Source organism: Planctomycetia bacterium, assembly GCA_021413845.1.
Taxonomy (GTDB): Bacteria; Planctomycetota; Planctomycetia; order Pirellulales; family PNKZ01; genus PNKZ01.
Genome location: JAIOPP010000006.1, coordinates 115344 through 230686 on the forward strand (window position 1 = coordinate 115344; position 115343 = coordinate 230686).

The 115343-nt window shown below is 60.8% G+C and carries 72 protein-coding genes and 1 tRNA gene (2 of these 73 cut by a window edge); 33 read left to right on the top strand and 40 right to left on the bottom strand.

The genetic code is table 11. The annotated features are described in order from the left end of the window. From K8U03_00965 to K8U03_01010, 10 genes are all read right to left on the bottom strand, one after another. Nucleotides 1–363, bottom strand: partial view of a molybdopterin-dependent oxidoreductase gene (locus K8U03_00965; protein MCE9603453.1) — the 5' portion only. 129 nt of this gene lie to the left of the window's left edge; only the first 363 of its 492 coding nucleotides appear in the window; it begins with the start codon at nucleotides 361–363; its stop codon lies off the left edge, out of view. Continuing rightward, entirely contained in the window at nucleotides 356–730 is a 375-nt protein-coding gene (locus K8U03_00970; GenBank protein MCE9603454.1) for a hypothetical protein, read from the bottom strand. The genes K8U03_00965 and K8U03_00970 overlap by 8 nt, the downstream gene beginning before the upstream one ends. Nucleotides 731–817: 87 nt before the next feature. Further along, nucleotides 818–1873, bottom strand: a complete 1056-nt coding sequence (locus K8U03_00975; protein MCE9603455.1) for a YndJ family protein — start codon at nucleotides 1871–1873, stop codon at nucleotides 818–820. A gap of 253 nt (nucleotides 1874–2126) precedes the next feature. Continuing rightward, a complete protein-coding gene (locus K8U03_00980) occupies nucleotides 2127–3074 on the bottom strand; it encodes a hypothetical protein (GenBank protein MCE9603456.1) in 948 nt (315 codons plus the stop codon). Then, nucleotides 3071–3253 (bottom strand): hypothetical protein, encoded by a 183-nt coding sequence (locus tag K8U03_00985; GenBank protein ID MCE9603457.1) that lies wholly within the window; start codon nucleotides 3251–3253, stop codon nucleotides 3071–3073. The genes K8U03_00980 and K8U03_00985 overlap by 4 nt, the downstream gene beginning before the upstream one ends. Then, nucleotides 3250–4416: a hypothetical protein gene (locus K8U03_00990; GenBank protein MCE9603458.1), complete on the bottom strand. Its 1167-nt coding sequence runs from the start codon at nucleotides 4414–4416 to the stop codon at nucleotides 3250–3252. Before K8U03_00990 ends, K8U03_00985 begins: the two co-directional genes overlap by 4 nt. A gap of 181 nt (nucleotides 4417–4597) precedes the next feature. Further along, nucleotides 4598–5404 carry a hypothetical protein gene (locus K8U03_00995; GenBank protein ID MCE9603459.1) on the bottom strand — a complete coding sequence of 269 codons (807 nt, stop codon included), beginning with the start codon at nucleotides 5402–5404 and terminating at the stop codon, nucleotides 4598–4600. A 100-nt stretch (nucleotides 5405–5504) separates the two neighbouring features. After that, nucleotides 5505–7049 carry a threonine ammonia-lyase, biosynthetic gene (gene ilvA / locus K8U03_01000; protein MCE9603460.1) on the bottom strand — a complete coding sequence of 515 codons (1545 nt, stop codon included), beginning with the start codon at nucleotides 7047–7049 and terminating at the stop codon, nucleotides 5505–5507. A 106-nt stretch (nucleotides 7050–7155) separates the two neighbouring features. After that, nucleotides 7156–7689: a hypothetical protein gene (locus K8U03_01005; GenBank protein MCE9603461.1), complete on the bottom strand. Its 534-nt coding sequence runs from the start codon at nucleotides 7687–7689 to the stop codon at nucleotides 7156–7158. A gap of 34 nt (nucleotides 7690–7723) precedes the next feature. Continuing rightward, the gene (locus K8U03_01010; GenBank protein MCE9603462.1) at nucleotides 7724–8500 is read right to left on the bottom strand and encodes a transposase; all 777 of its coding nucleotides are present in this window, start codon (nucleotides 8498–8500) and stop codon (nucleotides 7724–7726) included. Nucleotides 8501–8571: 71 nt separating this feature from the next. Here K8U03_01010 and K8U03_01015 point away from each other — a divergent pair, with 71 nt between their 5' ends. From K8U03_01015 to K8U03_01030, 4 genes are all read left to right on the top strand, one after another. Further along, nucleotides 8572–9813, top strand: coding sequence for a hypothetical protein (locus K8U03_01015; protein ID MCE9603463.1), 1242 nt, complete (start codon nucleotides 8572–8574; stop codon nucleotides 9811–9813). Nucleotides 9814–9942: 129 nt separating this feature from the next. Beyond that, nucleotides 9943–10707, top strand: coding sequence for an SDR family oxidoreductase (locus K8U03_01020; GenBank protein MCE9603464.1), 765 nt, complete (start codon nucleotides 9943–9945; stop codon nucleotides 10705–10707). 373 nt (nucleotides 10708–11080) lie between these two features. Then, the gene (locus K8U03_01025) at nucleotides 11081–12733 is read left to right on the top strand and encodes a GAF domain-containing protein (GenBank protein MCE9603465.1); all 1653 of its coding nucleotides are present in this window, start codon (nucleotides 11081–11083) and stop codon (nucleotides 12731–12733) included. 110 nt (nucleotides 12734–12843) lie between these two features. After that, nucleotides 12844–12927: transfer RNA gene (locus tag K8U03_01030), tRNA-Leu, on the top strand. 124 nt (nucleotides 12928–13051) lie between these two features. Here the strand turns inward: K8U03_01030 and K8U03_01035 are convergent. Together K8U03_01035 and K8U03_01040 are read right to left on the bottom strand one after the other, a co-directional pair. After that, nucleotides 13052–13807: a hypothetical protein gene (locus K8U03_01035; protein MCE9603466.1), complete on the bottom strand. Its 756-nt coding sequence runs from the start codon at nucleotides 13805–13807 to the stop codon at nucleotides 13052–13054. 86 nt (nucleotides 13808–13893) lie between these two features. Continuing rightward, nucleotides 13894–14388, bottom strand: coding sequence for a cation transporter (locus K8U03_01040; protein ID MCE9603467.1), 495 nt, complete (start codon nucleotides 14386–14388; stop codon nucleotides 13894–13896). A 403-nt stretch (nucleotides 14389–14791) separates the two neighbouring features. On the opposite strand from K8U03_01040, the gene typA reads away from it, so the two are divergent. Then, nucleotides 14792–16654 carry a translational GTPase TypA gene (gene typA / locus K8U03_01045; GenBank protein MCE9603468.1) on the top strand — a complete coding sequence of 621 codons (1863 nt, stop codon included), beginning with the start codon at nucleotides 14792–14794 and terminating at the stop codon, nucleotides 16652–16654. Between the two features lie 139 nt (nucleotides 16655–16793). Here typA and K8U03_01050 read toward each other — a convergent pair whose 3' ends face one another. Then, on the bottom strand, nucleotides 16794–17822 hold the full coding sequence (locus K8U03_01050; protein ID MCE9603469.1) for a fatty acid desaturase: 1029 nt from the start codon (nucleotides 17820–17822) through the stop codon (nucleotides 16794–16796). Nucleotides 17823–18173: 351 nt separating this feature from the next. Between K8U03_01050 and K8U03_01055 the strand changes: the two genes are divergently transcribed. Together K8U03_01055 and K8U03_01060 are read left to right on the top strand one after the other, a co-directional pair. After that, nucleotides 18174–20876, top strand: a complete 2703-nt coding sequence (locus K8U03_01055) for a DUF1549 domain-containing protein (GenBank protein MCE9603470.1) — start codon at nucleotides 18174–18176, stop codon at nucleotides 20874–20876. A gap of 76 nt (nucleotides 20877–20952) precedes the next feature. Beyond that, nucleotides 20953–22449 (top strand): DUF1501 domain-containing protein, encoded by a 1497-nt coding sequence (locus K8U03_01060; protein MCE9603471.1) that lies wholly within the window; start codon nucleotides 20953–20955, stop codon nucleotides 22447–22449. Between the two features lie 13 nt (nucleotides 22450–22462). Here the strand turns inward: K8U03_01060 and K8U03_01065 are convergent, their stop codons facing one another. Together K8U03_01065 and K8U03_01070 are read right to left on the bottom strand one after the other, a co-directional pair. Next, on the bottom strand, nucleotides 22463–24331 hold the full coding sequence (locus K8U03_01065; protein MCE9603472.1) for an alpha/beta fold hydrolase: 1869 nt from the start codon (nucleotides 24329–24331) through the stop codon (nucleotides 22463–22465). A 119-nt stretch (nucleotides 24332–24450) separates the two neighbouring features. After that, entirely contained in the window at nucleotides 24451–26196 is a 1746-nt protein-coding gene (locus K8U03_01070; GenBank protein ID MCE9603473.1) for a DUF1254 domain-containing protein, read from the bottom strand. 395 nt (nucleotides 26197–26591) lie between these two features. Here K8U03_01070 and K8U03_01075 point away from each other — a divergent pair, with 395 nt between their 5' ends. Continuing rightward, nucleotides 26592–27083: a cell division protein FtsH gene (locus K8U03_01075; protein ID MCE9603474.1), complete on the top strand. Its 492-nt coding sequence runs from the start codon at nucleotides 26592–26594 to the stop codon at nucleotides 27081–27083. 38 nt (nucleotides 27084–27121) lie between these two features. Here K8U03_01075 and K8U03_01080 read toward each other — a convergent pair whose 3' ends face one another. Further along, the gene (locus tag K8U03_01080; GenBank protein MCE9603475.1) at nucleotides 27122–28279 is read right to left on the bottom strand and encodes a Fic family protein; all 1158 of its coding nucleotides are present in this window, start codon (nucleotides 28277–28279) and stop codon (nucleotides 27122–27124) included. Between the two features lie 851 nt (nucleotides 28280–29130). Between K8U03_01080 and K8U03_01085 the strand changes: the two genes are divergently transcribed. The 5 genes from K8U03_01085 to K8U03_01105 all read left to right on the top strand — a co-directional run bounded on the left by K8U03_01085 (nucleotide 29131) and on the right by K8U03_01105 (nucleotide 37829). Next, nucleotides 29131–30993 (top strand): DEAD/DEAH box helicase, encoded by a 1863-nt coding sequence (locus K8U03_01085; protein MCE9603476.1) that lies wholly within the window; start codon nucleotides 29131–29133, stop codon nucleotides 30991–30993. Between the two features lie 308 nt (nucleotides 30994–31301). Further along, entirely contained in the window at nucleotides 31302–31712 is a 411-nt protein-coding gene (locus K8U03_01090) for a hypothetical protein (protein ID MCE9603477.1), read from the top strand. Between the two features lie 87 nt (nucleotides 31713–31799). Next, nucleotides 31800–34991 (top strand): PSD1 and planctomycete cytochrome C domain-containing protein, encoded by a 3192-nt coding sequence (locus K8U03_01095; protein MCE9603478.1) that lies wholly within the window; start codon nucleotides 31800–31802, stop codon nucleotides 34989–34991. 57 nt (nucleotides 34992–35048) lie between these two features. Then, nucleotides 35049–36533, top strand: coding sequence for a DUF1501 domain-containing protein (locus tag K8U03_01100; GenBank protein ID MCE9603479.1), 1485 nt, complete (start codon nucleotides 35049–35051; stop codon nucleotides 36531–36533). A 24-nt stretch (nucleotides 36534–36557) separates the two neighbouring features. Next, on the top strand, nucleotides 36558–37829 hold the full coding sequence (locus K8U03_01105) for a prolyl oligopeptidase family serine peptidase (protein ID MCE9603480.1): 1272 nt from the start codon (nucleotides 36558–36560) through the stop codon (nucleotides 37827–37829). 10 nt (nucleotides 37830–37839) lie between these two features. Here K8U03_01105 and K8U03_01110 read toward each other — a convergent pair whose 3' ends face one another. The 4 genes from K8U03_01110 to K8U03_01125 form a co-directional block, all read right to left on the bottom strand. After that, nucleotides 37840–39432 (bottom strand): Na+/H+ antiporter, encoded by a 1593-nt coding sequence (locus K8U03_01110; protein ID MCE9603481.1) that lies wholly within the window; start codon nucleotides 39430–39432, stop codon nucleotides 37840–37842. Nucleotides 39433–39540: 108 nt separating this feature from the next. Then, the gene (zwf, locus tag K8U03_01115) at nucleotides 39541–40923 is read right to left on the bottom strand and encodes a glucose-6-phosphate dehydrogenase (GenBank protein ID MCE9603482.1); all 1383 of its coding nucleotides are present in this window, start codon (nucleotides 40921–40923) and stop codon (nucleotides 39541–39543) included. Further along, entirely contained in the window at nucleotides 40923–41387 is a 465-nt protein-coding gene (locus K8U03_01120; GenBank protein ID MCE9603483.1) for a hypothetical protein, read from the bottom strand. Before K8U03_01120 ends, zwf begins: the two co-directional genes overlap by 1 nt. Before the next feature lie 261 nt (nucleotides 41388–41648). Then, nucleotides 41649–42596 (bottom strand): gluconolaconase, encoded by a 948-nt coding sequence (locus K8U03_01125; protein ID MCE9603484.1) that lies wholly within the window; start codon nucleotides 42594–42596, stop codon nucleotides 41649–41651. A 259-nt stretch (nucleotides 42597–42855) separates the two neighbouring features. On the opposite strand from K8U03_01125, the gene K8U03_01130 reads away from it, so the two are divergent. The 3 genes from K8U03_01130 to K8U03_01140 all read left to right on the top strand — a co-directional run bounded on the left by K8U03_01130 (nucleotide 42856) and on the right by K8U03_01140 (nucleotide 47080). Next, nucleotides 42856–44193 (top strand): helix-turn-helix domain-containing protein, encoded by a 1338-nt coding sequence (locus tag K8U03_01130; GenBank protein MCE9603485.1) that lies wholly within the window; start codon nucleotides 42856–42858, stop codon nucleotides 44191–44193. Between the two features lie 6 nt (nucleotides 44194–44199). After that, nucleotides 44200–44769, top strand: a complete 570-nt coding sequence (locus K8U03_01135) for a methylated-DNA--[protein]-cysteine S-methyltransferase (GenBank protein ID MCE9603486.1) — start codon at nucleotides 44200–44202, stop codon at nucleotides 44767–44769. Between the two features lie 277 nt (nucleotides 44770–45046). Further along, nucleotides 45047–47080 carry a PQQ-dependent sugar dehydrogenase gene (locus tag K8U03_01140; GenBank protein ID MCE9603487.1) on the top strand — a complete coding sequence of 678 codons (2034 nt, stop codon included), beginning with the start codon at nucleotides 45047–45049 and terminating at the stop codon, nucleotides 47078–47080. On the opposite strand, the gene K8U03_01145 is transcribed toward K8U03_01140, so the two are convergent. Next, nucleotides 47081–48100, bottom strand: a complete 1020-nt coding sequence (locus K8U03_01145) for a nucleoside hydrolase (GenBank protein ID MCE9603488.1) — start codon at nucleotides 48098–48100, stop codon at nucleotides 47081–47083. It abuts the gene before it with no gap. Between the two features lie 286 nt (nucleotides 48101–48386). Between K8U03_01145 and K8U03_01150 the strand changes: the two genes are divergently transcribed. Together K8U03_01150 and K8U03_01155 are read left to right on the top strand one after the other, a co-directional pair. After that, nucleotides 48387–49643 (top strand): hypothetical protein, encoded by a 1257-nt coding sequence (locus tag K8U03_01150; GenBank protein MCE9603489.1) that lies wholly within the window; start codon nucleotides 48387–48389, stop codon nucleotides 49641–49643. A gap of 193 nt (nucleotides 49644–49836) precedes the next feature. Further along, nucleotides 49837–50910, top strand: a complete 1074-nt coding sequence (locus K8U03_01155; GenBank protein MCE9603490.1) for a Gfo/Idh/MocA family oxidoreductase — start codon at nucleotides 49837–49839, stop codon at nucleotides 50908–50910. A gap of 43 nt (nucleotides 50911–50953) precedes the next feature. On the opposite strand, the gene K8U03_01160 is transcribed toward K8U03_01155, so the two are convergent. The 11 genes from K8U03_01160 to K8U03_01210 all read right to left on the bottom strand — a co-directional run bounded on the left by K8U03_01160 (nucleotide 50954) and on the right by K8U03_01210 (nucleotide 73084). Next, nucleotides 50954–51199 carry a hypothetical protein gene (locus tag K8U03_01160; GenBank protein MCE9603491.1) on the bottom strand — a complete coding sequence of 82 codons (246 nt, stop codon included), beginning with the start codon at nucleotides 51197–51199 and terminating at the stop codon, nucleotides 50954–50956. A gap of 96 nt (nucleotides 51200–51295) precedes the next feature. Then, on the bottom strand, nucleotides 51296–52279 hold the full coding sequence (locus K8U03_01165) for a Gfo/Idh/MocA family oxidoreductase (GenBank protein ID MCE9603492.1): 984 nt from the start codon (nucleotides 52277–52279) through the stop codon (nucleotides 51296–51298). Between the two features lie 51 nt (nucleotides 52280–52330). Next, on the bottom strand, nucleotides 52331–53764 hold the full coding sequence (locus K8U03_01170; GenBank protein ID MCE9603493.1) for a hypothetical protein: 1434 nt from the start codon (nucleotides 53762–53764) through the stop codon (nucleotides 52331–52333). A gap of 41 nt (nucleotides 53765–53805) precedes the next feature. Further along, a complete protein-coding gene (locus K8U03_01175; protein MCE9603494.1) occupies nucleotides 53806–56106 on the bottom strand; it encodes a DUF1549 and DUF1553 domain-containing protein in 2301 nt (766 codons plus the stop codon). Between the two features lie 29 nt (nucleotides 56107–56135). Then, on the bottom strand, nucleotides 56136–58646 hold the full coding sequence (locus tag K8U03_01180) for a PPC domain-containing protein (protein MCE9603495.1): 2511 nt from the start codon (nucleotides 58644–58646) through the stop codon (nucleotides 56136–56138). A gap of 50 nt (nucleotides 58647–58696) precedes the next feature. Then, the gene (locus K8U03_01185) at nucleotides 58697–60109 is read right to left on the bottom strand and encodes a DUF1501 domain-containing protein (protein MCE9603496.1); all 1413 of its coding nucleotides are present in this window, start codon (nucleotides 60107–60109) and stop codon (nucleotides 58697–58699) included. Between the two features lie 27 nt (nucleotides 60110–60136). Beyond that, the gene (locus tag K8U03_01190; protein ID MCE9603497.1) at nucleotides 60137–61741 is read right to left on the bottom strand and encodes a FecR domain-containing protein; all 1605 of its coding nucleotides are present in this window, start codon (nucleotides 61739–61741) and stop codon (nucleotides 60137–60139) included. Next, nucleotides 61741–62259 carry a sigma-70 family RNA polymerase sigma factor gene (locus tag K8U03_01195; protein ID MCE9603498.1) on the bottom strand — a complete coding sequence of 173 codons (519 nt, stop codon included), beginning with the start codon at nucleotides 62257–62259 and terminating at the stop codon, nucleotides 61741–61743. Before K8U03_01195 ends, K8U03_01190 begins: the two co-directional genes overlap by 1 nt. A gap of 172 nt (nucleotides 62260–62431) precedes the next feature. Continuing rightward, entirely contained in the window at nucleotides 62432–65035 is a 2604-nt protein-coding gene (locus K8U03_01200) for an SMP-30/gluconolactonase/LRE family protein (GenBank protein ID MCE9603499.1), read from the bottom strand. A gap of 164 nt (nucleotides 65036–65199) precedes the next feature. Then, nucleotides 65200–71610 (bottom strand): hypothetical protein, encoded by a 6411-nt coding sequence (locus tag K8U03_01205; GenBank protein ID MCE9603500.1) that lies wholly within the window; start codon nucleotides 71608–71610, stop codon nucleotides 65200–65202. A gap of 190 nt (nucleotides 71611–71800) precedes the next feature. Beyond that, nucleotides 71801–73084 (bottom strand): amidohydrolase family protein, encoded by a 1284-nt coding sequence (locus K8U03_01210; GenBank protein MCE9603501.1) that lies wholly within the window; start codon nucleotides 73082–73084, stop codon nucleotides 71801–71803. A 233-nt stretch (nucleotides 73085–73317) separates the two neighbouring features. On the opposite strand from K8U03_01210, the gene K8U03_01215 reads away from it, so the two are divergent. The 5 genes from K8U03_01215 (at nucleotide 73318) to K8U03_01235 (ending at nucleotide 90385) form a co-directional block, all read left to right on the top strand. Further along, nucleotides 73318–73887, top strand: coding sequence for a sigma-70 family RNA polymerase sigma factor (locus K8U03_01215; GenBank protein ID MCE9603502.1), 570 nt, complete (start codon nucleotides 73318–73320; stop codon nucleotides 73885–73887). After that, nucleotides 73884–77303 carry a serine/threonine protein kinase gene (locus K8U03_01220; GenBank protein ID MCE9603503.1) on the top strand — a complete coding sequence of 1140 codons (3420 nt, stop codon included), beginning with the start codon at nucleotides 73884–73886 and terminating at the stop codon, nucleotides 77301–77303. The genes K8U03_01215 and K8U03_01220 overlap by 4 nt, the downstream gene beginning before the upstream one ends. Before the next feature lie 98 nt (nucleotides 77304–77401). Next, nucleotides 77402–81592, top strand: coding sequence for a DUF1592 domain-containing protein (locus tag K8U03_01225; GenBank protein MCE9603504.1), 4191 nt, complete (start codon nucleotides 77402–77404; stop codon nucleotides 81590–81592). A 25-nt stretch (nucleotides 81593–81617) separates the two neighbouring features. Further along, complete coding sequence (locus tag K8U03_01230) at nucleotides 81618–82949, top strand: DUF1552 domain-containing protein (protein ID MCE9603505.1); 1332 nt, start codon at nucleotides 81618–81620, stop codon at nucleotides 82947–82949. Between the two features lie 323 nt (nucleotides 82950–83272). Then, the gene (locus K8U03_01235) at nucleotides 83273–90385 is read left to right on the top strand and encodes a hypothetical protein (GenBank protein ID MCE9603506.1); all 7113 of its coding nucleotides are present in this window, start codon (nucleotides 83273–83275) and stop codon (nucleotides 90383–90385) included. A gap of 76 nt (nucleotides 90386–90461) precedes the next feature. Here the strand turns inward: K8U03_01235 and K8U03_01240 are convergent, their stop codons facing one another. After that, on the bottom strand, nucleotides 90462–92141 hold the full coding sequence (locus K8U03_01240; GenBank protein MCE9603507.1) for a discoidin domain-containing protein: 1680 nt from the start codon (nucleotides 92139–92141) through the stop codon (nucleotides 90462–90464). Between the two features lie 455 nt (nucleotides 92142–92596). Here K8U03_01240 and K8U03_01245 point away from each other — a divergent pair, with 455 nt between their 5' ends. The 4 genes from K8U03_01245 to K8U03_01260 all read left to right on the top strand — a co-directional run bounded on the left by K8U03_01245 (nucleotide 92597) and on the right by K8U03_01260 (nucleotide 98096). Continuing rightward, nucleotides 92597–93025, top strand: a complete 429-nt coding sequence (locus K8U03_01245; protein MCE9603508.1) for a PilZ domain-containing protein — start codon at nucleotides 92597–92599, stop codon at nucleotides 93023–93025. A 117-nt stretch (nucleotides 93026–93142) separates the two neighbouring features. Then, the gene (locus K8U03_01250; GenBank protein ID MCE9603509.1) at nucleotides 93143–94438 is read left to right on the top strand and encodes a diguanylate cyclase; all 1296 of its coding nucleotides are present in this window, start codon (nucleotides 93143–93145) and stop codon (nucleotides 94436–94438) included. Nucleotides 94439–94581: 143 nt separating this feature from the next. Then, nucleotides 94582–96591 carry a CocE/NonD family hydrolase gene (locus tag K8U03_01255; protein ID MCE9603510.1) on the top strand — a complete coding sequence of 670 codons (2010 nt, stop codon included), beginning with the start codon at nucleotides 94582–94584 and terminating at the stop codon, nucleotides 96589–96591. Between the two features lie 53 nt (nucleotides 96592–96644). After that, the gene (locus K8U03_01260; protein MCE9603511.1) at nucleotides 96645–98096 is read left to right on the top strand and encodes a hypothetical protein; all 1452 of its coding nucleotides are present in this window, start codon (nucleotides 96645–96647) and stop codon (nucleotides 98094–98096) included. Nucleotides 98097–98106: 10 nt separating this feature from the next. On the opposite strand, the gene K8U03_01265 is transcribed toward K8U03_01260, so the two are convergent. Next, on the bottom strand, nucleotides 98107–99375 hold the full coding sequence (locus K8U03_01265) for a DUF1552 domain-containing protein (GenBank protein ID MCE9603512.1): 1269 nt from the start codon (nucleotides 99373–99375) through the stop codon (nucleotides 98107–98109). Nucleotides 99376–99403: 28 nt separating this feature from the next. Continuing rightward, nucleotides 99404–101869 (bottom strand): DUF1592 domain-containing protein, encoded by a 2466-nt coding sequence (locus K8U03_01270; GenBank protein MCE9603513.1) that lies wholly within the window; start codon nucleotides 101867–101869, stop codon nucleotides 99404–99406. Nucleotides 101870–102177: 308 nt separating this feature from the next. Between K8U03_01270 and K8U03_01275 the strand changes: the two genes are divergently transcribed. Beyond that, entirely contained in the window at nucleotides 102178–102588 is a 411-nt protein-coding gene (locus K8U03_01275) for a hypothetical protein (protein ID MCE9603514.1), read from the top strand. 45 nt (nucleotides 102589–102633) lie between these two features. Here the strand turns inward: K8U03_01275 and K8U03_01280 are convergent, their stop codons facing one another. Next, nucleotides 102634–103920 carry a glycosyltransferase gene (locus tag K8U03_01280; GenBank protein ID MCE9603515.1) on the bottom strand — a complete coding sequence of 429 codons (1287 nt, stop codon included), beginning with the start codon at nucleotides 103918–103920 and terminating at the stop codon, nucleotides 102634–102636. Between the two features lie 150 nt (nucleotides 103921–104070). Continuing rightward, a complete protein-coding gene (gene rffA, locus K8U03_01285; GenBank protein ID MCE9603516.1) occupies nucleotides 104071–105192 on the bottom strand; it encodes a dTDP-4-amino-4,6-dideoxygalactose transaminase in 1122 nt (373 codons plus the stop codon). 468 nt (nucleotides 105193–105660) lie between these two features. Between rffA and K8U03_01290 the strand changes: the two genes are divergently transcribed. The 3 genes from K8U03_01290 (at nucleotide 105661) to K8U03_01300 (ending at nucleotide 110240) form a co-directional block, all read left to right on the top strand. Further along, a complete protein-coding gene (locus tag K8U03_01290; GenBank protein ID MCE9603517.1) occupies nucleotides 105661–106413 on the top strand; it encodes a hypothetical protein in 753 nt (250 codons plus the stop codon). Beyond that, on the top strand, nucleotides 106358–106765 hold the full coding sequence (locus tag K8U03_01295) for a hypothetical protein (GenBank protein MCE9603518.1): 408 nt from the start codon (nucleotides 106358–106360) through the stop codon (nucleotides 106763–106765). The genes K8U03_01290 and K8U03_01295 overlap by 56 nt, the downstream gene beginning before the upstream one ends. A 97-nt stretch (nucleotides 106766–106862) precedes the next feature. Further along, on the top strand, nucleotides 106863–110240 hold the full coding sequence (locus K8U03_01300; protein MCE9603519.1) for an FG-GAP-like repeat-containing protein: 3378 nt from the start codon (nucleotides 106863–106865) through the stop codon (nucleotides 110238–110240). Between the two features lie 5 nt (nucleotides 110241–110245). Here K8U03_01300 and K8U03_01305 read toward each other — a convergent pair whose 3' ends face one another. From K8U03_01305 to K8U03_01315, 3 genes are read right to left on the bottom strand one after another with little or no spacing between them, the layout of a single operon-like run. Beyond that, on the bottom strand, nucleotides 110246–111367 hold the full coding sequence (locus tag K8U03_01305) for a VOC family protein (protein MCE9603520.1): 1122 nt from the start codon (nucleotides 111365–111367) through the stop codon (nucleotides 110246–110248). Nucleotides 111368–111400: 33 nt separating this feature from the next. Further along, entirely contained in the window at nucleotides 111401–112669 is a 1269-nt protein-coding gene (locus K8U03_01310; GenBank protein ID MCE9603521.1) for an MFS transporter, read from the bottom strand. A 13-nt stretch (nucleotides 112670–112682) separates the two neighbouring features. Further along, the gene (locus K8U03_01315) at nucleotides 112683–113471 is read right to left on the bottom strand and encodes a phytanoyl-CoA dioxygenase family protein (protein MCE9603522.1); all 789 of its coding nucleotides are present in this window, start codon (nucleotides 113469–113471) and stop codon (nucleotides 112683–112685) included. 151 nt (nucleotides 113472–113622) lie between these two features. On the opposite strand from K8U03_01315, the gene K8U03_01320 reads away from it, so the two are divergent. Then, nucleotides 113623–114771: a cobalamin biosynthesis protein P47K gene (locus K8U03_01320; protein MCE9603523.1), complete on the top strand. Its 1149-nt coding sequence runs from the start codon at nucleotides 113623–113625 to the stop codon at nucleotides 114769–114771. Nucleotides 114772–114973: 202 nt separating this feature from the next. Next, nucleotides 114974–115343: the 5' portion of a TonB-dependent siderophore receptor gene (locus K8U03_01325; protein ID MCE9603524.1), read on the top strand. 1982 nt of this gene lie beyond the right edge of the window; 370 of the gene's 2352 nt are visible here — the first part of the coding sequence; the start codon lies at nucleotides 114974–114976; the stop codon falls past the right edge of the window.

The following is a 115343-nucleotide window of genomic DNA, read 5'->3' on the forward strand; positions in this document are numbered from 1 at the left end:
GACCTCGGCCGAATGACAAGCTGCGAAGTCGGGCACGAAAAACCGAAACGGACCACCGGCCGCCACCGGCAAAGGCTCGCCCTGCAAACGATAGATGACGATCGCCCGCGCGCGAATCGCCGTGAGCGGAATGCTGGCGTGGAAGTCGTCGCGCGAGGCGTGCAGGGTCAGCCACGCGGCATCGGGTCGAACGCCCGAGCGTTGCAATAAGCCTTCCAGCCGGACGGCATCGCCGGAGCGCTTCGGGTCGAGCGTGCCGACATCGACGATTTGAAACTCCGCGTCGATCGCCGCCAGGTCGGCAAACGAAAGCCGGAGCGGAGCGTCGACTTCGCCGTCGATCACGAGCCGAGCATCAACCATCCGGCAGCTCTCCCTCTGCGGTCAAATCGAATCGCGAGACATCGAACCCGACGGCCTTGAGGTCCTCTTTCCAAACATCGATCGCATTCACGATCCGCTGCCGGGCCAATTGCTTTTGCGTCGCCATGATCCGCTTCTGCATCGCCAACACCGGCCAGAAGATCGGAATGATCGACATGCATCCTTGCAGCTTGCCGAACGAAGCGAAGACTTGTTCTTGTGCGCGAAGCTCGGCGATCGCGTTTCGTATGTAAAGCAGCTTCGCTTGCCGCATCTCGGTTTGCGGCAAGCCGGCGAGCGTAGCCGCGAAGAGTTGCAGCTTCTCGGGCGAAAGCGAGTTGTCGTTGAGCCCGGATCGATTTCCCATATGCCGGCGATTATATCGGCATTCGATCATCCGTGCGAATCGAGACGACGAGAGGAGCCCGACGGCAGGCGTTAGAGCGTGGCGATTCTAAACGCTCGCCGTGCGCGGCCGGCGAAAACGGGAGCGCCATGCGCAAATCACGCAGAACCCGAAGCCGACGGCATTGAGCGTGCCGTGGATCGCGCGCATGTGAGGAATATCGAGGATCTTGATCGGGTAGACGCTGCGCAGGCCGTAGAGCGTGGCGAGAACCATTGCGGCAATCAGCGAAGCAGCGGCGACCGACCAAAGCCCACGCACGAGCGGAGTGTACTGCGCGCGTCCGGCCAACAGGAGATGCATCCAAGCCACGAGCGCTCCGGCGAGCGCCATAATGACCGCGGCGACCGTTTCGAGAGCCGAGCCGTATCCCAACTTCGCGGCGAGGATGCCGGCGGCGGTGAGGGGAACCCCGATCATCGCGGCGATGCAGGCCGCTTTCGCAAGCAGGCTTTCGTTCAATTCCTTCGCCGCCCAGCCGGCTGCGAGCAGCAGCACGAATCCGGCATAGTGGAAGTGGAGCGCCGTGAGAATCTCGATGTTCGACTCGAAACCCCAAGGCCGCATGCCGGCCCTTTCGACGACGACCCAAACACCGCCGATCGCAAGAAAGATGAAGGCGACATTGATGGTGAGCCCCCAGAGACAGCGCGTGCCGCGCTCGCGAATGGCGACGATGCCGGTCAGAGCGTAGAGGCACGTCATCGCGAGCCAGGGCAATGTCAGCGATGCGACGGCAATGCCGGGAACCATCAGATACGCGCCGATCAATACCGCGGCCGCCGACAGATGCATGCGCTCGATCAATTCCCACAACTTCACGGTCGCCGGCGTCACCGACTTCAGAAAAATGCCGACCGTCAACGGGACGATGACCAACGCCGCGAGCAGCAACAACATCTCCGACCAAAACGCTTCGAGCCTGACCGGCTCTTTCAGCAGCGCCGGGTTTTGCCATTGCCAATAGGCGAAGATCCCTAAGAAAACCCCGCCGACTACGGCCCTGACGATGTCGATGGTCGGCGCGACGACGGTCGACCCCGGAACGACCGGAACGGTTCCGGACGAAGCGCCGGAAGAGGCGGGTGCGGGAGTCGAAGTCATAGGGTGCTCGCGCGACGAGGTGTGGAACGATTCAAAGGTGAACGATTACTCGCCGATCGGGCCTCTCGCAAGGCGCGAAATCGGGCCGCTGCCGGAGGTCGGCAAGGCTAGACGCATTCTGCATTCCGCGTGCCGGCCACCGAACGAGCTCTCCGAATCTCTGTCGCACATTTCCTCACATCCTCGGCGACTTACAAGAGTGTAACGCAATGCAGCGGATTGCCGGATTAGTAGATCAAAGATTCGTGCGACGTTACGGAAGCGGCGGCGGCTGAGGCGGAGCCGGCAATGATTGGGTCGTCGATGGTTGGGTCGGCAATGGTTGGGCCAGCGATTTTTTATGTTGCTCAAGAACGAACTTGAGGCGCATGTCGTGCCGGTAGCGCAAATACATTTTCCAGGCTACGACCCCTCCTCCGACAATACAACCGACGACGATCATCACGATCGCAACGAGCGTCCAATCCATGCTTCGGGCGATTGCGCCGGGGATCTCGGCCAAGGGCTGAAGCGCCGCTTGCGAAAGATCACGTGTCCCGTCGATAAACGGCTTCGGATCGGCGAGGAACGCAGCGAGCCCGGCCGTTACGGCCAACTTCCCTTTGTTCCTCCAGATAAACTGCATCGCGTTATCGCCGTAGCGGCCGACGACATCGAGCAATTCCGCGTTTCGGGCCAGCGGTGCGGTCGCTTGGTCGGTCGACATCATCGCGAGAAGTCTGCCGTTTTGAGGATCGACCGCTTTGAGTGCCCGCACGGCCGCCTCGCCCGACTCCTTCAAGAGCGGCTCGGCAAGCTCCTTATGCTTCACGAGCACCTCGGCCGCGTCGTCGCCGTATTTCGAGGCGAGTTCCAGTCCCGCGGGCCGTTTGGCGATCCACACGACGCCGTCGTCGCCGAAGCGCGCCATGGCGCGAATCGCCGCGGCGCTGTTCGGACCGGCTTCGTCGGCAATGCGAAGCGCGCGCGGACCGAGTTTGCGCATCGCTTCAATCCCTTCGTCGCCATGTTTCGTGGCGAACACTTCGATCTTCTTAGCTAGGACTTCGAGCCCTTCTTCACCGGCCTCTTTCGAGAACTTCTTCGTGACGTATTCGACCGTCTCGCGCACCGCCTTCGCGGCGACTTCGGCCTGGGCCGCTTGCGGCGCATAGCAAAAACAAAGCGCCGCGAGCAGCGCGGCTTTCAACAGCTTCTTCATGGGTTGGCTCCGTATTTCTTAGCGGCTTCCCGCGCAGCGGCCGCGCGTTCGTCGGCATTTTTTGCATCGAGCGAAGGGGAACTTCCGGCAACCGATCCGGCCGGCTTCGTCGGTTCTTGGCAACCGACCGACGCCGACAGCGCCAGAGCGACGATGCTTGCCGTGAACATTTTCTTCATAACGCTTCTCCGGTTTCGTCGAAGACCAAACGACGCAGCGCTTCGCGGCGCAGTTTGGCTCGTGTTTCATGGAGCTTAAGCAATTCGCGGCGCAACCCCAAGCTGCCACCCGCCTCGATCGAATCGACCGCTTTTTGCGATTCAGCCCGAACGGTTGCATCGTTATCGGAACGAGCCATCGACCGCAACTTGTCCAACGCGGCCAGGGCTTCGGGATCACCTTCGACGAGCAGCGTGCGGACTTGCTTGAGAACGTCGCGGACTTTTTCGGAAATCTTTTCGGCCGGATCGTAGCCGGCGATCTTCGTAATCCGATCGATGGCGACGTCGATCGCCACGGCCGCAACCAAGCCGATGCCGAACGTCGCCCAACTCGAGGCGGCGCCTGTGCCGAGAATACCGGCGGACACGCCGAGCCGTGTCGCTACGGCCGTCGCGACGCGCACCGCGATCTGTGCCGCGATCTCGCCGGAAACGAACGACACTACCTCACGTGAGACGGCGAATTGCGAATCGCGCGCCACTGCCTCGGCAACATCTTGCAGCAGTCGCTCGAAGCGGCGACGGAATTCCTGCTCGGGCAGGGCGGCCAGAGGAGCGCCGGGCACCGCGAACTCGCGCTCGCTTAAATCGGCCCGCACATCGACGAGGAGTTGATTCTCGATTCCTTGTACGCGACTCACATAACCGCCGATCGCCGACTCGATCACGGTCTTGAGATCGGCGATCGCGAAAATGTTTTGCTCGAACTTCTCCTGCAGAAACTTGAGATGCGCGTCGTCGTCGACCGTCGGGAGTTTGCTTTTCACGAAGACCCATTTGCCTTGAAGCGACAGGACCGCTTCGGCGAACGGCTTCGTCCCGGCTCGACGTTCGTAGAAGAATTCATCGATCGAAGCGAGTTCGACTTTAAGGCACTCGAGCGCCTCGCGATCGGCTTCGTCGATGCGCGGCTCGATCTTGTCCCAAGCCTTGCGCCGCCAAGTAGTCCAATCGATCGGCGAGTTCGTCGCGGGGGGCGCAACGTCCGCTGGGGCGATCCTCAGTTCCGGCATGTGAGCGGCCGGCAGATAGAAACGACCGAGCCAAACCGCAGCGCCGAACGAGACGATCAGCGTCGTCGCGAGAACGGTCGAAGCGGTAGTCGAGCGGCGCGGGTCCATGATCTTCCGTGCTTACGTCGCGAAGGAACTCGAGGTCGCACGGCAATCGGGGCAAAAACGAATACCGTCCCGCAACCGTGGCTCGACGCTACAAGTGTATCACGAAAAACGGAAATCGCCGCAAGTCGGGTGCAATGCCGGCGACGGAAGCCGTTATCGGCGGAAAACATCCGTCGCGCGGCTACCAATCCACGATTTCGTGCAACGAGCGGTCGATCGTCGCACACAGTTCATCGAGCGGCAGATCGTCGCCATCGGTGCCGAATGGGTCTTCCGCTTCTTCCGCCAACACCTCGATGCCGACCATCAGATAGGCCACGAGCATCGTCACCGGCGCCGTCCACCATTCGAGCGTGTCGACGAGGCCCCAGGGAAGCGTGAGCACGTAGACCCAGATCGATTGCATGATGAACCGACGATAGCCGCCCGAGATCGGGGTCTTGTGGATGCGTTCGCAGCTACCGCAAATCTCTAACAGCGCCGCCGCATGGCGATCGAGAAACAAAAGTTCGAAGCCCCCGAGTTGCTCCGAGTGCCGCCAACGCTCCAAGCGATCGTAGATGCGGGCCACGATAAACGAAGGGACATGCTTCGGCTGTTCGGTCGAGTCGTGAAAAGTCGGCAAGTCTTGCAGGCGAACCCCGCCGCGAAGATGGTCCTTCAACGCAAACGCGAAGGCCGAAAGCCGCTCGGCGATTTCGATCTTATCGCGCGGTTCGGCGCGCACGCAGGTGGCGATCTTCACGGCGAAGTTGCGCGTCTCGTTGACGAGTTGCCCCCACAGCTTGCGCCCTTCCCACCAACGGTCGTAGGCCGTGTTCGTGCGAAACACGAGCAGCAAGCCGAGGATCAAACCTAAGAGCGTATGAAACGCCGGCGTCAGATGAATCGCCCCGCCGGTAATTTGATCGATCCCGGAGACGACCAAGCAATAGAGCCCGATGCCGATCACGACCGGCACGGTCTTACGAAGGGCGGCGCTCGACATAGCGGAAGGGGGGCGTTTGCTCGGAGAACTCATGGCACCCGGTTAGTTCGAAGTAAAACGACGATCGACATGGCGTAGTATGCGCGGCGAGCGCGGGCGGCTAACGAAGAAATAAGCGATAGGCCGGGTTGTCTGTTTCATCGACGCACGGATAGGCGAGTCCGGCGACGAACTCCTGAAACGCGTTCGAGCGAGCGGCGGGAACTTGAATTCCGACTAAGACGCGACCGAAATCGGCCCCTTGATTGCGATAGTGAAACAAGCTGATATTCCAATCGGGAGGCATCGACGACAGAAATCGCATCAACGCGCCGGGCCGTTCCGGAAAGTCGAATCGATACAATCGTTCGTCGTGCGCCAACCGACTCCGGCCGCCCACCATGTGCCGAACGTGCAGCTTCGAGAGTTCGTTATCCGTGAGATCGATGGTCGTGAAACCTGCGTCGTTCCACTCGCTCACGACGTGGGCCGCTTCGTCGCGACGATGGATCGAAAGGCCGACGAAGACGTGAGCTTCGTTTTCATCGGAGATGCGGTAGTTGAATTCCGTGACGCTGCGGGGCCCGATCATCTCGCACAGCCGCTTGAAGCTGCCGCGGCGCTCGGGAATCGTGACGGCGAACAACGCTTCTCGCTCTTCTCCCACTTCGGCGCGCTCGGCGACGAACCGTAGCCGGTCGAAATTCATATTCGCGCCGCAAGTGATCGCGATCAACGTGCGCGCTTCGAGAGTATGCTCGGCGGCATACTTCTTCAATCCGGCGACTCCCATCGCACCGGCCGGTTCGAGAATGCTGCGCGTGTCTTCGAACACATCCTTGATCGCGGCGCACACGGCATCGCTATCGACGACGACGAAATCATCGACGAGCGCGCGCGTCAGGCGAAACGTCTCTTCGCCGACGAGCTTCACGGCCGTGCCGTCGGAAAACAGGCCGACCTCGTTCAGCGTGATGCGCTTACCGGCCCGAACGGAGCGGAGCATCGCATCGGAATCGATCATCTGCACGCCGATGATCTTGATCTCGGGCCGAACGGCTTTTAGATAGGCTGCCACTCCCGAGATGAGCCCGCCGCCGCCGATCGCAACGAAGACCGCTTCGATCGGATGCTGATGTTGCCGCAGGATCTCCATCGCGACCGTTCCTTGGCCGGCGATGACGTCGGGATCGTCGAACGGATGGACGAAGACCAAGCCTCGTTGTTCCGCCAGCGCGAGCGCATGCAGATAAGCGTCGGAGTAGCTCTCGCCGTGCAATACGACTTCGGCTTTCAAGGCCCGCACGGCATCGCTCTTCAGCTTCGGCGTCGTGACGGGCATGACGACGATCGCTTGGCAGTCGAGCTTTTGCGCGCTAAGCGCAACCCCTTGGGCATGGTTGCCGGCCGAGGCGCAGATGACGCCGCGACGGAGTTGCTCCGGCGCCAGCTGCGCCATTTTGTTGTACGCTCCGCGCAGCTTGAAGCTGAAGACGGGTTGCGTATCTTCTCGCTTGAGCAGTACCCGATTACCCAGTCGAGCCGATAAGCGCGGCGCCGCTTCCAATACAGACTCGATCGCCACGTCGTACACGCGCGCCGTGAGAATCTTCTGGAGGTAATCGTGCAGTCCGAGTGGCGCGCTCCCGCCGGCTTCGCTTTTCAGCTTCGTGTCGACGGCGTCGCGATCGGACGGGACCAATTCGTTCTCCTTCTTCGACTGTCAGGGCATCCCACGGCCCTGGGTCGCTCTCGTCGATGCGTTTTACGGATCAGAACTCGTAATGCTCGGCATCTTCATCGAGCATGTGTACGGAGCCGCGCAGATCCATCAGGAAACTGCGGATGTTCAAATTCCACAAGTCACGGTCTTGCCCCTGCTCGATCTTCACCTTGCAATGGGCGCCGATCGCATCGCGCAGATCGAAGGCATGCTTGCGGTGTTCGATTTCTTCGGCGTCGCGACCTGCCGTACTGTCGTCGAAGTCGAAATCGGGCCCGAGGAAATGGGCATAAGCACCGCAGTTGCGATGCTCCATGATGTAGATGTCGCGGATGTTGTGCAGGTTCACGGCGATATCGAGATGCTGAAAGAAGACCTCGCGCCAGGCGGCGTGCGTCGGCTGCATCACGCCTAACGCCGCGCCGGCGAACACCAACTGGTCGTAGCGGTTGACGAGATTATCGCCTTCCATGAACTGCCCGATATCGTCGATGAACCGCAGATCCATGCAGCTCAACAGCAGCACGTTCTTACGCGGCGCGGCATAGGGCCGCTCCTGCGGCGAGCGTCGATGTATTTCCATAAAGGGGACATTCTACTTTATTAAAGGGGACATTCTACTTTTTCACGATCATCTTCGGCTTCGACGTACCGCGCGGCCGCCCTCGGGGACGAAGCGTGTGTTCGAGGTCGAGCTTTTCGGCCGTGCGGCTTTGCCACGCGCCGCTTCCGAACGGAGCGCCCCGCTGGATGCTCGCGCGTACGGCCGCGACTTCGGCCTCGGTCTGCGGCTTGTTGACAAGCTCGGCCCAATTGCGCGGTAGCTTCACCGGCGACGGCGCAAGAATCTTCGGCAGATCGACGTTCATAACGATCGGCTCGGTCTTCGCAAGCTTGCGGCCGGGAGCCGCTTTTCCGGTCTGAGTTGTCCCAGTCTGAGCTTTCCCGATCTGCCCGACCCTGGCCGACAAACTCCCCCACGGCCACTGCTCGGCCCGAGCGACCAGCTTGGCCCGCAAGGGGTTGCGTTCGACATAGCGGAGCACGCTCAGCAAGTGTTCATCGGCCTGAATCGGAAAAGCCTTGTAGCGACCTTGCCAGACGTGCCCCTCCCCCTGATAGTGGCGATGGTAGCGACGGACATGCGAGGTCATCAGCCACTGCATCCAGCGGCCGAGATCGCCGTCGTCGAAGGGACGAAGGATCAGATGAAAATGATTCGGCATCAAGCACCAACCGAGAATCCGCATCGGCAACCGCTCGCAAGCCGGCGGCAACAGATCGAGGAAGGCGGCGAAATCTTCCTGCTTATGAAAGATTTCGGCCCGCGCGTTGCCGCGGTTGAGCACGTGATAACAAAGGCCGCCGACGGCGGCGCGAGCGGATCTTGGCATGCGGGAGATGGTAGCGAACGCGACGGAAAGTGTCAATTAAAGTAGAATGTCCCCTTATTTCGAGCCGTGCAATGCTATCTCGCGCCTTATCGATCTCGCTCGTGTTGCTCTCCGCTACTTCGCTCACCTCGGCCGCCGAGCCGCCTCCCGCCGAAGTATTCGAGCGGCGGATCGTGCCGATCTTTAAGTCGCCGAATCCTTCGAGTTGCACGCAATGTCATCTCGCCGGCGTCGATCTCAAGAACTACATCTTGCCGTCGAGCGAGAAGACGTTTCTTTCGTTGCGCGACCAAGGATTGATCGACCTCAAGAGTCCTGAGCAGTCGAAGATCTTGAAGCTGATCGCGATGCGCGACCCGGAACAGACGTCGGCAGCGGCGTTGATTCACGAGAAAGTGCGTCAGGTCGAACACGAAGCGTTCGCGGCCTGGATCGCGGCCTGTGCGGCCGATAAACGATTGACGTCAGCGCCGAAGCTCGCGACTGCCGAGCTCGCCGAACCGCAGCGGCCGGTGGAAGTGATTCGCCATGCGCGAAAAGATCAGGTCTTAGAGTCGTTCGAGAGCTCCGTTTGGGCGATGCGCTTTCGCTGCATGAGTTGCCACATCGAAGGGACCAAAGACAACGACAAACTACGGGCCGAACACGGCGACCAAGTTGCCTGGATCAAGAAAGCCGGCTCTCAAGCAACGCTGGACTATCTCGTCGAAGCGAAGCTGATCGACCTCGAGCAACCGACCGAAAGCCTGCTGCTTAAGAAGCCGCTGATGACGGTCAAGCATGGGGGCGGCAAAAAGTTCTTGATGGGAGATCAGGGCTATAAAGCGTTCCGCGGCTGGATCGAAGATTATGCCAAGCTCAAGGCCGATGAATATGCGACTGCCGCGGCGCTGCCGAAGGAAAGCGACGTCGAGCGCGTCGGGTCCGACATCTGGATCAAGCTCATGAACACGCCGCCGGCTTGGGGCGATGCACTCGTGCAAGTCGACATCCATGCTTGGAACGACGGAACGCAAATGTGGGAAGCGAAGCCGATCGCTTCGACCGATCGTGCCAACTTCGGCAAAGGCCGGCTCTGGCAACATAACCTTACGCTCTACAAGAATCGCGACGACAAGGCTGCGCCCCAAGCCGGCTTGCCCCCGGGCCGATACTTGCTCAAAGCGTTCGTCGATCGAACCGGAAAGCTGAGCGCCGATTGGACCGCACCGCTCGACGCGACCGACTTCGCCGGACAAACCGAATTCGAAGCGAAGTGGAAGCCCGGCTACGGCGGCATGACCGCGATCGACGGCGGGAAGCTGGCGAAGTGATGAGAGCTGCCTAGGCGAAGGGGAGAGGTCGGGCGACGGAACGAGATGCGCGACCGTGCGCTCGACATTGCCGGCCGCTCGGCGTAAGTTATCCGCGACTTTCACTTTCGCTCAGCGGAGAACTGGATCATGCGCCTCAAAAATAAAACCGCGATCGTCACCGGCGCAGGCTCCGGCATCGGGCGGGCCATTGCCGAGTTGTTCGCGCGCGAAGGGGCCGCGGTCGTCGTCGCCGATATCGATGAAACCGGCGGTCGGGCCACGGTCGAGGCCGTTGCAAAGGCCGGTGGTCGTGCGACGTTCGCGCGGTGCGATGTCTCCAAGGAAGCGGAATGCATCGCGGCCGTCGGCGTCGCCGTGGCCGAGTTCGGCGGGTTGAACGTCGTCGTCAATAACGCAGCCGCATTCATCTACGGCAGCGTCGAACAGACGACTTACGAACAGTGGCACAAAGTTTGGGACGTCAACGTGGTCGGGCAAGCGCAGATCGTGAAGTCGGCATTGCCCGCGCTGCGCAGAGCGGGGGGCGGGGCGATCGTGAACATCGCTTCGCAGAGCAGCTTCATTGCGCAGGCCAATTACGTCCCTTACAATTCGTCGAAGGCCGGCATTCTTCAACTCACGCGCTGTCTCGCGATGGACTTGGCCGTCGACCGCGTGCGCGTCAACGCGGTCTCGCCCGGCACGATCAAAACGCCGGCCGTAGACCATTGCATTCGCACGCTCGGCATGACGCTCGACGAAGGGTACGAGCGCTTCGGCAACGATGCCGTTCTCAAGCGACTCGGCGAGCCGATCGAGATCGCCAACGCGGTGCTGTTCCTCGCTTCCGACGAAGCGTCTTACATCACGGGCGCGAATCTCGTGGTCGATGGCGGGGCGACGATCGACTAAGTTCGCAGGACCCGACGCTTGGTGCCGTTGCCACGCTTGCTGGTTCGTGAACCCGCAAGCGTCGCGCACTACGTTTCCGTAGGCGCCCCTACAATCGGTACGATCGGTTTCTTTCACCGGCGTTCACCAAACTCCGGCACCTTGCCGATCATTAAGCTTGCCGGTCGGGAATAGTAGGCGACTTAGGCGATTTGATTCGTTGGACTGCTGGACTGATTAAACGATTGCACTCCCTTTGTTTCGGAGCGCGTCGTTGGCGATCAGGTGCGGCGGCGACGAAGCGATTCACAATGCGCAGGGTCCACACTGCGCTGCGCCTGCTTTGATCCAGTTCGGCATCGGCTTCGCCCGTGTCCCTCGAAGTAGAGTACCTGTGGCTAATACCTTTGCGAATCATCTGCGACTGTTCAGCGACTTGGCTCATGGCGAAGGTCGCCGCGAGCCGGAACTCGCCGACCCGGTCGATCGCCTTTGTCGCGCGTTTACCGCAGCGACGCGTTGGAAGCTGGAGTGCCTCAGCGGCACCGAGCCCGCGCCGGGTCGATCGTCGCACATCGCTTGGACGGCACCGGTAACGCCGACGGGCAAGGCTTCGCGACGTTGGCAATTGAGCGGTGTTGCGAATGCGGGGGCATCCGCAACGTCGCCGGTGGCCGAAGAGGAAGCGCGCAACTTAGCTTCGGCCTTGGCCGATATCGTCGCCGAGTTGATGCGCACGCAACGGGCCTTGAACGAGCGCGAAGCGGAATTGGCCGCGGGCGTTCCCTTGATTCCGCATCCCAAGGCCGAGCGGCATCTGGCCGAGCGGTTGGAAGCGGTGTTGCAATCGGCGGCGCAAGCGGTCGGTTGCCGAGCGGCGGGAATCTATTTGCTCGATGCAGGCACCAGCGAGTTGAAAGTCCGTGCGCAGTGGAACCTGCCCGCCGAGCGCTATCTCGACGCGCCGCGACCGCTGCGCGGCGCGATGGCCGATCTCGAAGCGCTCGCCGGGCATGCCGTTGCGCTAGAAGATGCGACGTTGTTCGATCATTGGAACCTGCCGGAGCCGAACTTTGAGGCGGCTATCTGCGTTCCGATCGCATCGCCGATGGAACTACTCGGCACGCTCTGGGTCTTCGCCGACGAGAAGCGCGCGTTCACCGATCAAGAAGTGAACCTCGTCGAGATCTGCGCAGGGCGCGTCGCGGCCGATCTCGAGCGCGAGATCTTGATGACCGAGACGCACGACACCGCGCGGCTCAAGCGCCACTGGGATGATGCGGCCGAGCGCCGCAAGACGCGCGTGCCGCAAGTAGCGCCGCTCGTCGATGGTTGGGAGATTGCCGGTTGGAGCAGCCCGGCCGAAGAATCGCTCGGTGAGTTCCACGATTGGCTCGTCACACGCGACGGGGCGCTGGCCGCTGCGGTCGGCCGCGTGGAAGACTCCCACTTCGCGGCGGCGCTCTCCGTGGAAGCGCTCCGGAGTGCATGGCGCGCACACGCGCACCATGAGCCCGACATGGGCCGGCTATTGTCTCTAGTGAACGACGATCTCTGGAGCGGCTCCGCAGAAACGGTTCCTGCGCACTTGATCGGCCTGCATCTCATCGACGATGGGCGGATCACCTGGGCTTCGGCCGGTCGCACCAGCGGACTGCTGCTGCAACTACAAGCCGGCGATCGCCGCACGGCAGCCGACACGGCAATCACTTCGGGCGGAATTCTGCTGCCCGGCAAGCCGGCGATTACCGATCTCACTGCCTTCGGCGATGCGGCCCGATACTTCGGCGATACGTTGTCGCTGGGGATCGAGTCGGATGTGCGGTATGAAGCCTGTGCGCGGAGGTTGCTGCCGGGCGACATCCTCGTGCTGACGAACAGCGCTGCACAAGCGGAGGCGCTGACGACCGCCGCGCGAGCGGGAAAACTGCCGGGCGTCGGACGACGGAGTTGCCGCGAATGGCTGGAAGCGTTCCGGTTGCTGCTGCACTCGACGGATGAACTGCTGCGACCGGCGGCGCTCGTGGTCGTGCGGAGAACACGGTAGTCGATTTGACCGACTGACTCAGCCCGCTCAGAGAAGAGTCGCGAATGCGGGTGTTCCGACGCCTTGACGCGAAAAATCAATCATTTAGACTAGGTAGTCTTCGACAATTTGCGGTGGTGGCGAAATTGGCAGACGCACCAGCTTGAGGGGCTGGCGGTAGCAATACCGTGGAGGTTCAAGTCCTCTCCACCGCACTTCGTATTCTTATAAAAGCCCGGCGATTTCGCCGGGCTTTTTTTGTTTATCGAGTTTCCCCGGCGTATTCACGCCGGGCTATTGAACGGAGTGGATCGAGCGAATGAATCGCTTGAACCGATTCTACCCGTATAGCCGGTTCACTTCGTCGTACTTGATCTTTCTGGCGCGCACGGTTCCGTCGCTGAGTTTTTCGCCGAGCGGGTCGAGATACAGCCGGCCGGTCGAGAGGCTCGACGTCGGGTTCACGTCCATGACGTGGATGTTGAAGATGTAGCCGACGTCGTCGGTCGCCGTGAACCAGTGGATATTGTCTTTGTAGTCGGACACGCTTGAATACTCGCCCGGCGCGAAGGGGCGATCGATCGTCGGGCGGATCAGATAATGATCCGGTTCGTCTTTCAACCGGTCGTAATGTCGGCCCTGGAACTTCCCTTTCACGATCAAGAACGCCGTCGCCATGTTGTTGTGGCCGTGCGGCACGACGCTGCGCCCTTTCTTCATCGCAAACACTTGGCGACCGAAAACGAGCTTCGTCGGCACGCCGGCGATCTCCGCAAATTGCGGTCGCAAGCTGCGGGCACCATGCTCCGGAAAGTCGACGTTCGACGAGAGCTTGTCGAAATCGATCAAGCGCAACAAGTCGGGCAGATCGACTTTCGCGTACAGCGCTTCGACTTGCTTTTGCCACTCGAGCTGCTTGAGCTTCTGATCTTTGACGTCTTGCCCAAGCTGGTTGAGCTGCGCAAGCCAAGCGGTCGTGATCGGTTTCACTTCGGCGGCGAAGGCATCTCGTGCGAAGAGGGTGTCGAACAGTGCGAACGTCATCACGGAGCCGAGAGCTTCGCGCGTGAAAGCACGACGATCGAGAACTGCCATAAATCGCTCTCTATAATTTAAGACGAGCGGGGACGTCTCCATCCCCGCTCGTCGGAAGTTCGATTTGAACTCTGCTCTTCCGAGACCTACTTTACCGTGACGTGGAAGCCGGCTTCGTAAAGCGCTGCGACGACGGCCTTGGCATCGAAGTTCCCTTCGATGACGAAATCTTTCGTCTTCGGCTTGGCGGTGTCGGCTTCGACGCCCGGCACTTCTTTGATCGCGGCCTTGATGGCCTTCGTGCAAGCGCCGCAGCAGTTGTGCGCGTTCGACACCGTGAGCCGCTTGACTTTGCCGGACGGCGCGCCGCTGTCGTCTTTGATCGAGATGCCGGTTCCTTCGACCTTCGCGTGGTATCCGGCTGCTACGATCGCGTCGACGGCCTTCTGCGCCGCTTCCGGCGTGGCGGCTGTGATCGTCGATTCGCCGTTCGCTTGATCGACCGCTACTTTCGCGTCGGTCAGATCTTTCACGGCATTCTGGATTCCCTTCGTGCAACCACCGCAGCAGATATGCATTTCGGTGAGCTTCACGGTCGTTTCGGCATAGATTGCCCCGCTGCCGCCGAGCATAAGGCCCATTGCGCCGGCAACGATTGCTGTAAACCGCTTCATAGTGACGATCTCCTGATAAATCGCATCGATTCTTTTCGATTTGTGCAAAATCCCCTGATTCAGGCGCACTCTGACGGGTTTTGCCCGCCGAGTCAATGTTTTTCTAACGTGAATTCCGCTCCGAATCGTCCGAAACAGGTCGATTTGCGGTTGTGGCCTGATGGGGGTGCTGCGTTAGAATTACAAGACTCGGCAGGTCGCCCCGAGGGATAGTGTGTGCGACCGGGCCCGAAGATGCTCGCCGTTCGTAGTTCGTTCGCGTCTAGCTCGCGTCTTTCGCCCCTTCGTTTCGTCGTCCGAGCGTGCTTGAATCGAACGTGCTTGAATTAAGTTTGAACCCTTGCCGTGAATTTTTATGAGCTCCGTCATCATGCCTGAAACCACTTCGCCCGCCTCGACCTCGGCTGCCGACGCACCGAAAGCCCGGCGTTCCGATATCCGCAACTTGGCGATCATCGCCCACGTCGATCATGGCAAGACGACTCTCGTCGATTGCTTGCTCAAAGAAAGCGGCGAGTTCCGGGCCAGCGAACTTACCGAAACCTGCATCCTCGACTCGAACGACCTCGAGAAGGAGCGCGGCATCACGATCTTGGCGAAGAACGTGGCGATGCACTACAAGGGGATCAAGATCAACCTCATCGATACCCCGGGACACGCGGACTTCGGCGGCGAAGTCGAGCGCGTGCTCCGGCTCGCCGATGGAGCGCTCGTGCTCGTCGATGCCGCAGAAGGGCCGATGCCGCAAACGCGGTTCGTGTTGTCGAAGGCGATCGAGTTCGGCTTGAAGCCGATCGTCGTCATCAACAAGATCGACCGCGGCGATGCCCGCTGCAACGAAGTGCTGAACGAAGTCTTCGAGTTGTTCCTCGAGCTCGGTGCCGACGACGAGTTGGCCGACTTCCCCTACATCTTCGCTTGCGGTCGCGACGGCTACGCCACGACCGATTGGAACGTCCCCACGGATTCGATCCGTCCGTTGTTGGACCTCGTCGTCGAACACATTCCGGGCCCGGAAATTGAGGCGGAAGCGCCGTTGCAAATGCTCGTTACCACGCTCGACTGGTCGGAGTTCGTCGGCCGGATCGCGATCGGCCGGATCTATGCCGGCACGGTGAAGAAGGGGCAACGAGTCAACTTGATGCAGAAAGACGACAGGAACTCGGCGCTGAAAGTTCAAGCGCTCCACGTGTTCGAGAAGCTGAGCCGCGTCGAAGTCGACGAGGCGGGTGCCGGAGATATCGTAGCGATCGTCGGGCTGGAACAGGTCGAAATCGGCGACACGATCTCCGACATCGATCAACCCCGGCCGCTGCCGCGCGTGACGGTCGATCTTCCGACCCTCGAGATGACGTTCAGCGTCAACACCTCGCCGTTCTGCGGCAAGTCCGGCAAGTTCCTCACGACGCGCCACTTGCGCGATCGGTTGATGAAGGAGTTGCAACGCAACGTCGCGCTCAAAGTTCGCCAAATACCGAACTCCGATACTTACGCCGTCGCCGGCCGCGGATTGCTGCACTTGTCGGTGCTCATCGAGACGATGCGCCGCGAAGGGTACGAAATGTCGATCGGCAAGCCGCAAGTCATCACGCAAATCATCAACGGCGTCGAGCACGAGCCGTTCGAGACGCTCGTCGTCGAAGTGCCGCCGGAAAAGCTCGGCAAGGTCATGGAGCTCGTCGGCGCGCGGCGCGGCAAGATGCTCGAAATGACGCATCGGGGCAACTACTCGTTCGTGCAGTTCTCGATTCCCGCTCGCGGCCTGATCGGCCTCCGAACGCGCGTGCTCAACGCCACGCAAGGGGAAGGGATCATGCATCACCGCTTCGAAGACTATAAGCCGCTCGAAGGAGACGTGCCGGCCCGCGCCAACGGCGTGCTCATCTCGATGGTCACGGGCAAGACCGTCGCGTTCGGGCTCGACGGCCTGCAAGACCGGGCCGACTTGTTCGTCGGGCCGGGGGCGGAAGTGTATGAAGGGATGATCGTCGGCGAGAATGCCCGCGACAACGACATGACCGTGAATCCTTGCCGCGAAAAGAAGCTCACGAACATGCGTGCTTCGGGAACCGACGGCATCACGATTCTCAAGCCGCCGCGCCAGATCACGCTGGAAACCGCGTTGGAATACATCGAAGACGACGAGCTCGTCGAAGTCACGCCCGACGCAGTCCGCCTCCGCAAGCAACTGCTCACGGAAAACGACCGCAAGCGCGCCGGCCGTAAGGCATAAGGCGGAGAATAACGATCGACTTCCGCATAGCTCGACGGGCGCTGCCACGTCGATATCTCGGAGCGCAATAAAAAAAAGGGAGCGAGAAGCCTAGGCTTCTCGCTCCCTTTCGATTTTATCTGCCGCGAAGTTCGACGAACTAAGCGTGATCCACGGTGCCGTGCAGCTTCCGGTTCGGCACGTCGTGTACCACGTTCTTGATCAGCCCGAGCTTCTCAAGCACGCGGATTTGCATGTAGGTGACATCGAACTCCCACCAGCGGTGGCCGTGCTTCGCCATCCGTTGATACGCGTGGTGGTTGTTGTGCCAACCTTCGCCGAACGCCAACACGCCGACCCACCAGAGGTTCCGGCTATCGTCGGTCGTCTTGTAGTTGCGGTAGCCCCACATGTGCGTGGCCGAGTTGACGAACCAGGTGATGTGCAGCACATAGACCAACCGCACGAACATGCCCCACAAGAGCAGCGACATCGCCATGTTGAAGCCGCCGGTCGCATAACCGATGCCGAAGAAGATCGCTCCCATGATGAAGTGCGACGGGAGAAACATCTTGTGCAAGAACACCATGCCCTTGTCTTTCAACAAGTCCGGACAGTAGCGATTCATGAGATCGTCGAAGTATTTGCGTCCATATTGCGGGCACATCCAGCTAATGTGCGACCAGAGCCCGCCGTGACGCGGCGAGTGCGGGTCTTCATCGTGATCGCTGTAAGCGTGGTGCTTGCGGTGCGTCGAAACCCATTGCAGCGCGCTCCCCTCGCCGGAAAGCCCGCCCATCAGGGCGAAGAACCAACGCATCGGCTTCGAGCAAGTAAAGCTGCCGTGCGTGAGCAACCGGTGATAGCCCATGCAGACGCCGACGCTGCCGGTGATGAATTGCATCACGAAGAAAAGGGCGAGCCCTTGCCAGGTGAAGTAAAACGGCGCGGCCAAGGCCACGAGATGCAAGATGCCGAACCAAGCGATGACCGGCCAATCCAAGCCGGTCGCGAACGGGTCGTGTCCGTCGGCCGCCGAGGTGATCGTTTCCTTGCGGCCCATCTTGGCCGGACGAATATCCAAGAGAGCGACATCCCCTTCGACGGGACCGGTCGCCATTTTTTCCATCGGGGAAGTGACGCCATGGGCATGGGTGTGCCCCTTCGTTTCTCTCGTGTCGATCGACATGCGAAAACTCCTAAAGCTGACCGGCGGGCGCTTGCTTGCGGCCACGCGTACCGAACCATCCGGAGCCGTGAGCGGCCGACACACGCGGCGCTCCTTATCTCCATCGACGGATTGTAGAAAAGGGGGCCGGTTTCGGTGTCACAGCCGCGTGAAGGCTTTGTAAAAGCTGGGTAAAACACCGGTCGGCAGGCCCCCGGAGGAACGACAATCGTCAGATTTCCCCTGTTCTCCGCTTCAGGAACGCGCTCCGCTCGCCTCGGACCTGCGGCATTTACGCATTGCTTGCGGCATCGGCCTGCGCAGCGAAAGCCCGTAATTGACGCTCGTTTTAACTTCATCCACACTGAAGCGATGAAGAATCCAGCCCTTTCCATGCTCGCGCTGCTCTCCCTCGTTTCGTGGGCATTCGCCGGAAACTTAGCGCGAGCCGCGGAAACACCGGTCGATTTCGCCCGCGACGTCGCTCCGATCTTCCAGCACCATTGCGTACGCTGCCATCAGCCGTCGCACAAACTCGGCGAACTTTCGCTCGCTACGCCCGACGACCTCACGACGACCGGCTACGTCGTCGCCGGTAAGCCCGACGAAAGCTATCTGCTCGAAGTCGTCACGGCCGTGAGCGGCAAGTCGCCGAAGATGCCGAAAGAAGGGACCGCGCTAAGTGTCGAGCAATTGCAAACGCTCCGCCGCTGGATCGCCGGCGGAGCTGCATGGCCCAAGGGGGTCGTCGTTCGCGAGCAGCCGAAGGGAGACAAACATTGGTGGTCGCTGCAACCGATCGCCGATCCCAAGCCGCCGCGGATTGCGGCACCCGTTGTTCCGCAACCGGCAGGCGCAGGCTCTGCGCCGGATTGGGCTTCGAACCCCATCGATCGTTTCATCGCGGCGAAGCTTCACGACAAGCAACTCGCACCTTCGCCCCCGGCGGCGAAGGGCGAACTCCTGCGCCGCGTCACGTACGACCTCACCGGGCTACCGCCGACGCCGGAGGAGCTCGCTGCGTTCCTTGCCGATGAACGGCACGATGCGTTCGAGCGCGTCGTCGACCGCTTGCTCGCATCCCCGCGCTACGGCGAGCGCTGGGGGAGGCATTGGCTCGATGTCGTCCGCTTCGGCGAAAGCCGAGGCTTCGAGCGCAACCAGATCATCGACAATCTTTGGCCGTTTCGCGACTACGTGATTCGCTCCTTCAACGACGACAAGCCGTTCGATCGCTTCATTCGCGAGCAGATCGCCGGCGACGTGATCGGCAAAGACGATCCCGAGGTCGAAGTCGGCTCGGCCTTTCTTACCGCCGGCCCTTACGACGACGTCGGCAACCAAGACGCGGCGGCGATGGCGCAAATCCGCGCCGACACGCTCGATGAAGTGATCCGCACCACAAGCGAAGCGTTTCTCGGGCTCACGCTCGGTTGTGCCCGCTGCCACAACCATAAGTTCGATCCCTTGCTTGCCGCCGACTATTACGCGATGTATGCGACGTTCGCCGGCGTGCAACACGGCGAGCGCACGGTCGCCACGGCCGCGGCCCGCGCCGGCCGCGAAGAGAAAACGAAACCGCTGGAAGCGGAAAAGCAAAAGCTCGCGGATGAGCGTGCGAAGCTCGATGCCGAGATCACGGCCCGCGCGAAGCAACTGGAATCGGCGTCGGCGAAATTATGGACTCGGCCGCGCGTCAGCCGCTACGGCACGGAAGAGAATTTCGCTCCGATCGAGGCGCGCTATGTGCGGCTCACGGTCGACTCGGTCGATGAAGAAGAGACCAAGAACCGCCAGTATCGCATCGACGAATTCGAGGTTTGGACTGCAAGCGACTCAAAAGCCCCGTCCAGTAACGTCGCGCTCGCGTCCGCCGGCGGCAAGGCTCAAGGAGCATCGCGGGCTATTCAAGATTTCAAGAACGCCTACGGCGCCGAACTCACGATCGACGGCAAGTTCGGCGAGCGCTGGATCGCCGGCGGGCGAGAGCTCGTCATCGCGCTGGCGAAGCCCGAGCGGATCGAACGCGTTTTCTTTTCGAGCGACCGCACACGGGCCCTCAACGAAGTGAACGGCCATACGACTTTTCCCGGCGAGTACCGCATAGAAACGTCGCTCGACGGCAACCATTGGACGCACGTCGCCGACTCCTCCGCACGACTTCCCGCGACGAAACACATCGCGCAATTGCGTACGCGCAAACAAGTGATGAAGCCCGACGAAGCCGAGCGACTCGCGCAACTCGACGCTCGGCTCGCGAAGCTCGATGTCGAACTCGCGGCCGTTCCCGCGCTCGACTCATGGTGGGTCGGCAAGCGTCAACCTGCGCCGGGGCCGTTCCCGATCTTCCTCGGCGGCGATCCCCAAAAGAAAGGCGAACTCGTCACGGCCGCGAGCCTTGCGGTGTTCGACGACTCCACCTGGAAAAAGAAACTCCCCGGCTACAAACTCGATCCGAAGCTGGATGAAGCGGCGCGGCGCATCGCCTTGGCCGATTGGCTCGTCGCACAGGAGCATCCCCTCACGGCCCGCGTGTTGGCGAATCGCGTATGGCATTATCATTTCGGCGTCGGCATCGTCGACACGCCGAGCGATTTCGGTTTCATGGGCTCCAAGCCGACCCATCCCGAGCTACTCGATTTTCTCGCCCGACGCTTGCTCGCCGACGGCTGGCGAATCAAGCCGCTCCATCGCCTGATCGTGACCTCGCAAACGTATCGGCAATCCTCGGCATCGCGAGCCGAGGCCGCGCGCGTCGATGGCGACTCGCGCTTGCTGTGGCGCTTCCCGCCGCGCCGGCTTTCCGCCGAGGAACTGCGCGACACGATGCTCCAAGTCGCGGGCAAACTCGACCTACGGATGGGAGGCCGTGGCTTCCGCCTCTACGAATACCAACAAGACAACGTCGCCACCTACGTGCCGCTCGACGAAGTCGGTCCCGAGACTTACCGCCGCGGGCCGAACGACTTACCAAAGAATGCCGCGATGATCCGGCAGGACAAGTACGACAAGCGTTTTCATCGGCCTTCAACCGCGCGGCGACGGAAGCGGATGTCGCAGCCGGCGCGGCGTTGATCCAAGCGCACGGCTTGCGAGCGTTTTGCCGAGCGATGTTGAACGCCAATGAATTCGTGTACGTGAGATAGCCGCCATGCATGATCTTCAAACCGCTCTCACACGCCGTCGCTTCTTCGGCGATGTCTCGACCGGCATCGCCGGTATAGGACTCGCGCATCTCCTAGCCGCCGAGTCAAAAAGCGCCGAAGCGAACCCCAAAGCCGCCGCGCCGCTTGCGGGTTCGCGAGCCGCCGACGCAGCACAACAAAACACCTGGCAACCCGGCATCGGGCGCGCGCATTTCCTCCCCAAAGCGAAGCGCGTCTTGCAAATCTTCTGCCCCGGTGCGGCCTCGCACATGGACCTTTGGGAGCATAAGCCCGAGTTGGAGAAGATGGACGGCAAGCCGTTGCCGGGGGGTGAAAACTTCGTGTCGTTTCAAGGGAAAAACGGCAACTTGATGCGCAGCCCTTGGCCTTTCGCGGCCGGGGGAAAGTCGGGCAAGAAAATTTCGTCGCTCTTCGAACACATGCGCGAGCATGTCGACGACATCGCGTTCATCCATTCGATGACCTCGAAGACCAATACGCATGGCCCCGGCTGTGTGTTTATGAATACGGGAAACGTCAGCGAAGGTTTCCCCGCGGCCGGCGCATGGCTCAGCTACGCACTCGGCAGCGCGAACGAAAACCTGCCGGCTTACGTCGCAATACCCGATATTCGCGGCGAGCCGCCGAACGGCAAGGCGAACTGGAGCAACGGCTTTCTTCCGGCCCGACATCAAGCGATCATGCTCGCTGCGCAACAACCGATTCGCAACCTCGCGCGACCGACCGCGATCGACGCCGGCGAGGAACGCTCGACGCGCGGGTTTCTCCGCATGCTCAACGACCGCGACGCCGCCGCGCATCCAGGCGAAACGGAGTTGCAAGCGCGCATCGCGGCGTATGAACTTGCGGCCCGGATGCAACTCTCCGCGCCGGAAGTTTCCGATTTCGCCTCGGAGACCACGGCGACGCACACCCGCTACGGCACCGACGACCCGAACAAACTAAAGGCCGGATACGCTCGGAACTGCTTGCTCGCGCGGCGGTTGCTCGAGCGCGGCGTGCGCTACGTGAACTTGTACTGCGCGTCGCGCGCGTCGGGCGTCGACGGCTTACTGAACTGGGACGCACACAAAACGCTCAAGGCCGACTACGAGCGGCATGTGCCGATCTTCGACCAACCGACCGCGGCCCTGCTTGCCGACTTAAAACAACGGGGCTTGCTCGAAGATACGCTTGTGCTTTGGACGACGGAGTTCGGCCGGATGCCGACGCATCAACTCGGTTCGGTCGGGCGCGATCACAATCCGGACGGCTTCACCTGCTGGATGATGGGAGCCGGCGTTCGCGGCGGCACGAACTACGGCGCAACCGATCCCTTCGGCCGCCGCGCCGAGCAAGACCCCGTAACCGTGTGGGACTTCTACGCCACGGCGCTGCATCTCCTAGGTTTCGATCACACCAAGCTCACGTACTATTCGAACGGCTTAGATCGACGCCTGACGAACGTACACGGCCGAGTGATTCGGGAGATACTTTCGTAGAGTAAGCTGCCGCTTACTTCAGAAACTTCGAGAGAAACAAGGCTTCGACTCCACTAAGGTAATCGCGGTTGTCTTTCTTCGCGAAGCCGTGTCCTTCGTTATCCGCGTAGACCGTCCAAACGCTTTTGCCTGCCGTGCGGACTTTCTCCGCGATCTGCTCCGCTTCCGAAAACGGCACGCGCGGGTCGTTGACGCCGTGCGCCACTAAGAGCGCGCTCGTGATCTTCTCCGCGCGGTTCGCCGGGCTGATCTCTTCGAGAAACTTGCGCATGTCCGCATCGCGCTCGTCGCCGTATTCCGCCCGGCGCAGGTCTTGCCGATAAGGGCTCGTCCGTTCGAGAAACGTCACCCAATTGGCGATGCCGACGTTATCGATGCCGGCCCGAATGCGATCGCCGAAGTGGGTGAGCGAGGCGAGGACCATATAGCCGCCATACGAGCCGCCGCTCACGGCGACACGCTGCGGGTCGAGCTCCTTGCGCGTACCGATCCAATCCAACAGCGCGCCGATATCCTTGACGCTGTCTTCGCGCAGTCGCGCATTATCGAGAGCGAGATACGTCTTTCCATAGCCGGCCGAGCCGCGCACGTTCGGGATCACGACCGCCACGCCGAGCCGCCCGGCGTAGAACTGCGCGAGGCCGGAAAAGTCGGGCCGATACTGACTCTCGGGCCCGCCGTGGATGCTAATCAGCACGCCGACCGGTCGAGCGGGAGCGCTTGCTTCCTGCGCGCGAGGCCGATAGTAAAACGCCGGAATTTCCCGGCCATCGAACGATTTGAAACGGATCAGCTCGGGGGTGAGAAACGTACGTGGATCGAGTCCGCCTGCCTCGCTCATCGTCCAACGGGTGAGCTTGCCGGTCGCAAGTTCGTAGCTATACGCATCGGCCGGCGACGCCGGGCTCGACCACGTAAGCCCGAGCCGCGTGCCGTCGGGAGAAAACCTGAGCGCGCCGACGATTCCTTGCGGCAACTCCAGTGGACGACGTTCGCCGGCTCGCAGCAGGTAGAGCTTGCTATAACCTTCTTCGTTGATCGTAAACACGACCGCACCGGTCTGCTTATCGACCGTAACCCCCTCGACGTCCCAAGGGATATCGGCCGTGAGCGGCTTCATCGCGGCCGAGGCGAGATCGTATGCATAGAGTTGCGTAAACTCGCCGTCGCCGTCGTGGGTGAGATATAAGGTCTTCGCGTCGGGAGAGAACTTCATCTCGCCGATCGCGATCTTCTGCCCTTCCTTGCGGGGCAGCTTGAGCAGCGTCTTGTTTTTCGTATCGAGATCGAACAGCGCAGGATACGATTCATTGGCCGACACGTAGTGCGAGACCGCGAGCAATCGACCGTCTTGCGACCAGTCTTCGGCTTGCCAGAATTCGCTCTTCGTCTCGAACAGCAATTTTTCATCGCCGGTCTTCGTATCGACCGTGTATAGGTCGGTGTCGCGACCGTTGCGACGGTTGTGATGCACGACCATCAGCGAACCATCGGCATTGATCGGCCCGAGCTGATGCCGGCTCTTGCCGTCGGTCAGCATGCGGTGTCGATAAGCATTCGGTTCGAGGCGATAGATCTGATTGTTTTCGTTGCCGCCGCTTCCCATGAGGAACAAGATCGCGGGTTCGCTTCCTGCGCTATCGGGAACGGCGGGCAGATAGCGTGCGCCGGCGACCGGCTCGTCGAAAAACGTCAGTTGCTCGCGCCGGCCTCCCGGCTCGGCCACGCGATGGAGTTGCGACGCGTTGCCGAAGCGCGTGTGGATCAACATGGCGTTGCCGTCCGGCGACCACGACGCGAATTGCGCCGAGCGAATGTTCTGGTACTCGCGCAACTGCGCGAAGATCTCGCGCGGCACGACCGGCACTTCTTGCACGCGCACGGCAGCCGGTCGACGAGGATCGACCGGCTGCGTTTCCGCTTTCGTTGCGGCCGGCGTTTGAGCCGACGCATGGCCGCAGAGCAGCGCCGTGGCGAAGACGACGAACGATAAGCGCGCATCTACTTCACCGCCGTGACCGGGGGAACCTTATACGAACCGTCGAGCATCGACTCTTCCGGCCAGTAGAGCCGTAGCATCAAGATGAACTTGCCGCTCGGAGCCGGCAGCCAATTGGCTTCTTTGTCCTTGCCCGGCGATTCGTGCTGCACGAGCAAGTCGAGCGAGCCGTCGTCGTTGTACTTGAAGTCGTAGCGCGAGCTCACCGTGTAGCGGTTGAGCGCGTTCGGGACGAAGAAGTAAGCCGCATCGTACATCGTGATCGACCAGAAGGCCTTGGCCGGCGGCAACTTGCCTTTGTCGAAGTGGACGACGTATTTGTTCGCACCGTCGAGCGTTTTCCCGTCGCCGCCGATTTCGGCAGTCGGGTAGACGGCGTCTTGCGGACGGTTCGCACCGAGGCCGATCGCCGTGATGAAAGCGCGTTGCAAGTAGTCGGTCGCATAGAGACCGGTTTTGGTCGAGAAGGTCCAGCCGTTCACCATCACGCCGGCTTCGCGCATGTGGCCCATGATTTTCTTCTGCGCGGCGGCCGGAACCTCGGCCAAGCTCTTCGCTACGGTCGGATCGACTTTCGCGGCGTCGAAATCTTCGCCGACCTTGATGCCGACCTGCGCCAACTTCGCAACCATCGGAGCATCTTCCGCCGTCGGCGGATTCGTCTTCAGCAACTTCGCCAGCAGCGTGAAGTAGGCGGTGGCGTCGAGGCCGTGTACTTGCTCGCGCACGGCAGTCTTCATGTCGATCTTCGGATCGACCGCGGCCTTCGCCGCCGTATAAGGCTTGCCGTAGGCGCTAAGCGGTTCGAGCTTGAGGCCGTCTTGAAATTCATGCACCGCCTTGTAGTCGTCGGGCGTGCCGGTGCAATAGGTTCGGCCGAGGATCCAGACGAGGTCGGTCGCCGACTTATACTGCGTGAGACCTTCGGGAACCGTGCCTGTCCATTTCGGACCGGTGATTAGATACTTCTGCGCTTTCGTGCCGGTCGTGCGCTTGCCCGGCACTTGGAAGACGTTGGTAAAACCGTCGAGCATCGGCATCAAGTAGTAACGGTCCTTGGCGTCGGGAATGCCGAACACATACGGCTCGGCACCGAGATCGAGCCAAGCGAGCGAATATAAAGTGTCGGCATTCGGCGCGGTGACTTCTTTGTCGGTGGGAGATGGATAGCTCCGCAAATTCGCGAACTGGCCCATCGGCGCCAGCTTCCCTTCGGATGTCGTGACGTTCGTCATCACGCGGCGCGTGTACTCCATCGTGATCAGCGAATAGCCGTAGACGTAGGCCTCGACTGCGACGTCGGACGGAGCCGAAGTCTTCGCCGGCGTCATCTCGACAGCTTTCTCCGGTGTTTTCTCGGGTGCCTTTTCGGACGCTTTTTCGACGGCGGTAGCCGAAGGCTTGGCCGTCGGCGTGGCGGACGGAGTTGGAGTTATAGTGAGAGTTGGAGTTGAACTCGGTGTTGGTGTAGGTGTTGCAGTAGGTGTTGCAGAAGGTGTGGCGGAAGGTGTGGCGGAAGGGGATGCCGAGGGGGTAGCGACAGGCGTTGCTATGGGAGCTGGCGTTGGCGATGGAGTCGGCGTTGGAGTTACGGTCGACTTGGCGGCAGGCGTGGCCGTGGGTGTAGCAGCCACCTTCGCCGGTGTTTTTTCCGGTGCCTTCTTTTCTTCTTGGCAACCTCCGCCGAACAACAGCGACAGCGACGTCACGGCAATCGTCCAACGTTGCGAGAAAATTCGCGAACTCATCGTGGTTTCCTCATAGATGCAAGACAGTGTGGTGGAAAATACTTCTTAAAACGGCGTAGCTCTTCCGTGTGTTTGCCGTGAGCATGAGGCAACGTCGAAAAACGCAGATCCGTGGTAAATACTCGCGGCCGACTTCGAGATGCTCGTATCGACTTGCAAACTTCCTTCGATCGAAGATGCTGCTTGAACCGAGACTTCTCGGCGGTACATGTCGACGTATCCCGACGTGGGGTACTCGATGCGCCGAACAGTGTATCATTGCAGGATGCGGTTTTCATCATGGTGCGTGGTTTCGACGGGAATGCTGCCGGACGGTGAGCCGCTTCTCTGGGCGATAGTCGCCGGCGCCAGTTGTGAAGAGCCCCATGAAGAGCCGCAACGATAAACTAATTCCTATGAGTTCCGGCCCCGGCTCGATCGAAACCGCGACCGCCTACCACGAAGCCGGCCATGCCGCGCTGGCGCTCGCGCTCGGTCGACCGGTGCAACGGGTAAGCATCTTGCCGAACCAACTCCGGCTCGGGCTGTGCGAGTTTAAGAAGGGATCGTTTCGTCCGTCGCACGACGCGATCGAGACGGAGATTCTTATCCTTCTAGGTGGACTCGCAGCCGAGGCACGGCAGATGGGGGATTATGCCTGGGGTGGCGCATCGGCCGACCTGCGCGCAGTGCGAGGGCTCACCGAAATGCGCGCCGGCAGTGCCCGGCAAGTGGCCCGCCTCGAACGCCGGATGCTCGACAAAGCGGAGCACCTGTTAGACCAACCGGGAGTCTGGGACGCCGTGACCCGGATTGCCGAGGAGCTCTTGAAGACAACGGTCATCAGCGGCCGGGCGGCGAAGCATCTTTTCGATCTGGCGATGGCGCAGGCGGAGCGGCAAGGGTGAACTCCGGCGAACTCGATTCACTTTCAATATCCGAATAGCTACTCGTTCACGGATCCGAGATCCTCATACGCGATTCTATAAACTTCCGGCGAATAGAATGTCCGAGGCTGAAAGCCCGGAAGTTCCTTCACGATCCCGATTTTTTCCAGTTCTTCCAAATGGCGTTGAGCGACTTGGTAGTAGACCTTCCATTCGATCGATAATTCCGAGATACCGATAAAAGGCCCGGTAAATAATCGCTTTGCCAATTCAACAAGCCTTGCGCGTTTGCCGAGTTTTCCGATTCGGTCTAAGTATTCTTCGTGCAGTTGCATTAAGCGATCACAACGTAGGATGGTATCCTTGGCCTGATAGATCGTTGCGCGCAGGCAAAATGCGATCCAGGACGCCCAGTCGCCGGTGGAACTCACACGGTAAAGGTTGTCGACGTACTCTCTTCGATAGCGCTCGAAGTAATCGCTGAGATAAAGCCAAGGCTTCGTCATTTCGCATCGAGACTTCGTCATCAATGCCAATAGCAATCTACCGACACGTCCATTGCCGTCTTTGAAAGGATGAATCGTCTCAAACTGGTAATGAGCTAAGAAACAATCTACTAGGGGATCGAAACGGTTATTGTCGACGTGAAGATATTTTTCGAAGTCGTCTAAGCAGCGTGCCAGTTCAATTGGAGGCGGCGGCACGAAGCGACGGCTTTCCCCGATTGCAACCTGCACTTTGCGAAACTCGCCAGGCGTTTGATCGCCTCCTCGAACACCGGTCATTAAAGTGCGGTGCAAATCGCGAATCAATCTCAACGACAGCGGAAGGGGGTGCTCATCTCCTTGCTTGAGCGCGCGCCGATAGTTGAGGACTTCAGCGCTGCTTGACGCACGGCCTTCGGCACTCGTGTCGTGAATTTTTTCAAACAAGAAGACTTGCCGCGGCGTGGCATAGGTTCCTTCGATCCTCGAAGATTGAAGTGCTTCTCTTGTCGCTAAGGGATTCAAGAGCATCGCTGGATTCGCGACTCGACGCCCAACTCCTTCTAAAAGGCTCAAATTGCTTCGTGCTTCTACGATCAACGGCCAAATTTCGTCCGTCAACTTGAAATCCGGCGGCAATGGATTCGGAACAAAAGCGCGGTCGGCAATTCCGTCCCATTGAATCGCGTGGAGGGTGCCAGGTGAGTTCGATGCAAAATGGGATGTGTTCATACGACCAGTGCAGATGCTAACGAAAGGGAGTCTAAGTATTATTCTCGTCCGAAAATCATAAGAGAGGAGCCTCTCTGTATTGATTTTTACTTGAATTCGCATAAGTCATTTTATTTTAATCACTTAAATAGTATTAAAAGATAGATTTTTAGTCGTTATCCCGTTTGAAATCAGTTAATTCGGGGGGGGTCATGAATGTGCGGTTATAAGTTGCCGCTTCGTCCAATGCTCCTTTATCTTTGCACTTCCCTCCCCTATACTGAATCGCTTATCGATCAATGCTACTCGGGCCAGTTTCAGATTTCCCTGCCGATGTTCTTGGGCGGGCCGTGGTTCTCGAATCGTGGGTCTAACGACCGCGCACTTCGATCACGGCTTCTGAACGGTAACGACTCTGAACAGTACCTGACGCGTTCGATCAACCCGTGTGTATAGGGTAGACGGTTCCGACGGCTCGCAGCAATGTTTGCGCGAGGTCGCTCGACTGAACCGTAGAACGGCGTCTCGCCTGCGACTTTTCGTCGACGGGCTCGCGATTTGTTTCGCGCCGACGTCGGTCGCTCTTTGCGCGGAGGCAAACCAGGTGCTCCGTTACTCGTTCTTTAGGTACATGCTGAATGTCTTCCCCTATGTCTGAATTGAATTCCGAAGTCGAAACGGTCGTCGCCGATGCCGTCGCCGAAATCATCGCGACCGAGTCCGTAGCCGTCGAAGCGGTTACCGTCGTCGTCGACGATCCATTTGCCGAAGCGCGAGCTGCGAAGAAAGCAGCGAAAGCGGCCAAGGCCGCCGCGAAAGCTGCGCTGCAAGCGGAAGCCGCGAAAGCCAAGGAAGCCGAAATCGAAGCTTTGATGGCCGAGGCGGCACAATTGGATGCGCAAGTGAAGTCGGCTGCGGCGGCTGCCGCTCAGGCCGAAGCCGCTTCCGCCGGTGCGCTGCGCTCCGATACGGAAGGGGGCGTGAAGTTCGACGAACTTAATCTGCATGCGCCGATTCTCGCAGCGATCAAAAACGCCGGCTATGAGATCGCCACGCCGATCCAAGCCCGCGCGATTCCGCTGTTGCTCGAAGGGCGCGACGTGCTCGGCCAAGCGCAAACCGGCACCGGCAAGACCGCAGCCTTCGCGCTGCCGCTGTTGCAACGGATCGATCTCAAGAAGAACGTCACGCAAGTCCTCGTACTCACGCCGACGCGCGAACTCGCGATTCAAGTCGCCGAGTCGTTCGAGCGCTACGCCTCGGGCACGCCCGGCTTGCGAGTTCTCGCCGTCTACGGCGGTCAAGACTACAACGTCCAGTTCCGCGGTTTGGATCGGGGCGTGCATGTCGTCGTCGGCACTCCCGGCCGCGTGATGGATCACATGCGTCGTGGTTCGCTGAAGCTCGAAGGCCTCACCGGCCTCGTGCTTGACGAAGCGGACGAGATGCTCAACATGGGCTTCGCCGAAGACGTCGAATGGATTCTCGAGCAAACGCCTGCCGAGCGACAGATCGCACTCTTCTCGGCCACGATGCCCGAGCAGATTCGCCGCATTGCGCAAAAGTATCTACGCAACCCGGCCGAGATCACGATCAAGCAAAAGACAGCCACCGCGGATACCGTGACGCAGCGGTTCGTCGTGTCGCAACAGCACCAAAAACAGGCCGTTTTGGCGCGACTGTTGGAAGCCGAGCCGATCGACGGAGTGCTCATTTTCGTGAAGACGAAGAGCACGACCGAGCCTTTGGCCGAGTTCCTGGCGAGCCACGGACACCGCACCGGTGCGCTTAACGGCGACGTGCCGCAAAAGCAGCGCGAACGGATCGTCGAGAACCTGAAGGCCGGCAAGCTCGACGTCATCATCGCAACCGACGTCGCGGCTCGCGGGCTCGATGTGCAGCGCATCAGCCACGTCATCAACTACGATCTTCCGTTCGATAGCGAAAGCTATGTGCATCGGATCGGCCGGACGGGCCGCGCCGGTCGAACAGGCCACGCGATCTTGTTCCTCCATCCGCGCGAGCGCAACTTGCTCCGCCGCTTAGAGCAAGCCACGCGGCAAACGATCGAGCCGATGGAGATTCCCACGAAGCGTACGATCAACCAGCGACGTGTCGCACGTTTCCATGAAGCCATCACCGCGAACATGGAACATCGCGACTTCAACAGCTTCGTCTCGCTCGTCGAACAGTACCGCGGCGACCATCCGGAAGTGCCGACGGAGAAGATCGCCGCAGCCTTAGCCGCGATGGTCGTCGGCGATGCGCCGATGATGTTGACCGAAGATCTGCAATCGACGACGTTCGCCGATAGTCGCGATCGCAACAACGGCCCGCGCGGCAACGCTCGCGACGGTCGTGGTCGCGAGGGAGATGCGCGAGGCAATCGTCGTGGTCCGGTCGAAGGTCGCAGCCCGGAACGCATGGAGACGTTCCGTGTCGAAGTCGGCTACGCCCATAAGGTGAAGCCGGGGAATATCGTCGGCGCGATCGCCAACGAAACCGGCCTCGGCAGCGGTATCATCGGACGCATCGAAATCTTCGACGAGCACAGCACGGTCGACCTCTTGGCCGGGATGCCGAGCGAAATGTTCCTCGCGCTGAAGCAAGTGCGCGTCGGCGGCCGAAAGCTCAACATCACCCGTGCCGGCGAGACTCCGACTTACGCGCAAGAGGGCGAAGGGGCTCCGAAGAAGTTCAAGAAGAAGCCGAAGTTCGATAGTGCGCAAGCGTAAGCTTCGCATAGCGAACGCGATCACGTAACGAATCACAGCGGCGCGAATGAATCATTCGCGCCGCTGTTTTTGCAGGCGATCGTTCGATAGCCGCAGATGCATATCTGCGGGGAGGCCATCGCAGAACTACGCCGCGCCGAGCTGCCGGGGATATTCATCCCCGGCTATCGAACGATCTGATTGCGCTCGAAGTCACTCGATTCTTTACGAATCGACGCCGCTAGATACGACATTTCCATCGCCTACTTCTCGCTGCATTCTCCTGCGCGGCGAGATATAATTGGGCGTTCGTTTTCGCGAGGAGCTTTATGAGAACGAAGAAAGAAATTGCCCGGTCACTGCAAGACTTTGTTTTTACGAAGGAAGCCGAAGCTGATTTGCAGGTACTCGCTGAAGAGATCTCCACACATCCGAAGAAAAACGAATTGATCGAAGACGTGCTCAAGCTCTTCGAACGATTCCCGTACGAAGACTTTGGTGCCCCAGGACCGCTGGCGCACGCCGTCGAGGAGCATTACAAAAAGGGTTACGTCGATCGGCTCGCAGAATCGCTTGAGAGACAGCCGACCTCGTTGACTATCTGGCTCGCCAACCGAATCGTGAATGCCGGAGATAAGAATCACATGCGGTTCTTGAAGCTATTGGTCCAAGTATCTCAGCGAAGGGATGTGGACCGACAAGTTGCAAAACAGGCAAAAGAGTTTGCGAGTATACGTTGAATGTCGACGATCCTCTTGGCGGTGGCTCCATCAATCAATCCGGTATTTCGCTTGAATCCAGAGGTACGACGAATGCTCTGCCGTAGTATGCCGAAGCTCAGCTCGCTAAATTTCTTCGCGATTGCGGTCTTCCTAGTCGCGTATGGTTCCACGCTTTCCGCAGCCGAATCGTCGGCTCCCATCGAGTTCAATCGCGATATCCGGCCGATTCTGTCCGACAAATGCTTCGCTTGTCATGGGCTCGACGCCAAGCATCGCGAAGCGGAGCTCCGACTCGACACGCTCGAAGGAGCGATCGCCGACCACGACGGACATCGAGCCTTAGTGCCGCGCGATTTGAACAAGAGCGAGCTCTGGCAGCGGATCATCACGACGGACGCCGAGAAGCGAATGCCGCCGGCCGATTCGAATAAGTCGTTGACCGCTTCGGAAAAAGATTTGATCCGGCGGTGGATCGAGCAAGGAGCCCCATATCAAAAGCATTGGGCCTTCGAGGCACCCGCGAAGGTGGAAGTGCCGAAGTTGGAATCTTCCAAGGCTGGTCAAACTTCGAACCCGCTCGATGCGTTTCTTCTCGACCGACTCCAGCGTGAAAAGCTCGCGCTGAATCCCGAGGCCTCGCGCGAGACGCTCGTGCGTCGCGTGGCGTTCTCGCTCACCGGCCTGCCGCCGACTCCGGCGGAAGTCGACGACTACGTGAACGACCGCTCGCCCGATGCTTACGAACGGATGGTCGATCGGTATCTCGCCTCGCCGCGCTTCGGCGAAGAGATGGCTCGCTACTGGCTCGATCTGGCCCGCTATGCCGACACACACGGCTTGCATCTCGACAACGAGCGGCAAATGTGGGCCTATCGCGATTGGGTCGTCGGAGCATTCAACCGGAATCAGCCGTTCGACAAGTTCACGATCGAGCAGATCGCCGGCGACATGCTCCCGAACGCAACGAAAGAACAGCAGACCGCGACCGGCTTCAATCGCTGCAACGTCACGACGAGCGAGGGAGGTTCGATCAACGACGAACTCTTGTATCGCTACGCCGTCGACCGTACGAGCACCACGATGGAAGTTTGGCTCGGGCTCACCGGCGGCTGTGCCGTGTGCCACGATCATAAGTTCGACCCGATCTCGCATCGCGAGTTCTATTCGATGTACGCGTTCTTCAACTCCGCGGCCGATCCCGGCGCCGACGGGAACCTCTTACTGACGAAACCCGTCTTGAAACTCGCCACGACCGAGCAAGACAAGAAACTCGCCGAGCTTCAAGCTCGCATCACATCCGCGCAAAAGCAGATCGACGAAGCGATCGCGAAAGTGAAATACGTCGACCCGGCGACGATCGAGCCGAAGCCTCCGATCGAAGAAAAGGAAACGATCTGGCTCGACGACGACTTCCCGGCCGGCGCGAAGTTGCAATCGCAACCACCGACCGTCCCCGCGCAGTGGATCACCTCGACGAAGGCCGGTGATGTCGTCAGCGGCAAGCGAGCGCTGCGCCGAACCGAAGGGGGCCTCGCGCAAGACTTCTACGCCGGGGGTGCGGTGCCGTTCGACGTTCCGCCGGGTGCCGAGTTCTTCTTACACGTGCTCATCGACCCGCAAGATCCGCCCAAAGCCGTCATGCTGCAGCTACACAACAGCGGCTGGAACCAACGGGCCGTCTGGGGCAATGTCGATGCCATTGCACTAGGTGCGAAAGGAACGAGGCAGCGTGTCCACATGGGTCCGTTGCCGCCGGCCGGTGAATGGACGCGGCTCGTCGTCTCGGCCGAGAAGCTCGGCTTGAAACCGGGCGACGATATCACGGGCTTCTCCCTCACGCTAAAAGACGGCACCGTGACTTGGGACAAAGTCGGCATGACCGGCCGCACCGATCCCGGAGCCGATCCCGAGCGCTCGCTGCTCGCTTGGCGCAAAGGCGCCGCAGGCAAGGACACGCAAGGAGTGTCGGTCGACGTAAATAAAGTTCTCAAGGCAGGGCTCGCGAAGAAGCTTACTCCGGCCGAAGAGAAACTGCTGCAAGACTATTACATTCAACAAGTATGCGTCGACACGAAGGAGTCGCTCAAGAAACCGACGGCGGAGCTCGCCGATGCCAAAGCCAAGTTCGACGCGCTCGACAAGACGATCCCGAGCACGTTCATCTACAACGATCTTCCGACGCCGCGCGATAGCTTCGTGATGATTCGAGGCCAATACAATCAGCCGGGCGAAAAGGTCGAACCGGCGGTGCTTGCGGTTCTGCCGCCGCTCAAGAAGGCCGATCCGAAAGCGCGGGCCACGCGGCTCGATCTCGCCCGCTGGCTCGTCGCGCCGGAGAATCCGTTGACGGCGCGCGTGACCGTGAACCGCTTCTGGCAACAATTCTTCGGCACCGGTTTGGTGCGCTCGAGCGCCGACTTCGGTTCGCAAGGAGAACCGCCGAGCCATCCCGAACTGCTCGATTGGTTGGCGCTCCGATTTATGCACGGCTCGAACCCGCCGGCCGCGAAAGAGCAAGCGGCGAAAGATAGCGCCGGCCCGTGGGACGTGAAAGGCTTGATCCGACTAATGCTGACGTCGGCCGCGTTCAAACAGACGGCCCGCGTGACGCCGGCCTTGGTCGAGCGTGATCCTGAGAATCGGTTGCTCGCGCGTGGCCCGCGCTTCCGCTTGGATGCCGAACAACTCCGCGACAACGTTCTCTTCGTCAGCGGGCTCATGGATCACACGATGGGAGGCAAAGGGGTGAACCCTTACCAACCGCCGAACGTGTGGGAACCTGTCGGCTTCGTCGGCTCGAACACGCGTAACTACAAGCAAGATACCGGCTCGGCGTTGTATCGACGCAGCCTGTATACGTTCCTGAAGCGAACGGCACCGCCGCCGTTTATGGTGAACTTCGACGGCCCGAACCGAGAACAATTCTGTTCCCGGCGCGAGCGGAGCAACACGCCGCTGCAAGCCTTGCAGCTCATGAACGACGTGCAGCACATCGAAGCGGCCCGAGCGCTCGGCGAGCGCATGTTGAAAGAAGGGGGCAAGACGCCGGAAGAACGGATTCAATTCGCGTTCCGTGTCGTGCTGTCGCGCAAGCCGGAAGCCGATGAGATGAAGATCGTGCTCGAGGAGCTTGCCGCGCACCGCGCGAAGTTCGCGAAAGACGAAGCAAGCGCGAAACTTGCGATCGCGCATGGAGAATCGAAGCCGGATGCCAAGCTCGCGCCGGTCGAACTGGCCGCCTACACCCTCACGGCCGGCATGCTTTTGAACCTCGACGAGACGTTGAATCGCAACTGATGCTGCGCTGAATCGATACTCAAATTTTTCCTCCACCCGCCTAGCGGACGAATGAATATGGACCCGATCTTCGAGCAAAATTTATTGCACACTCGCCGTCAGTTTTTCGGCGACTCCGGCCTCAAACTCGGCGGCATCGCGCTGGCGTTGGCGAGCGGCGGCATGAGCCTCGGCGCGGCTTCACCGTCGCCGGTGTCGGGCCAAGGTCGCGTCCATCCGGCGTTGCCGGGCCTGCCGCATTTTCAGCCGAAAGCGAAGTCGCTGATCTATCTGCACATGAACGGCGCGCCGTCGCAACTCGATCTTTGGGATCATAAGCCGAAGCTCCACGAACACTTCGACAAAGATCTACCGGCTTCCGCGCGCAAGAATCAGCGTCTTACGACGATGACCTCCGGCCAAACGCGGTTTCCGGTCGCGCCGTCGAAGTTCAAGTTCACGCAAGAAGGGAAGTGCGGCCGTTGGATGAACTCCGAGCTGCTCCCGCACACGGCGAAGATCGTGGACGACATCGCACTGATCAAAACCGTGAATACGAACGCGATCAATCATGATCCGGCCTGCACTTTCGTGATGACCGGCAACGAAGTGCCCGGCTACGCGAGCCTCGGCTCTTGGTTGGCATACGGTCTCGGCAGCGAAAACAACGACCTGCCGGCGTTCGTCGCGATGACGCCCCGTTTCCCCGACGGCAGCAACGGCCAAGCGCTCTTCTCGCGCATGTGGGCCAGCGGATTCTTGCCGACCCGCTTCGGAGGGGTCACGCTGCGCAACGGGGGCGACCCGGTGCTTTATCTCCCGAACCCCGCGGGCATCGACACCGAACAGCGCCGCACGATGCTCGACGCGCTCGGCAAACTCAACCAACGGAGCTTCGCGCAACTCGGCGATCCCGACATTCAGGCCCGCATCTCGCAATACGAGATGGCGTTTCGGATGCAGCGCAGCGTGCCGGACCTGACGGATCTCTCGAAGGAGTCGCAAAGCACGCGCGAATTGTATGGGCCCGACATCGAGAAGCCGGGCTCGTTCGCACATAGCGCGCTCTTAGCGCGGCGCTTGATCGAGCGAGGCGTGCGCGTGGTGCAACTCTTCCATCGAGGTTGGGATCAACACGCGGGCTTGCCGAAGCAACTCGGCAACCAATGCAAAGACACCGATCAAGGAACCGCGGCGCTGGTGCTCGATCTCAAGCAGCGCGGCTTGCTCGACGATACGCTCGTCGTGTGGGGGGGCGAGTTCGGGCGAACCGTTTATTCGCAAGGAACGCTGACGAAAGAAAATTACGGTCGCGACCATCATCCTCGCAACTTCTGCATGTGGATGGCCGGCGGCGGCATCAAAGGGGGCATCTCACACGGCGAAACCGACGACTTCTCCTACAACGTCGTCGAGAACCCCGTAAGCCTCAACGAACTGAACGCCACGATCCTGCACTGCATGGGCATCGACAACAGTCGTCTGACGTATAAGTTCCAAGGACTGGACGCGAAAGTAACCGGCGTGGAACCGGCGCACCCGGTGAAGGCGCTGTTGGCATAGAGCGCCGATCGCAGACTGCGGGTGATGAGTAACGCAACAAGACGGCATGGGAACGCAATGAAAAACATAATGCTCGCGACGGTACTCGTCTTCACGTTCGCTGCGGCGGCAAGGACCGATGCCGCCGAATGGCCTCCGGAAAGAGAAAAGGAATCGGTGTTCACGGAGCGAAAGCTCGAGACCTTCAAGCATGGAGCCCGAAAGGAATGGGGCTACGAAGCGCCGCAGCAGGATACGTTCTTGGTGCTGCATCCCAAGCAGGATTTGAAAAAGGCCCCGTTGTATGTCGTGCTGCATTCCGCAGGTCACGATGTCCACTCCTGCTTGGCCTGCATGACGAAAGTCGGCAACCACGATATCTACCATGCTCCGCCGGAGTTTTTCGCGCTGTATTTGGATTGCCGTGCCAATAAAGGAGACTGGTGGTGGGGGAGCAATAAGTACAACCAGGCGGAAGTCAGCCCGACGGACAAACGAGTGATCGACACCGTGAAATGGGCGATCAAGCACTACGACCTCGATGAGAACCGAGTTTATTTGTGCGGCAACTCGATGGGAGGCAGCGGCACGCTCGGCATCGGCATGCGCCACGGCGATGTCTTCGCCGCGATCAAGGCCAACGTCCCAGCCAAGGTCGAACATGTCTCGAATCGGATGTACTTCCCTCCGCAGACGGTCCCCGTCGGCACGACGCTAGCCGATCCGCCGATCGTCGTCGACTACTCGGCCCCGAACGACACTTGGGCCAAGGGGCACGATACTTTCGCGCAGGCGATGAACCAACGGAAGTACGCCCTCTATTTCTATTGGGGCCCGTTCGGCCATGCGAACAACCATGCGAACATCATGAAGGTCAACGACCTGATCAATTCGTTCGACTGGCTCGGCGTAAAAAAGAACGAAGCCTATCCCGTCTTCACCGACGCTTCGACGAACGACCCGCTCCCTTGGCCGGACCACATGACCGAAACGAAGCCGGGTCAGATCAACGCCTTTTTCCGTTGGAAGAACATCTCCGACAGCTCGACGGGATTGGAGATGTCGCTGTTCCTCACTAAGCCCGCGGAGCTCAAGACGACGTTTACGATTCCCGCGGAAGCGACGAGCGACGTCAGTCTCCGCCGGTTGCAGACGTTCAAAGCCGCTCCGGGCGAAACGTTTCGCTGGACCTTCGGCACGGCTCAAGGCGAGGTCCGCGCGGATGCCACCGGTTGCATTACCGTTCCAAGGCTCAAAATTACCGCGGAACCGACGATCCTCTCGATCGTGAGTAAGTTGCAAGCGGCAAAGAACTGAGGGTGCGCTCTCACTCTTCGTTAGTCGATGGGCCGATTAAGATTTCTTCGACGCGGGCCTCATCCAAGTCGAGTATCCGTTCGATCCGCCGACACGTTTCGAGAGACACCGTTCCGGCGGCGTTGAGTTCGGCTAGTTTTCGGCGCTGCTCGGCGAGCACTTCGAGTTGCAACCGGCCTAGGTAGCCGGCGTGAGCATCGCTCGTCACTGCTACGGCGGTCAGCAAGTGTTCGTAGCGTTCGCGCAGATGCCTAACCATTCCTCTTTCCGATTCATCGGTTCGCGCGGAGCCGTCGAGATAGCTCATGCTTGCCGTTAGGATCTCGCGCCGAACTTCGGCGTCGCTATGCGTCCGATGATCGGACTCCGGCGTGACGTGGAACCAGCGAATCACGGCCGGTAATGTTTGCCCTTGGATGACCAACGTCGCCAAGACCACGGCAAACGCGACGAGCACGAGAACGTCGCGATGCGGCAACGGAGAGCCGTCGGCTTGAAGCTGCGGCAGCGCGAGCGCCGCGGCGACGGTCACGACGCCGCGCATGCCGGCCCACCCGAGTACGGCCAAGTTGCGAGCGCAAGGGGCCGCTTCATACGCACAGAGTTGATTCCAAAACAGCTTCGGCAAATAAGCGGCCGGAAATACCCACAGCAGCCGGACGCCGATGACCGCCAAACAAACGAGCGCGGTCAGGCCGACCACATGGCCCGCCGGTCGCTGCGCGACCGCATAGACGACGTCGGGAATTTGCAACCCGATCAGGATGAAGGCGAGCCCATTGAGGAGAAACACGAGGACGTTCCAGACGGCCGTGGCATGCAGGCGCGTGGCGGGAGAAAAGATACTCGACGCATGATGCGACACGTACATTCCGGCGGCGACCGTCGCCAGCACGCCCGAAGTGCCGATCGCTTCGGCCGGAAGGTAAGCGGCGAACGGCGTGAGCAACGTCGCCACGGTCTCGACCGTCGGATCGTTGAGGTGTCGATGAAGCCGAACCGCCAGCCAGCCGACGGCGAGCCCGATCACCAAGCCGCCGAGCGGGGCCACGATGAGCTCCAAGGCCGCCGCCGAAGGGGAGAACGTTCCCGTCACGGCAGCCGCCACGGCAACCCGATAGAGGACGAGCCCCGTGGCATCGTTGACGAGGCTTTCCCCTTCAAGAATCGTCACCAGCCGGCGCGGCAGCGGAACGTGTCTCGTAACGGCGGTCGCGGCGACGGCGTCGGGCGGAGCCACGAGCGCGCCGAGCGCAAACGCCAACGACCACGGCATGTCCGCGATGTAGTAGTGCGTCAGTGCGGCGACGGCCAACGTCGTCGCGACGACGAGACCGACGGCAAGCATCGAGATCGGACGAAGGTTTTCGCGAAAGTCGCGCGACGGCATTTGCCAGGAAGCCGCATACAAGAGCGGCGGCAGGAACACGAGCAAAACCGTTTCGGAATCGAACTCGATATCCGGCAGGCCCGGGATCCAACCGAACGCCGCGCCTGCCACGACCATCAACGTCGGATAAGGGATCGGCAGGCGACGCGCGGCGAAAGCCAGAACCGTCACGGCGGTGAGAAGCAGCAAGATCGTCGAGGCGGGACTATGCACGAAATTCCTTTCTTGATGACCGCAGAGACCGGACCCAAGAGTGGCGAATACGAGCAACGAACGCAAGCGGTCAAGCCTGAAGTCGCCGAAACGGACGGCAACGTGCGGCTACGAGGCTTTTTTCGCCGCCGGATCGTGCCAGCCGGCGTCGGGCGTCAAGCGCGAGGCAGCGGCCGGCCCCCAAGTCTCGGGGTCGTACTCGGCGAGCGGAGTCGCGTCGTTCAGAATCGGATCGACGATGCGCCAGGCCGCCTCGACCGAGTCTTCGCGCGCGAACAACGAGGCATCGCCGTTTGCCGCGTCGCCGAGCAAGCGCTCGTACGGCTCCATTTCGTCGGGGCGTTGATGATGGGCGATCAACTCGACCCCTTCGCCTTCCATGCGCTCGCCCGGCTTCTTCACGCGCGTGCCGTAAGCCAACACCATCTCGGGGCTCAAACGAAATCGATAATAACAGTCGGGTGCTTCGCACGTATCGTCGAGCACCGGCCTCTGCGGACGTTTGAACCGGACCAACACCTCGGTCGCCGTGACCGGCAATCGCTTGCCGACGCGCACGAAAAAGGGAACTCCCTGCCAACGTTCGTTGTCGATCATAAATCGGAGGATCGCGAAGGTCTCGACCGTCGACGTCGGGCTGACGTCTTTTTCGTCGCGATAGCCGCGATACTGCCCTCGTACGACATCGGCCGGCGTGAGCGTGCGAACCGCTTCGAGCAGTCGGCCGCGCACGTCGCGTCGCGCTTCATGATCGGTGCCGCACGGGCATTCCATCGCCAAACATGCGACCACTTGCAGCATGTGATTCTGCACGACGTCGCGAATCGCGCCGGCTTCTTCGTAGAACTTCCCTCGTCCGACGACGCCGAAGTTCTCGGCCATCGTGATCTGCACGCTTTCGATATGCTCCTTGTTCCAACCGGCTTCGACCTGCGGGTTGGCGAAGCGGAAGTAGATCAAATTCTGCACCGGTTCCTTCCCGAGAAAGTGGTCGATGCGAAAGATCGACTCTTCGGGAAAGTAGCGATGCAGCGTCTCGTTCAATTGCTTGGCCGAAGCGAGATCGCGTCCGAACGGCTTTTCGACCACGACGCGCGCGTTCTTCACGCAGTCGGCCTGCGCGAGCCCTTCGGCGACCGTGCCGAACAGGCTCGGCGGGATCGCGAGGTAATAAAGGGGGCGCTGCGCGCCGCCGAGCGCCGCGTGCAATTGCGCGAAGGTCGCCGGGTCGGCATAGTCGCCGTCGATGTAGTTCATCCGCGCGCAGAGCTTGGCATACGTCGCTTCGTCGAACTTCCCTTTCTTCTCTAGGCTATCCTTGGCACGGGCCTTAAGCTGATCGAGGTTCCAGCCCGACTTCGCAACGCCGATGATCGTCATCTCGAGCCGGCCGTGACGAACGAGCGCCGCGAGCGCCGGGAAGATTTGCTTATAAGCTAGGTCGCCCGTCGCGCCGAAGAAGACGAGCGCATCGGAAGGCAAAGTTTCCATCAGGCACCCCCCTTCGCCGCGGCCGCTTCGACGTGACCGCCGAACTGAAAACGCATCGCCGAAAGAAGTTTATCGGCGAAGTCGGCCTCGCCGCGCGAGCTAGAGCGTTCGTACACCGCGGCGCTGAGGACCGGCACCGGAACCGATTCATCGATCGCAGCCGTGAGCGTCCAGCGTCCTTCCCCGGAATCCGAGACGCGACCGGCGAACTTCTCTAAGCCCGGACTATCGTGCAAGGCGGCGGCGGTCAGATCGAGCAGCCACGAGCCGATGACGCTTCCGCGTCGCCACACTTCGGCGATGTCGGCGAGGTTGAGATCGTAGGCGTAATGCTCGGGATTTCGCAGCGGGGTCGTCTCGGCATCGGCGTGGAGGTCGTAGGCCACGCACCGATGCCCCGCCTTGAGTAAGCGCCGGACCATGTTCGTGCCCATCCGGCCGAGGCCGATCATCCCGAGTTCCATGTGAGATTCCTTACCGCTGAGAACGCCGAGCGACCGTCCGGCAAATACGCGTTCCCCTAAGGCTATCGGGCAGCCCGTCGCTTCGCTACTCAAGAGCAAATTCTAAGTATTCTGCTGGTGAAATATTAATGCCGTGAGAAAGCCTGCGACGTTTTCCTCTTTCAATGATCGGCCTTCAGTACCTCGGCGCGCGCCAACGGGCGGCATGGAGCCGCCCGTTGGTGTTTCTGGAACTTCATTTCGATCGACGTCGAAACGACTTTATTCCGTGAGCTTGATGAACGCGACTGCGTTGTTGTTGTTCATCGGGATGATGAGCTGATTCTGTTTCGGGTCGTAGCCCATCGAGGCGGCGCTCGGAATGCCGGCGGCGATGATCTTCGCTTCTTGGCCGGGACGAATTTGCGATACGCTGCCGAAGCGAACGCTGCTCACATACTTGGTGCCGTCGGCCATGATGACGATGCCGTCGTTGCCCCCTTCGGCGGCGCGTTCCGTGCGGAGCAGTTTTCCGTTCGCCGGATCGAACGTCAGCACGGCGTTGTCGCCGACGTTCACGACCACGACGTTGCCGTCGTTGTCGATCGCCACGCCGTTCGGCGCCGCCAGCGGCTTACCGGCCACGAAGGTCGAGGCCTCGCCGCTCGGCGTGATCTTAAAAACGGATTCCGGCGGGCGTGTGTTCGACACGAAGATCGTGCCGTCTTTCGTCACGCCGATGCCGTTGAGAAAAGTCGCGGAGGCGACAGGGAAGGCTCGACCGGGACGTCCGGTAGCGAGATCGAACGTGCGCACGACGTCGATGTCGGCGGTGTAGAGGACTCCGTTTTGAATCACGCTGCCGAGCGGGTGGTTGAGCGTTAGGCCGTCGCGGGTCGCGCCGATCCACTTCGGCGTGTGGACCGAGCCGTCGGGATTAAGCAGCGACACGTAGCCGTCGTTCTCTTCTTGCTTCTGCGTCACGCCGGCATTCATCACGACGATGAGGTTGCGAGTCGGATCGTAAGTAACGCTCTCGGCAAAGCGGAAGCTGCCGTAGACCTTCACGTTCGGCGTAATCGTCGTGAACTTCCCCGCTTCGTTGATCGTGCCAAGAGGTTCGCCGACTTTGAATTCTTTCGGCTTCGATTCCGTCGCAGGATTTTGCCCCAGCGCTACGCTGCCGAGCAAGAGCGCCATCCAGACGGGGGCGACAACGGATACCTTCATGAGTGTGATTCCTTTTTATTGATGTAGTCTTCGCGCATGTCATTCGTCGCCGGACTTCGATAGGGCCGAGCCGGCGCTCGGAAACCAGCCACCGATATAACCGATCGTTCCGCCCGCGAAAAGCATGCGGCGGTGAATTCCCCTGTCGTTTCGACAAACTCCGCCGACGAGGAATGCGTACGTCAGCGGCTAAACGAGAATCTCACTTAGATGTCCGAAAACGGCCGGCCGGTTCCGTGGTCGCGGTTACGATGAGGGCATGCACTTCGACGACGACGCTTGCTACCGAGCTCTTACCGCGCGCGATACCCGTTTCGACGGGTTGTTTTTCGTCGGCGTGAAGTCGACCGGCATTTACTGTCGCCCGGTTTGCACGGCGAAAACTCCCGGCCGCAATCGCTGTCGGTTTTTCGCCGTTGCCGCGCTGGCCGAGCAAGCCGGGTTTCGACCTTGTTTGCGCTGCCGTCCCGAGCTTGCGCCGGGTCACGCGCCGGTCGATAGCGCTCGCACGATCGCGCGAGCCGCGGCGGCTCGCATCGAAGCCGGCGCGCTCAACGACCGTGGCAGCCTCGAAGAACTCGCCTCCGGCTTGGGGCTCAGCTCGCGTCAGTTGCGCCGCTCGGTGCGCAAAGAGTTCGGCGTGTCTCCCGTCGAGCTGGCGCAAACCAATCGCCTGCTCCTTGCCAAGCGTTTGATCGCCGAAACTCAATTGCCGATGGTGCAAGTCGCCTTCGCCGCCGGATTCGAAAGCGTGCGACGCTTTAATGCACTGTTTCGCAGCCACTATCGGCTCACTCCGAGCACGCTGCGGCACTCGACGTCGCAGGGGAACGCCGCCGATTGCTTACGCTTGACGCTCGCCTATCGTCCGCCGCTGGATTGGGCCGCGATGCTCGGCTTTTTGTCGGCGCTTGCTCCCGCGCTGCCGTCGCTGCTCGTTCGCCTGCGGAACTTGTTCGATCTCGATGCCCGGCCGGATATCATCGCGGGGCAGTTGGCGCTCGATCCTCTTCTTGCACGGCTCGTCGAGCTTCGGCCCGGCTTGCGCGTGCCGGGGGCGTTCGATTCGTTCGAGCTCGGCATTCGAGCCATCCTCGGGCAGCAGGTATCCGTTCGCGGTGCATCGACGCTTGCCGGCCGCTTCGCTGAGCGGTTCGGAGAAGCGATCGAAACGCCGTGGGCTTGCTTGAATCGCGTCACGCCTACTGCCGCTGTGCTCTCGGCCGTTCGGAGCGGCACGCTCGCCGGGCTGGGTTTGCCGAGTGCTCGTGCCGAGAGCCTGCGAACTTTTGCGAGTGCGGTTTCGCGTGGCGAAATCGATCTCGATCCCGGCCCGGACCCGACTATGATCGTCGGCAAACTCAGGGAGCTTCCCGGCATCGGGCCTTGGACGGCAGAGTATATCGCCATGCGCGCCTTGCGATGGCCCGACGCCTTTCCGACCGGCGACCTGGGACTCATGAAAGCCTTGGGATCAAGCTCGGCGAAAGCAATGGAAAAAGCGGCCGAGCCGTGGCGCCCTTGGCGGGCCTATGCGGCGATGCATTTATGGGAAAGCCTCAAGACACTTCGAAAACGAACGTCACGAAAGGAGTAACGAGCGATGACCGAGACGACTTGCTATAGCTATGTCGATTCTCCCTTAGGGCAACTCTTCGTTCAAGGAGACGGCAAGTTCGTGACCGGTCTCTACTTGCCGCAACACAAAGGTTGGAAAGGGCCCGATGCCTCGTGGCGACGATCGGATGAATCGTTCGCCGTGGTACGCGAACAACTCGCCCAATACTTCGCAGGGGTGCGACGAACCTTCGACGTGCCGCTCAAGCTCATCGGCACGCCGTTTCAGCGGCATGTCTGGAAGGAATTGGCGCGAATTCCCTACGGCACGACGATCTCTTACGGCGGACTCGCTCAGCGGGTCGGCAACTCGAACGCTTCGCGCGCCGTGGGAAACGCCAACGGCCGCAACCCGATCTCGATCCTCGTGCCGTGTCATCGAGTGGTCGGCTCCAGCGGAAAACTCACGGGCTATGCCGGAGGCGTCGACAAGAAGCAATGGCTGCTCGCCTGGGAGCGAGGCACGACGACGACTGCCGCCGGTTATCTATTCGACGTCGATAGCGCGTGCCAAGCCGATCGAGCAAAGCACTCGAAGTCTTCAGCGCCTGGTTAATTTCTTGCTGTGCGGTAAGCATCGCTTTCAAGATTCCGATGATCGTATGCCGTGGGAGCCTTGCTTCCGTCCGCAATACTCTTACACTCGCCAGGGTGTTAAGGCATGGCCCGATCGAGCCGCTCGAAGTTCGCCGCGCGATCGTCGAGGTCCTCGGCCGGACCTACGCCGGCCGAACCGATCGCTAGCCGTTTTCACGAAGTTGTACCTGGATTCCTGACGTAAAAAATTCCGCTGGTTCGCAACGATCTGCACCGGCGCCGCAGTAGAGAGAAATATGAAGCTGCATCGTTTGCTCATCGTGCTCGTTACTTGGCTGAACGCAACGGCTGCGAAGGCCGAGATGCCGCCGCCCTACCTTACGGGCCTGACGAATCCGGAGTCGATTTGCTACGGCCCGCGCGGATTGTCGTATGTCACGGAGATGGGAGAGCCCGATAAAGCCGGCGACGGCAAGATCTCGGTCGTCGAAAACGGTCGAGCGCGACCGTTCGCCGTCGGTCTCGACGACCCGAAAGGAATCGTGTTCTATCGAGACGCGTTTTACGTTACCGATCGCACGAAAATCGTCGTCGTCGACCTGCAAGGAAAGGTGACCGACTTCGCGACCCCGGAGCAGTTTCCGACACGACCGCTCTTCTTGAACGATATCGCCGTCGATCAAACGGCGGGGATCTTCTTAGTAAGCGACTCGGGCGACCTCAAGGGACAAGGGGGCGCAGTGTTTTGGATCGACATTCGGCTGCATAAGATCACGACCGTTGCCGACCAAAAATCCATTCCCGACTTGCACACTCCGAACGGTGTGCTGTTCGACGGCTCGGCGTCGGCCCTGATCACCGACTTCGGCAGCGGCGCGGTCTATCGCGTGCGCGTCTCCGATCGCTCGGCGACGAAAATCGCGGAAGGGCTCGATGGTGCCGATGGGCTCGTGTGGGACGACTTCGGGCGACTCTACATCACCTCATGGAAAACCGGCAAAGTATTCGCGATTCCGCGCACCGGCCGGCAGCCGATCCTCATCGGCGAAGGATTCCAATCGTGTGCGGACGCTTGTTTGGACGCGAGCGGCCGAAGCTTGCTCATTCCCGACATGAAGGCGGGGACGTTGACGAAGCTTTCTACGACGATCGCCGATTGGGAAGTCGACGAGCAGCCGCCGGCCGTGATGTTCGAGCCGGCTTTCACGAAGCTTTCGTGGACCGGTTGGGACGACGGCAGCGACGTCGGTAAGACAAACGTTTTCAGGCCCATCTTGCTCACCCATGCCGGCGACGATTCGCAACGGCTGTTCGTGGCGACTCAGCAAGGGGTGATTCATTCGTTTCCGAACGACGCCGCCGCGACGGCGACGAAAGTTTTTCTCGATCTCTCCTCACGCGTGCGCTACAGCGACAAGGCCAACGAGGAAGGATTGCTCGGACTGGCATTTCATCCGAAGTTTCGACGGAACGGCGAGTTTTTCGTCTTCTATACCGATCGCCGTGCGAAAATGTCGAATGTCGTTTCTCGCTTTCGTGTGCAACAAGACGATCCGACGATCGCCGATCCGAATTCCGAAGAAGAATTGTTGCGGTTCGAAAAACCGCACGAAAATCACAACGGAGGGACGATCGCCTTCGGTCCTGATGGCTACTTGTATATCACGCACGGCGACGGCGGTTCCGGGGGCGACCCCCATCGCAACGGCCAGAACCTTGCGACGTTGTTCGGTAAAGTCATGCGCATCGACATCGACGCTAAGAGCGGCGATAAGAAGTATGCGATCCCCGCCGACAATCCGTTCGTCTCTCGATCCGAAGCCGCTCCCGAGATCTGGTGCTACGGCCTCCGAAATATTTGGCGAATGGCCTTCGATCGCAAGACCGGGCGACTTTGGGGCGGCGATGTCGGGCAAGGCTTTTTCGAAGAGGTCGACATTCTGACGGCTGGCGCGAACTACGGCTGGAGCCTGCGCGAAGGGCTACACCCCTTCGGCGAACGAGGGGTCGGCCCGCGCGAAGACCTAGCCGAACCGGTGTGGGAATATCATCACAATCTCGGCCCCTCGATCATCGGCGGCGTTGTGTATCGCGGCACCGCTCTGCCCGAGTTGGACGGCACCTATCTCTACGGCGACCATGTCTCGAATCGGATCTGGGCATTGCGCTACGACGACCGACTCGGCCGCGTCGTTGCGAACCAACCGATCAAGGGCCCGGGCGTTCCGCTGTTGTCGTTCGGCGAAGATGAACGGGGCGAGGTTTACGCTCTGGGAACGACGGCGACCGGCCGCGGAATCTTCCGCCTCGTTCGTGCGGCGGCGCGGTAATCATTTCGTCGCCGGCGGCGGTTCTACGCACAACTGCACGATCGCCTCACGGACCCGCGCGGTTTGTTCCGGGTTCACCGCGAGGAAGCGATGCCGGCCTTCGCCGGCTTTGGTTCGGCGAAAGAGCGTGGCGGCGTCTTTCTCGACGGTGACGTTGCCGAGCGGCGACAACGTGAAATAGTTTCGATCGGGCAGCACCGCATAGAGCACGGCCGTTGGATCCCACGTCGGGCGGTCGTGCGGAGGGGGGCTGTAAAGCAGGTACGCTTCCTTGAGCGGATGGTGCGGCACGTAGTCGAAGTCGCGCTCGATCGCGACATGCGGAAACGCCGCCGCAACGCCGATCTCGAAACCGCTCCACACGATCGGCGTCGGCCAATCGCGGGCCAGCTTCTGCGCGGCGGGAACGTCGAGTTGCACGTTGTATTCCAAGTGCCGCGTGTTCCAATCCACGGTCTGAAATGCGCCTGCCATGATGCTCAACAGCTTTACTTTCTTGGCGATGAGGTCGCGGCCGACGAGCGGCGAATGCTTATCGGCCGGCGAGTCGAGCAGTTGCGCGAGGTTCGTGAAGAAGCCGACCTGCGCGATCGTGACGCTGTCGTCGGGCTGAGCGACGAGCAATTCGCGGATCAAGCTTACTGCCTGCGGAGCGTCGGCGCCGCTCAGCAGATCGTGCGGATAACGGAATGAACCATCGGCGTTCTTCTCGTCGGCCAAGCGATTGAACTTTCCCGGCTCCTTCGCCGCACCGTTGCGAACGACCCCGATCGGAGTATTTCCGTAGCCGTAAAACGTGTTGACCGCATCGACGAACGCCGCCGCCTGCGGATGATCTTTCGTGACCGTTACGGCAAGCAACTCGCAAGCACCACGCCGTTGAAGGCTATGGATCATGGCGAGCGCCATCACGTCGTCGACATCGTTGCCCATGTCGGTGTCGAAGATCAGCTTCACCGGTGCAGCTTGAGCGAGATCGCCGAGGATGGAAATCAGTAGCACGAGAAGGATTCGTTTCATGACGCGTTGCTGCCGTGCGGTGATGGAAGGGAGATCGCCCGCCGAACCCGAGGGACGGGCGCAGCGAGAGCGAGATTATAATCCCTGGAACGAAAGTTAGCAGGCGTCCGCTCGTCGCAAGGCTTAGGGGTTTACGAGGGAGACGGTCGTGGTTTTGCGGCGGTGACCCTAAGAATTTTTAAGAAACGACCGGAACGTTTCCGTGCGGCTCGGGTTAAACGTCGTGGAGCGATATGAGTTAATCGCCGCTCCATTTCTTTACTCTATTCATTACAAGAAGACCATCATGGTTCATCGGCTCCTGCTCACTTGTTCGATCATCTTGCTGTCGGCGGGCTCGCTCTCGGCTTTCGATGCCGTCGGAACGTTGAAGAGCCTCGATGCCGAGAACGGTGTGTTGGTCGTTTTCGCCGGCGGCCAAGATCGGACGCTCACAGCCGACAGGAACCTTCGAGTTCTCGACAAAGACGGCAAGGAACTCGCTGCGGGCTTAAAATCGTCGGAGTTGAAAGCCGACGCCCAAGTGACCGTTACGGTCGAGCCGAACAACGGCAGAATCATTCTCCGAGCGATTCGCTTAGGAGCGAACGCGCCGCAAGGGCAGGGCCCAGGACCAGGACGCCCTCCAGGTGGAGCGCCGATGCAGCCGGGCAGAACGTCCGTCGGGTTGAAGCCGTTGAACGAGATGACCGCCTCAGATGTTTATAAAGGTGAAGATGGCGGGCTTTATGGAGGCGGCAAGAATGAGCCGCCGTCGGCTCATGCGGCCGCGGCCAAAAAAGAAACCGCGCGCATTCTTCCTCGCAGCACCGACGGCAAGCCCTCACCCGACGGCAAGATCGTGCTGATCTCGATCAGCATGTCGAACGCTACGCAAGAGTTTTCCACCTTCAAGCGCATCGCCGACGCCGAAGAGCGGAAGTCATCGCAACTGACGATCGTCGATTGCGCACAGGGAGGGCAGACGATGGCAGCGTGGGCTCGAGCCGATGCCCGAGCGTGGGACGAAGCAGAGCGTCGTCTCACGGCGGCCGGTGTTTCGCCGGAACAGGTCCAAATTGCGTGGATCAAGTTGGCGAACGCCGGACCGAGCGGCGAGTTGAACGAACACGGCAAGCGACTCTACGACGACACCCTCGTCGTCTTACAACTCGCGAAGGAGAAGTTCCCGAATCTGCGTATCGCTTACCTCGGCAGTCGAATCTACGCCGGGTATGCGACCACGCGCTTGAATCCCGAACCCTATGCTTATGAAGGGGCGTTCATCGTTCGTCGGTTGATTCGCGACCAAATCCAAGGAAAAGACGCTCTGAACTTCGACGCGGCTCAAGGCTCGGTCAAAACGCCGCTCGTCTTGTGGGGGCCCTATCTCTGGGGCGACGGTATGACGCCGCGCAAGCAAGACGGCCTCATCTGGGAACGGAGCGATCTCGCCGAAGACGGCACGCACCCGACCCATGCCGGGCAAAGAAAAGTCGCCGACATACTGTTGAAGTTCTTTGCCGACGATACCGACGCCAAGACCTGGTTCGTCGGGAAGTAGCGGCGCAGCGGGCTTAACGCGTCCGCCACGATAAATCTCGGTGAAGATGCCGTCGAGCGATCGAAAAGGCCGCTCCGATTCCATCGGCATAGGCGGGATCGTCTTAAGCCCAGCGTGTCGCCGATTCCACTATATTGGTGGCGGCCATTACGGCTCAAGCGCGCTTCGCCTACTTTCACTTCGGGTTCACACCATGACGGCAACCGTTCCGGTCGGCATCATCGGGTCCGGCTTCATCTCCGCGATCCATGCGGAATCGCTGCGCGCGTGTTCGCAAGCGAAGCTCGTCGCGGTGGCATCTCCTACTCCCGGCAAGGCCGACGAGTTTGCGAAGCGATTCGATATTCCCCAAGCGTTCACGGACTATCGCGAGTTGCTGGCGCAACCCGAGATCCGCATGGTCGTCGTCGGCGTGCCCAACGATCTTCATTGCCGAGTCGTGTTGGATGCGGCGGCGGCGGGCAAGCATGTCGTTATCGAGAAGCCGTTGTGTTTGAGTCTCGACGAGGCCGATCGCATGATCGCCGCGTGTCGCAAGGCAGGCGTGAAGCTGATGTATGGAGAAGAGCTTTGTTTTGCGCCGAAATACGTTCGCTTGAAACAACTGCTCGATTCCGGCGCTCTCGGAAAACCGACGCTCCTCAAACAGTCGGAAAAACACGACGGCCCGCATGCGGCACACTTCTGGGACGTCGAACGTTCCGGAGGCGGCGTCACGATGGATATGGGCTGCCACGCCATCGAGTTCTTCCGCTGGATGCTCGGGCGTCCTCCCATCAAGTCCGTCTATGCGCAGATGAACACGCAAGTGCATGCCGACAAAACGCGCGGCGACGACAATGCGATTCTCATTCTGGAGTTCGCCGGCGGGGTCGTGGCGCTTGCGGAGGAGAGCTGGACCAAGCATGGCGGCATGGACGACCGCGCCGAAGTGCATGGCTCGGGGGGCGTCGCTTATGCCGATCTCTTGCAGGGCAACTCCATCAAAACCTACAGCGCCGGCGGCTATGACTATGCCGTCGAAAAAGCAGGCTCGACACAAGGCTGGAGCTTCACGATGTACGAAGAAGCCTGGAACTACGGCTTTCCGCAAGAGATGGCACACTTCGTCGATTGCGTGCAAAACGATAAGACGCCGCTCGTTACCGGCGAAGATGCGCGAGCGGTGCTCGAGGTGCTGTTCGCCGCTTATGAATCGGCGCGCACCGGACGAAAAGTGGAGCTTCCTTTCCACACCACGGCCCGGCGACCGATTGATTTGCGGTAGACGCCGGTCTTAAGTTTCGGTGACCTCGTCCTCAGGTCCGGCGTTAGGGCTTCCGTGGCTGTGTCGACCATTTTTGCCAGTCGGAGTTGTTTCGATTCCGTTGGCGCATTTTTTCTTGTCGATCCGCTTCGATAATGTCGGCCGCTTCCTGGGCCTCGCGACGAACTTCTCGACGCCAAGCCACGATCGACAAGACCCCTTGAGCTAATCCGGTTCCGACGATCCCGCCGACGACGATGCCGATCATGACCGACGAGGCTGGGAAGCGACCTTTTTTCAAGACTTGCAAGCCGACCTCCTCGCAGCCACGCACCATGCCGAATCGAGCGCTCGAACGGGCATCAGTCTAGCATGAACCGAGTAGCGCCGCGGGAAGGGCGTGACATTAATCGACGCTTCGCTCGGCCGAGGCCGCGAGGTTGTCCATCCATTGCTGCACCTGAAGAGCGTCGGCATACGTTGCCCCCACCGGTACGGCTTGTAAGCCACGTACCACTCGGCAAAAACAGCGCTGCTCTTCGGCCATCATACCGGTCGGCCCGTTGAGATCGGTCCTGATTTCTAAGGCCAGCGGCCATTCCGCTTGCGCGGCCCAGAGCTCGAAAGGGCGTGGGTTCGGCTCGATGCGCGCACACCAACCGTCGCCGAATACTTCGGTTCGATCGAAGCCGCGCGGCGGCATTCCGGCCGGCGTGAGATAAGAAGCGGCGAACGAACCGATCGCGCCGTTGGGCCATTGCAGGCGCGCAACGGCTAAATCGACCTCGCCTTGCGACGTTCGATGATAGCGTCCGTGAAACAGAGTCGGCTCCGCGCGGTTCATCAACACCTGCGCAATGTACAGGTCATGAACCATGGCGGCCTGCAACGGATTCTCGCCCGGAAACTTCGCGATAATGCTGGCCGGACGATGCCGGACCGAATCGATGTAGGCGATCGGCCCGCGACGTTCCACTTCCTCGCGCAATTGCCGAAACTCACTGTTGAAGAGGACGATATGCCCCAGCATCAGGTTTCGGGAGTCGTGCCGAACCAACGGCGCCAGCGATCGCGACGATTCAAGATCGTCGGCGATCGGCTTCTCGAGCAGCACCGTCTTGCCCGCCGCCAACAAGGCACGCGCGACCGCCACGTGCGAAGAGGTCGTGCAGGCCACGATCCAAGCTTCGGCCGACGACTCACGGATCGCGTCGTCGAGACTCGTCCAACCCGGAACGCCAGGTAACTCAAGCGCTAAGGCATCGAGAGCCGACTGCCGGCGAGCGACGAGTCCGACGAGTTCCGCTTCGGCCAGGCCTGCCGTCGTCAGGGCGTGCAGCCGTCCGAAACGACCGAGACCGACTACCGCGATCTTCACCGGCTCGGCCATAGTTCTAGAATCGCGCGTGAGGAAATCGATCGATCGCTACGCTACCTCATTCTATTTCGCCGTGATCGCCCACGAATGGAGCCGACCTGCGGAGTCGCCGGCGACGACGGTCTTTCCGTCGGCCGTGATTGCCACGCGTGTCGGAAAGATCTTCGTTCGCGCAGGCTCGCTCTGGGCGGGATCGGCGATCGAGAAAGCTTCCAGCAGCTTACCGGCAGGGCTCCAGACACGCACCTTATAATCCCGCCCGCAAGTCGCAAGTTGCCCCTGCGGCCCGAATGTCGCATCGAGCACCCCTCCGGCGATCTTGCCGTATTCGCCCGGAGCGCGCTGTCGGGTGTGCGCTTCGGCTTGAGCCGTCATCGGCATTCCCTTCGCCACGTCCCACCAGACGATCAACCCGTCTTCGCCGCATGTGGCGAGCACCTTGCCGTCGGCTCGCCAACTCAAAGCGCGAATCGCTCCCTTGTGGTCTGCCAGCGGTAGCACGACCTGCCCGGTATGCGGATCCCAAAGATAGATATTGCCGACCCGATCGCCCGAGGCGAGCAACTTGCCGTCGGGACTAAAGGCGAGTGCCGTGACCCAATCGGTATGCTTGACCAGCGAATGCAGCGGAGCGCCATCCTTAGTCGCATAAATCTTCACGACACGTCCTGTGCCCGAGAGCGCAACTTGCCGTTCGTCGGGCGAAAGGTCGGCGGCGAGAGCCGCATCGGCTTCGTCGCCGATCGTCGCCAAGCGCTTGCCGGTGCCGACGTCGATCAAGGCGGCGATCCCTTTCTCGACGGGCCGCCCACCGGCCGCCAAGAGCAGCGAGCCGGAACGGTTGAAGCGCAGCACATGCGGCTCCCCTTCCGCGAACGGAATCGAACCGAGCGTTTCCTTCGTCGCGGCATCGATGAAGTCGATACATTCGTAAGCGGGGACCGCAAAAAACGGTGCGCGAGGTGCGGCGGCTAAAGCCAGCACCGGGAACGGCCGTAGGACTTTTACGCGCGTAATAGGCGGAAGCTTCGAGGGGACCGGCGCCGGTTCCATGGTGCCCGACGTCGGATCTTTCGGCGTAAACTCGACGATCTCCGGAAGATTCGCGCCGCTCTTGGCGCTCTCGCGCAGCCCTTCGGCGATCCAGTCGCGAATCTTCGCGATCTGCTCCGCCGGAACCAGCTCGCCGTTGAGAGGCATCCGCTCGGCGGGGTTCTCCGCCGTCATTAGTTCGAGCATCCGGCTCTTGCTCGCTCGTCCGGCGACGACGACCTTGCCTCCCGAACCGCCGCGCAGCACCGCTTCGTAGTTCGAGAAATCGAGCCCCGCTTTCTTTCGCGTCTCGCCGTGGCAGGAGGTGCAGTGTTGCTTAAGAATCGGAGCGATGTGATCGGTGAAGTTCACAAGCGCGTCGGCGGGCTCGGCGCAATCGCCGACGGCAGCCGGCGCCGAAATCAACAATAAGCCCGATAGAATGGTCGGAAGCGCTCGGTTCATGACGTTCTGATATCCGCTGAGATTGAAGTGCCGTATGTCGGTTAGTAGTTGAAGGAAAATTCGGTCGAGTTCATGAGGCTCCAGAAGATGTCCTCATAGACCGCGACATCCTTCACTCGGTCGCCGACGAGTTCCCGCATGGCCGCCATTTCCTTTGTCGTCGGACGTCGACTCAGCGCGCGGACGAAAAGCTCCTCGATAATCGGCTCCGGAGCAGACTCCGTGCTAATCAACTTTTGCAGAGTGCCGCCGGCCGCAACCCGTTGGCGAACCGTATCGCCGACGATTAGATGCAACGTCTGCGAAAGGGTCGGCTCTCGCTTCGTGGCGCAAGCGCAGATCGTATTGCGATCAGAACGGCCGAAGGTCTCGAAGAATTGGTAACCGAATTGCGGCCCCTCGGTCGCCCCTTCGCCGCGCGGATAAAAATCGATGGCGCGTGTTCCTTCCGGAAAGAACGGCAACTGTGTTTTGACACCCGACACGGCCGCGAAGGAATCGAACAGCACGTCGGCGCGCAGCCGGCGCAAGTGCGAGTGAGAGAATTGCCGCGTGTCCAGCAGGTTCGACGCGTTGGGCTTCGTCGAGAGTTGATAGACGCGCGAGTTGCAGATATCGCGCACGAAACTTCGCAGGTTGAAGTTCGATTGCACTAAGTGTTGCGACAGCGCGGCGAGCAGCGGCGCGTTGACCGGTGGATTGCTCGCGCGCACGTCGTCGACCGGCTCCACGATGCCGCGTCCGAGGTAATGCGCCCAAATCCGATTCGCGAGATTCCGGCTGAACAGCTCGTTTTCCGGAGCGGTAAGCCATGCGGCCAGCGCCTTGCGCGGGTCGCCGTCTCCCGGCACCGACTCCACATGGCCGAGAATCTTCGCGGGCACCGGACGGCTATCGACCAAGTGCTTCGCAGGCGGGGCTTTCACATCGAAATAGATGCGGGCATCGCGCGGCTCGGTGCCCGGCTTGCGCACGATGCCGGTGAAGAAGCTCGTAAAGCCGTAGTAATCGGTCATCGTCCAACGATCGAACGGATGATTGTGACATTCGGCGCATTGAATCTGCACGCCGAGAAACACCTGCGAGAAGTCCGCGGCGAACTCTTTCGGATTCAGCCGCGGCTTATGCACCATCATCGTGTAGAGATTCACCGGACCATTAGTGAGGTTGCTGCCGGAAGCGGTGACCATGTCGGCCACGAACTCGTTGAGAGGCCGTCCGGAGCGCATCTGCTTGCGGATCCATTCATAGAAAGCGTCGGCGGCTTTGATGAACGTCTTGTCCGGTCCATAGCCCCCCCCTTTGATGCGAAATTGCTCGGCCCACATCGACGTCCAATAGTCGGCGAAGTCGTCGGAAGCGATGAGGACGTCGATCTTGTGAGCCCGTTTGTCGGAACGCGTGTCGGCCATGAAGTCGCGATATTCTTGCGGCGTCGGGGGCCGAGCGATGAGGTCGAGCGACACTCTGCGCAAGAAGGTTTCGTCGTCGCACAGATCCGAAGGAGCGATGCTTAGCTTCTGCAAACGATCGAACACGAGCTCGTCGATATAATTGTTGATCGGCGGATTGGGCCAAACGAAGTTCGCGTCGTTCGGCAAGACGATAACCTCGGCCCCTTGCGTGAAGCGGCTGAAACGGGCGAAGACGTTCGAGTCGCCTTGGGCGGCGGCTACCACTCGGCCGTCGGCGTCGATCTTCGCCACCGCATCGTTGTTGGAAAAGAACTTGGCGAGCTCCGTAACATCGCGGGACGAACCGTCGCTCATGCGCGCGGTAACGCGCAAGCGGTCGTTCGCGCCCGGGCTTTTGAAAACGAAGCGGTCGGCCGAGAGTTTCAGTTCCACGACTTCGGGCACCTTGTCCGCATCGTCGGGCGCCCCGGCCGCGATCCAGCGCAAGAGGGTGCGGTAATGGACGCTGTCGCGCGTAAACAGCTCGCCGCCGGTGTGATCCACGTCGCCGGTCGCTTTGAGCAACAAGAGGCTGCGCTCAGGGACCGAGGTGTTGACGCGGCGGCCGATCATCTCCGTAACGATCCGCTCGTAGTCTCCCTTCGGGTCGTAGCCGAACAACGAGAGCATGAAGCCGTCTTTGCCTCGCGCCGAGCCGTGGCATGTTCCGGCGTTGCAACCTGCACGAAAGAAGATGGGCATGATGTCGGCGCGGAAACTCGGAACGTCGGCCGCGGCCGACTCTTTGTTCTCCGCCGAGGCTACCGGCGGGGCAGCGAGCGCCGAGCCGAAGCCGAAGAGTGCGCAGAAGCAACAACACACCGCCGACAACAATCGCGGCGAGCTTGCCGAATGCGGTAGCGCACGCGAAGGGAAACCGTTCGTCATAGGATTATTTCGAGTTAGAGCTGGAAGTCTTAGAGTTTCGGATCGATACGCAATGTGGCGCTACCGGAGCGTTGGTGAATCTCCTGGCCGCCGGCTTGAAGCACCACTTCGCACGAGACGCCGGCGATGGGGCCCAACAACGCTTCGTCGGTCGCTTCGATCTCGAACGCGATTTCAGCGGTCTCTTTCGTGAGTGTCGGCGGCGTGCCGATCTGGGTCACCCCTTTCGGCAGGCCGAGCAGCTTTGCCGTCGCCGAGCCATCAAACGGGTTCTTCGATTTCACGGTCCAGACGTAGCGTTTGCGTTCGCCGCGCCGCAGGCTGTCGGGCTGAGCCGCGAGTTCGACGAACGACTCCGCGACGGTCAGAGTTACGAAGTCGGAGGTGATGGTGACGCCCGCTCGCTTCGGATCCAACACCGCGGAAGCTTTGACGGACAAAGCCCAATCGCCGAGCTTGGCGTTGCTCGCGGCGCTCATTTTCAACACCGCTTCGCTTTGACCATCGGGAATGGTCAGGGCCGCTTCCTTGCCGACGCCGGTGGGAAGCCATAAGAAGTCGAGCGTGATCGGCTCCGTAAAACCGTTGCGGCGGCGGATTTTCACCGGCACCGCGAGTTCGCCGTTTCTGACGAGCGCCGTCGTCGGAGGTGGAACTTCGATCGAGAACGGAGCCGGATCGTTTACGGCGAAAGCCACCTGTTGCAGTTGAATTAAGTGAAACGAATCGCCGCCGACTTGATAGATGAATGGAGCTTTGGATTGAAACTCGCTGCGTACTGTTTGCGAGCCATCCACGGCTCGCGCTTCGAGCGAGATCAACGCCGAGCCGAGAGGCGCGGCGGCCGTGGTTACCAATTGCATCGGCCATTCGAAGATCGGTAGCGGAGTTCCCTTCGGAATTCGCGGACACACGAACTTGACCCCCTCCGGAAGTCCGTGCGCGACGATCTCGATCTCGCCGGCGTAAGTATTCCCCTGCATCCCTTCGACGCGAATGGACAACCCTTGGTTGCTGCCTTGATGGGCTTGCGTACCTTGCCAAAATAGGACACAAGCCAAGCCGTCGGAAGCGGGTTCGATTTCGACGCGATAGACCGAGACCGGCGAGCCGCCGCCGGCCGTATCGGTGATTTCGAGCACGTAATCGCCGTCGGCTTTCGGAGCCCAAATGAGGGAAGGATCGAGCACGTCTTTGAAGCCGCCGCCGCTGCGCGGATAGTGGCCGAAGATATCGCGCTCTTGCGGCGTGGAATCGTCTCCTTCGAGTTCGACCGGGCCTAGGCTTCCATCCGCCTCGATCGGACGAAGGCGCACGACCGGATCGAGCGGCGAACCCAAAGCCGAAGCAAACGCGCGAACGCGCCATCGGCTCCCCTTCTTCACCGACAGACGAAACGAGTCGAGCTCGCCGGGCTCGGCGATGATGCCGTTGAGGGCCGTGGGAAGCTGCTCGACACGGGTGGCCCGAGCCGAGGGAGGAAGCTTCGCTCGGGCTTGAAGCTGAGCAGGCGTCGGCACCGCTTCCAGCACGTTCGGATACGGGCTCGCGCGCAGCGGCAACGCCGAGGGAGCATCGGCGAAGGACTCGAACGTGCCGGGCTCGGCAGCCATCGTAACGGCCGTGGCGTGCTCGCCTAAGGGATCGCCCAAGAACTTCACGACGAAATGACTGCCGATCGGTCCACCGGGCGGATACGCGGCCAAGGGCCTGCGGTTCGTGCCGACATGCAGGCTGTATTGAATACCGCCGAAAGAAAACGCCGGAGCCGTGATCGGAGTATAAGTCGACTGCTTGACCTCGATGAAGACGAAGCCGTCGCGCGGAATCTTCACCGCGAGAATAGGATCTTGAGTATGCAAAGCGCTGTCGTCGGCGGCACCGAGCTCGACTCCGGATTCGTCTAAGATGCGCACCGCCATGTCGACTTCCGAAGCGCCGATCCGCGTGTCGGTAATGCGAACCACGTCGACTTCGACCGCGATCCGCTGGCCGGCCTTCACCGCCACGCGATACAGGTCGACATCCGGGACGGCCTGCTGCTTGATGCCGCCGCGCACCGTCACGTTCGGGACGATGTCGATCGCTTTTTCGCGTGTGTCGTTAGAGTTCAAGCCGCGCTCCATTTCATCGACGACGGGAAACGGCGTCACATGGATGCTGCCGATCATCGTGATCGAGGTCGCGCGGCAAAGATGAAACGGGTGCTCGCCTAACGGAGCATCCAGCGCAATCTCGAATCGACAACGAATTTCTTCGTCGATGCGCCCGCCATGCGCGAGGCCGAACTTCACCGGCAAGCCCTTATCGCTGAGAATCTCCGTGACCGGACCGATCGCCGTACAGCGGATGCCCGGCCGGTAGAATATGATCTCGCGCGGCTCGACGAGTTGCACGCCTCGTATCACGACGTCGAGCGAGGTGCCGCGCTGCGCTACGCGCGGCAGCACCGACTCGATCTGATGAATCCGTTGCGCGCTCGCAGCGTTCGCCGAGGCGACGAGTGCCGACACGAGAAATATTCGACGTAGTGAGAGCATGCGCAGCCTCGAGGGCAAGGAAGTAAGGCCGAGAGTTCGATCGAGAAACATCATGCCAACAAACCTTTCACCAATTTTCCGTCCTTGATGATTTCGATAGGCCGCGTGCCGAAAGCGACGAGTTCTTTGTCGGCATCGATGCCTAGCTGGTGATAGATCGTGAACATCAGATCTTCGAGCGGCACCGCATCACGGGCCGGTTCGGCGCCCGTCGAATCGCTGGCGCCGTAGATCTGGCCGCGCGTGAAGCCGCCGCCGGCAAGCAACATCGAGTAGCAGCGCGCCCAGTGGTCGCGGCCGCTGGTTTGGTTGATCTTCGGGGTTCGTCCGAATTCCGAGGTCAGCCAGAAGAGGGTCGTGTCGAGCATGCCGCGGCGATCAAGATCTTCGATCAGCCCGGCAATCGCATGATCCAGTGCGGGCATCTGATCCAAACAGTTCTTTGTGAGATCGACGTGCGAATCCCAACCACCGTAGCTCAACGTGACGAACCGCGTGCCGGCTTCGACTAAGCGCCGCGCCAAGATCAAGCGCTGAGCCAAGCCCTTCGGGTGATATCGCAAATCCGGCCCGATGAGGCCGGGAACGTCGCGACCGTAGAGCTGGAAGGTTTCTTCCGTTTCCCCATCGAGCGTGAACGCTTTCTGCGCGGCCTCGGAGGTGAGCAGAGTACAGGCCTGCTTGTAGAAGCCGTCCATCGTGTCCAACGTCGTGGCATCGGCTTCTAAGTCGCGCAGACGTCCCTGCACGATGTCGCGCGCACCCAAACGGCGCTGAAATCGTTCGGGAGCGAGACCGCCGGTCGAGAAGTCGCGCACCTTGAACTTCGGCTGTGCCGCGTCGGCATTGATTTCGAACGGACCAAACGTGCTGCTGAGAAAACCGGTTCCGCCGTCGAAAGGGCCTTTACTGGGAATCGCGATATACGGAGGCAGTTCGCCGCGCGGGCCGAGCTCGTGCGAAACGATCGAGGCCATTTGCGGGTAGTCGATCACGGTCGTCGGCGTGTAACCGGTAAACAGATGATAGGTCGCCAGCGCATGATCGGGAATCCGACCGACGACGCTGCGGACCACGGTCAGTCGATCGGCGATGGCCGACGTCTTCGGAAACTTGTCACTAAAGATTTCGCCTCCCTTCGTCTTCACGACACCGAACGGGCCGCGATACTCGGCCGGCGCTTCCGGCTTAGGGTCGAACGATTCATGGTGAGGAAAACCGCCTCCCAAGTTGAGTTGGATGACGCTGAGTGCTTTCGCCGACGACTTCTTTTGCGAGCCCGCCGCTTGCGTAAACGCACCCGAACCGGCTGGTTCCGCGGCTTCCAATCGCAACAGGTCGCTCAGCGTCAAACCGAGTGCCCCGAACACCCCGACCTGCATGGCCTGGCGTCGCGAGACGCGGCGAAAATCGGCGCAGCCGCGATGATTGGGAGCGGCTTGATTCGAAAGCGAAAAGTGCATGATCTCGTTTCCTTATAAGTGAACGCGTCACCGATGTGCCGCAACGACAGGCGATTCCTCATTCCAGAACAACTCCGGCCGACCGGCTTCGACCAGATGTTTCAATTCGTCTTCCGACAGCGCTCGACTCCAAATCGCGACTTCATCGACACGGCCCCGCAGCGCGCGAACCGAATCGGCCCAATTTTCTCCCGGCAGCCAATTGCCGAGGCGACAACTTCCCGGGCGAATCACGTCGTTGCCGAGAAAGGGTCGATCGCGAGCCAACTTTCCGTTCACGTAGATCCGCTGCGTCCGAGCATCGACGGAAATCGCCATCGCGACATGTGCCCATTTGCCGACCGGTACGGGATTGCCGACGAAATGATCGTACACCGGATGACCGAGCAGTCCACCGCGCGGCAAGCCTTGCCGCGTCAATTGAAAGTGAACGTCGCCTCGATCCGAACGATCGGAATTCAAGATCGTGTTGAGCTCGAAATCCAAGCGGTCGAGCTTGAGCCAGACGGCGATCGTCAGCTCTCGATGCTCGCCGGGAACTTCCAGTTGGACGAAATCGGAATTGCGCTCGAAGAGCAAGGCTTCCTTCCCGGGCCAGCGTCCCAAGGTCCAACGCGCTCCGACGATCCGGCCATCGCTCATGGCGTGATTGCTCTGCGAATTCGTCAGGAGAGAGTCGTCCGTCGTGCGACGGAAAGGAAAGAAGGCCAGCAGTTCACGGTCGTCGCTCATGCGTCGTTCGTATTCTTGCCAACGGACGAAACCGATAGCGCCGGGATTCGGAAAGTCGCTCTCCTTCATCTCCGGAGCCGGACCGACCAAGCCGCCGAGCACGCATCGCGACGACTTTCCTTCGACGACCTCGGCGAGAACCCGGCCCGACCGAGGCTCGGCGATATTGACTCGGCCGTCGAACACATAGAGATCGCTGGCTCCGTCTTGCTCGACTCGCAAACCGAATTCGGTCCCGAGGTCGACGTAGTCGGCGGTCGGCGTGCCGATCGTAAAGCCTTTCGCCGTCGGCGGAGCGATGACCCGAACCTTGCCGAAATCCAGGCGTACGTGAAGCGAGTCGGTCACGGCCAACCGGGCCGGGCCGGCGAGCACGAGGTCGGCCCCTTCGGCAAACCGCAAATGGACGACCCCTTTGAGCAATTCATATTCGCCGGGACCGACACGAACTCCTTGCGGCGCGCGCCCCGCGGCGAATTCCGCACCTGCCTCGTCGACCAACAGCGCCACGATCGCGTTCGAGCTCGCGGCGTTCGTGGCAATGGTACTCGGCGGTGGGGCGAGCGAAGTTTCGGCCTCGGCTAGTTCGAAGGGTCGCAACAATGCCGCGACCGCAACCACGGTCGCAGCGGCAGCCATGCTCCAAGGCAACCATGCGGCGACTTTCGATTTCGGTGCCGCAACCGCTCGCGACGGCGCTGTCGAATCAGCGACCGCTTGCTCCGCGCCGTTGCGAAATTCCCAACACAACAGCGCATGCGTATCGAGATAGCCGAGATATGCGTCTTGCAGGTCGGGGCGGTTGCGTAATAAAGCCGACAACTCCGCCGCCTCGGCAGTGGCGGCCGTGCCGTCGGCGTTTCGATCTGCGAGCTGCCGCAATCGTTCGAGGTCGGTCATTAGCCTATTCCTCTCGCGAGACGCATCGAGACGCAATCGTGCAACGTCTCGCGAATGCGATGCAAAAGCTTGTAGACGGCGTTGGGTGTCGCCGACCGCTGAGCCGCGATCTCGGGCACCGTCTTGCCGCCGTAATAGCCTTCGATGAGCAGTCGATTCGGGTCGTTCAACTGAGCGAGGCATTGTCGCAGCGCCGCAAGCTTGTCGTCGTCGGTGCGACGCAACTCGCAACTGCGCGCGGCGAGCATATCGACGACATCCAGCTCGAGTTGCACCTGCGTGTTCTGTCGCTTGCGGTGGAAGTTTCGGACGTGGTTGTGCGCGATGCCGCAGGCCCAGGGAAGAAAATCGAGAGCCGGATCGTAGCGTTCCCAATTCTCCCACAAGGTCAGGCAGGTCTGCTGAAACAACTCCTCGGCGTCGGCCCGATTAGGCACCAACGACACCAGATAGCGAAACACGCGCTGCTGGGTTCGCACCACGCGCTCGGCGAATTGTCGGTGCTTGTCGACGTCCATGCAGCGAATATCGGGCGGAGGATCGCGATTCGTAAAGGTGGCCCGGAAATGGAGTTATGCCGGTTCCTACCGATGTATTGTCTTATTCGCCCGGCGATTAGCCATGCCCGAAAAATTTTGCTCGAAAATGTCTCCGAAAGTCGTCGGTCGAGGGGGACGCGCTACGGCCGTTTTAATCCACCTTGAGCTTACGGCGGAACACTTTGTCGCCATTGGTCACATACAGATATTCGTGGTTCGGTCCGGCGAGGACGCAACTCGTCAGAGGCATCGCTTCGTTCGGTTTCGGAAGCACCCCGCACTCGCGACCTGTCGGATCGAAGACCTGCACGCCGACGGCCGACGTAACGTAGTAGCGGCCCGATTTGTCGACGGCCATCCCGTCGCCGCGCGACGCGGCTTGGTACGGCGGAGGTTCGTTATGTTTGAACTCTCCCTGCGGGTCGATCGGGAGGCGCATCGTCATGGTCGGCATCTTCGCATCGAGCGCGCCGTCTGTATTCACGCGGAAGGTCCAAACGTTCTCGCTGCCCGAATCGGAAACCGCGAGCGTTCCTCCATCGTTGGAAAGCGTAATGCCGTTGGGGCGAGCGATGCCCGTGTCGACGGGAGTCGCTTCGCCGGTCTTGAGGTTGATGCGGGTCACGCGTTGTTGCTTCGTTTCCGTGATGTAGAGAAACCCATCGGCCGTCGCCGCCAAGTCGTTCGGCGTTACGTTCGTGGCGACCTCTTTGACAACGCCGGACTTCGGGTCGATCGAGATCACGCGACTCTTCGCTCCTTGGCAACCGTAGAGCAAGCCGTCGGGACCGAACTCCAAGCCGCTTACCGACTCCTTCACGAGTTCCGTGCGCTTGCCGTCGGCGGCGGCGACCTGATAAACCGCCGGAGCTTTCATGTCGGAGAAATAGAAGTTGCCTTGGGCATCGGTCAGCGGAGCATCGGCGAAGCCTAAGTTCTCGGCGACGAGCTCCCACGCTTGGCCGGGAGCGAGGAGACGAAGCAACGTCATGTCTCCTTTAAGATCTCCCTTGGTGTCCACCACGACTTGAGGCTTCTCTTTACGCCAGAGCCACTTCACGGCATCGGGAAACAGTGCGCCGCCGTGATCGCTACTGTGCGAGTATCCTTCGGCCCAATCGAATCGGGTGTCGTAGCCCATGTATTGCAGCGCGGAAGCCATCAGTTTGTTCGACCAGGGCCAGCTGCCGAAGGCATTGTCGACGTCACCGCTGGTATCGGCGAGGTACACGCGCAGCGGCTTGGGATCGGTCTTGCGAATCAACGACGGGTAGACATTGCCCCCACGGATATTCGTGAAGCTGCCGATCGTGGAAAGGACTTTGCGGAAAGCATCCGGCCGCTCCCAGGCAACGGTAAACGAACAGATGCCGCCGGAGCTCGCACCGCAGATGGCCCGCATTTCAGGGTCTTTCGACAACGTGTAGCGTTTCTCGACTTCGGGAATGATTTCTTCCAGCAGGAATCGCGCATAGCGGTCGCCGAGGCCGTCGTATTCGAAACTGCGGTTGGAAACGCTCCACGGATTCTTCGGCTTTCCCTTCGACGCATCGTGGCCGGGATTGATGAACACGGCGATCGTCGGCGGCATATCGCCTCGCGCGATCAGGTTGTCGAACACGACGGGCACGCGCCAGCGCCCCTTCTCGTCGCGATAGTTATGGCCGTCTTGAAAGATCATCAGCGCCGCGGGCTGCTCTTTCTTATATTGAGCCGGAACGTAAACGGCCCAATCGCGCGTGGTGCCGGGGAAGACTTTGGATTCCCAAGCCGGCATCGATTCCACGGTGCCGTGAGGCACGTCGTCGCGCACGACGGCATCCGGATGCGGTTGCCACTTCGGAGCGGCCGGCGCCGGCGTCGGCGGCACTACCGCAGAAGCTTGCTCGGACCATAACCAGCGCAGCGCCTCGGGAAGTCGGTCGCCGCCCCATGTTCCGCTGTGGCCGCCGTCGGTCATCACGAACTTATGTTCGTATCCGGCGAAGCGCAAGGCCGCGGCGAGGTCTTCGTTCGCCAACGGCCAATTGCCGAAGAGGTTGTTGAGATCGTCTTTGCCGTCTTGAAGATAGATCTTGATCGGTTTCGGAGCGGCTTTCGTCTTGCGAATCAAACCGGGATAGGCCCAACCTCCGCGAATGTTCGTGAAGCTGCCGATGTGGCTGAGCACTTTGCCGAACTGCTCAGGCTTTTCCCAAGCAGCGGTGAAGGCGCAGATGCCGCCCGACGATATCCCACACACCGCGCGCTGCTTCGGATCCGTGGAGACGTTGAGATTCTTGAGCGCCACCGGTAAGAAATCGTCGACGAGAAACTTCGCATAGCGATCTCCCATCGAATCGTATTCGAACGAACGATTGCTCCGGTCTTTCGCGCCGGGCTTCGTCGCGGCGACGGTGCCCGGGCTGACGAACACGGCGATGGTGACGGGCATCGCTTTTTGGTGGATCAGATTATCGAACACGACGGGCACGCGAAACGAACCGTCGACCTTCGCGTAGCCGTTGCCGTCCATGAACACCATCAGACTAGCGGGCTTATCGGCGTTGTATTGCGCAGGAACGTAAACGCTGTAGTCGCGACGCGTGCCCGGAAAGATACTGCTTTCCGCGAATACGCCCGACGTAACTTTTCCTTGCGGCACACCGGGCTGCACGTTGCGGTCGGGATGGTTCGGGTTGAGAACGTCGGCGGCCTGAAGCCGTGCTACGGCGCAAATCGCGACGACGAGGAGAAAGTTGAATAAGTGTTTCATGGAGGGGAGACCGAAAGAAGTCTCGATAAGGAATGAGGCGGGAAACGGGCGGGCGGCGCTTGCGCGCAGCTGAATGATCGTCCACTTGCCGGCAAGTAGCAAGGGTTTATTCCTAGCGGACGATCCGGCCCGTTATGCCGTCGGCGTTCCTTCCAACGCGAGGTCTACCGCTTGGGCGGAGCCGTTTCTCGGACGACGGCCCCGCTTTCATCGCTCAGAATGAGTAGCGAAAACTTCCGAACTTGATCCAACTCGTTCGTATTGAGCGAGGCGTAATCGAACCGGCCCCGGATGTCGGTATAGCCGTCCTTGTAGAAGCGGACCTCGCCGCTCTGCAGTTGCGCATAGACCTTGACGTAGGCTTTCGAGATCGGTTTGCCGGTCGCGGCATGGGTCACGCGAACTTGGCCGTAGCTCTCGACGACCTGGATCGCGAGCGAATGCGAATAGTACGCTTGCGACTTCGTCTCTCCGCCGCCTGTGATTTCGACGAGCACGTTCTTATTGTGCAGCGACTCGGGGAGCGCAATCTTCGTCGAGCCGACCTGCTTCTCATTGCCCGTCTGCTTTTCGCTGCCGGCTGGCTTGAGTTCGACCGTTTGCGAGAAGTTCGGGCGAATCGAACTGAACTGGCCGCTGAACTGCTGCACGAACGGATTGCGGCTGAACAGCATCTCGACGTCCATCAAATAGTAGCTGACGGTGACGGATTTCAAGTTCTGATAGTTCAACGTCAACTGTTTCGCTTCGACTTGGAAATCGAAGCTCGGCTCGGTAGCGGCGAGCGCCGTTTGCCGCTGTGCGCGATCTTCGGCATCGATCGTCGTCGGCGATTTTCCTTCCGCTTCGTCGAGCTGCGCAAGGATCGACGCGAAGGTATTCTTCCAACGATCGACCGGGTAGTCCGCGTACTTCTCGGCGATGTTGCGAGCCCGCGCCGTTTCATCGGTGTAGAACGCAAGATAGGCGCTGAAGTAATCGTGCTGCATGCGAGTCGCCAATTTCGCGACGTCCACGCGCTGAAACTCGACCAACGCTTCCTCGACGCGATCTTGAAGCAGCAGGTAATAGGTCGCCGACAGCTCGTCGTCGTCGGTCGGTTGTCGCTGGTAACTCAGCTCTTTGAGCAGACGATGATATTGTTCGCTGAAACGGTTGTTCAGAATTTGCCGTCGTTTGCCGAGCGAATGGGCGCGCGCGTTGACGAGCGGCTTGTATTCCAAATGTTCATAGGAATGCCGTGCCACCGGATCGAGCGTAAGGAGCGGGCTATTGATGCGTCCGCCGCTCTCGGCCGCGACTTGGTTGACGTGTTGCAGGAATTCGCGCGCCACCGGCGTTACGTCGTGCAACAAGGAATAAGACCACAGGGTCTGTTGATAAACATGCCGCGCGGCGAGCAACTTAGTTGCCGCCTCGAAGAACGCTTTGTCTCGCATACGGAAGGCGATCTTCTCGAGGTTGAGCGATTGAACGTTGTTCTTCGAGAGAAACGTTAGGACTTCCTCATCGGTACCCTGTTGCGAGACGTATTCCCACGATTGCGTATCGATCTTCGTCGGCTTGTCGACGACCTCGAACGTGAACGGCTTCGCGAACGTCACCAACTCTTCGTTCAACGCCACATGCGCCGGATATTGCTCGAACTTGCCGGCCTCCGGGAAGTAGAAGTGGTAGTCGATCGTCTGCGTGTGATAAGGCTCCAAGTTCAAATGCACGGTGCGCGTCGAGCGGCCGTTCAGCACGGGGATCGAACCTTTCGGCACCTGCAACAACACCGTCAGCTTCCGCCGCGCCGAGGTTGGATTCGTGACGACCACTTGGCAGCCGTAAACCGTGTGGACGAGGAACTCCTCCGTGACGAATTTGTCGACCTGTTCGCCGTTTTCCTGACGATGGCGATCGCCGTAGCGATAGAAGTTCTGACTGACCAAAATCGGAATCGGGTTGGCCGCCGGCTTAGCCGCTTTGATCTCTTCGTGATACACGATCATCGGGCTACCGGGCGTGAGCGTCATCTTCACGCCGTCGAATTTCGTTTCGTGTTTACCGGCCTCGAAAGGCAAGTCGATCGCTGCGAGAGCCGTCAGCATTTCGGGGAAATTCGAGGAGGCTTCCGCGAGGTTGCGCGTATAGAACGGCTTCGCCGGATCGTGTTCGGCATAGTCGCGCCAAAACGGATTGATCGGAACGAGGTCGGCCACCTGCTTGTCGATGGTGAGGTGATAGTAATTGTTCTCGGCCCATTCCATCGTCTTATCGAGCTTCACGTAGAGCTGGCGCTGCTGATCGCGATCGGCCGCACCACGACGATAATATTGATCGCCGGCTTTATCGGCTTTCTCGCTCAGTTGATTGGCGGCTTCTCTTTTGGCGTCGCCAAGCACGCGAGATCGTCCTTCCTTAAAGGCAACGGCGTCTTTCGCCTTTTCCATATTAGACGCCGCTTGTTCGCTCGACTTCTTCTGAGCCTCGCCGGGAGGGGCACTAGGCATGCGGGCGGCGTTAGCCATCGGCGGCGCAGCGGCAGCAGGCGCCATGCCGAAGCCGGCGCCGTCTTGAAGTTTGCGATTGGCTCGTAGCGTCGAATCCGGCATCGCCGTCGCCGCGGCGAGCTTGAGGCCGAGCTTATCGTCCAACTCCAGCGCGCTTCCTTTTACGGCCGTGTCGAACAGATGGATGAAGCGATCGATGTTCGGCGGCGACAGCGACAACTTTTCGTTGAAAAAGCGAACGGAGACGGCCCGTTCGTCGTCGATGCGCCGGGCCAGCAACGCTCGCTCGAACGCATTGAGCCGGCCGTATTGCCAAGGTTGCAGATAGTTGCGAAGGTCTTCGCCCAGCAAGAAGCGATCGACGAAGGTCTTGTCTTTTTTGTTCGCTAGATACGGCTTGATCGTCTGCGTAAAGAACTCCGGATCGCGCTCGGCGAGGAAGTAGTTCAACTCGTGACAGGCATACTTCGAATACTGTGCTCGCTTCTCTTCCGCCTTCAGCTTCGGCCAAGTCTGGATGAAGCCGAATTCGACCAGGTGTGGATCTTTGGAAAGCGTGGCGTATAGGCCATAAGCGCGTGCCAAGCTATCGTAAGCTTCGAATTTGCTCGTAGTAATATCGACCAACGTGAACGCCTCGCCGGCCGCCACGATGCTGATTTGTTTTTGCTGCGTGAAGTGCCCTTGCGGATCGAGCCCGTTCAGCAGGCGGAGGTCGATGAAGTCCATTTCGATCTCGGGCAAGGCGACGCTGCGATACGTCGTGTTCAGCGGATCGACCGCCACGACGTGCAACTGCTGATGCGCGCCGAGGGCCTCGCGTGCGATCGTCACGACGCCGTCCTTATCCGGCGTCAGGTTCACCATCACCGCCGCGGCTTGCGAGAGGAAATCCAAGTCGGCGAAGTTGCCGGTGGCGCTTATCCCTCCCCCTTGCTGCAGCTGCTCCCGCTCGGCTCGGCTTTGCTGTTTCGCGCCGACTGCGCCGAAGTCGTCTCCCGCCGCCGCGAGTTGTTCGCCCGTTTCCGTCGCTCGCACGGCCCAAGGGTTCAGCAGCAGCGAAGGACGATCCAAGCTATTGCCCGGAAATTTTTTCGCATACTTACGATCGATGATGTAGCGATACTCGTCGCCGATGTTGCGACCGGTCAGATACACGGACTCGCTTCGACCCGACAACAGTAGATACGGCTCTACGTCTCGCACGCGCGCAAGATGCCCGAAGGAAGAATACGCCGGCCAATAGCGCACGCCGAAAACATGCACCCGGGCATACTTCGAGACGTTCTGCAAACGAATCGTCAGCTTGTCGGCGCCGGCGTCGATGCTCTCGATCTGAATCGGCTTGAGCCGCTTCGTCTCGAGTTGCCGTAGCTTTCCGAGGATGTAGCCGTCCGCCAGCGGGCCGTCGACGATGCGGATCTTGATGTGCGTTTCGCTCGACTTGAGCAGCAGATCGTAGTCGCCGGCCGGGAGCTTTTGGATTTGCAGCAAGCCCCCTTCGACCGTGACGTTCTCGAATCGATCGCCGATGAACGAACCGCCGCGCGTTTCAAGCAACGAGACTTCCTCGCGGGTCACGGCCTTGGCGCCGTCGCGAGGCAGATACGGCAACGTCAACGTGTCGCCGACTCGGCCGTGCAACGTGCCGGGATACGTGTGCTTATCGCCGCCTAGGATCCACGAATGCGGCGTTTGCTGCGGGCCGGTCGCGGCAATGCTTTCGATATCCTTCAGCGCACCGAGTCGAATGCGACCGCTGGGATCCGTTTTCAGCGAAGCATAAACCTTGTTCTTGAAGTCGCGATGCTTGAACACGAACTGCACGGGTCGCGAGATTTTCGTTTCGCCCGTCCTGCCGAGCAACTCGACCACATATTCGCTACCGATCTTCATGAGATGCAGGTCTTCGGTCTTCTCCGTCTGGTCGATCTGGTTCAACGAAAACGACTCGCTCGCGCTCAGGTCCGCTTTCTGTCCCGCCGCCGTCATCTTCTTCACTTTCGCGGTGAGCGAAAAGTCGATCTTCGCGAGCCGCGCAGGAACCTGAAATTCGTGAATGGACTCGCGATCTTCGAACAACTTAAAGTTCGGAATCTCCTGCGAAGTCGCCACGCCGTCGAGGTCGACGGAAGAGATCGTCAGCTTCACCTCTTCGAGAATGTCGAGCGAGATCGGTGTGCCGTTGATGAATAGGCCCGGTCGAACGAGCACTTGGGCTTTCTTGCGCGTCAGTAGCGATTCCCGATCGACGTAGATGCCGGCCGCGAGCGTATAGTTCTCCGCTTCGTGTTGAAAGAAGTCTAAGCCGGCGAACTCGCCGTGCTCCAGCACGATCGGCTGGCGGCCCGGTGCCGTGCTGAAGGGGACAGTGATCCGGCCCTCTTTGTCGGCGGCGTATTCATGTCCGCCGAGCCACAGCCGCGCGTCTTTGAGCGGTTGATTCCGTTCGTCGAACACGTAGAAGGCTTGTCCTGCCGCGCCTGTCGCGACGACGTGCCGCAACTTTCCTTTGCGCACCAAGGCCCGACTGCTCCGGCCGTTGCCGATGAAGTCGATGACGTAGACGCCGTTTTTGTCGAGCTTTTGGAACTCGAACTTCCGCGCGACTCGTCGCAGCGGCGCGTCCTTGTATTCGTACGTCGTCTCTTCGTTGGCGACGAGGCCGTCGAGGTTGATATCGGTGTCGACTTCGCGCAGGTTGCTGCGATAGTAATTCCGTGTGTTCAGCTCGAATACCTTCACGATCAACGTTCCGACGTTCTTCACATGCAGGTCGAGTCTTACCGGATCGTCGGTGGAAAACTCCGTGGCGTTCGTGAAGGCGAAGTCGATATCGACGCGCTCCTTCAACTGCTGAAAACGTTCGGGCGGCAGCAGCGAGGCCCACTGCTCGGGCTCTCCCAAGCCGTTCACGATCTTCGTTTCCGCGAACAGGTGCTTGAGATAAAGATCATCGACGTATAGCTCGAACTCCTTGTAGCCGGCGGCGTCGACGAAGAAGTGCGCCAGATAACTCCGCACCAAAGCCTCGTCGTTCCCGATGGGCGGCAACAACGTGTAGGGGGTGTAATCGGCATTCAGGTCGGCGAGAAAGCGGCGGCTCTCCTCGCGCTGCAGGAATTTCGGAGCCGCGTACACGACGTTGCGCGGCAATTGCAAAAAGGCGAGGAAGCGCTCCTTATCGTAGCTGCCGCGCTTCCGATCCAGCACCAGCCGCTGATAAAGCAAATGCGCTTTCAACGAGTTGTGTACCGGAGCCAAGCGCTGCGCAAATTCCCACATCCGGTCTAAGTACGCTTCCGTGATCTTCGGATCGTGCCGCCAGTCGTCGTCCGGGGCGGGCTGCAACTTCGTGAGATACGTTTGCACGAAGTTGGTCTGATTCAGTAAGTCCGGCTTGAGCTTGAGGCATTCGTCCAATTGGCTGCGCAACAGTTGTCGATGAATCCCGAACGAGCCGAAGCCCGACGAGTCGCGATAGTTCAAATCGTCGACGACAAGCTGCACCAAGTTCGGATAGTCGGGACGAGCGAGACGTTGCAAGAGCTGTCGACGTTGGTCCGGCGAAAGCTTTTCGGCGACGAGCCAGCCGAGTGCCGTATCCTCAAAGCCGTTCAAATGGCTATTGTTCGCCGTGGCTTGCGCATACAGTCGGGCACGCGAAATCGATGACTCATCGAACGCCGTCGGCAAGTTCGGTTCTTGACCTAAAATTTCTTTCTGATGATTGAACTGCAAGCCGAGTCGAGTGCGGAGATATGTCAACGATTCGGTCGGATTGCGGTCGTACGTTAAGAGCGCCATTCGCATCCGAATCTCTCGGACTCGTTCGGTCTCGCCGTTGCGTTTGGCCCAGGCGGTTAATAGCTCGCCGACTTGCGCGAACTGCTCGGTATTCAAATAGTGGAGAGCGTGGTAGTAGTAATAGTCTTCCGTGCCCGGAATGAGTTGCTTGAGCGGCACGGCTCGATCCGGCGCGAGCGCGAAATCTTCAATGAACCCGATCTCTCCGGCGTAAGACGGGTGATACGACGCACAGGCGAGGAGAGTTGCTAAGGCTGCTACAAACCGACGCATAGTCAGTTCCTTCAGGCGAGGGATCGACGACGACCGAATTACAGAATAGTCAGGGATTCGGCTTGAGTAACTTCTTTAGATTCGAAAATCACGCTTCATCGGCCGATTTCCGAGGCCGCTCGGCCCAACCCGGCCGGGCCGTTCTCGTTCGTTCCGCGTATTTGGGTGTTCGAGGCTTGGGTACTCGAAGCTAGGGTCCTTTGAACACAACCCCGTCTTTCATGACGAACACGACGGACTTCATCAGACCGATCTCAGCCAGTGGGTTTCCCTTCACAGCGACGAGATCGGCAAGTTTCTTTTCTTCGATCGAGCCGAGCCGGTCGTCGATCTTGAGCAGCCGCGCCGCGACGATCGTCGCCGCTTGAATGGCCTTCATCGGCGGCATGCCGCCGGCGACCATGAGCTCGAATTCATGAGCATTTTCCCCGTGCGGCGACACGCCGGAATCGGTGCCGAAGGCGATCTTCACTCCCGCGGCATAGCCCTTCGCGAACGTGGCGGCCATCTGCGGACCGATCGCGGCGGCTTTCGGGCGCACGATCTCCGGAAAGTAGCCTGCCTCTTCGGCCTTCTTCGCCACCCATTCGCCGGCCATGTTCGTCGGCACCCAATACGTGCCGCGATCTTTCATCAAGGTCATAATCTCGTCGGTCATGAACGTTCCATGTTCGATCGAGTCGACGCCGGCGAGCACCGCGCGTTTCATTCCTTCGCTGCCGTGGGCATGCACGGCGACGGTCATGCCGTAGTCGTGCGCCGTCGCAACGACGGCTCGCAGTTCTTCGTCCGTGAATTGCGGATTCAGCCCGTTCGCGGCCAAGCTGAGCACGCCCCCCGTCGCAGTCAGCTTGATCAGATCGGAGCCGTCTTTGTAGCGCTGACGAACGGCCTTGCGAGCATCGTCGGCCCCGTTCACGACCCCTTCGAGCGGACCGGGATCGCGGCGATACTCGCCGCGCACGGCATTGCTCGGGTCGGCATGTCCTCCGGTCGTGGCGAGGGACTTCCCCGCCGTGAAGATCCTCGGGCCGGGAATCCATTTCTGCTCGATCGCTTTGCGCAGCGCGATCGAGTTGACGCCGTTGTCGCCGAGGTCGCGCACCGTCGTGAACCCGGCCATCAGCGTTGCTCGCGCGTAAACCGTGGAGCGCAAGGCATAGTCGGCCTGCTCCATAAAGAAGCGCTCGGTATACGTTTCTTTCGAGTGCTGCGATTGCAGATGCGTATGCATATCCATCAGACCAGGCATTACCGTGTGGTCGGTCAGATCGATCAGCTTGTCGCTCGGCTCGGGCTTCAAGTAGCCGTCGGCCACGCGCACGATCTTTCCCTCGGCGACGACGATCGTGACTTCGGAGCGCGGCTCGTCGTTGCGTCCGTCGATGAGTCGGCCGGCATGAATCAGCGTGGCTCCTTGCGCCGTCGAAGCCCCCAGGCAGACGACGGCGAGTGCGATGACGATGCGGTGCATGAATTCGGATCCGTGATGGAGGTGGTTCATAGTCGTTCGTTGCCGGGCCTGCCGGTCGGCGAACGGGTAACCTACCAGAGCGGCGAGGGACGTTCAAAAAGAGCGCCGCTCGCGCAGTTTAGAGGGAGGTTCGTGATGAATCGTTCCCGGAAAATCGGTGGAAAATCGAACTATTTTCCGAGCCGCGCGCATCGTACGCCGAGATTCGGCGCTTGATATGCTAGGAATCGCTCATGAACACCCCGTCGCCCCACCCCGACCTGCCGCTCGACCGCTATCGGTCGTACCTGCTGCTTTTGGCCCGCTTGCAACTCGACGGGCGGGCTCAAAGCAAGCTCGATCCCTCGGACGTCGTGCAGCAAACGCTGCTGGAAGCGCATGCCAAGCAGGGCCAATTCCAAGGCAACGAGGACGGACTCGCCGCATGGTTGCGACGCTCGCTCGCCAACAATCTTAAGGATGCGCTGCGAGCCCTACGGCGCGGCAAGCGCGATGTGCGACGTGAAACCTCGCTCGAAGCGGCCATGGATCATTCGTCGTTGCAACTCGCGGCCATGTTGCCGGCCGAGGGAGCCTCTCCCAGTCGGCAAGCTAGCCGCAACGAAGACTTGCTGCTCTTGGCTTGCACGCTCGAGCGGCTTCCCGAGGCCCAACGTCAGGCGGTTATGCTGCATCATTTGCATGGCTGGCCTTTGGCCGAAGTGGCCGCCACGCTCGGTCGAACCGATGCGGCGACGGCCGGTCTGCTGCATCGCGGCTTGAAGCGCTTGCGGGAACTCATGTCGTCGGAAACCCAGTCATGAACGCTTTCTCATCGGACCCGACCTCGTCGCCTGAAGAGCGCTTAGAGCGCGTCTTGGCGGAGTATCTCCGTCAGGTCGAGGCCGGCATCGAGGTCGATCGCCAAGCGCTCATCGCAGCGCATCCGGAATTGGCCGACGATCTACAGTCGTTCTTCCGCAACCACGACGAGATCGAGCGGCTCGCGAAGCCGCTCCGCAGGGGCTCGTCTTCCTCGGGCGACGATCCTACGGTCGGGCTCGTCGAGACTCCGAACGTCGAAGACCATCGCGTGCGCTACTTCGGCGACTATGAACTGCTGGCCGAAATCGCTCGCGGCGGCATGGGGGTCGTCTATAAGGCTCGGCAGTTGTCGTTGAATCGGCTCGTCGCTTTGAAGATGATCCTCGCCGGACAATTTGCTTCGAAAGCCGACGTCGATCGCTTTCAGCAAGAGGCCGAGCATGCGGCCAACCTCGATCATCCGAATATCGTGCCGATCTATGAAATCGGCGTCCATGAAGGCCGACATTATTTCAGCATGAAGCTGATCGAGGGGAGCAATCTCCGCAGCGAACTTCCGCGCTTGCAAAAAGATCTGACGGTCGGCATTCGCTTGATGTCCGAAGCGGCTCGTGCCGTGCATCATGCACATCAGCGGGGCGTGCTGCATCGCGATCTCAAGCCGAACAACATCTTGATCGATCGCGACGGCGAACCCCATATCACCGATTTCGGTCTTGCCAGGCGCGTCGAAGGAGACAGCGACCTCACGCAATCGGGCGCGATCGTCGGCACGCCGAGCTACATGGCCCCGGAACAAGCCCGAGGGGAAAAACAGCTTTCGACGGCGGCCGATGTCTATAGTTTAGGTGCGATCCTTTATGAGTTGCTCGCCGGTCGGCCGCCGTTCAAAGCGGCGACCCCGATGGAAACGATCGTGCAGGTTGTTTCGCAAGATCCCGAACGCCCAAGCACGACGTTGCATCGGATCGATCGCGACTTGGAGACGACCGCGCTGAAGTGCCTCGAGAAAGATCCGCGACGCCGCTACGACTCAGCGGCGGCGCTCGCCGACGATTTGGATCGCTGGCTCCGCGGTGAACCGATTCTCGCGCGACCCGTCGGCCGCTGGGAACGGACGGCGCGCTGGTGCCGCCGCAATCCGCTCATCGCCGGGCTCACGGCGACGGTCGCCGTGTCGCTGGTGCTGGGCATGCTCGTGTCGTCATACTTCGCTGCCGCGGCCCGGCGTAGCGCCGAGGAAGCTCGACATGAGCAGTTGCGGGCCGAGGCGAATGCCGACTTGGCACAGCAACAAAAACTTCGGGCCGATCTCAAAGCGGACGCTGCACTGCAGGCGTCGAATATGCTGTTGGCGGAAAAAGTACTCGGCGATCGGAGCCTCTATGCGGCGCGGATGAACCTCGTGCAGCGGAATTGGGAAGCGCATCGAATGCGCGAAGTGCTGGAAGGATTAGGGCGGCCGTCGCGCATCGATCCGCTGGAATGGAGCACGGAGCAATTGCGAGCCGGCCTGCTGCCCCCTCCGCGCCGCGATTTGCGCGGCTTCGAATGGTTTTATTGGGAGCGACGCTTTCACTCGGAGCGATTGAATCTCAAAGAGCCTCTCGCTCCGAGTGCTCATCCCTCCGGCGCGCGGGCCGTGGCCTTCAGTCCCAACGGTTTGAAGATCGCCACCGGGGGCGACGACCGCTTGCTCAAGCTTTGGAATGCGAGCGATGGGCGGTTATTGCATTCCCTACGCGGCCATAAAGACTCGCTCAACCACGTCGCTTTTAGTGCCGACGGAACGCGCGTGGTTTCGGCCGGCGGCGCGGCCGATGGTGTTAAAGTTTGGGACGTTGCCACCGGCAAGCTCTTGAACACCTTCGTCGTAAGCAGCGGCGAAATCAAGCTTGTCCCTTGGCAGGTTGCCTTTCATCCCGACGGCTCGCGCTTGGCCGTCGCATCGTACGACGAATCGATCCGTGTTTGGGATCTCGCGACCGGTAAGGAACTACCGTCGCTGAATGCCCATGCCGGCGGCTTCTCGTCGCTGGCTTATAGCCCTGAAGGGAAACATCTCGCGGCGGGGAGCTTCGAGCGTGGGACGATCACCCTCTGGGACGCAACCGACGGCAAACTACTTCAAACACTCGAAGGGCATCAAGGCAAAGTCGCCGATGTCGAGTTCAGCTCCGACGGCACCCGACTTGCCTCGGCCGGTTGGGACAAGACCGTACGCTTATGGAATGTCGCCGACGGAAAACAATTGAACGTATTCAAGCGGCATACGGACTTTGTTCACGGCGTGGCGTTCAGTCCCAACGGTAAGCGGCTTGCTTCCGGTGGGCAAGATGCGACCGCGTGCATCTGGGATCTCCCGAACGGCGGTAACGAACTGCTTATTCAAGGTGGGATCTACGCCGTCTCCGGGATCTCCTTTTCGCCCGACGGAGCGCATCTGGCGACGGCGCACCTCGACGGCGATGTGAAGATTTGGGACGCCGCTCTAGGCCAAGAGTCGCGCGTATTGGCCGAGGAACCGAACGCGCCACTCTCATGCGTGGCGTGTAGCCCGAACTCTCAATGGATCGCCACGGCCGGCAGCGGTTCGATCGTGAACGTGTGGAACCGCAAGCAAGAACGGGTGCATCGCTTCACAGGGCATGTCGGTCGCATTACGTCGGTCGTGTTTAGCCCCGACGACCGCTATGTCGTCTCCGCCGGAAATGATCGCACGATTCGGGTATGGGATCTCGCGTCGGGTAAACAGAAGGCCGTTTGGAACGGACACAAGCTTCCGATCAACAGCATCGCGCTGAGCGCCGACGGCCGCTGGCTGGCCTCGGCGGCCGGCGACCCCTTTCGTCGCGGTGAGCCTAGCGAATCGCAAGCCGAGCTGAAGCTTTGGGATTTCGCCACCGGTAACGAAGTCCGAAACTTGATCGGTCACAAACAGGCGGTGGTCTCGGTTGCTTTTCGTTCCGACGGCAAGCAACTCGCGTCCATCGGTGCCGACGAGAGCGGCGTTATGCTTTGGGACACGATCAACGGGAGCGGAATGAAGACGCCGGCGGTTCCGAACAAAGCGCTGCACAGCGTCACCTATAGTCCCGATGGTCGGCAGCTCGCCGTGTCGTCGCAAGACGGCACGGCGCAAATTTTCGACATCGAAAGCGGCCGACTGCTGTGGACGCTCGACGGACATGCCGCTTCCGTTCTTTCCGTCGCGTATAGTCCCGACGGCCGCCGACTGGCGACTGCCGGCCGCGATAAGACCGTTCGACTTTGGGACGTCGACTCCGGTCAAGAGGTGCTGACCCTCTCAGGACATACGGGTCCGGTCAGCGCCGTGGTTTTCAGCGCGGATGGCAATCGCCTGATCTCGGCCGGCCACGACGGCGCGGCAAGAATCTGGGAGGCGACGCGCTAAATGAAAGCGCCGGCGACGGCCGTCGTCGGCGTGTAGAATGGCGGGCATCGAATTCTCTTCACGGTTACGCAGACACCGAGCTCGGAGCCTGTAGTGTGATGCCCGATCCGTTCCGCTTTTCGCTCGCGCTATTTACGGCCCTCGTCTGTTCCGCGGCGCGCGCAGACGATGCGTTCCAATCGACGATTCAACCTCTGCTGCGCGAATACTGCGTCGGTTGTCATTCGACGAAGCTACAGAAAGGGGAACTGGATTTAGAGCAGTTCAAGTCTGCCGCAGACGTAGCCAAGCAACCGAAGATTTGGGAAGGAGTGCTCGAGCAACTTGCGAGCGGGGAAATGCCGCCGAAAGATCAGCCGCAGTTGCCGGCCGATCGGAAGACGAAGCTCGCATCGTGGACCCAAGCGAAGCTGGACGAGATCGCGTTGGCGAATGCCGGAGACCCGGGCGCGGTCGTGCTACGGCGGTTGTCCAATGTCGAATACACCTATTCGCTTCGCGATTTGACGGGCGTCGAGTCGCTCGACCCGGCGAAGGAGTTCCCGATCGACGGGGCGGCGGGCGAGGGCTTTACCAATGCAGGCGCAGCGCTCGTCATGTCGCCGGCTCTGTTGACCAAATATCTCGACTCGGCCAAGGGGATCGCGGAGCACGCCGTCTTGCTGCCGAATGGAATCCGTTTTTCCTCCACGACGAGCCCGCGCGATTGGACGGACGAGAGCTTGGCGAAGATCCGCGAGTTCTATGCGCGGTTTAGTACGACCGGCGGCGCCTCGTCGGTGAATCTTCAGGGAGTCAAATTCGATACGAACGCCGGCGGTCGGCTGCCGCTTGAGAAGTCGTTAGCCGTGCTGCTCGCCGAACGAACCGCGCTCGCCGGCGGCACTAAGAGCATCGCCGACGTAGCTCGCGAACACGGCTTGAACGCGAAGTATCTCGGCCTGTTGTGGGCCATGCTTCACGACACCAAACCCTCGCTGCTGCTCGACTCGCTCCGCCTGAAATGGCGCGCGGGAACACTTACGGCCACGGATATCGAAGCTTGGCAGCAATCGCTGTGGCGGTTCGCCAGCGTCGGACATATCGGTAAGAAGAACGGACCCAAGGGCTGGCAAGAGCCCGTTAATCCGCTTGGTTCGCAACATGAAATCAGGTGGAAGCCGGCCGTTCCCGCCGGCGGCGGCGACCTGACTTTGTATCTCTCCGCCGGCGATGCGGGAGACGGAAACGAAAACGACTTCGCCGTTTGGGAGAATGCCAGGCTCGTAGCGCCGGGTCGCGCAGATCTTCCCTTGCGCGACGTTCGCGCGATGGCACGCCGACTTGCCCAGCGCCGCGAAGCTGTGATTGCGAGCACCGCGAAATGCCTTGCCGCCGCCGCGGAAGCCGACGCTTCGCACACGCGCACGGATACGGCAAAACTAGCGCAGACCCACGGTGTCGAGCCCGAGCTGCTGGCGGGTTGGCTCGACTACCTCGGCATCGGCTCCTCGGGCTCCGTGAAACTCGGAGCGTTGCTTGTGAAGAAGATTCAGGCATCGCCCGAATATGCTTTCGTGCAAGGTTGGTCGGGGGCCGATGCTCTTTCCGTGACCGCAAACTCGTCGGACGTTTCCGTCCGCGTTCCCGGCACGATGAAACCGCATGGCGTGGCCGCTCATCCGTCGCCCAAGCTGGCCGTGGTCATCGCTTGGCGCAGCCCCACGGCAGCTACGCTGCGCATCGGCGGCAGCGTGCAAGACGCGCATCCGGAGTGCGGCAACGGGGTCACCTGGGCACTCGAGGTGCGTCGTGGTCATTCGCGCGAGCAATTGGCCGCCGGCGTGACCAAAGGGGCGACGTTGATCGACATGGGACGTTTCGAAAACGTTCGCGTGTTGCCCGGAGATGTCGTCGCCGTGGTCATCGGGCCGCGCGATGGGAGTCACGTCTGCGATCTCACCGCGATCGACCTCGCCTTGCACGATGGAACCCGAGAATGGAATCTTGCGAAAGACATCGCACCGAACATCCTGGCCGGCAATCCCCACGACGACGGTCATGGCAACAAGGACGTATGGCATTTCTTCGGGGAACCGCCGACGGCCGGTTCGACTTCTACCGTGCCCGGCGGTTCGTTGCTGGCGAAATGGCGCAGATCCGAGCATGGCGCGGAACGACAACGGCTTGCGCAGCAGCTGGAGCAACTGTTGCGGCAAGGAATGCCTGCGAAAGTTCTCGGCGAAGCGGACTCGCCGGATCGCGTCCTCTACGATCAGCTGCTCGCGTTCAACGGTCCAGTGCTCTCTGCGGCGCTTCGTGCGACGGAGGTGCATTCGGATGCCGGCCCGGACTCTCCTTACGGGCTCGATCCCGCGTTGTTCGGCAAGCAGATGAACGGCAAGCATCCCGGCGGCAGCAGCGTCGATCCGCTGAGCCTGTATGTGAAGGCCCCTGCCGTGATCGAGGTGCGATTGCCGGCCGCGCTCGTCGAAGGGGCGGAGTTAGTCGTCAACGGCAAGCTGCATCCCGTAGACGGCAAGGAGGGGAGCGTGCAGATGCAGGTCTCGACGACGAAGCCCGAGCGGCTGTCGGAGATCGCAGCGACCAAAGCCGAGACGAAGTCGGTCAACGGTGCGTGGTCGGACAACAACCTGCGTACCAGCTACGGGGCTCAGGTGATCGTGAACGACGGCAGCGCTGCGCGGCAGCGCTTCGAAGCGGCTTTCGAGGATTTCCGCCGCTTGTTTCCCGCCGCGCTGTGCTACACGAAGATCGTGCCGGTGGATGAAGTGGTGACGCTCACGCTCTTCCATCGCGAAGACGAGCAATTGAAACGCCTGATGCTCGACGACGCTCAAGCGGCCGAGTTGGATCGGCTGTGGGACGATCTCCTCTTCGTCAGCGAGGCTCCGCTGAAGCAAGTGGATGTGTTCGAGCAGCTGTACCAGTTCGCTACGCAAGATGCGAACCCGGCCGCTTTCGAGCCGCTGCGAGAACCGATCTTACGCGCAGCCGAGGCCTTTAAGAAACGGGGCGTGGAAGTCGAGCCGAAGCAATTGCAAGCGGTGCTTGAGTTTGCCGCGCAATCTTGGCGGCGTCCGCTGACGAGCTCGGAGCTCGGCGAGTTACGCGGGCTTTACCACAAGCTCCGCAAACAAGAACTGTCGCACGCCACGGCCCTGCGCATGTTGATCGCGCGGGTCATCGTCGCGCCGGCGTTCTTATATCGCGGCGAGAGCGCGGCGCCGGGCCTGAAGGCTGCGCCGGTGAACGATTGGGAATTGGCGACGCGGTTGAGCTATTTTCTGTGGTCGAGCGCTCCGGATCAAGAACTTCGCTCGCTCGCGGCGGCCGGGACTCTGCACCAGCCGGACGTTCTCCTCGCGCAAGCGCGCCGCATGCTTAAAGATCCCAAGGCACGCCGGCTGGCGACGGAGTTCGGTTGCCAGTGGCTCCATGTGCGAGATCTCGAAACGCTCGACGAAAAAAGCGAGCGCCATTTTCCGACCTTCGTAGCGCTGCGCGGCGACATGCAGGAAGAAGCCGTTCGCTTCTTTATGGACTTATTTCAAGCCGATCGTTCCGTGTTGTCGCTACTCGATGCCGACCATGGCTTCATAAACGGCGCGCTCGCAAAACACTACGGCATCGACGTCAAGTCGAACGACTGGCAACGCGTCGAGGGCTTACGCGCGCGAGGTCGCGGCGGCATCCTCGGTTTCGCCAGTACGCTGGCGAAGCAAAGCGGCGCATCGCGCACCAGCCCGATTCTGCGCGGCAATTGGCTGAGCGAAGTCGTGCTCGGCGAGAAGCTACCGCGTCCGCCGAAAGACGTGCCGCTGCTGCCCGAGGAAACGCCCGCGGGGCTCACCGAACGCCAGTTGATCGAGCGGCATAGCAGCGATGCGAAATGCGCGGTTTGCCACAAGCGGATCGACCCGTTCGGCTTTGCGCTCGAGGGCTTCGACGCGATCGGCCGCGCCCGCGATAAGGATTCCGCCGGGTTGCCGATCGACACGGCTGCGAAGCTGGCCAATGGTACGCAATTCGACGGGCTCGAAGGGCTTCGTAAGTATCTGCTCGAGCAGCGCCGCGAGGATTTTCTCCGTCAGTTTTGCCGCAAGCTCCTCGGCTATGCGCTCGGTCGCAGCGTGCAGCTTTCCGATAAACCGCTGTTGGAAACGATGCTCGCTCGCTTGAAAGCCGATGAGTATAAAGTCGGTATCGCGATCGAGCTGGTCGTCGGGAGCCCGCAGTTTCGGGAAGTCCGCGGCCGAGAGTTCGTCGCCGATCATTCGTCTCAGTAACGCCATTCACCTTAACGGCCTCGCTATGAATATCCACCACTTCTCGCGTCGTGCGTTTCTGCGCGGAATCGGCGTCAGCATGGCTTTGCCGTGGTTGGAGTCGGTCAACGTCTGGGGCGACGAACCGCTGCGCAACAAGCCGGCGAGCGAAGCGCCCGTGCGGTTGGCGGTGTTGTTCTCCGGCAACGGCTTCCATTCCAAAGAATGGTGGGCGAAAGGAGAAGGGAAGGGGATGGAACTCGGAAAAGTGCTGACGCCGCTCGGCGACTTCCGAGAAAAGCTCTTGTTCGTGCGCGGACTCTTTCACGATGAGGCGCGGAAAGGGAACATCCATAGCTCCCAAACGGGCAACCTGCTCTCCGGTGCGCCGATCGCCTCGGGGGGCGAGATACGTTCCGGCACGAGCTTCGATCAGTTGCTCGCGCAAACCTACGGGCGTTCGACGAAAGTACCGAGCCTCGTACTCGGTTGCGAGCGCTCGAATCCGTCGGTCCACAAGAACTACTCGATGCTCTACAGTTCTCACATTTCGTGGAGCTCGCCGACGACCCCGACGCCGCTCGAGCTCTATCCCGCGCTGGCGTTCGATCGCCTCTTCAAAGATGAAGTCGCGCCGGGCGACAAGAGCGTGCTCGATGCCGTCTTGGCCGATGCGCAAGACCTGCGCCGCAACATCAGCACCGGCGACCAACGGAAGCTCGACGAGTATCTCGACTCCGTGCGCGACGTGGAAACGCGGATCGCGAATGCCGGGAAGCGCGGCGAACTCCAAGGTTGGCGGCCGACGCTCGACAAGCCGAACATGAAACGTCCCGACGACGGCATTCCGCAAGACATCGCCGAGCACATGCGGCTGATGAGCGATATTCTCGTCCTCGGTTTTCAAACCGATACGACGCGCATCTCGACGCTGAAGCTCAACAACGATCATAGCGCGCTCCGGTTTCCGAATCTGCCTTCGGTGCAGCAGCCGAGCCACGGCATCGACTATATGATTCACCACCTCCTGTCCCACTCCGACGGCGAAGACTGGCTGAAGGTGAATCAGTTTTTCATCGAGCAGCTGGCTTACATCGCGCGCAAGCTCGACGGCATTCAAGAAGGTTCGCGCACGCTGTTGGACAACACCATGCTGCTGCATTGCTCCAGCATGATGGCCGGCGCGAAGCACGACAACGACCAGCTTCCCGTCATCGTGCTCGGCGGCGCGGGAGGCCGCATCCAGAGTGGCCGAGTGCTCGACTACAAAGACAAGCCCGACCGCCAGTTGTGTCGCTTGTTTATGTCGATGATGGACAAGATGGACGTCCGTCCGAAGACGTTCGGCGATGCGAAGACCATGCTGAACGAAGTTTAGCGCAGACCAAGTCTAGCGCTCGATACCGGCGCGCTTCTCGTCGACGAATCTTAAGAGATTCGAGCGACGTCGCCGCTCGCGCACGTTACGGCGAGGATCGGGCTCCCGCATCTGGGCGGGAAATGGGGGCCGCTCGCCGAAATACGCCGATCTCCGCGCCTAACGGCCGGGAAAACCTCGCTGTCGCGGCAGACGAAAACTGCGACTATTTTCTCCCGAGCTAGACGCGGCGAGCGCGGCGGGTTGTTACTATGGCGTCGTTGCGAACCTGGGTTGGTTTCAGGTTCGGCGCCGAGAAAATGCCGGATAAGAGGATCGAGACGATGCCGAAGGTTACCGTGAAGCGTTGGTCCGTACTCATGTGGCTCGTGACGTTAGGCGGAGGCGCGTCGACTTTCGGCCAAGCGCCGCCGGAACAGATTCGTTATCTCGAAGGGCACACGCAAGCGGTGTATGCCGTGCGCGCTGCGGCCGACGGCAAAACGGCCGCGAGCGCGAGCATCGACGGAACGGTCAACGTCTGGGACCTTACCAGCGGTCAACTGATTCGCTCCATCCCGGCCCACGCCGGCCCGGCGTTGAGCTTGGCGATCTCGCGCGACAGCAAGCAATTGGCAACCGGCGGCTTAGACCGCAAGGTGCATTTGTTCGAGCTGCCGACCGGAACTTCGCCTCCCGGTCTGGCAGGGGTTCCCGGTGTTCCGTTGGCGATGGATGTGTCGCCGAACGGCAACCAAGTGTTGACGGTCGATCAAGGGAAGACGTTGCGCCTATGGGACGTCACGACCAACGCCGCGGTTCGCGACTTCGGCGGCATCACCGGCGAGCCCGTCGCCGTGGCGATGGTGCCTGCGACGAAACTGATATTGGCCGCTTCGCAAGAGGGCAGCGTTCGTAGTTGGCAACTCGACACGGCTCAGCCGAGCGGGCTGGTGTCTACGGCGCCGATCAGCTCGATGGCGTTTCGGGCTCGCGACCAACTCGTTGCGGTCGGAGGCACCGATGGGCTCGTGCGGTTCCTCCGTTGGCCCGTCGTGGCGCCGGTTTCGATTCCAGGACATGGAGACCAAGTGAACGCGGTCGCCATAGCAAGTCACGGCAAGTTCATTTTGAGCGGCAGCAACGACCAGATCGTCCAAATCGTCACGTTGGCCGACAACAAGTTGGCCCGTGCGCTGGCCGGCCAGGTCGGGCCGGTGACATCCGTAGCGCTCGACGAAACTGCAATCCTTGCCGCAGCCGGAAGCGCTACGGGAACGATCAAGTTTTGGCAAACGGCCGACGGTGCCGATCGATTCACCTTGGCAGGCCATGTGGGAGCCGTGTCGTCGCTGGCCTTTCAGCCCAAGAGTACGACCATCGCTTCGGCAGGCGCCGACGGCACCTTGCGCCTGTGGAACGCGCCGACGGCGACCATCACGCTCGCCAGCCATGCCGGTGTGGTGCAAGCAGTCGCCGCGAGCGCTGATGGCAAGGTCTTCGCCACCGCCTCGGCCGATAAGAGCGTGAAGCTGTGGTCGCCGACCGACGGTAAACTAGTGCGAACTCAGGCGCCGCAGCTACAACCGGTGCAACGCGTGGCGCTCGGGCCCGATGGGCAACAATTCGCAACCGGCGACGCGCTCGGCGCGATCCGCGTCTTCGCAGCGAAAGATGGGGTAGAGCAAGGTTTGCTGGAAGGTCACACGCTGCCGGTCACCGGCTTGGCGTTTCGTGCGGGAGCCAAACAGCTTGTGTCGACTGCCGACGACGGCACCGTGCGGATTTGGAATCTGCCCCTGATTCCGTCGAAGACTTGGCCGTTTGCCGCAGCCACCGCTCCGAAGGTAGTGCTGAGCGCGAATCGCTTGTTCGTCGCAGGGGGCACCGACGGTGCGGCCGTGGGTCTCGATCCCGAAACCGGCGCCGAAGCGCAAAAGTACGCGGCGGCCGCCGCACCGCTTACGGGCTTGGCATTGACTACCGACGGAGCATTGCTGGCCGGAGCGACGAATCTCGGCGGCGTGAAATTTTGGAACGCGGCCGACGGCGTCGATCGCGGAAGCCTCGCCGGCCATGAAGGGGCGGTCGCGGCCATCGCGGTGCATCCGAGCTTGCCGCAAGTCGCCACCGGGGGCCTCGACGGAACGGTTCGCTTATGGCGACATCCGATCGCGCCGCAATCGTTCACTCACCACGCGAAGCCCATCAAAGCCGTGGCCGTCGGCGCCGACGGCAAGCTGATGGTTTCCACTGCGGAAGACATGACCGTTCAGCTCTGGACCCTCCCCGACGGCAAGCCGACGGTAACGGTACCGACGCAAACGGCCGTGGTTCACACGGTTGCCGTGCGACCCGACGGCAAGCAGGTCGTGACGGGAGATGCGACGGGGATGATTCGGGTTTGGAACTCGGCCGACGGCGCACCGTTGGCCTCGTGGGGCGCACACGATGCCGCAGTGACCAGCCTCGCGTTCGACACCGCCGGACAACAGTTCGTGTCGAGCGGTGCCGACGGCGGAGTCGCGCTGTGGAAGTTGCCGACCGTCGCGCTGCGCACTTTGCATGAACGCCCGGTAGCGGTCGCCGCCATGGCGACCACGACCGACGGCAAGCTTCTGGCCGTGGCCTCGGCAGACAAATCCTTAACGATCGTCGACGTGGCGACCGGGAAAGCGAATCATGCGAAAGAGGCCCTGCCTAACCAATCGACGGCCTTGTCGTTCGCGGTCGACGGAAGCCTGTTGGCGGTCGGAAACGATTCCGGCAGCGTGCAATTCTACAAAGCCGCCGACGGTGCCGATGCCGGTGCCGATGCCGGTGCGTTGGGCGGACATGTGGGTGCCGTCGCCGGCGTAGCGTTCCATCCCAAGGGGGGCCAACTAGCCACGGCCGGAGCCGACGGAACGCTTCGCCTCTGGAACGCGCCGCTACCATCTCGTCCGCTGTCCGGAGCCGGCAAGAAGATCAATGTCTTGGCTGCGAGCCCGAACGGCCAGCTGATCGCCACGGCAACCGAAGACGGGGTACAACTTTGGACCGCCGCCGACGGCAAGGTGGCTCGCCCTCTGGCAGGGCACAAGGGTGCCGTGACGGCGCTCGCCTGGAAAGCGGATAGCACGCAACTCGCAACGGCCGGCGTCGACGGCACGGTTCGAGTTTGGAACGCCGCCGATGGTCGCCAGATCACGATCTACGAAGCGCATAAGACGCCGGTCTCGGCCGTGAGCTTCACGACCGATGGCGCGGCCGTCGTCAGCGCGGGAACCGACAAGCTCGCTCAAATCTGGAGCGCCACGGATGCCAAGCCGCTGCAAACTCTTACCGGTCATACGCAACCAGTCACGGCTCTGGCGTCCGTCTTCGGAGGTGCGTTCGTCGTCTCCGGTTCGACCGACGCCACGGTCCGAACATGGAATGCGACCGACGGCAAGCCCGGCACCACGATCAACGCCGGCGCGCCGGTGACGAGCTTGGCCGTGAGCGGCGACGGCAAGTTGCTGGTCGTCGGATGCCAAGACAAACTCGTCAAAGTGTTTCAGTTGGCCGACGGAAAACTAGTGGCGACTCATACGGGCCACGCGCAACCGGTCGGCTCGGTGGCTTGGAACTCGAAGAACACCCGAATTGCCAGCGCCTCGAACGACGGCGCGCTCCGCGTTTGGGATGCCGTCACGGGCCAACTACTGGAGACGTTGTCGCCGGGAGCGACGATTCTGCCGACGAGCGTGAGCTTCCTCGCACCCGACGAACGTACGCTCGTCGTCGGCTGGTCCGACGGCCAAGCTGCGATCGAATCGCTCCGGCTCAACTGGTCGATCCCCGCCGCCGTAGGGCCCGCCCCGACCGGCTCACTCACCAGCGTGGCGTTCACGCCCGACGGCGCGAGCCTGCTCACCGGCGGTACGGACAAAAAAGTCCAGCTCTGGAACGCGCTCGACGGAAAGCTGCTGCGTCCCTTTGCCGGGCCGACCGATGTCGTGACGAGCATCGCGATCAGCGCGGACGGCACCAAGGTCTTCGCCGGTGGAGTCGACAAGGCCGTTCGCGTCTGGAACTTCGCCGATGCTGCGCTGATCTCCACGCTGACGCATCCGGTCGCAGTGCGAGCTCTCCGTCCGAATAGCGATGGAAGTCGGCTAGCCACGGGCGCCGACGACAACATGGTTCGCATTTGGAGTTTGCCGGCGGGACGGGTGATCGAACGCCACGCCGACGCGACCAAGCCTGTCACGGCGCTCGCGTTCTCGGCAGACAATCTCGCCGTTCACTTCGCCGCAGCCGATGGCCGAGTGCGCAGCGTGCCGCTGGCCGTGGTGTTCAACGAACCGGCTCACGCCGTCGGTGCGACCTATGCGACGATCTCGCCGGACGGCAAAGTCGTGGCGTCGGGCGGCATCGACAAGTTGGTGAAGCTGACCGATCCGGCCGGTAAACCGATCGCACAACTCGCCGACTGCACATCCCCGGTGCGCGGAATTGCGCTGCGCGGCGACGGAGCCCAATTGGCGGCGAGCGGCGACGATGCCCAGCTCTATTTCTGGCGGCTCGACAATCGGCAGTTGGAAAAGAAGCTGCCGCTCGGAGCTCCCGTGTCGAACCTCAGCTATAGCGCCGATAAGCTCCGCTTAGTCGCGGCCGGCGCCGACAATCGCCTGCGGATCGTGCATGTCGCCGAGCTGCGCGTGTGGGAAGATGTCATCGCTCCGGCCGTGTTGCGCGGGGTCGCATTCTTGCCCGATGGAGTTTCCGTCGTCACCGGCGGGGCCGATAACAAACTGCACCTGCAATCGCTCGCCGGAACGGCATTGTTGAGCGGGCACGTCGGAACCGTTCAGGGACTAGCCTTCACGCCCGATGGAAAAGGCCTCGTCAGCGCCGGCGCCGATAAGACTTTGCGGCATTGGAACCCGGTAGACGGCAAGCTCGTGCGAGCGCTGGCGGGACACGCCGATATCGTCACGTCGGTGGTCGTCACCGGCGACGGTGCGAAGATCGTTTCGGCAAGCGCCGACAAAACCGTGCGCACTTGGAACGTCAGCGACGGGGTCGCCGGTGCGACCATCACGCTTACCGTGCCGGTGCGCGGCTTGGTCGCCACGGCCGATCCGACGCGCATCGCCGGCTATGCCGACGATCTCTTGGTACACGTGTGGGATCTGACGAGCGGAAGAGACCTACAGCGATTCACGGGCCACAAGGCGGCTGTTTCCGGCCTCGCTTCGTCTGCCGACGGCAAGCGCATCTTCTCCGTCTCGGCAGATAAAACCATCGCCCGCTGGCCGATCGCCGCCGAGCGGTTGATCGTGGCCGATCCCGCAAAGATCTACGATCTCGCCCTGATCGGTGATGGTGCGCAGTTCGTCACTTCCGGCGAAGACAAGCTTGTGAAGTTGTGGGACGACCAAGGGAAGCTCGTCCGTCAATTCGGTGGTTCTCCGACCGGCGTGCGCAGCGTGGCCGTCTCGGCCGACGGCGCTCGGGTAGCCGCCGGCGGTGATCCGACGATGGCGCAGCCTACGGTTTGGGTTTGGAATCTGGCCGACGCCAAGCTCTTGCAGACGATCGCGACTCCGGTCGGCGTATCGCAAGTGGCTTACGACACCGATCAGAAGCTGGCCGTCGGTGGGGCCGACAAACATTTGCGTTTGTATTCGATCGCCGATGGGCGTTTGCTCGAAGACTTCACTGCTCCGGCGGTGTTGCTCGATGTGGTGTTTGCGGGCGAGAAGCAACGCCTCGTCACGGCCGGAAGCGATAACAACGGCTACCTCTTCACGCCGTCGTTGCTGCGCGCATGGTCGGCGCATGTCGGCGGCGTCGCCGGCGTAGCCTTTACGCCGGACGGCACGCAATTGGTCTCGGCCGGCGCCGATAAGCTGGTCTCCGTTTGGAACGTCGCCGACGGCAAAAAGGTGAATAGCTACGGCGGTCACACCGCCGCGGTCACCAGCGTATCCCTCTCGGCCGACGGTCAACGAATCGTCGCCGGCGGTGCCGATAAGACATTGCAAATCTGGGAGCGAACGGCTCCGAACGAATCGCAACCGGATGCCCCGATCGCAGCCAAGTCCGTGATCACGCATGCCGCCGGCATTCGCTCCGTGGCCTTCGCTGCCGATGGCAAACAGATCGTCGCCGGTGGCGACGACAACATGGTTTGGTCGTGGGATGTCGCCACCGGCAAGGAACGCGAACATTGGATCGGCCATACGGGCCCGGTCTTGTCCGTGGCCTTGTCGCCCGATGGCAAGTCGCTGATCACAGGGAGCATCGATCGGACGCTACGTCGTTGGACACCGAGCGTGCTGGGAGTCGCCTCGGCGCTCGAAGGGCCGGTCGGCCAGGTCGCGATCGCACCCGAAGAAAACTTGGCATTCGCCGGCGGAGAGAAGGGGGCGACCGTCGCCGTGGCGACCGACACCTTCCAAGTCGCGCGGAAGTTTGCCGGAGCCGCAGGTTCGATCAAGGCCTTAGGTGTCAGCCGCGATGGTAAGTTCCTCGCGGCCGGCACCGACGACGCGAAGCTGCAGGTCTGGAAGTGCGCGGACGGTACTCTACTCGCTTCGACTACCGTGCCCGGCCCGATTCGCTCGCTGGCCGTGGGAGCCGAGGCGGCCAGAATCGTCGTCGCGTGCAACGACAAAATCATTCGCAACTACGCCCTTCTACAATCCGAAGGGAAAGCCGAGCTCCAACTCACGCAGCAAGGGCATGGTCATACCGACGCCGTCGTGGCCGTGAGCCTCACGGATGAAGACCGCGTGATGCTCAGCGTGAGTTTGGATCGAACGATCAAGCGTTGGCTCACCGCCTCCAACGCCGCGAAGTTTACTTTCGCGAAGGAAGGGGGCCCCGTCTACGGTCTCGACTTCTCCGCGAACGGCAAGCTGCTCGGCATCGCTTCCGGCGATAAGACGGCCCGCATCTTCAAGACCGACACGGGCGAGCAAGCCACGGCCGGTGCGGGACATCCCGGCCAAGTCGCGGCGATCGCCTTTCGCAACGCCGAGCAATTCGCCTCGGCGACGAGCGGCGGCACGCTACGGGTTTGGGGGCTCGACGGACAACCCGTCCACGAGCGCACGGATCCGCAACTAGGCAACCTCCGCACGCTCGGCTTCTCGAATGACGGGAACATGCTGGCGCTGGCCGGGACGGGCCGAGTCGTGCAACTTTGGGACGCCGCCAAACAAACCCTCGCGCAAACCTTGCGTGGGCACAACGCCACGATTTGCCAAGCGGTCTACAACCCGACCGGCTCGCGCCTCACGACGCTCGACGAAACCGGACAACTCTTCGTCTGGGATCCCTCGAGCGGTGCGCTGTTGTATCACCAACAGTTGCCCTTGAGCGTAGCCTACTCGGTGGCCTACTCGGCCGACGGCAAAGAGTGGTTCGTCGCCGGTCGCGATCCGCGCGTGCTGCGCGTAAGCATTCCGGTGCCCGCGCAGTAAAACGTCGCCGCCGGCCGCACGCTCGGGAACCGGGGTCGATGTCGAACCACTTTCGACATCGACCGGCTGCCGAGCTTTAGAAGCCCAGGATTTGGATTTCCGCCAAGCCCGAATTTCCTTCGCCGGTCGGAGTCGTCCAAAGGCTATTGGCCGAGACCTCGACATAGCGTCCGCGTTGGAAATTGACCGGGATCGTCACGCTGTAGTCCGCCGTCGTAGCGACGCCTGGCGCGGGAGCCACGAGGCCCAACTTCGGGCTGCGTACTTCCGACGGATCGATGCTCACGATCACGCGAACTTCCTTCCAACCGAGGGTCGCGGCGCTCGCGTTGTTCAGATTCCAAATCCTCACTCCCGTCACGGTCCGTTCGGCACCTAAATCGAGCATGATCGTACCTCGCCCGGTAACCGGATAGCACCACATGCTCGCCGGCTCGATCGTGTTCCAAACTCCGTCGACCACGGCCGCGGCCGGCGACTCAGGCAGTTCGGAACCGGCGCGCAGAACCTTCACTCCCTTAAGCGGCTCGGCCGACAACAAATGCGTGGCGATCGCCAACGTCTTGGCTTGTTGCGCCGCTTCGGGAGAAAGGCCTTCCTCGCCTCCCGCCGCCAGCTTCAGCAACCGCTGCGGCAGCGCGGCCAGTCGCTTTTCGTCTTCGGCCGACAGCGCCACGTCGAGATTCCGATAGGCCGTGAGATCGGTCTGATCCAAGGCTTGAACCGCTTGCCCGCACGCCATGAGCGCGGCGGCCAAAGCAGGACCGTTCGCTTCCAGCAGCGGCAGTAGGGCGACCACCGTTCGCGGCGGCGTATCCGTCACTTTCGAGAGGGCCGTGAGGGCCGCGATTTGTCCTTCGGGCGTCGTCGCTTCGAGAGCCAATGCCAAGAGGGGTTCGCCGGCGCCGGGCCGATTGAGCCGCTCGAGGGCTTGAATCGCATCGGGCCAACTCTCTTTCTGCTCGGGCCGCTTCAAGACGGCGACCATCGCAGGGATCGCCAAGGCCGGTCGATCGAGTTGAACCATCAGCGACAGCGCTCTTCCCACGAGCTTCGGCTTGGCGGCATCGGCACTGGCTTCCACGAGCAGCGGCATCGAGACATCGGCTTGTCGCGGCAGTTCGATCCGTGCGGCGTCGACTTCGCGCGGGTTGTCGGAAGCGAGGAACCGCATCGAGTTCTGCATGAGGTTGCGCGCGCGGCGAGCTTCGTCGATCGCACTATTGAGCGATTTCGCCAAGCTTTCTTGTTCGAGAGTCGGTGCTCGGTTCAGCACGAAGCTGACCGCGGCGCTCGCTTCCGTATACTTTCCTTCCTTGAGCAGGTTTTTCGCTTCCGTCAGCTTCGCGGCCCTGTCTTGCGCCAACAGCGCTTTACGCTTGTCTTGCAATTGCTTCGTCAGCGCCGCCAATTCCTTCTGCTGTGCTTCATCCGGCAACTTGGGCGCGACGTACACGGTCGCCAAGGCGTCCATTTGCCGCTGCGCTTCGTCGACGCGATCGGCTTCGATTTCGGTTTGCGCCTGCCGAACCAGTTTCTCCCAAGCCTCCTTCGGTGAAATCCCGGCAGCGATGACGACGGGCTTGGCGACGACCGGTGGGGCCACCACGGGGGCTTCGGTTGCGGCCGGTTTGTTACATCCCGTAGCCTGCAACATTCCGGACCCGACCACGACGGTGCCTGCCAGCAGCTTGACGATTGCGCGAGGCTTCCGATTCAGGCCTTGGAGAATCCGATCACGATTTCGTTCGTTCATAGTTCGCAACTTATCTCGGAGAGAGTCGTAGGTAATTTGTCGGCGGCACGCGGAGCGGTAGGCAGCCAAGTCTTACACTCCGGGCCCGCGCATGAACATGGTTTTTCCGTAAAACGGGCCATCTCATGTGTCGAACTCGGGCCAGGCTCCGGTCCGTTTCCCGAATCGGGCGGTTACGATTCTAACCAGCGGAACTTCGCTCCGCGTCGTGCTACCGGCCGGCTGCTGGAAGAAAATTTCGCCCGCTCGCGCCGTAAGTCGTTCGCGAGTTTTGTTTTCCACCGCCGCCGGGAACCGCCGTTTTCTTCCTTACGTTCGACTTAATCGATCTATACCTACCGCTGGGCGATGTTCCTTCGGCTTTTTATCGCCGGCTCGCTCGATCTGCGACACCCAGGCCGAACCCGAGCTAGGTTTGAATCGGCCCATTACGCTTTCGCCGAGTGACCCTATCCGTGGACGCCGATCGTCGGACGACATTTCGCGCCTCGATTATCGACAGCCGGGAAGGTTTCCTGGTTGCCCGTCGAGGGCATCTGCGCGTCCGGATCGTCGACGAATCGGCCGGCGGGCTGTGCGTGGCGACGAACCGAGCATTCACGTTCTCGGACGGTACCGAACTCCGGCTCCGCACCGACGACGGCGACGATCTTGCCGTGCGGATCGTCTATCACCGTGCGGAACGGAAGCGAACCCTGATCGGGCTCGAGCGGATCGCCGAGCTTCCGCTTCAAAAACGTCCGAATAGCGGAACGCGGCCGCTGATTCTGCTCGTCGGGCTCACGCTCGGCCTCTACTCGGGCTTCGCCCTGCGTACGGAAACGATCCGTGAGCGCTTGCCGCAGATTCCGACGTTCTCGCAGTTCGTCTTTCCCGGCGAATGACTTTCCATTGCCGCGCTGCTTAAAGAGCGCCACGCGACTACCGACGGTTACGCGCATTTGACTTTCGACCCCCTTAAGGCACTCATTCAGGAGGGGGATCATTCACGGGGATGAGCCATGATTTCGTTCGCCGCCGCATTCGCCGGAGCCGCTTTGGAAGCGCTCGTCTGTTTGGTGGTCGGGCGAAAGTCGACGGTTTGGGTTCCCCCGAAGCAGTTGGATCCCCCACCTCCCTCGCCCGAGTCCGAACGAGTTCGTGAATTAAGTTCCGAACTTGCCGACGGCGTGCAAGCGCACACGCAAGAAATCGGTCGGTTGCAAGGCCGGCTGCGCGGCGCACGCAACGGCTCGACGAGCTACTTCGAGGTCGACGCTACCATCGAACAAATGATGGAGGCCAATCGTAAGCTGCAAGAGAAGCTCTCCGAAGTCGAAGGCGAATTGCAAAAGCAGTCGAAGCAATCCGACCGGCTCGCTGCCGAAGCACGAACCGATGCGCTTACGAAGGTCTTTAATCGCCGCGCATTCGATGAACATCTCGCGGAGTGTAGCACAAGCGCCGTGGGAGGATCCAAACTCGGTACGTTGATCCTCCTCGACGTCGATCGGTTCAAACAACTCAACGATAAATACGGACATCCCGCCGGAGACTTCATTCTCAGCCGACTTGCCGGCATGATCCGCGACGCGGTCGGCTCCGAGGGTTTCACCGCCCGTTACGGCGGCGAAGAGTTCGGCGTGATCCTGTCGGGAGCTTCGCTCGATCGGACCAGGATCGTCGCCGAACGGATTCGCAAGAGTTGCGATGCCGTTCACGACTACATCGGAACGTCGATCAAGACCACGATCAGCCTCGGACTCGCGAATTGCAGCTGTTTGTCGGAGACGACGCTGGCGAATGCCGACCGAGCCCTCTACGCCGCGAAGCAAGCGGGACGCAACCGGACGTATCTTTGGGACGGCTCTCAAGTCGTGCCGGTGGAAAGCGGCGCACTCACGAACTCCGGCGGCGCCGCTCAGCCGGTCGCCGTCGTCGAAACTCGAACAGCGGAAGAGCCGAAGCCCGAGAGCCCGAAGAAGGAAGCTTGGTTCGATCGCCGCGCAGGGAACCGCAAGGGGTTCGAGACGTTGCAGTGGATCGCCCCTTACGTCCCGAATCAGATCCTTCGGAGAGAGTCGTTCGTTCAGGTCCGTTGTCGCGATATTTCGCCCGGCGGATTTTCCTTCGTGCTGCGCGAACGCCCTGAATTCGACGAGGTCGTCGTCGGCTTAGGCATCTATCCGAACATGACCTACGTTCGTGCGAAATTAGTGCATGTCGCACCGGGAACTCCGACCCCCAGCACGTTTCTGATCGGCTGCCGCTTCGCCGAGCGACTCCCTTCCGGCACCGGCCTCGTCGCTGCAACGTAAGACGAAGCGCTGCGCAGGAGCGCCGTCGCCGAGCGCGCAGCCGCGAGTCGGCGTGGCGTGAAAAAGGTGGACAAGCCCCGCGGGTGCCGTTACGTTCGCTAACGCATCCGTTGCATTCGCTCGCGCCGCCGGGGATTCACAGCATGTTAGGGTATCGCTTCGCGCTTCATTGGGGCCGCTGGTCGTTCGTCGTATTATCGCTGGCAATCGCTCGCGCCCCGGCCGCAGCTCAACAAGCAGTTCAACAAGCGACTCAACAACAGACGCCGCCTGCGAAACCAAGCGTCGTAGCGCCCTACGAAGTTCGGGTCGAAATCGACGTGCCGATCGCGATGCGCGACGGCGTTAAGCTCGCGACCGACGTTTACCTACCCGTCGCCCGTTCGGCTCCGAACGATAAACCGGACGCCGCAGCGAAACCGCTCATCGAGCGTTTGCCCGTCTTGCTCATTCGCACTCCCTACGGCAAGGGTGGCGGCAAGTCGGGCGACGGGAAATACTTCGCCTCGCACGGCTATGCCGTCGTCGTGCAAGATACGCGGGGTCGGTATCGCTCCGAAGGAGTTTGGCGCTGGCTGAACGATGATGGGCCCGACGGCTTCGACGCCGCCGAGTGGATCGTGAAGCAGCCGTGGTCGAACGGCCGCATCGGCATGCTCGGCGGATCCTACGTCGGCGGCACTCAGCATGCCCTGGCGATGTCGGGCTCGCCGCACTTGAAGACCGTGATCCCGGTCGATGCGGTCTCGAATATGGGACGCCAAAGCATGCGCAACGCCGGAGCGTTCGAGATGCGCTTTTGGAATTGGATTTTCCTCAACGCCGCCGGCGGCAGCGATGCCGCGAAAAATCCGGGCACGGCGGCGGTGCTGAAGCAAATGGTCGACCAGCGGCATGAATATCTCAAGCACTTGCCGCTGCGAGCCGGAACGACGCCGCTGAAGCTCGCTCCGGAATATGAGTCGTGGCTGATCGAAGCGATGCGCCGCGGTGCCGACGACGCGTTTTGGGGCCATCTCAATATCGTCGAGCATCCGGAGCGCTATGCCGACATTCCGGTCTACTTGGTCGGCGGCTGGTACGACTCTTGGGCCGGTAACACGACGGCGAATTATGCCGCCCTGAGCAAGCAACTCAAGAGCGACGTTTATCTCATCATGGGCCCTTGGATTCATGGCAGCCAAGGTAACTTCGCGCATGGTCAGGTGACGTTCGGGCGCGAGGCGGCGATCGCCGATCCGCAGGCTTGGCGCTTGCAATGGTTCGACCGCTATCTCAAGGACGCCGAGAACGACGTCGGCCGCGCAGCACCGTTTAAGAATAAGGTTCGCATTTTCGTCATGGGCACCGGTGATGGAACGAAAGACGACAAAGGACTCTTAAACCACGGCGGTTATTGGCGCGACGAAAGCTCTTGGCCGCCGGCAAGATCGGTGCCGCGGAAATACTATCTCTCGGGCGACGGAACTCTTTCACCGCAGCCGCCGGCGGAAACCGTCGTGACCTCGTCTTCGACGAGTTTCACGTTCGCTCCGCGCGATCCCGTGCCGACCATCGGCGGCAACATTTCCTCGGGCAGCGACATCATGCAGCAGGGGGCTTGGGACCAGCGCGGCGGACCGCACATTTGGAACTGGTTGAAACCCATTCCGTTGTCGGCGCGCAACGATGTGCTGGTGTTTCAATCGGCCCCGCTCGCGGAAGATACGGAAGTGACCGGCGAGATCGAGGTTCGGCTCTGGGCTTCCTCGACGGCCGTCGATACCGATTTCACCGCGAAGCTCGTCGATGTGTATCCGCCGAGCGCCGACTTCCCCGGCGGGTTCGATCTCAACATCGGCGACGGCATCGTGAGGGCTCGTTTTCGCGATTCGCTTAAGCAAGAAAAGCTGATGGAGCCCGGCACCGTTTATCCCTTCACGATCAAACTCTATCCGACGGCGAACGTATTCAAGCGCGGGCACCGCATTCGGGTCGATATTTCCAGCAGCAACTTTCCGCGCTTCGACGTGAACCCGAACACCGGCGAGCCGCTTGCGCAAAATCGTCTGATGCGTTCCTGCGTAAACACGATCTACCATGCCGAAAAGCATCCTTCTCATATCTTGCTGCCGATCGTGCCGAGCGCTGCAAAAAAGCCGGTCGGTGAATAGTTGCCGCTGAGTGGTCGTCGTTCCGTCGCCGTTATGAAGTTGGGAGAGATTTTATGTTTTCGTTCATTCGTTTAGCGCTCGTTGCCATTTCGGTTTGGGTGTCGTTCGCCGGATCGAACGGCAACGCTGCCGCTCCGGCAGCGCCGGTGTTTCGGGCCGGGGCTTATGCGATCAACGTCAATCCGACGACGTTTCCCATGTCGTCGAACGGCAACATGAGCGATCGTCAGGCGACGAAGATCACCGACGATCTGCATGCCCGTTGCCTCGTGCTCGACGACGGTCGGACGAGGCTCGCGATCGTCGTCGTCGATAGTTGCATGATCTTGCGGCGCGAGCTGGACGAAGCGAAGCGCTTGGCTGAGAAAGCGACGGGGATTCCGAGCGACAAGATTCTCATCTCCGCGACGCACACCCATTCGGCAGTCACCGCGGCCGGCGTGTTTCAAAGCGAGCCGGTGCCGGAATACTTGCAATATCTAAGCAGTCAAATCGCGAAGGGGATCAAGCAAGCGTTCGACAATCTCGCGCCCGCCGAGATCGGCTGGGGGGTCGGAGCGAACGACACGCAGGTCTTCAATCGCCGCTGGTATCTCCAGCCCGGCACGATGCCGGTCAACCCTTTCGGCAAGACCGACGACCGAGTGAAGATGAATCCGGGCGCGATGAATCCGAACCTCCTAAAGCCGGCCGGACCGATCGATCCGGATGTGTCGATCGTCTCCATTCGCACGTCGACGGGACGACCGATCGCGCTGCTGGCGAATTACTCGCTGCATTACGTCGGCGGGCTCGATGCTTTTTCGGCCGACTACTTCGGCGCATTTGCGAACCGGATCGGCCGGTTGCTGGAAGTCGACAAGAATGCAACGAACGAAGTGCCTCCGTTTGTCGGTGTGATGTCGAACGGAACGAGCGCCGATATCAACAACGTGAACGTGAAGCAACCGGCCGCGCGTCGTGCCGCGGGGGAGCAGATCGAGCGCGTTGCCGACAGCGTCGCACAGACGGCGCTGGAAACGTATCGGAAGATCGAGCATCGAAAATGGGTGCCGCTGGCGATGGCCGAGCGCGAGATCGAGCTCGGCGTTCGCATTCCGTCGGCCGAAGACTTGGCGCAGGCGAAGGACCGCTTGGCGCAGGCCGGACCGGGACCGTATAAGGCGATCGCGGACATCTACGCACGCGAGACCGTGCTGCTCGCCGAATATCCTGCGACGGTAAAGGCGAAGCTTCAGGCGATTCGCATCGGCGAATTGAGCATCGTCTCGACGCCGTGCGAGACGTTCGTCGAGATCGGCCTGGCGCTGAAACAAGCGAGCCCGACGAAGCCGCTGTTCACGATCGAGCTCGCCAACGGCTACAACGGCTATCTGCCGACTCCCGAGCAATTCGATCTCGGCGGCTACGAAACATGGCGTGCCCGTTCCAGCTATTTGGAACGGAATGCGGCGACGAAGATCACGACGACGCTCGTGGAACTGTTGAAGCAATTGGCTGAATAAGCACTTGCGGCTAAACTTCGCTCAGCACGCCCGTGCTGCTGCCGAACCGGTCGGATTCGACGCCGATTTGTTGCAGCATCCGGACGAACAGATTCGACATCGGTATATTCTCTTTCCGGTCGAACGCGACATGGCCGGCATGCTTGAAGCCGCCGCCGGCGAGCAAAACCGGCAGATTGTCGTTCGAGTGCGACGAGGCATTGCCGAGGTTGCTCGCATGGAGAACGATCGTCCGATCGAGCACCGTATCGCCGGCTTCGGTCGTCGTCTTCATCTTCGTCAAGAAGTCGGCAAGGAGCTTCATCTCGGCCGCTTCGATCAGCGCGAGTTGCTCGATCTTGGCATCGTCGCGACCGTGGTGCGACGCGTCGTGATGCGAGAGCGAAAGGCCCGGCAGGTCGAGGCGTTCGGTGTGCGACCACAGGTACAAAGAGATCACGCGGGTCGTATCGGTTTGCAACGCCAAGTGCGCAAGATCGTACCACTGTCGCTCGCGCTCGAGCATTTTTTGGTCCGTCGAGTGGTCGTCGGTAAACGGCTTCGTCGCCACCTTCACTTTCGGCTTCGTGACCCAAAGTTGGTCCTGCTGTAAGCGTTGCTCGGCTTCGCGAATCGAGGTCAACAATAAATCGAGTCTACTTCGATCGGTAGGGCCGAGCGTAGCGGCGAGCGATCGCGACTGCTCGCGCACACCGTCGAGAATGCTTTGGCCGATCCGGATTTTCTCGATCTCACTTGCGACTTCGGCAGGAGTGCCGTCGACGAAGAGTTGCTTGAAGGCCCTAACCGCGCTCGATTCCGAAGGAACTTGCACTCCCTTCCGATTCCACGACAGCGTGCCGCCTCCCAACGTGAGCGAAGCGAAGCGCGTATCGCTTCCGAGTCGCGAAGCGACCTCTTGATCGAGCGAAATCGTGTTGCGCACATCGCCCGGCCGCATTCCCTCGGGGGCAACACCCGTCATGAGCGCCACTTCCGAGCCGTGGCCGGCGTTGTAGCCGCGATGCGACATGCCGGAGAAAACGGTGAAGTCGCGACGATGCGCTTCGAGCAACTTGAGATAACGGGACGGCTCGTAGTTCGCTCCGGCATTCTCCGGGAAAAAATAAGGGGTATGCAAACCGAGCGGGCGACCGATCAGCAGCATTCGCTTTGCGCGCAGCGCTTCGGCTTTTTGCTCCGCGTGCAGCCCGATCGGCAACATCGCATCGAGCAACGGCAAGCCGATCGAGACGGCCGCGGCGCGTAACATCGTTCGTCGGTTCAAGGGAAGTCGCATGTTCGATTCGTACCTGGATACGCGTAGGCTATTTACTGAGAAAGATGCGCGATTGAATCACGCCGTGGATCAGCGAACGAAAACCGTAGTTCTTCTTTTCCGAGTCGGCGACGAGTTGCTCGACGACTTCGCGATCGGCGAATTGCGTATCGGCACCCGTCGAGTAGACGATGAGCTTATGCGCCAGATTCCGCACGAGTTGCGGCTTATCCATCAGCAGCAGTCGCTTGTATTCATCGACATCCTCGAACTTTCGTCCGTCGGATGTTTCATAACCTTTCTCGACGTCAAGGCCGCGAATGATTTTACGATCGGGATAGTTGGCGAGTTCGACGCGCATCGCACCGTTACTCTGCGTGCCGCGATAGAAATCGCGCCAACCGCCGATGACGTCGAAGTTTTCCAAGGCGAATCCCGGTGGATCGATGTGGCGATGGCACGACGCGCAAGCCGGAGTGTTGCGGTGTTTGTCGAGCTGCTGACGGATCGTCGTCGCGCCGCGAATGTCGGGCTCGACGCTCGGGATGTCCGGAGGGGGCGGGGCAGGGGGTTGTCCGAGAATTCGATCGAGTACCCATTTGCCCCGGAGAATCGGCGATGTGCGCGTGCCGTCGGCCGTGATCTTCAAGATCGAGGCCTGCGTCATCACGCCTCCGCGATGACAACCGACCGGTAACTCGACTCGACGTAGCTCGCCGCCGATGATGCCCGGAATGCCGTAGTGCCGTGCGAGCCGTTCGTTGAGAAACGTCCAATCGGAATGCACGAAATCGGTGAGGCTGAGATCGCGGCGGAGGATTTCCTCGAAGAACGCTTCCGTCTCTTGCGGCATCGACCAAAACAGAAAGTCGTCGAACTCGCCGTAGTTTTGCGGGTCGGGCGAGGTGGCGTTGATGTTGCGTAGTTCCAACCATTGGCCGGCGAAGTTCTTCGTGAACCGTCGCCCCTTGGGATCGCCGAGCAACCGCTCGACCTGGGCGCGTAGCACCTCGGGCTTCGAGAGCTCTCCCTGTTTCGCGAGGGACAGCAATTCTTGATCCGGCGTAGAAGACCAAAAGCAATACGACAGCCGCGCCGCGATGGCGTAGTCGTCGAGTCCGACGCGCGTAGCGGATTCGGCCTGCTTCGGTTCTGCGAGATATAAGAAGTGAGGCGAGCAGAAGGCGGCTTTGTAGCCGAGCAACATGGCATCTGCGAACGGTTGGCCGGCGTCGAGCGCGTCGGTCACGATCTTCACGTAATACTGTCGGAGCTTCTCATCGACGGGGCGACGGAAAAGCTCGGGCAGAAACGTGCCCATCAGCCGCGCAGCATCCTCGCGCGGCGTGGCCGTCGCGGGAGTGAGCATGTCGTAGCTCCAAGCGGAGTCTGCGCGCTTCGGGTCGGGCGCGGGACGAGGCTTGCCGGCGGCGATGACCTTGGCGACCGATCTCGGCTCCAGCGGCACATCGCCGAACAGCCGGCGATAGCCGGGCGCAGGGAACGGATCGAGCGGACCTTCGACTTCGACCCATTCGACGACAAGGCCCGGCCCTTGGAAACCTACGAGCGATTTATCTTTATTGCGCGACGTGAAGTCGCGCACGGTCGGAAGCGTCCAGCCGGAGTAGACGATGACTTGCCGCGGCTTGAGGTCGAATTCCCCTTCGACGACGACTGATCTACCCGGCGGAATGTCATGCACCGCGCGCACGTCGTCGTCCGAGCGGCCATACGAATCGCGGCAAGTGCAGAGCATCGGCAGCGCTTTGCCGCCGGCGTTGACGGTATGCACGGAAGCCTTCACGCGATACCGACCGCGCTGCACGACGGGAGGGGTGGCGCAAGGGATGTGTCCCCACGGGCGAACGTACATCACGAGATCGTCGCCGTCGACCCGCACCGATTTATCGAGAATGTCTTTGAACTGTTTTTGTTGCTCGACGATTTCTCGGCCCGTGCGACGTTCGTGGAACTTGATCGGCGGACGATTCGGAATGACCGTTCGCAGCGCACGTTCGGCCGCTTCCTGATAGCGCAGCAAATGGACCGAGGAGACATCGAGCACGGCGCTCACGTTGTCGAACCCGGCCGCGATGTTGTCTTCCGGCAATAGATCTTTTACCTCGACGGCATCGCCGAGCAGGTCGCGAAGCGTGGTTTCGTATTCCGTTCGATTCAGTCGTCGCAGCACCACGCGACCGTCGCGCTGCTGCGCGGCGAAGGAAGCGTCGTGCAAGGTTCGTTGCAAGTCTGCGACAAGCGAACGAAGCTCTTTCTCGGCCGGACGTGGTTCACCGGCCGGCGGCATCTCGCCGCGCGAAAGCTTATCGAGCACCTTCGCCCAGACGGCGGCATGTTCCTTGTCGTCGAACCTCGTCGGTAGCCGGTCCAAGCGCAAGCCGCGCTCATGCACGTCGGGCCCGTGACACGCTACGCAATGCGCGGCGACGAAAGTTCGCAAGCGACCGTCGATGAGATCGTTTTCTTTGGCGCGGGCATGCGCGGCGCTCATCGCCGCGAGAGCGAGCAAGACGATGGAAACGGAACGAAGAGAAAGTTGCGACGGCACGATAACGTCTCACCGTTTCAAAGCTTGAACGAGCTTTTCCAGAGAAATATCTTTTGATGGTAACGCACCTCGACCGCCGAGTGTTAGCGCATCGTGCATGGTTTCTTTATTATCCTGTGAACCGGGGCGGCATCGAATAAGCTATCGTCGGGCCGCAAAAGCCTGGTATTCTTCGGCCTTTCGTTGTTGAATAGCACGGTTCAACGAACAGACTGAGATTAACACGACGCGAACCAGGGAGGACGATCGTAGTGCAACAGCCCGAAGACGTGCCGAAATGGCTGGGTTGGCTCTGTGCCTGCGTCGGGCTCGCTATTTGCGCCATGTCCGTGGGGCTTATTCCGATCGACGAGAACGCTCTGCATGCGCCCCGCGCAATACTCTTCCTCTGCGGCTTCATGTTTGTCGCCGCGGGCTTTCGGCCGCTCGCTCACGGCAAGCCTCGGCTCTCGCGTTGGGCACCGGTTGCGATCGTCGGGTGCTTCGGCACGATCGGGCTTTGGATCGGCCTGAAAGGAGAAGCGGCCGCGTTTTCCGGCGGCCTGCCGTTCGTATCGCCGGAGACGAATGTTCTCGTTGCTCGCTCGATCTTCGCAAGCATGGGAGCCGGCTGCTTCGTGCTGCTCGCCGCCATGCTTTATCGTTGGAGATCGCTTCGTTAATACGAGCACCAATCGCGCAACCCTAGTCGCGCAATAACGACGACATCAGCGGGCTCCCATGCCGGCTTTCTCTGCAATCAAGCTTTCGACAAGATCGGTCGTGCGACGGGCCGGCTCTTCGCGAGGTCCGAACCGGCCGGCGATTTCGCGACATCGCTTCTCGACGGCGGGATCGTCGAGCAATTGCCGTAGCGCTCTCGCAAGAGTATCGGCGGAGACTCGCGATTCATGAACTGTGCGGCCGACTCCCAAACGTTCGGCGCGCGCGGCCGCATCGGGTTGATTGAAATTCGAGGGAATCGAGACTTGCGGCACACCGGCCCGGAGCGCCGCGGCGATCGAGCCGACCCCTGCGTGATGGACGACCGCACTCGCCTGCGGCAAGAGCGCTTGGAAGGGAGCGTAGTTAAGATGCAGAATGTCGTCGGACAACGACGACGCAATCTCTTCTCGACGCTTCGTAATGAGAATTCCGCGGCGGCCGAGTCGGCGACAAGCTTCGATCGCCGCTTGAAAATAAGCTTTCGTATGCAGATGCGAATTGCCGGGCGAGAACACGATCGGCTTCGTACCGGCATCTAAGAACTGCAAAGTTTCAGCCGACAGGCCCTGCCCAGGGGCTGCGTCGTAGACCGGAAAGCCGACGACATGCGTTTGTTTCGGCCATTCCGGTTGCGGTGCGCCCCACCAATCGGGAAACGCTGCGAGGACCATATCCGGCGAGTTCCACCACTGGTGCATCACGCGCCGCATCGGCGCGAGCCCGAACTCGGCGCGAAATCGGTTCAATTCCGTGCGACACAGCGGATCGATGTAGAATCGATCGGCCACGTAGAACTGCAGCCGCATAAACCAACGAAACACCCAATCGCCGACGATCATCGGACGAGGCATCCGATAGATGCCCCGCGCACTGCGCAGCGTATGCGGATCGGTATGCAGCGTGACGGTCGGAATGCCGAGCGACTCTTGAGCGATGCGCGCCCCGAATGACCAATTGGCCGCCACGATCACGGTTCGTCCCGGCTCGTTGCGAGCGGCCAAAGCGTCGTACGTGCTCTTCAGCGGTTCCAAACACTGAACCGGTAGATGCCGGCGGTATCCGTCTTGATAGCTCAAGCACTCCGGCCGCTTAAGATACTCCAAGCGATCGGCGGTATGCACGCCGACGAACTCCGCCCCGACATTGACGGCGGCTTGCGAAAAAGCGTCGTTGCCGATCATCGTCACACGATGGCCGCGCTCGACCATCTCCGTCGCCAAGGCGAGCATCGGGTTCCAATCGCCGATCGTGCCGACAGGGCATAGCAGCAAATTCAACGGTCGTTTCACAGTGGGATTTTCCGAAGGCATAGAAGATCAAATTCCGCTAGAATCAAGCTCGAATAGCGTTTATCGACTGCTGTCACCGCGCGGCGACAATTGCGATATCTCGGTCAAGAACGTGCGCAATAACTTGCTTTCGGATCGCCGGTTGTCGAACTAAAAAAAATCTCGGATTTCTTCGACGATTACAGCGAGTTCGCTCGCCGTTAGACTGGGATAAAGCGGAAGTCGCAAGATTCGTTCGTGAATCGATTCCGTAATCGGCAGCGTTCCCGGGCGATACCCGAGTCGTCGACCCATCGGCGATGTATGTAAGGGGACGTAATGGCTTGCCGTTCCGATTCCGCGCGCCGCCATGTGCCCTCGTAAGCGATCACGCGTCGCCGCGTCCGACAGCATAAGATAAAATAAGTGGCAATTCGATTCGCAATGGTCGGGCACATGGGGCAATCCGAAATGCTCTGTGTCGGCAAGTGGCTGCAAGGCTCGGTAATAGAAGTCGTAGATCTCTCGACGTCGGGTTTGAATAGCATCGAGCTTTTGGAGTTGCGCATACAGGAATGCGCATGTTAACTCACTCGGTAAGTGTGAGCCGCCGAAGTCGACCCATTCGTATTTTTGCGTTTCACCGCGCATGAACTGAGTGCGATTGGTTCCCTTTTCGCGAATTATTTCAGAGCGCGCAATGAAGCGCTCGTCGTTAATGCAGAGCGCCCCTCCTTCGCCGCTCACGTAATTCTTCGTGGCGTGAAAACTGTAAGTTCCCAGTTGTCCGATCGAACCCAGAGAACGCCCGCGATAACTCGCGTTGACGGCTTGAGCCGCATCTTCTACGACGATCAAGTTGTGTCGATCGGCGACGCGGCAGACGACATCCATTTCGCAAGCGACTCCGGCATAGTGGACGACGAAGATCGCTTTGGTTCGCACTGTGACGGCCGCTTCCAGCAATCGTTCGTCGAGATTAAGCGTGTCGGAACGAACGTCGACGAAGATGGGTTTCGCCCCTCGAAGCACGACCGCATTCGCCGTGGAAGTGAATGTAAACGAGGGCATAATGACTTCATCATCGACCGTCAAATTACAGAGAATCGCCGCGATCTCCAAAGCCGCGGTACAAGACGGCGTCGGCAAGACCCGTTGAATTCGATATCGCTGTTCAAGTAGTCTTGCGCAAGCGATCGTGAATCGTCCGTCGCTTTCCAAGCCGCTTTCCAAAGCGTCCGCAAGACAGCGAAGCTCTTCACTCGTCTGACCGATCCGATGGAAAGGAATCATCGTGGAAGGTTTGAGCGCAGAAAGATTTCCACTTCGCATCGGAAGGCGTTCTCTTATTTATCGGTGCGCCGGTCGTGCTTTATCGGCGGCTACGAAGATCGATTGAAAGTCCCGCCTACGATAATCCACATTGTTCGCCAATGCGATAGTTTCTAGGAAATCATGCGTTCGAACGATGTTCATCATACATGGATCGATGCGTGTATTCTTGCGTCCGATTCATGCTTCATCATCAAGAATTCAGCGGCTGCATCGGTAAATTCGTGAGCCGTACCGTAATGATTCGACAGCGGCATTACTTGCCGTTAAGAATTACGAATCGCATCGTAAAAAACCGGCGGTTAGACTGAGTCGGCATTAAGTCCAACGATGTGATCGACGGAATTTTCCAAACCCGCTGCAAAGTCCTACTCAAGGTCCAGGTGAGTCATGCAACGATACCTCCGATGCGTCCATTGGGCTGTCGCCTTGTCACTGCTTTGTCTTTCGACAACTCCCGGCGAAGGACAAGAGCGGGTCACGCCGAAGGCTTCGAAAGGGGGTATCAAGTGGGGTGAGCCGTGGGCCGATATTCCTGAATCTTTTCGCAGCGCGCGACCGCCCGAGTGGCCGTTGCCGACCGATTTGCAACAGTGGGAGCAGACCGGCCGCTCGACGGTAAGAAAGACGTTGTTGGATTGCTTAGGCGAGATGCCTGCGCGACCCGATCCGAGCGGCGTGAAGATCCTTTCCGTAGAAGACCGCGGAGAGTTCGCGCTCGAACGTTTCGAGTTTTTCAACGGCGTCGATATGACTGTGCCCGGCATCTTAGCGATCCCCAAGAAACGTTCGGGCCGCGTACCGGTCGTCGTCGGGATGCACGGTCATAGCGGCTCGAAGGATGAGTATCTCCCGAATCTCGAGAAGGAGCTTTCGCTCGGCGGGATGCTCATTCGTCGCGGGATCGCCGTGGCGGCCATCGACGGCTATTTCAACGGCGAGCGTGTGAAGAAAGGGCCTCGCGGCACGGTGGAACGTGACGCCGCCGGGCAAGAGCTTTCGTTATTCAAACTGCATCTGTGGCAAGGGCGCTCGCTGTGGGGAATGATGCTCCGCGACGAGCAATGCTTGATCGACTATTTGCAAACGCGCAGAGTTGGACGGCGATCGGATCGGCGGCACCGGCATGAGCATGGGCTGCACCCGCGCCTGGTGGCTCGCGGCGATCGACGAACGAGTTAAGGCGATCGTCGGGGTCGCCTGCTTCACGCGCTACACGGAAATGCTGGCCCATGCGAAAGGACACGGCATCTACTACTTCGTGCCGGGCCTGATCAAACACTTCGATAGCGAGGCGATCATGGCGCTCGTCGCACCCCGGCCGATGTTGCAGCTTTCGGGCGATCAAGATTACAACGCGCCGCCCGACGGGGTCGAGGTGCTCGAACGAAAGCTCGGCGCAGTGTATGCCTTATATCAAAAGCCCGAGGCGTTTCGCAGCGTGATGTACCGCAACACGGGCCATGAGTATCTGCCGGAGATGCGTCATGAGATGGCCGATTGGTTCGCGAAGCATTTGAAACCATCGCCGTGACGTAGTTTCGAGGAAATCCGACGGCTAGACTGAAGCGGCACGCCGAAAGTCCGAACGTCGCGCCGGCGACGAACTCACTCCGAGGGGAACGTTCCCGATGAAAATCGAATGCCCGACCCGGTTTCGTAAGCACTACTCTTGGGCCTCGCTGGCCTTGGCGATGGCATGCCTAGCGAGTCCGCTTGCGGCGGAAGACACGCGCGTGCCGAAGTGGGACGCGCGCGGCCTCGGGCTATTACCGCCGCAAGGAATCGCTTGTCTCGACGTCAGCGACGACGGCTCGCGGATCGTCGTGGGAACGATCGCGCCGGCCGCCGAGCCGAGCGTGCATGTGCTCGATGCCGCCGGAAAGATCTTGAAGTCGTATCGTGTCGGGCAGCGTTGGATCGGACAAGTTGCGGCCGCATCCGGTGACCAAGCGTTTGCAATGTGCATGATGCCCAACGGCTCCGCGTTCGACGAACCGACCACGTATGCTTGCGGCGAGTCGACCTTGCCGATCGTCGGAGGGACCGGCGGGATCTCGTTGTTCCATTACGGAGACCATAGCAACCACGTCGGCAAGCAATTGCGTTCCTATTCCGGCGGCGCCGTAACGCTCAATGAGAATCAAATTCTTTGGCTCGATGTCGCGAAAGCCGAACCGGCTCCGACGGCGGATGCGGCGCGCGGATCCGTGCGGAATCTTTCAAACCCGACGGCGAAGTCGTACTTTCGGAATCTCAAACCTACGGTACTCTCCGTGCATCGCAGCGGCGTCGCGCTCGTCGGCGGACATGCCGACGGCGACACGAAGGAGACTAAGTCGAACAACTTGTTCCTGTTCCGCCCGGGCACGCAAACGCCGATCTGGTCGCGACCGATCGTCGCCGAGGTTGCGGAATCGACCGCGCCAGAGCTCGGAGAATATGGCCGGCCGCTGTTGGCCGACGGAAGCCGCGGCCTGTTGCCTCAGCGCGACGAGCCGATCTCCGCACCGCTCTCGATCGGCGTGACGCGCGATTCGGAATTCTCCGAAAGCACGTCGCGCGTCGCCACGGCCGACTATCGCGGTTGGCAGCGCTGGGTTCGATCGTCGGCCACCGGGGTCGACACTCCGTACGGCGTGCGTTTCATGCCCGCCAAACCGACGATTACGGTTTACGACGGCGGAGGCAAGGTCGTTCGTCGGTTCGATGCCGCGAAGTTTTCGCAGGCCTGTTGGGTCGACCTCGAGTTCTTGCCCGGCGGTCGAAAGCTGCTGGCCTATCCGCACCACTGGACCTGTCGCGGCCTAGCGGGCCAATCGATTCTCCCGGCCGACGATCGAGCGCAGACGATGTGGCTCTTAGACATCGAGACCGGCGAGATCCGCACGCGCGAATTTCCCGACGCGATCGCAAGCCTCGCCGTAGCCGACGACGGAACGACCGCCATCGCGTGTTGGAACGGTCGTGTTTACCGGCTCGCCGAAGCTGCGCTCGTCGAGGGGGCGTTGCCTGCCGGCATCGAGGTCGGTAAACCAGCGCTCGTCAAGTTCGATCGTTCCGGCAAGCGACTGATCGCCGCTACTACCTCGGGTGAGATTCTGAATCTCTCCGCGAACGCTAAGGCGGAACGACTCGTCGATCTCGCGGTCGCCGTGCCGACGACTGAGAAGTCGTGGATCAAGAATGCAAACGGCGTGAAGCTCGCCCAAGGTCTGTGGGAGTTGCCGGGAGGCCGCGTCGAAAGCGATCTAGGTGGGCAGCGGATCATCGAAGCGCCGGACGGCTTGATCCTGCTCGAAGGGCATGCGGGTCTCTCCTTCGAGCGTGAATGGAAAGCGATCGAGTCCGTCGGGCTTGATCCGCGGCGAATCAAATACGTGCTCGCCACGCACGAACACGGCGATCATGCTCCCGGCGCTTATCTCTGGCGCGTCGCTACCGGTGCGCAGTTCATTTGTAGTCGCGAGATGGCCTACACGTTGCAGCACCAGCTTCCCGACGGCACGGGCTACGGGCTGCATCCACCGGTGCCGACGGATATCAAGATCGACGAAGAACGGGTACTCGATCTCGCGGGCTTGCGCGTCGTTGCTCTCAGATTGCCGGGGCACACTTTCGGATCGATGGGTTGGCTCTTCGAGCGCGACGGTAAGAGGTTCGTCGCGATCGGCGATTTGATTATGCCCGAGGGGCGGCTAGGTTATGCGGGGAGCATCAATTTCAGTCCGCAGCAAGTGTTGGAAAGCCTGCGCAAGCTCGACTCGCTACGCGTCGACACCGTCTTGCCGGGGCATGGTCCGGTCGTCGGGCCCGATAAATACGTGGCGGCCGGCATCGCATTCGGCATGCACGTCGGGTGGGGGAAGATGACTCCCGAAAAGCCCGATCCTCGTTTCCGCATCCACCAATCGAACGTACTCGTTACGGGGTTTCTTTCCGGTGCCGTTTCGGCCGACTTCGGAGACATCGACGGAGATGGCTTGCCCGACGTCGCGGTCGTTTCGCCCGACGGAGAGCGGAGCATCGTGAAAGTGTTTCTCAATCGGAGCGAGCGCGAGGGACTTTTCGATCCGATGAAGGCAGACTTCGAAATTCCGGTTCCGGATATCGGCCTGCCGCAAAAGATTCGGCTACGGACGTTGAACGGCGATCGAAGGGGCGACTTCTTCGTTGTCGGTCGAGCGGCGTCGGCGTTGCTCTCTTCGCGCGACCAAGTCGGCGCATACGACATCAAGACGTTTAGCGTACAAGAACCGTATCAGCTGCGCGTCGTCGACCGGAAGGAGTCGGGCGCCGGCAGAGTCGTCGCGTTCGGTCAATTCAGCGGAGCTCAGGTCGTCACGTCGGATCCAGCGGGCCGTTTACGCGCCGAACCGTTAACGCCGACGCTCAAGGTTCCTTACGCCGACATTCGCGAACTCGACCTCAACGGGGACGGCCGCTTGGATTGGGTCTCCAACGACGGAAGCGTTCGCTTGCGCGATGCCAGCGACGTTATTCCCGAGGCGGCGACGTTGCGACTTCAGGTACCCAGCTCCGGTGAATGGTTGCACCTAGGGGTCGGCGATGTGAACGGCGATCGGAAGCCCGACGTCATCATCACGGAACGAGAAGGAAAGATATTGGCGTTTCATAATACGGGCGATGCACGAGTGCCGTTCGCCGCGCAGCCGAGCACCACGCTCGAACTGAAGCCGGAGGGAACACTGCAAGTCGTACATGCGCGCGACGCCGCGACCGTCGCCGATTGGAACGGCGACGGCTTCGACGATCTGCTCTTCGGCCTTAGCCAGCGCGACGAAGTGCGAGTGTTTCTCGGCAGTGCGGCCGGCCTCGGAGTAGATCGGACGGAGAAGATCGTGCTCGACTATCTGCTGCACTTCGAGCACTCCGTGACCGTGGCCGACTTCAACGCCGACGGCCGCCCGGACTTGGCTTGCTTCGCCATCGTGCAAGGAGGCCCCGCCACGCCGTTCATCTGGTTGCAACCCAGCCGCGCGAAGTAGGATGCCTACGAGCAGCAACCACCGCTCGGGGCGGCACCGCCGAACGAGAGGAACTCGCCGGCATGCGGCATCGCCGCGAGCGCCGCGGCCTGCGCGGCCGTGACGCGAACGCGTCGGCCGCGAGGAAAGATGTTGCCGTAGTCGTCATGCAGTTCGCGCCAAGGGCCGCGATAAAGAACGTCGACCGTCTTCTCGGCGCAAGGTTCGGCTGCGGGCGCCGAAGCCGCGAGCCTCGTTTCGCGAAGTTGAGCTTCGCCGACGGTGAAGCAAGGTTTTTCGCCGAGTTTTACGAACCGAACTCCGACGAATCCCGCCTCGGCAAAGAACTCGCTCGCTTCCGTTTCCGTCCATACGTGCTCAACCAAAGACGCCGGGCCGGGCAAGACCGGCTTCTCCGGCAGCGGTCGATCGGACGTCAAGGCATGCGCTCCGATCGTTCCCCCGGGACGCAACACGCGACGCACCTCTTGCATGAAGGTGCTCACTCGTGCCCGCTCCAGCTTCATGTTCAGCGTCCCTAGCAGCTGAACATCGTCGACCGAACCGTCGGCAAGGTCGATGCGCTCGGGCAATGGTTGCGTGAGTAGATGTTGCCAAACGACGGCAGTCGCTTGCGGCGTCGACGATGGAAGCGCCGCGGACGTGGTCGGCTGCAAGACATTGAGCCGGCCGCGGAAAGTCGAGTTGCCGGTGAGCCCTTGCGTACGGCTTGGGTTATGCTCGTCGTGCTCGTCGGCGTCGCCATGCAGAACATAGAGTTCCCACAACGCACCGTCGGGATCTTGAACCCAGAACTTCGTCTGCTTCGAGTAGCAACACTCGACTCCCTCTTCGCGCTGCGTGGCGAAGCCTGCTTGTTCGAGCCGAAGCTGGACGGCGACCAGCGCTGCCGAATCAAGTAAGCGGAGTCCGACGTGGTTCATATGTCCGCCGCTGCTGGGCGGAATCGGAATGAGCGACAACACGACCGGCGGTTCGGCCAGCTCGAACTTCGCGTAGTCGCCGCGCACCTTCGCCGGCTCGACTCCGAACAATACGCGGTAGAACGCGAGGGAGCGAAAGAGGTTGCCGGTGTTGAGCGAGATGTGAAACTTGACGACATCCGCGGCGGTTTCGAGCGTAGACATACTAAGTCGCCGGCAAGGGGAAGTAGTTCGAAGCTAGACCGAGGCATTCTCTTCGCTCAGCTTCGGCGAGGCAACGAAAACCGCTGCCCAACCGACGAGAAGCACGATGAACGCCATTCCGATAATCGCGGGCCGATAGGAACCGGTAAATTCGATCGACGCTCCGAAGAGGATCGGACCTAGCGCCGAGGCGAAGACCGTCAGCATTTGAGCGGCCCCTTGAATGCGCCCGAGTTCGCGACGGCCGAACAGTCGAGGGAACACGGCGAAGAAGATGACCGTGATCATGCCGCCGGAGAAACTCGTCAGGGTCGACACGGCGATCAACTGCTGCTTCGTGTCGATCCAGGTCAGGCCCAGGAGCGATACGGCGTACAACGTCATCCCAAGGGTCGTGAGCCGTTGGTAGGTCCAGCGTCGCGCCAGCCCGCCGCAGGCCGCTTGCCCCAGCAAGCCGAACGGCGCAGCGATCACGGCCGTCTGATAGTAGGTCGCATAGTCGAAGCCGCGCTCGGCGAGAATTTTTCCGTTGAAAAGCGTAATGCCCGCCGCTACGAGCCCGAAGAGCGAAGTGGCCGAAGCGAAGAGCCAGAAGGCGGGGGTCGCGAGTGCTTGGCGGAGGGTAAAGCCGCGACCGACCGTCGCTTCGGAACTCTCGTCGGCGAACATCGGCAATGTTTTCGGCAACAGCCAAGCGGCCGGAGCCAGGCACAGCACGGCAATGCCGATGCCCGACCAAGCGTAACGCCAGCCGGCTTCTTTTACACTTGAGCCGACCATTCCGACCGAGGCCATGAACCCGATCGTCATCCATAAGCTGAAGGCGGCCATCGGCCACGTCTGGCGGCGATCGAACGACTTGCCGACGATCGCAATGCTCACCACCGACATCGCGCTCTGGCCGAACGCGCGGGTCAGCGTAATCAAGATCAGCAGCATCGAGGTCGTCGTCACGCCGGCCATGCCGCGCGTCACGACGCCAAGCGCCAACGCCGTGCCGAACAACACGACGCGCAGTCCGTATCGGTCGATCAAACGCCCGGTCGGAAAGCAAGCCAAGGCGCCGATCAGCGTGGCCCAGAGGTTGATATGGCTGAACTCAAGTTCGCTGAGTTGCAGATCGCGGGTCAGTTGAGCCTCGACGAACCCGAGGCCGAACGTGCGACCGGGAAACGTCGCAACCATCGCCGCAGCCGCCACGACGAGCGTCACGACGTTGCGAGCCGTACGCTGTTCGTCGACGGGTTGCCCGATCTCTTCCGGCGATGTTGCCGGTAGTGCGCGATCTTCCGCGGTACTCATTGGAAAGCGATGCTCATTGGAAATACGTTTCCGTCTTGCCGTATTCCGCATAGCGAGCGACGAGCCACTCGTGAAAGTAGGCGTAGTGCCCGGCGCGTTGCTCGCCCCCGTCGCTCAGGGCGTTGTAGCTTAGGTAGAGTTGGCGGCGGTAACGATCGGTCCGGTTCGGGCCGGAGCGATGCGGAGTAAAGCCGTCGAAGATCGCGACGTCGCCGGGCTGAAGATCGAGCTTCACACCGCGGGAGAGGTCGATCTTGTCGAGCGGAATCTCGTGATACATGCCGTCTTCGGGCATGATCGAGCCTTGCTTGTGATAGCCGGGAAACAACTCCGTGGCTCCGTTTTCTTCGTCGGCCGGGTCGATCGCGATCAAGACCGTGACGAACGAACGCGGAAACGTCTTCCAAGCGATGTAGTCTTGATGCATCCCATAGCCGACGGCTCCCGGCGGCTTGTAGATCAGCTTGTCTTTGAAGAGGCAGCCCGGCTCGCCGTAGATTTCGGCCAAAGGATCGAGAATGCGGCGGTCCTCGGCCACTTGCCCGATGAGCGGGCTGATGTCGATCACGGGATCGAAGCACTCGAACGTGCATTCGCCGGTTTCAACGTGATTTTGCCAGCGGCAGCGAATGTTCTTGATGTCGATCAGGTCTTTGCGCCACCAGAGCTTGCTCGCTTCAGCTTCGAGCGCGGCCGTTTCTTGCGGCGAGAACGCACCGCGAAGCACGACGAAGCCATCGGCGGCGTATTGCTGCGATTGCTCATCGGAGAGGGAATAGGTGGAACCGGCGGTCGTCGACATAGATCGCTCCGAGCAGTTTCGACGAATCTGCAAATTACATGCGACACTCTTAAGAACGTGATAAGTTTAATCCTCCGTCGAACTCAGGGAAAGCGGCCCAGTCGGAAGCGCTCCCGCCCACCGCCCGTCCCGCCCCCGTATATTAGCCCCCATGTCCGTCGTCGCTCCCGCCGTCGAACCCGCCATTAAATCTGTCGTCGAGCGCGTCATCGAACCACGCCGACCGATTCGCTTCCTCATGTTGGGAGGCTTTCTGGGCGCCGGGAAGACGACCGCGATCGCACGCCTGGCGCGGCATTTTCAAACGCAGGGTAAAAGCGTTGCGTTGATCACCAACGATAAGGCTTCCGACCTGGTCGATACGTTGAACCTCCGCGCTCAAGGGTTCCACGTCGGTGAGTTGCCGGGGATCTGCTTTTGCGGCAACGTCGGCGAGTTGATCGAGATGATCCGAGTGCTCGGTGTAGCGGGTCGTCCCGACGTGGTGATCGCCGAGCCGGTCGGGAGTTGCCTCGATATGGTCGCGACCGTGCTCCAACCGCTGCGCGCAGCGTATGGTCGAGAGTTCGAAGTAGCGCCCTTCGGGGTGTTGGTCAAGCCGACGCACGCCGTCAAGATTTTGCGGAACGAAGACAACGCCGGCTTCTCCCCGAAAGCGGCTTACATCTTTCGCAAGCAACTCGAAGAAGCCGACTTCGTCGTCGTGAATCGGATCGACCAACTCACGCCGCTGCAAGTCGCGGAGATTACGAGCTTGCTCCATGAGCAGTATCCGCAACTCGCCGTCTTAGCGATGTCGGCCACGACAGGCGCCGGCTTCGAGCACGTCGCCACGATGTTCGAGCAGAGCGACCGAAACGACAAGCCGGCGGTGCCGCTCGACTACACAGTCTATGGAGCCGGCGAAGCCGAGCTCGGTTGGCTCAACGGAAGCATACTCGTCACGGCCGAGCGAGCGGTTCCGATCGACGACTTATTGCTCGATGTCGTCCGTGCGATTCGGGAGCGGCTGCGGCAACTCCAGGCCGAGGTCAGCCACTTGAAAGTGATCGGCATTCAAGGAGGGAAGTTCGCCGTCGCGAATCTCATCAGCACCGCCGCCGAACCGGAGTTGTCGCAGCCGGGCGCATGTGAGTTGGCCGCGCTGCAGCTGATCATCAACGCGCGTGTCGGCTGCGCGCCCGAAGAACTGCGACAAGCCGTCGAGCTGGGCTTACGCGCAGCGGCCGACGCGCACCGCTGCTCACTCGAAGAGATCGAGATGCAATGCTTCCGACCGGGCGTTGCGACGCCCGGCTAGCATTGCATCGCCCCTGTATTCCGCCGGATCCACGGTCGGACGGCCATGAGAATATTGCAAGCATCAGTAGTTACGACTGCGTAACCTACGAAGTTCTTACCACGATCAGATTCTAGTTTTGAGACGTAAGCCGAGGGTGACGATAGTCCCAGGTAACGCAAGGTGTTTATGCGCCCCTAGAGATACTACAAGGGTTACAAGGATGTCACTCCGCTCCTGGCTCGGACTTTTCGTTACCTCCGGAGCGCTCGCCTGGAGCGTCCTTGATGGTGGTATCGCCGCTGCTCAGCAGCCGACCCCGCCCGTAGCGACACCGACCCAGCCGGGAAATACGGTCCCGCGACTCCCGGAAACGGAAGTGGTGGCCGAGCCGCCGGCTCCGAACCTGACGCCCAACTTCCAGCCGTTTCAGCCGACCCCCTCGATCCTCACGGCCAACGCGTTTCAACCAGGCGGCGTCGCCGGTTATCAAGCGACCTCGTCGACGACCGGTTCGCTGATCGACATGCCGAAGATTCTCTATCCGGGCTCGGTCGACACGATCACGCAACAGATGCGCCATGATCAACAGA

Excerpts from the sequence above, each read along its gene's own strand:
- K8U03_01100 (MCE9603479.1), top strand. The coding sequence starts at position 35,049 with ATGGACCCGATCTTCGAGCAAAATTTATTGCACACTCGCCGTCAGTTT.
- K8U03_01260 (MCE9603511.1), top strand. The coding sequence starts at position 96,645 with ATGTTTTCGTTCATTCGTTTAGCGCTCGTTGCCATTTCGGTTTGGGTG.
- K8U03_01170 (MCE9603493.1), bottom strand. The coding sequence starts at position 53,764 with ATGAACCGAGCGCTTCCGACCATTCTATCGGGCTTATTGTTGATTTCG.
- K8U03_01225 (MCE9603504.1), top strand. The coding sequence starts at position 77,402 with ATGCCCGATCCGTTCCGCTTTTCGCTCGCGCTATTTACGGCCCTCGTC.
- K8U03_01090 (MCE9603477.1), top strand. The coding sequence starts at position 31,302 with ATGAGAACGAAGAAAGAAATTGCCCGGTCACTGCAAGACTTTGTTTTT.
- K8U03_01095 (MCE9603478.1), top strand. The coding sequence starts at position 31,800 with ATGCCGAAGCTCAGCTCGCTAAATTTCTTCGCGATTGCGGTCTTCCTA.
- K8U03_01150 (MCE9603489.1), top strand. The coding sequence starts at position 48,387 with ATGGTTCATCGGCTCCTGCTCACTTGTTCGATCATCTTGCTGTCGGCG.
- K8U03_01080 (MCE9603475.1), bottom strand. The coding sequence starts at position 28,279 with ATGAACACATCCCATTTTGCATCGAACTCACCTGGCACCCTCCACGCG.
- K8U03_00980 (MCE9603456.1), bottom strand. The coding sequence starts at position 3,074 with ATGAAGAAGCTGTTGAAAGCCGCGCTGCTCGCGGCGCTTTGTTTTTGC.
- K8U03_01220 (MCE9603503.1), top strand. The coding sequence starts at position 73,884 with ATGAACGCTTTCTCATCGGACCCGACCTCGTCGCCTGAAGAGCGCTTA.
- K8U03_01315 (MCE9603522.1), bottom strand. The coding sequence starts at position 113,471 with ATGTCGACGACCGCCGGTTCCACCTATTCCCTCTCCGATGAGCAATCG.
- K8U03_01230 (MCE9603505.1), top strand. The coding sequence starts at position 81,618 with ATGAATATCCACCACTTCTCGCGTCGTGCGTTTCTGCGCGGAATCGGC.
- K8U03_01320 (MCE9603523.1), top strand. The coding sequence starts at position 113,623 with ATGTCCGTCGTCGCTCCCGCCGTCGAACCCGCCATTAAATCTGTCGTC.
- K8U03_01075 (MCE9603474.1), top strand. The coding sequence starts at position 26,592 with ATGAGTTCCGGCCCCGGCTCGATCGAAACCGCGACCGCCTACCACGAA.
- K8U03_01190 (MCE9603497.1), bottom strand. The coding sequence starts at position 61,741 with ATGACCGACCTCGAACGATTGCGGCAGCTCGCAGATCGAAACGCCGAC.
- K8U03_01175 (MCE9603494.1), bottom strand. The coding sequence starts at position 56,106 with ATGACGAACGGTTTCCCTTCGCGTGCGCTACCGCATTCGGCAAGCTCG.
- K8U03_01295 (MCE9603518.1), top strand. The coding sequence starts at position 106,358 with ATGAGCATGGGCTGCACCCGCGCCTGGTGGCTCGCGGCGATCGACGAA.
- K8U03_01085 (MCE9603476.1), top strand. The coding sequence starts at position 29,131 with ATGGCCGAGGCGGCACAATTGGATGCGCAAGTGAAGTCGGCTGCGGCG.
- K8U03_01040 (MCE9603467.1), bottom strand. The coding sequence starts at position 14,388 with ATGGGCCTTATGCTCGGCGGCAGCGGGGCAATCTATGCCGAAACGACC.
- K8U03_01240 (MCE9603507.1), bottom strand. The coding sequence starts at position 92,141 with ATGAACGAACGAAATCGTGATCGGATTCTCCAAGGCCTGAATCGGAAG.
- K8U03_01195 (MCE9603498.1), bottom strand. The coding sequence starts at position 62,259 with ATGGACGTCGACAAGCACCGACAATTCGCCGAGCGCGTGGTGCGAACC.
- K8U03_00990 (MCE9603458.1), bottom strand. The coding sequence starts at position 4,416 with ATGGACCCGCGCCGCTCGACTACCGCTTCGACCGTTCTCGCGACGACG.
- K8U03_01145 (MCE9603488.1), bottom strand. The coding sequence starts at position 48,100 with ATGAAACGAATCCTTCTCGTGCTACTGATTTCCATCCTCGGCGATCTC.
- K8U03_01165 (MCE9603492.1), bottom strand. The coding sequence starts at position 52,279 with ATGGCCGAGCCGGTGAAGATCGCGGTAGTCGGTCTCGGTCGTTTCGGA.
- K8U03_01120 (MCE9603483.1), bottom strand. The coding sequence starts at position 41,387 with ATGGAACTCGGGATGATCGGCCTCGGCCGGATGGGCACGAACATGGTC.
- K8U03_01055 (MCE9603470.1), top strand. The coding sequence starts at position 18,174 with ATGAAGAATCCAGCCCTTTCCATGCTCGCGCTGCTCTCCCTCGTTTCG.
- K8U03_00975 (MCE9603455.1), bottom strand. The coding sequence starts at position 1,873 with ATGACTTCGACTCCCGCACCCGCCTCTTCCGGCGCTTCGTCCGGAACC.
- K8U03_01155 (MCE9603490.1), top strand. The coding sequence starts at position 49,837 with ATGACGGCAACCGTTCCGGTCGGCATCATCGGGTCCGGCTTCATCTCC.
- K8U03_01130 (MCE9603485.1), top strand. The coding sequence starts at position 42,856 with ATGCACTTCGACGACGACGCTTGCTACCGAGCTCTTACCGCGCGCGAT.
- K8U03_01060 (MCE9603471.1), top strand. The coding sequence starts at position 20,953 with ATGCATGATCTTCAAACCGCTCTCACACGCCGTCGCTTCTTCGGCGAT.
- K8U03_01135 (MCE9603486.1), top strand. The coding sequence starts at position 44,200 with ATGACCGAGACGACTTGCTATAGCTATGTCGATTCTCCCTTAGGGCAA.
- K8U03_01050 (MCE9603469.1), bottom strand. The coding sequence starts at position 17,822 with ATGTCGATCGACACGAGAGAAACGAAGGGGCACACCCATGCCCATGGC.
- K8U03_01140 (MCE9603487.1), top strand. The coding sequence starts at position 45,047 with ATGAAGCTGCATCGTTTGCTCATCGTGCTCGTTACTTGGCTGAACGCA.
- K8U03_01210 (MCE9603501.1), bottom strand. The coding sequence starts at position 73,084 with ATGCACCGCATCGTCATCGCACTCGCCGTCGTCTGCCTGGGGGCTTCG.
- K8U03_01125 (MCE9603484.1), bottom strand. The coding sequence starts at position 42,596 with ATGAAGGTATCCGTTGTCGCCCCCGTCTGGATGGCGCTCTTGCTCGGC.
- K8U03_01250 (MCE9603509.1), top strand. The coding sequence starts at position 93,143 with ATGATTTCGTTCGCCGCCGCATTCGCCGGAGCCGCTTTGGAAGCGCTC.
- K8U03_01005 (MCE9603461.1), bottom strand. The coding sequence starts at position 7,689 with ATGGAAATACATCGACGCTCGCCGCAGGAGCGGCCCTATGCCGCGCCG.
- K8U03_01185 (MCE9603496.1), bottom strand. The coding sequence starts at position 60,109 with ATGCACTTTTCGCTTTCGAATCAAGCCGCTCCCAATCATCGCGGCTGC.
- typA (MCE9603468.1), top strand. The coding sequence starts at position 14,792 with ATGCCTGAAACCACTTCGCCCGCCTCGACCTCGGCTGCCGACGCACCG.
- K8U03_01015 (MCE9603463.1), top strand. The coding sequence starts at position 8,572 with ATGCTATCTCGCGCCTTATCGATCTCGCTCGTGTTGCTCTCCGCTACT.
- K8U03_00970 (MCE9603454.1), bottom strand. The coding sequence starts at position 730 with ATGGGAAATCGATCCGGGCTCAACGACAACTCGCTTTCGCCCGAGAAG.
- K8U03_01180 (MCE9603495.1), bottom strand. The coding sequence starts at position 58,646 with ATGCTCTCACTACGTCGAATATTTCTCGTGTCGGCACTCGTCGCCTCG.
- K8U03_01035 (MCE9603466.1), bottom strand. The coding sequence starts at position 13,807 with ATGGCAGTTCTCGATCGTCGTGCTTTCACGCGCGAAGCTCTCGGCTCC.
- K8U03_01310 (MCE9603521.1), bottom strand. The coding sequence starts at position 112,669 with ATGAGTACCGCGGAAGATCGCGCACTACCGGCAACATCGCCGGAAGAG.
- K8U03_01070 (MCE9603473.1), bottom strand. The coding sequence starts at position 26,196 with ATGAGTTCGCGAATTTTCTCGCAACGTTGGACGATTGCCGTGACGTCG.
- K8U03_01305 (MCE9603520.1), bottom strand. The coding sequence starts at position 111,367 with ATGTCTACGCTCGAAACCGCCGCGGATGTCGTCAAGTTTCACATCTCG.
- K8U03_01300 (MCE9603519.1), top strand. The coding sequence starts at position 106,863 with ATGAAAATCGAATGCCCGACCCGGTTTCGTAAGCACTACTCTTGGGCC.
- rffA (MCE9603516.1), bottom strand. The coding sequence starts at position 105,192 with ATGATTCCTTTCCATCGGATCGGTCAGACGAGTGAAGAGCTTCGCTGT.
- K8U03_01270 (MCE9603513.1), bottom strand. The coding sequence starts at position 101,869 with ATGAGCGCCGCGCATGCCCGCGCCAAAGAAAACGATCTCATCGACGGT.
- K8U03_00995 (MCE9603459.1), bottom strand. The coding sequence starts at position 5,404 with ATGTCGAGCGCCGCCCTTCGTAAGACCGTGCCGGTCGTGATCGGCATC.
- K8U03_01200 (MCE9603499.1), bottom strand. The coding sequence starts at position 65,035 with ATGAAACACTTATTCAACTTTCTCCTCGTCGTCGCGATTTGCGCCGTA.
- K8U03_01255 (MCE9603510.1), top strand. The coding sequence starts at position 94,582 with ATGTTAGGGTATCGCTTCGCGCTTCATTGGGGCCGCTGGTCGTTCGTC.
- K8U03_01205 (MCE9603500.1), bottom strand. The coding sequence starts at position 71,610 with ATGCGTCGGTTTGTAGCAGCCTTAGCAACTCTCCTCGCCTGTGCGTCG.
- K8U03_01265 (MCE9603512.1), bottom strand. The coding sequence starts at position 99,375 with ATGCGACTTCCCTTGAACCGACGAACGATGTTACGCGCCGCGGCCGTC.
- K8U03_01020 (MCE9603464.1), top strand. The coding sequence starts at position 9,943 with ATGCGCCTCAAAAATAAAACCGCGATCGTCACCGGCGCAGGCTCCGGC.
- zwf (MCE9603482.1), bottom strand. The coding sequence starts at position 40,923 with ATGGAAACTTTGCCTTCCGATGCGCTCGTCTTCTTCGGCGCGACGGGC.
- K8U03_01010 (MCE9603462.1), bottom strand. The coding sequence starts at position 8,500 with ATGCCAAGATCCGCTCGCGCCGCCGTCGGCGGCCTTTGTTATCACGTG.
- K8U03_00985 (MCE9603457.1), bottom strand. The coding sequence starts at position 3,253 with ATGAAGAAAATGTTCACGGCAAGCATCGTCGCTCTGGCGCTGTCGGCG.
- K8U03_01105 (MCE9603480.1), top strand. The coding sequence starts at position 36,558 with ATGAGTAACGCAACAAGACGGCATGGGAACGCAATGAAAAACATAATG.
- K8U03_01235 (MCE9603506.1), top strand. The coding sequence starts at position 83,273 with ATGCCGAAGGTTACCGTGAAGCGTTGGTCCGTACTCATGTGGCTCGTG.
- K8U03_01215 (MCE9603502.1), top strand. The coding sequence starts at position 73,318 with ATGAACACCCCGTCGCCCCACCCCGACCTGCCGCTCGACCGCTATCGG.